The organism is Mitsuokella apri (assembly GCF_047974105.1).
Classification (GTDB): Bacteria; Bacillota; Negativicutes; order Selenomonadales; family Selenomonadaceae; genus Mitsuokella.
Genome location: NZ_JBHYRS010000005.1, coordinates 115,344 through 214,658, shown reverse-complemented (window position 1 = coordinate 214,658; position 99,315 = coordinate 115,344). Strand labels below are relative to the sequence as shown.

The following is a 99,315-nucleotide window of genomic DNA, read 5'->3' as shown; positions in this document are numbered from 1 at the left end:
TGTTTTGGTTTAGCGACTTTATTATACATCGCGAGGGAGGCTATGCGATTTTATTTTGCTTCAAAAGTTGTAAAGTGCTGTATAATATAGATAGCATATTTAAAATTGCAATATGTGTCGTTATATGCATTTGGGAGGAAAAAGTATGGAAATCAAATACGACGTATCGATCACGGCAATCGGCAATCTCGCACGTACGTTTCTCGAAAACAACAGCAGTGCTATTCTGCTCGACGAGGGCATTCGCCCGAATCTTTCCGATATGGTCATCGAGCATACACCTGGCAAACTCGAAGAGGATATCAAGAAGGGCGACAAGCTGCTCATGGGCGGTGTCAAGTATACGGTTGAAAAAGTCGGCGATGCTGCCAACGATAACATCCGCGAGGAAGGCCACTGCACAATCATCTTTAATGCCACAGGCTCCATGCCAGGCCAGATTATCGTCAAGGGACCGGCACGGCCAGTGCTTTCCGTTGGAGCTCATATCACATTTACCAAAAAGTAAGTATCAGCCGCAAACGAAACAAAAAGGCTTTGCATCAAAAACGATGTAAAGCCTTTTTATTATGCCATTCCCCGATAAGAGGCCGGCTCCTTTTTTTCATTATCCTCCATAAGATTCCGTACACTTTCACGTTCAACAAAGAATAATGGCAGTGTCAGATTTTCTTCAACGTTCTCTCCGGATAGGAGATCCAACAGATACTGCGCCGCTTTCATACCAAGCAGTTCGTAATCGAAGGCGACTGTTGTCAATGCCGGATAGACAACAGCACCGACGTCATAGCCGCCAAATCCCACCACAGAAATTTCCTCGGGAACTTTGATGCCGCGTTCATGCAGATAGCGCAGGACACCCAGACTGATATTATCCGTGGCACCGACCACGACCGTCGGGGCCAGCTGCAGGATTTCTTCGCTTTTATTATAAGCGGACAAAAAATCAAAGCCCGTCTCCACAAAATCGACCCTGGCTTCCGGACGGCCTTCGCAGAAAGCCGCTATGAACCCCTGCTTCCGGTCTACGCCAACCGCCTTATCCGTAGAGGTAACACCTGCAAAAACCGCATGCAGGTGCCCCATCTGACGCAAATACGCCCCCATCATGCGTCCGGCACTCCAGTCATCAATCTTGATGCTCGGAACCGCTTCATCCCATTGTCCCGTATAAATAATCGGGACCGGCGTATTCTTAGCCATCTCAATATGACGCGGAGTCAGGCCGACAGAGTCCACCAGAATGCCATCTACGCCCTGCTGCTGAAGATTCTCGATATTCTCGATTTCTTTTTCCTGGGAAAGGTGACTGACCAGCAAAAGTCCCTGATATCCTGCCGGGTCAAGGATGCGGTTGATGCCAGACAAGAGCTTGCCCACGGTCACAGAATCCATGCGCGGCAGCACGATGCCTATGAGCTTGCTTTCCTGCGTTTTAAGGCGTTTGGCAAAAAAATTCGACTTAAAGCCCGTGGCTTCTATCGCCTCGCGGACTTTTTTCTGTTTTTCAACGCTGATATAGCCATGATTCAAGTAACGTGAAACGGTACTCTTCGATACGCCTGCCAGTTCCGCCACGTCTTTAATGGTTACCTTTGCTCCCACAGTATTCCCTCCAGCGCAGGAAACTTTCCCTGCAAAATCAAATATCAGGCAGCTGCCAGTTGATGGGTTCCTGCCCTGTACGTCTCAAAAAATCATTGACCCGAGAAAAAGGCCGGCTGCCAAAGAAGCCCCTCGATGCCGACAGAGGGCTCGGATGCGGTGACTCCACAATATAATGATGCGGATTCGTAATCATCGCTTTCTTGCGCCTTGCCGGCGTTCCCCAGAGAATGAAGGCCATGGGCTTCTCCCGTTCATTCAGCAGCTCGATGATGCGGTCCGTGAAAATCTCCCAGCCCTGACCATGATGAGAATTCGCCTGGTGTTCCCGAACCGTCAGCACCGTGTTTAAGAGCAGAACGCCCTGATCCGCCCAGGGCTTTAAACAGCCATTATTCGGGACTTTGCAGCCAAGGTCTGTCTGCAGTTCTTTGAAGATATTCAGAAGTGATGGCGGCGGCTGCACGCCCGGCAGCACGGAAAAAGAAAGGCCATGAGCCTGTCCCGGGCCGTGATAGGGATCCTGTCCGAGAATCACGACTTTTGTATCCGCATAACTTGTATAATGAAGGGCATTGAAAATCGAGTACATATCGGGATAAACATGATGCGTGCGGTATTCATTGATCAGAAACTGCCTCAATTTCCGGTAGTACGGCTTCTTGAGCTCCGGATTCAGAAGCTCCGCCCAGTCATTATGAAAGATTTCCATGAGCCAACAACTTCTTTCTATCAAATAATGTGCGTCTTTTGGCCTCGTAGCGCTCAAAGGCATATCCCTGTCTTTTTCTGCGTGCCACGAGCTCAAAATCTGTGAGTTCCGGGAAAAAACAGTCTGCCTGATACGTCTGCTGCAGCCGGGTAATATCGGCTTCGTATGCATAAGGCAGCAGCGTCCTATAGATTTCTGCGCCGCCAATACAATAATAACTTCGTCCCGCCCTCTCCTGCTGCAGGCGCCCCAGTTCCTGCCAAAGCTCAGGCAGGCTGCGGCAAAGGACGAATCCTGTGCCGTCAAGAGACCGCAGTGTTTTTGACAAGACAATATTGACGCGGTCTGGCAGAGGACAGCCGCCCGGCAGGGACTCCATAGTTCTGCGCCCCATGATGACCGCCTGTCCTATGGTGAGTTCACGAAAATGCTTCATATCCTCAGGCAGCCGGACTAGTAAATCTCCTCTATAGCCAAGTCCGCCCTTGGCATCAAGGCAGGCGATGAGGCGAAGGGGCCAGGGGTCCGCCAGTTCCGCAGATACAGAAACCTGCTGCTCTGCCGTCAATCGACACCATTCCCGCACAGAACGGCCTTCTATAGACATATCACCGGCAATATCAGCGAGAGGACGCAGGACAAAGGCCCGCTGCACGAGATAGGGATGCGGCAGTGTCAGTTCCGGCTGCACCATCTTCACGCCAGGGATATGCAGCAGGTCAATGTCAATCGTGCGTGCCCCCCAATGCTCATGACGGACGCGTCCCAATTCCTGCTCAATTTGCTGGCAGCTTCTCAAAAGCACCAGGGGTTCTAACTGCGTTTCGACCGCAGCCGCTGCATTGAGGAAGGCCGGTTGATCAAGTTTTCCCCACGGCGCCGTTTCATAAAAGGGTGAAATGGCCACGAGCTTTGTCTCCGGCAGGACAGCCAGACGGCGCAGAGCCTCCCGGAGCGTCTCTCCCCGTTTGCCAAGATTCGCCCCAAGGCTCAGATAGCATATTCTTGCTTTCAATTCTGCCCTTGCTCCCTTACAATACAGACCGACACATCGCGGAAATTCCCGGGGATGGGTGCAGATGGCTTATGGACGGTTATCTCCACTTTCAGGATACGGGCGTATTCCTTTAAAATCATGGCCGCCAGACGCTCCGCTACGGTTTCGATCAGGCAGACCGGCTCTCCCTCTACGATACTGCGGATTTTCGTAAAAACCTCCGCATAATTGACCGTCTTGCTGAGATCATCATGACAGCCTGCTTCTTTTAAATCAAGATACAGTACAGCATCGACAAAAAACTTCTGTCCCTGCTGCCGTTCTTCCGGCAGACAGCCATGATAGCCATAAAACTCCATATGTTCCAATGTAATACGATCCATATGCCCCTCACTCATAACCTTTGAATTTTGATTCCATCCTGCTCAATCAGCCTGCAGGATTGCGTCTGTCATACGGCACATGCGCGCAATCGGCTTAACATCGTGGACGCGCACGATGCCAGCCCCTTTCATAATGCCGACGACACAGGTTGCTCCAGTCGCTTCCATACGTTCTTCTACCGGCAGGCCCAGAGCTGCGCCTATAAAGCTCTTGCGGCTTGTACCTAAAAGCAGCGGATATTCCGTACCATCAATATTCAGGAGTTCCTGCTGACGGCGCAGTACCGTGAGATTGCCCTCCGGCGTTTTGCCAAAGCCGATGCCGGGATCGATAATCAAATTGTCACGCAGCACGCCGGCCTTGTCCGCTATCGCAATGGTCCGGCGGAAAAAATCCTTCATTGTCTCGATGATGTCCCTTTCATACGTCTTGCCATCCTGATTATGCATGACAATGATGGGCAGGCCGGATTCTGCGGCAGCCTTTGCCATCCTGCCCGGCTCTTCCTTATACTGCAGGCCCCAGATATCATTGAGCATATGGCAGCCTGCTTTGGCCGCTTCACGGGCTGTCTCTGCCTTGAACGTATCGACAGATACAGGGACAGGACATTCTTTGAGCACGGACTCCAAAAAGGGCATCAGTCTTTCAATTTCCTGCTCAGCCGGCATAGTCTTAAACCCCGGACGGCTCGATTCTGCACCAATATCGATGATATCCGCACCATCGCGCACCATCTCTTCCATATGGCGCAGGGCCTTATCATGCGTATTCCACTTACCGCCATCTGAAAAAGAATCCGGCGTCACATTGAGCACGCCCATGACGAGCGTGCGCCTGCCCAGTTCCAATTCCTTGCCGTCCTGAAATACATATTTACGTTTTGCGGTCATTTCCGTCTGCCTCCCAATAACATCCATGCCTGCTGACAAAGTGACGCATCCTCCTGAAAAATCCCCAGACATTCTGACGTCATGGTCCTTGTGCCCTCAGCACCTTTTTCACGCATAGTCATGCAAAGCTGCTGGGCTTCTACCACCACTAATACGCCATCCGCAGACAAGCCGCGCTGTATGGCTTCTGCCAGCTGCGCGGTCAATCTTTCCTGCAGCTGCGGACGATGGGACAGACACTCGACAACCTTGACAAATTTACTGAATCCCGCGACCTGCCCATCATGCGGCAGATACGCAAGATTGATTTCACCAAAGAACGGCAGCAGATGATGCTCACATATCGAATAGAAGGGAATATGGCGGATGGCCACAATCCCCTTGGTATCGGAAGCAAAACGTTCGCCCCAGACAGTATCCGGATTTTTGCCGACACCGTCAAATAAGCTGGCATACATGCCTGCCACCCTTGCCGGAGTTTGTTCCATACTGCATTTTCTGAGGTCCAGGCCCAATGCTTCCAAAAAGGCTCTCATGGCCTGTACGGCCTCTTCGTTGATCTCCCCCATATCATCTGCCCTCTCGTTTCCTGCTGATTTATTATATTTTTTATTATAGGAAATCCACGCAAAAAAAACAACCGCCATGGGGCGGCTGCTTTTGACAGAACTGCTTTTTATTTGACCTGGATGGCACCAACAGGGCAGTCGGCAGCGGCTTCCTTTGCGTCGTCCACACTGCCTTCCGGAATCTCCTGATAGCCCTCAGCCAGGCCATCGTCACCGATGCGGAAAGCATCCGGTGCCACATCCGTGCACATACCGCAGCCAATGCAGGCAGACTTATCTACGTAACCTTTCATGATACTACCTCCCTGATATAATACAGCAAAATTAACTACTCTTATCATATCACAGCTGCCTGCCAAACGGCGTAACAAATCTTACGTTTTCACTCGCTCATTTATCCATCCGATTGTCAGGCAGAAAGAAACTCCTGCATGAGCCGTGCAGGAGTTTCTTCATCTAAGGGGGACTCTATTCTATTATGGGGTATCCAGAACTGACTTCTTATTCAGCAATGCCCGGCGTCGTCATCTGACGCGGAGAGAGGATGTGCTCCATCTTTTCTTTGGAAAGAAGGCCTTTCTCCATGATGACCTGACGGATTGGTTTGCCCGTGTTGTAAGCTTCTTTGGCGAGCATAGCGGAATTCTCATAACCGATATGCGGCAGCAGAGCCGTGACAACACCGACGCTCTTGTCGAGCCATTCCTGGCACTGCTCTCTGTTCGGCTCGAGACCGATGAGGAGCTTATCAACAAACGTATTGACTGCATTCGTCATGTACTTCATCGAGTTGAACATATTGAAGGCCATGACCGGCTCCATAACGTTAAGTTCGAACTGACCGTTCTCAACAGCCATCGTAACGGCGATGTCGTTGCCGATAACCTGATAGCAGGACTGATCGAGGACTTCGGCGATAACCGGATTGACTTTGCCCGGCATGATGGAAGAACCCGGCTGACGTTTCGGCAGCTTGAGTTCGTTGAGGCCGCAGCGCGGGCCCGAAGCCATGAGACGGAAATCGTTGGCCATCTTGATGAGGACCAGAGCCGTCGTCTTCATAGCGCTCGACATATCGGAGAAGCCATCCGTGTTGTTCGTTGCATCAATCATGTTGTCAGCCGTAACGTATTTCTCGCCCGTTACTTCGCTGAGCGTCTCTGCTACTTTCTTGATGTAAGCCGGCTCTGCATTGAGGCCCGTGCCTACTGCCGTACCGCCCATATTGATGACATGCAGGCCATCGATGGCATGGTTGATGCGTTTGATGCCGCGGCGTACAGCCGATGCATACATGCCCATTTCCTGACCGAGCGTAATAGGAACAGCATCCTGCAGATGCGTGCGGCCCATCTTGAGGATATCTTTATATTCCTCAGATTTCTTTTCGAGCTCCGTAGCGAGGCGGTCAAGCGCAGCCGTGAGTTTCTTGCCTTTATGGCTCAGGCAGACCTTGATGCTCGTCGGGAACGAATCGTTCGTGGACTGTGCCATGTTGGCATGGTTGTTCGGGGAAATGATATCGTAGCGGCCTTTCGGCTGACCGATGATCTCCAGAGCACGGTTGCAGAGAACCTCGTTCATGTTCATGTTGATGGACGTACCAGCGCCGCCCTGAATCGGGTCAACCGGGAACTGATCGAGGAATTTGCCTGCGATGATTTCATCTGCGGCCTCGATCAGTGCATCACCGATTTTCTTATCGAGACGACCCGTTGCCATGTTGGCCATAGCAGCTGCTTTCTTGACGCGGGCAATGCACTGTACGAAATCCGAATCGATTACCTGATCCGTGATATGGAAGTTATCGATGGCACGCATCGTCTGAACACCGTAATAAACCTCGTCTGGTACCTCGAGTTCACCAATGAAATCATGTTCTTTTCTCATGTTTGCCACGTTCCTTTCTTTTTCCGCCTGTTTCTTCAGGCGGAGCTTGAAATGAAATCTTTGCGTTGTAAGCGTTGTTGTTATTTTTGTAAAAGCTCGGAGGTTTTCATCCCCTCGCTTTGTTGACTACATTGTATCATGTATACAGAATACAATCAAGTACATTTTGTAAAATTTGTCTTTTTTTGTATACAAAGTTACAGATTCTCATTTGCCATTGAACCAGCGGCAATTTTACAAAAGGTACAAAACAGTTCAGAAGGAGCAGATGCTCTCTGCTCTCTTCCTTACTGTCACAAAACAAATCTTAGAACAAACCGATGACTGTCATCCACGGCAGGCCGATGCACATCCAGACAATCAGATGCATGACCGTGATGATGAAGCCGATCTTCCACCATTCACCCTGCTCCATAAAGCCTGCGCCAAAGAAGATTGGCGTAACGCCGCAGCCGTAATGCGTCAGGAACGATGCGCTGTTGCAGAGGATTGCGAGGATGATAGCGGTCGGGATGACCGGAGCACCGGCAGCAACGAGGATTGTCATGAAGGCGATGAACATCGCTGCGATATGGGCACTGTTGCTGGCGAGCAGATAATGTGCGAAGGTATAAACAACGCAGAGGACGATGAGCATCGTCATCCAGGACATGCCAGCGCAGGCTGCAGCCATCGTAGCTGCAAACCATTTCATGAAACCAAATTTCGAAAGATAGGCGGCCATGTTGACGAGAACGCCCATCCATACGAGGACATCCCAGGCACCGTTCTGCTTCGTTACATCGCTCCACTCGATGCAGTGCGTAACCAGCATGGCCGAGAGGCCGAGCAGTGCGACGATCGCCGAATCAATATGATGGATACTGCCCGTTGCCCAGAGGAGCAGGCAGCAAATGAAGATGACGCAGAGGATCTTTTCCTTGCCCGTCATGGCACCCATCTTGCTGAGTTCCTGTTTGGCAAGATTTAAGGTTTCCGGCGTATTGGTGAGTTCCGGCTTGATGAGTTTATAAAGAAGATACGGCGTCACGACCGTGAGGATAAGGCCCGGGATGATGCTCGCCATGAACCAGGATCCCCAGCTCAGGGACTGCCCAAAAGTCTGCTCTGTCAGCGTATTGGCGAGAACGTTGTTCGATGCACCTGTCAGGAAAATGCAGGCCGACGTGATGACTGCGGCATATGCGCTGTACATCAGGAAAGCACCGGTACGCTTGTTTTTGCCATTTTTCTCACAGCCAAGCGCTCTCGTGATACTGTTGACAATCGGGTAAATGATGCCGCCGCCGCGGGCCGTATTGGACGGTGTGAACGGAGCGATGATGAAATCTGCCGCACTCATGACGTAAGCGACACTCAGTGAGCTCTTGCCGAAGCGTGAGAGCAGCATGAACGCGATGCGTTTGCCAAGGCCTGTTTTGATAAAGCCTGTAGCAAACATGAAGGCCGAGACGATCAGCCAGATGGTGCCGTTCGAGAAGCCCTCAAGTGCCTGACCGGCTTTCATGACGCCAAGTACCGGCAGAAGTGCGCAGGCAATCAACGCGATGGCACCGAGCGGCAGCGGCTGCAGGATAAAACCGGCAATCGTTGCCACGAATACGGCAAGCAGGCCCCAGGCCTGCGGGCCCACACCAGCCGGAGCCGGTATGAACCAGATGACTGCGCCGATGGCCACACAGATGAGGCCGCGAAGCAGCTTTCCACTACTAGTTTCCTTTGACATATGATACCCTCCCGTGTCATTAATATGACTTATCTTTTTATTACTGTATTAAATATACATGACCGACTAGGAAAAACGACAAAATCCTACAGATTCGAAGGAATAGTTTTTTTTTACTGACAACTTGTAACATCCATCACAGTCTTTATGCTATAATAATATTGTTGTTTTTAATGCCTTTCATCTATTATTTCCATAAACGATACTATTGTCAGGCAAAATCGCTGTATGATACACTAAAAAACATACATGGCTGTCGATGATAAGCAATCGATGCGATTTCATATTTTCATGCCAGTATCCGCTTTGTCCGCTCACGTAAGGAGATGCTTATGCTCAGTAAACACCGGGAACTCTTTATTTTCATCTGTATGCTGATCATCGTGCCGCTTGCCGGCGAGCCGCGCATTCATCCATTCGGCAATGAATTCAGTACGTTCCGCGTCAGCTTTGGCTCGCCGATGTTTCTGCTCTTCCTGCTGTGGCTGCGCAATGTGCCAATGGCCGTTTCAGGACTGAACGTCGGCATCGTCGTCGTGCTGTTCCGCGCAGTGATCGATACTTTTGGCGGCATGCCGTTTTCCGTGGCCGTCTACAATCATATCCCGACATTTTTCTACTATTTTACTTACGCAATCTGCTTTTCCACGCTGAAGCTCAACCACGCCCCCATCACCACCCAGGCTATGAAGATTGCCATTTGGGCCATCCTTGCCGAGGTCCTTGCCAGCATTGCGGAACTTTATTCCATGGATGTTTTTCTCGGCACGCACGCAGCCGTCATCACCTGGTCCGTGCTGACGCGGCTTACCGTTATTGCCTTTTTGCGCTGCTTCTTTATCCTGAGCTTCTTCTTTCTTTCTCAGCTTTATCTCACGGAGATTCATCTGGCACACGAGTCCCACGAGAAAAACCGTCTGACCATGATGATTGCCAACATCTATGAAGAGGTATTTGAACTGGAACAGACCCTGCATAAAGCAGAAATGGCAACGCATGACTGCTACGGCGTTTATGAAGACCTGCGCAGCCTTCATAATATGGAAGATTTGCCGCATATCACACAGGAAGCCCTGCGCGTTGCCGGAGAAGTTCACGATATCAAAAAGGACAACCAGCGCATCTATGCGGGACTCAGTGAGCTCACCAATCAAACCAACACGCATAAGCTCAATGATTACATGACACCGGCCGAACTCTGCCACCTCATCATCAGTGCTCAAAAAAAATATGCCCGCCGTCTCGACAAGAATATCCTTTTTGAAACGACGCTTTCGGTCAATCTGCCTGAACTTCACGCCTACACTATGCTTTCCATCCTCAACAACCTTACGGCGAATGCCATTGAAGCCATTCATGACAAGGGCAGGATTGCCATAAACATGAAACGGATTGGCACGGAACTTCACTTTGAAGTAACAAATACCGGCAGTTCCATCCCGCTGCGCCGTCTCCCGCAGATTTTCCGCCCGGGGTATACGACAAAATACGACAGTGACGGACGCGCGTCAAGCGGCGTCGGCCTTACTTATATCAAAGCACTTGCAGAATATCTCGGCGGCGGCATCACGGCGGCCTCGGATGGCAAAGACATGGTTACGTTCCACATCCATCTGCCGCTTGCCCGTATCACTTCTGCACAAAAGAAAGCACAGGCTGCTGCCGTCGCTCCCACACCGCCAACACCGCCAAAGAAAGGACCGATATCATGAACATCATGCTCATCGATGACGATGAAGCCATCCGCGATATGCTGCAGGATATCATTGAAGACTACGAACTCGGCACGGTTGTCGCCTCCCTGCCCAGTGCAGCCAACCTCACGGCGACAGAACTCATTGCCCGCCATATCGACCTCTTGATCATCGATATGCTCATGCCTGACTGCGACGGCATCGATTCCGTACGCAAATTCCACGACTTTCCCGGCAAGATCATCATGCTCTCTCAGGTTGTCAGCAAGGACCTCATCGGCAAGGCGTATGAAAGCGGCGTTTACGCTTACATCACCAAACCCCTCAACCGCAATGAAATCATCAGTGTCCTGCATTCTGCCGAAGAGCACATCCGTCTCGAACGCTTTGCCCATACCCTGCAGAGCACCCTGCAGACAACCCTGAATCCGGTCGCTGCCGTGCCCGTGCAAAAGCAGGTCACGCCGCGGGAAAAGGCTGCGGCGCTTCTGAAAGAGCTCGGCGTTGCCGGCACAACGGGCTACGATGACCTCATCGAAATCATCGACTATCTGCAGGCACATAATAACAGCAGCACCATTCCCTCCCTCAAGACCATTTTCACGGCCATTGCCAAAGAACACGCTGCCGAAAATATCCAAAAAGAGGCCAAGACCATTGAGCAGCGACTGCGCCGCGCCGTTTTTCAAGCCATGGTCAGCACGGCTTCCATGGGCGTCGTCGATTACACGAATCCTAAATTTGAAGAATACGCACCGTTTTACTTCGATTACGCGGAAGTCTGCAGTATCATGCGAACCATTCAGCAAAATGAGAAACCGCAGATATCCAAAGTGCATATCAACACCAAGAAGTTTATTCAGGCACTCTATACAGCGTCCTCAGAACACTGACTTATCCACAGAACTATCCACAAAACGACAATGAGCTGTGCATATCTCTCGAAAAAATACAGAGTTATGCACAGCTCATTGTTTTTAACTTATGATACGGATGTAAACTGTTCTCAAAAATCCGCCTTAATCAGCCTTTTGAGGAAACTTCATTATATACATCCTTCAGCAGCGTTTCCTTGCGCAGGGAGAGGCATTCACAGCGGCGGTCATCGGCATCGATCTCGCGGATCGTCTCTAAAATGATTTCGCCAATCATCGGCGCATCGTCGTAGAAGATATCGGCCATATCCTTATGCGACCATTTCTCGCGGATGCCCTCGCCGTAATTAACGGTAAAATAAAGCCCTGCATAGCAGGCGCCGATTTCGCGCGCGAGATAGACTTCCGGCGCGATGCTCTGGCCGACGATATCCGCATGGCCGTTCATCATCGCGACTTCAGCAGGGCTCTCGAAATGGCGGCCGTCCGTCACGGCGTAGGTGCCGCGCGTAAAGACGCGTCCCGTAAAGCGTTTTTTCGTCGCACGAATCAAAGCTTCACGCATCTCAGGGCAGAGCGCCTGACGCATGATTAAAAGATAGCGGCCATCGAGCATGACGTCCTTGCGGACGGAAAGGTCGAGATAATCATCGGGAATGATGAAATCGCGCAAGTCGAGGAGTTTGTTGACCGTGCCGACACCGCCCTCGGAGATGATGCGCTTGACGCCGGCTTCGCGGAACGTCCAAAAAACCTGACGTGAAGCATCGGCACGCGTCACGCCGGAACGCCAGCCATGCATGCGCACGGTCAGCACGCGTTTTTCACCGACGCAGAAAAGCCGAAAGGCCGGACTTTTGCCATACGGCGTTTCAAAGTAGAGATTATCAGCAAGGATTTTGACATCCTCATCGGGCAGATTGGCGGGAAAATTGCTCGAAAGCGTGCCCGAGCCGCCGACTACGGCGTAATCTGCCTTAGGGATATCCTGTCTTTCTCCTTCTATTGCCATAAGGTTTCCCTCCTATAGTACAAATAGTACAAATATCACAAGCTGTCAGAAGCGGCGGATAATGCGGTACTCCGTATCGCGCTGCGCGGCCTCGCGGCCTGCCCCCTTGATGAGTCCGACCATTTTTTTCGTCGACATGTCGTAAAGCGTACCGGCCGCCCGCACGACATTTTCCTCGAGCATGATGCTGCCGGCATCGTCAGCGCCAAAGCCCAGTGTCAGCTGGCCGATGCGTTCACCCTGCGTGACCCACGAGCCCTGAATATGCGCGATATTGTCCATATAGAGGCGCGAAAGTGCCAATGTCCGCATATAATCCCAGCTCGATGTCTTTTCGCCGCCGAGTTCCGTATGGCTTGGCTGGAACGTCCAGGTAATGAACGCGCGGAAGCCTCCCGTCTTATCCTGCAGACGGCGAATCTTTTCCATGTGCTCAATGCGCTGTGCCATCGTCTCGCCAAAGCCGATGACCATCGTCGCCGTGCTCTCCATGCCGATGGAATGCGCGCATTCCATGACGTGCAGCCAGTCGTCCGTCATGATTTTTTTCGGGCTGACTTTTTTGCGCACCTCATCGACGAGGATTTCCGCGCCGCCGCCCGGCAGGCTGTCAAGACCGGCCTCCTGCAGGCGTTTCAAGGTATCGAGAATCGAGAGCCCCGCCTCGCGCGCAAAATGCTGGATTTCCGTCGCCGTAAACGAATGAATGGTAATAGAAGGGAAGTGCTCCTTGATGAGCCGCAGCATTTTTTCATAATAGGCAAGGCCGAGTTCCGGATAGAGGCCGCCCTGTATCATGACCTGTGTGCCGCCGGCTTCTACCGTCTCGCGAACCTTCTCGAGAATCTCTTCATGCGAGAGAAGATACGCGTCTTTGCTGCCCTGTCTCCTAAAAAAGGCGCAGAAGCGGCATTCGTTGACACAGACATTCGTGTAATTGATATTGCGGTCGATGATGAACGTGACCGTATTGCCAAAGCGCTGCTGCCGAATCTTATCCGCCTCACGTCCCAAAGTGATGAGGTCACCATGCTCTAAGAGCTCCGTGCCCTCTTTTTCTGTCAGCCGCATCTTCATTCCTCCCTCTCTCCCTGAATTGGCCGAATTGGCTGGTAGAATGTATCGCGTTCAACGGGCTCATAGCCGGCCTCGCGGATGATTTTTTCAAGCTGCGCACGTGTGATGCCCGTCTTCGTCTTGGCGCCGGCCGCATGGATGATTTTTTCCTCGCCAATCGTGCCGTCGAGGTCATCGGCGCCAAAGCCCAGCGCGAGCTGCGCGACGGGCATCGTCAGCATAATCCAGAACGCCTTGACGTGGTCGATATTGTCGAGAATCAGGCGGGAAAGTGCCATCATCTTCATGTCTTCCCAAGCCCCGACGCGCTGCAGATGGTATTCTTCGCCGAGCTTTGTATGGGCGGGATGGAACGGAAACAGCATGAAAGCCTGAAAGCCGCCCGTCTCATCCTGAATATCGCGGATGGTAAAAAGATGCTGCAGACGTTCCTCGATCGTCTCGACATGGCCGTACATAATGGAAGCATTCGTGCGGATACCGAGCCCGTGTGCCGTTTTCATCGTCTCAATCCATTCGGCCGCCGTCGCCTTTTTCGGGCAGATGATTTTGCGGACGCGGTCGGATAAAATCTCCGCGCCGCCGCCCGGCAGGCTGTCAAGACCCGCTTCCTTCAGGATTTCCAAGACTTCGCGGATGCTCTTACCCGTCATTTTCGAGAAATTGACAATCTCGACAGGCGTAAAGGCCTTGACATCGGCCTTTGGCAGGGCAGCTTTTACCTGACGCACGACCTCCACATAATACGAAAACGGTTTATCCGGATGAAGTGCCGAAACGATGTGGATTTCCGACAAATCCCTGACCTGCTTTGCCTTCTCAAGAATTTTTTCGATATCGTCATGCTCGTAGACAAAGCCGCGCGCATCGCCTTCTTCGACCTGAAAAGCGCAGAGCGGACAATTGGAGCTGCAGATGTTCGTCAGGTTGATATGACGGTTGACCGTGTAAAAAACCTGATGGCCGCTCTTTTTCTCCTTGGCTTTCCGCGCGCAGTCGGCCAGAAAAAGCAGGTCATTGTCCTCATAAAGTGCCATGGCATCGGCAAATGTCAGCCGCTCTCCGGCTGCGGCTTTCGCCCTTGCCGTTTCAATTTGCTTCATATTATATGCCTCTCTCATTCAATGATGCGCAGGATATTAAAATTGCAGTCACAGGCTGCCGGAATTCGGCCGGCTTCCTTGATGATGCGGATAATGCTGTCCTCACTCAGGGCCGTCGGACTCTTGGCACCGGCATCGTGCAGAATGGTTTCCTTGTGGATGGTGCCGTCGATATCATTGGCGCCAAAACCAAGGGCTACCTGCGCCACAGGTACGGTCAGCATGACCCAGTACGCCTTGATGTTTTTAAAATTGTCGAGCATGAGGCGGGAAATCGCCATCGTGCGCAGATCATCCCACATGCTCGTCTGCTTGATATATTTGCCGAGTTCCGTATGTTTCGGCAGGAACGGGAAGCAGATGAACGTCTGGAAACCGCCTGTCTCATCCTGCAGCTCGCGCAGGCGCAGCAGATGGTCCACACGCTCTTCGAGCGTCTCGATATGGCCGTAGAGCATCGAAGCATTTGATTTGATGCCGAGTTTATGCGCCGTGCGTGCGACACTCAGCCATTCATCCGCCGTGGCCTTATTGGGACAGAGCTCCCCGCGCACGCGGTCCGACAAAATCTCTGCGCCGCCGCCCGCAATGGCCTGCAGGCCGCCGCGGTCGCGCAGCTGGCGCAGCACCTCTTCGACAGAAAGGCCGGAAATCTCCGCAAAATGCGTGATTTCCACACCCGTGAAGCCCTTCATATAAAGCTTCGGGAATTTTTTGTGCAGGGCTTCGACAATGCCGAGATAATCCTCGAACGACCAGGTCGGATGAAGTCCCGAGACGACGTGCAGTCCGGCAAGATTTGGGTCCTTCATGGCATCCTCGACCACCGCGATGGCCTGCGCCTTCGTCATCGCATAGGCACCTTTTTCATCCTCATCGCGGCCAAAGGCACAGAATTTGCAGTGCGACGTGCAGATATTCGTCAGATTGACATGGCAGTTGACGTTGTAATAGACGATATCGCCGCATTTTTCCTTACGTACATGGTCGGCAAGAGCGCCCAGCCAGGCAAGGTCATGACAGTGAAACAGGCGGATGCCGTCCTCTCTCGTGAGGCGCTTCCCCTGCATCACCTTCTCTTCAATATCCTGATATTCACGCGTAGCTAACAAAGCAAGACCTCCATATACATGATTGATACACTGCTGCTTCATGATAAGCAGCATAAATCCGTTCGCAAACCCTTCTATTATATCATTGAATGACCATCTTTCCTAGGATAAAAATCATAGAGAATCATGTCATTTAATACACAACAAAAGAAAAGTGCCTTTCAAAAAGAAAAGCACTTTGCGGCAGAAATCATATATTCCAGTTAAAGATATTCTTCGAAACGCTTCATATCGAGCACGCGAATGCGTTTGCCCGAGACCTCGAGCAGGCCGTCCTTCTGCATGGCCGAAAGCTCGCGCGAAAGCGACGGACGCGTGACCGCGAGGTAGGCCGCGAGATATTCACGGCTTGCCGTCAGCTCAATCTGTCCGCTTTCATCCATGTTCTGAAACAGGAAGCGCACGACTTTTTCACGCAGGCTGCCGCTGGCAAGCACCTTGATGCGCCCATGCATGAAATACGCCTTGCGCGCAAAAATGCGCATGAGGTTCCGTTCCACGAGCAGCGCACTGCGGGAAAGTTTTTCCTTCTTCCCGCCCAGCGAAAAGAAGCGGCTGTCGATTTCCAGAAGCTCTGTATCTTTCGCAGCTTCTACGTAAATATCGTAGGGCTGTTTGAGCACTTCGTAAACCTCGCCGAACATATCGCCCGGTTCATTGATTTCCGAGATAAAGATACGGCGGCCCGAGAAGGTATCCTTGAGGATGTGAACTTCACCGCGCAGCAGGATGTATAAAGAATGCGGCAGGTCGCCATCGTAGAAGACAATCTCTCCTGCCGAAAATTTGTGGCGCCGAACCTGACTCGAAGCTAAGAGTTCTGCAATTTCCGCGTCATCCATGCCCATCGTCAGGCTGCTGCAGCGCAGGATTGAGGCCGCTGGTGCGGATTGACCGGCGAGCGGGCTGCAGGACGGCCCCTTTTCGCCCGCGCTCATTCCTTGACGAGGAGCTTTTCGATCTCCACGACGTACATCGTATGGTAATCGTTCTTGTACCATTTTTCATCGCAGCTCTTGTCAATGAAAAATTCCGAAGCGAGAGGCTGGGCGTAGAGTTTGCGGCAGAGCATTGTCACGCGCGCTTCGTCGAAGTAGGTGCGGCCGTTATCGTGCTCCATGGTCAGGCCGGCTTTCTTGATTTTATCCTCATCGCGGCCCGAGACCGTGCCGAAGTAATTCATCATCTTACGGTAATCCTCGGTAAAAACCGAAAGCGTCAGGCCTTCTGCCTTATCGACGAACTCCTTTGTGTAACGCGTCGGACGGATGAAGATGAATGCCACCGGTTTGCCCCACATGATGCCGAGGCCGCCCCACGAAGCCGTCATCGCATTGGACTTGCCATCGTACTCGCCTGTGACGAGCAGCCACTCCTTGCCGATGACCTTGAACGGACTTTCATTGAATTCAAACGGGGAAACTTCTTTTACTGCCATGATGCTCTTCCTTTCCTTGTGATGCACCCTGTTTATTCACAGCTTATCCACAAAGCACAGGGGATATCCACAGCTTTTCCATGGATATCCCCAGATTTCTGTGGATAAAATCTTATTTTTTCGCCTGCTCTTCTTTTTCAAGAGCATCGTCAAGCGTATGCCAGGCGAGTACCGCACATTTAACGCGGGCCGGCATATTCGAGACATTCTTGAGAGCCAGTGCTTCATCGAGCTCTTCGAGTTCATCTTCATCCGTGATTTCACGCTTGATCATGCCGATGAATTTCTCCGCGAGTTCCTTGGCCTTCTCGACTTTCTGGCCGCGGATCAGGTCAATCATGATATCCGTCGAAGCCTGCGAGATGGCGCAGCCGACGCCCGTGAACGATGCATCTTTGACAATGCCGTCTTCAATCTGCAGTTCGAGTGTGATTTCATCGCCGCAGCTCGGGTTATGGCCCTTAAGGGCACACGTGGCATGGTCGAGATGATGCTTGTTCTCCGGATTGCGGCTGTGTTCGCCGATGAGCTCCGTGTAAATATCTTCAAGCGCCATAGCCAAGGACCCCCCTTACCTTCTTGAGGGCGTCAATCCAGCGGTCGATGTCCTCGCGCGTATTATAAAGGTAGAAACTTGCACGGCAGCTGGCATTCTGCCCCAAATAGCGGTGCAGAGGCTGTGCGCAGTGATGGCCGGCACGAATGGCCACACCGTAGCTGTCAAGGATGCTCGCGACATCATGCGGATGAACGTCCTTGACGTTGAAGGCAATGATGCCCGTCTTGTTGTCGCGCGTCGTATCGCAGCCATAAAGTTCAATGTACGGCAGCTCGCGCAGCTGCGGCAGGGCGTAGTCCACGAGGTCTTTCTCAATGGCCTCGATGCGGTCAAACGTGATGTTCTCGAGGTAATCGATGGCAGCCGTCAGACCGGCAGCACCGCCGACATTCTGCGTGCCAGCTTCGAATTTCGCCGGCAGCTCGGCATACGTCGTATTCTGCTCTTCGACGTACTCGATCATGTCACCGCCGCGCAGGAACGGAGGCATGGCATCGAGGATGTCGTATTTGCCGTAGAGCACGCCAATGCCCATCGGCGAAAGCATCTTATGACCGGAGAAGGCGAAGAAATCGCAGTCGATATCGCGGACATCGACTTTCATGTGTGCGACGCTCTGCGAGCCGTCGACAACGGCAACCGCGCCGACGCTGTGAGCCTTCTTGACGATTTTCTTGACATCATTCTTGAGGCCGAGTACGTTTGAGACCTGTGTCACGGCGACGATTTTCGTCTTTTCCGTGATTTTCGTCTCGATATCCTCATCCGAAAGATTGCCATCCTTCTCGAGGTAAATATACTTGAGCACCGCACCCGTCGACTTGGCGACAAACTGCCACGGCACGAGGTTGCTGTGATGCTCGGAAATCGTGATGACGATTTCATCGCCGGCCTTGACGTTGTGCAGGCCATAACTGTAAGCCACGAGATTCAGGGCTTCCGTCGCATTCTTCGTGAAGATGATTTCAGCGGGGCGCGCAGCATTGATGAATTTTGCCGTACGCACGCGCGCATTCTCGTAGATTTCCGTAGCTTTGACGGAAAGTGCATACGCACCGCGGTGCGGATTGGCGTTGCAGCCGCCGTAATATCCGCAGATGGACTGGATAATCTGTTCCGGCTTCTGCGTCGTCGCGCCATTATCGAGATAAGCAATCTGTTTCCCGTTCATCTTCATTTTGAGGAGCGGGAAATCCTTCAAAAATTCCTGTGCATCAGCCATTCGAAAGTCTCCTCTGCAAATACGTATCAATTTCTCCCTTGAGCTCTTCATCCGGGATGCGGTCGAGCACCGGATTGAAGGAAGCCTCGACGACGAGACGCTGTGCTTCTGTTAGGTCAAGGCCGCGGCTCATGAGATAAAAGAGTTTATTTTCATCCATCTTGCCGACGGAAACGGCATGATGGCCATCGACATCGTCTTCATGCGAAAGCATGATTGGCACGCTGCGGTTGCGGACATTGGGAGAGAGCAGTACGACTTCCTCGTTCTCACGTCCGACCGAACCCTTGGCACCTTCGAGGAAGTCGAGTGTGCCGCGGAAAATCTTCTCGCTCTCGCCGAGCAGCGCGCCGCGAACCTGCATATTGGCGTCCGTGCGTTTGCCGCCCTGGCGGATGACGTAGTTGAGGTCGATAAGGCTCTTGCCATCACCGAAATACAGTCCCCAGACATCGGCCTTCGAGTCATCGCCGGCGAGGTCGACATAGAGCTCCGTCGCCGTCTGCTTTGCACCGGCTTCGACTACGGTATAGGAAAATTCTGCTCCCTTGCCGACAAAAACCTTGACGCGGCAGGTATAGAGCTTGTCAGCCGGCACGAGCTGGGCATTGACGAGATGAAGCTTCGCGCCATCCTCAAGATGCACCTGCAGTTCGTACTGGCCGCCCTCGCGCTGCGTCAGGACGACTTCGTCCTGCCTGCCTGCTTCGACAAGCAGCTTCTGCGTCTTTATATTTTCATCGATATCAGCCGGAATCCTGCTCTCATTGACGCCGAGCCAGCGCCAGGTACGCATGGGGATCCGGGAGAATGTTTTCAAATCTGCCATATCAGCCCATCGTCCCTTCCAATTCAATATTGACCAAATTATTCATTTCTACGGCGTACTCGAGCGGCAGCTCCTTGGCAATAGGCTCAACGAAGCCGCGTACGATCATCGCGCGGGCCTCATCCTCATCGATGCCGCGGGAAGTCAGGTAGAAAATCGCTTCATCGCTGATGCGGCCAATCTTGGCCTCATGCCCGATATCGGCCTCATCGCCCTCGATATCCATGACCGGCAGTGTATCACTGCGCGATTCATTGTCGAGCATCAGCGATTCGCAGTTAACCGAGCATTTCGCAAACGGCGCACGGCGCGTAACCTTGACAGCACTGCGGTATGTGGCCTTGCCGCCGGCTTTGGAAATCGTACGCGTGTTGATATTTGCCGACGTATGCGGCGCTGCGTGGATGACGCTGGCACCCGTATCGAGGTTCTGCCCCTTCGAGGCAAACGTGACGCCCGTAAATTCACAGCGTGCGTTCTCGCCGTGCAGGATGCTGCACGGATAGAGGCACGAAACATGCGAACCGAACGAGCCCGAAACCCACTCGATGATGCCGTCTTTTTCAACGAGGGCGCGTTTCGTGTTGAGGTTCATCATGTTGCGCGACCAGTTCTCAATCGTCGAATAGCGCAGGCGTGCCCCCTCCTTGACGAAGAGCTCGACGCAGCCGGCATGGAGATTCGTGACATTGTACTTCGGAGCCGAGCAGCCTTCAATGAAGTGCAGGCTTGCACCTTTTTCTACAATAATCAGCGTGTGCTCGAACTGGCCGGCACCTGCCGCGTTGAGACGGAAATATGACTGCAGAGGAATCTCTACATGTACGCCTTCCGGCACATAGACGAACGAACCGCCCGACCAGACGGCACCGTGCAGGGCCGCAAATTTATGGTCTTTGGGCGGCACGAGCGTCATGAAGTACTCTTTGACGACATCCTCATGCTCGCGGATGGCCGTTTCCATATCCGTGTAGATGACGCCCTGCTTGACAAGGTCATCCTGAATGCTGTGATAGACGACCTCAGAATCATACTGCGCGCCGACGCCCGCAAGACTCTGCTTCTGCTCGGCCTCTGGGATGCCGAGGCGGTCAAATGTATTTTTGATATCTTTCGGCACTTCCTGCCAATTGCCCGTCATCTTGGCATCCGGCTGGACGTACGTGACGATATCGTCCATATTGAGCTCGGAAATATCCGGGCCCCAGGTCGGCAGCGGCAGCGAATTGTAGACCTCAAGGGATTTGAGACGGAAATCGAGCATCCACTGCGGGTCATGCTTGCGTTTCGAGATATCGCGGATGATATCTTCCGTCAGGCCGCTCTGCGCCTTGTAGACGGAGTGGTCCGCGTCTTTGATATCGTAAAGCGTACGCTCGATGTCTTCGACGTACGTCTTTTTTTTCGGTACAAATTTTTCTTCAGCCATCGCGCGCCTCACTTTTCTGCCTGAGCATCGAGGATGTGCGTAAAGCCGCGGCGGTTGATTTCATCGATGAGCTCCGGACCGCCCTCTTCGACGATTTCGCCGTTGATGAGGACATGAACCTTATCGACCTTGAGTTTTTCGAGAATGCGCGTGTTATGCGTGATAATCAGGCAGCTGTTGTTCTCGTTGTGGAACTTTGCGACGCCTTCCGAGACAATCTGTACGGCATCGACATCAAGGCCCGAATCCGTCTCATCGAGCAGCGCGAGTTTCGGATTGAGCATAAGAAGCTGCAGGATCTCGTTGCGTTTTTTCTCGCCGCCCGAGAAGCCTACGTTCATATAGCGCTCTGCATACTCAGGCTTCATCTTGAGCTCTTCCATCGTCTGTTTAAGCTGACGGCGGAACGGGATGATTTTAACGCGTTCGCCCGAGATGGCCTGCTTTGACGTGCGGATCATGTTCTCGACCGTGATGCCCGGGATTTCCTCCGGCGTCTGGAACGAGAGGAACAGGCCCTTGCGCGCGCGTTCAAACGTCTTGAGGTCTTTGATATCCTCGCCTTCGAAGTCAATCGTGCCGGAGGTCACCTCGTATTTCGGATGGCCCATGATGATGTTCATGAGTGTCGATTTGCCGGAGCCGTTCGGTCCGAGGATGACATGCACTTCACCCTTGTCGACTTTCAGACTCAGGCCTTTGAGGATTTCCTTGCCTTCGACGCCAGCATGGAGATCCTTGATTTCCAAAAGATTCTCTGCCATATATAAAACTCTCCTTTAAGATTTAAGCTCTGGATATTTAATCCTTACAAAATTACTCGGGATTGATAAATCCATTGTATGGCCTGCATCCTAAAAAGTCAATAGCAATAAGCACAATCTATAAGTTTCAACTATATATATGCCTTATTTCCATAAAAAAAGCTCCCCATAAGGGAAGCTCTATGAGAAATATCACAAAATACGCGATACGCGGCTTAATTTAAAAAATCAAAGTGACGTGCGAGCGATGCCGCAATGCCATCCTCGTTATTCGACAGCGTGATTTCATCGGCCATATCCTTGAGTTCATCGCAGGCATTGCCCATGGCCACGCCATGGCCGGCAAAATCAAGCATGCTCATATCGTTCTGGGCATCGCCAAAGGCCATGACTTCACTGCGTTTAATGTCAAGGCGCTCACAGACGCGCGCAAGCGACGTCGACTTGCTGACGCCTTTGACCGTTGCCTCGTAAAACCACGGTGCCGACTGCACGAAAGAAAGCTCTTCCTCAAAGCCGCGGCGGATATCGGCAAGGTGCGGCACGAGAATCTCATTTGGCGCAGCCGTCAGAATCTTGACCGGCGCAAAGCCGCGCTCTTCCACGGCATCGGCAATGTTTTCGACAATCTCGATCTTGAGATTGTTGTTGCGGCTCTCATCCTGCACCTTATGGCGGCTGGCATCGGTCGTGAAGATGAATTCACCGTCATCGACGATTGGCGAAAGCTCCGGATAAGCTTCGAGATGGCGCAGGAAGCGCAGTGCCGTCCCGCGGTCAATAGCCTGCGAGAAGAGGATTTCTCCCGTCGTCGCATCCTTGATCTGGCCGCCGTTATACGAGAGCAGCAGGCCGTGGTAATCCCTGAGTTCAAGGGCATTGGCCTCACGCATAAGCCCCGGTGCCTGACGCCCCGACGCCAGCACAACCGTCACGCCATGCTGCTGCACCGCTAAAAGTGCCTCACGCGTCTTGGGGGTAATCTTCTTCTCATCATTATTGAGTGTACCGTCGAGATCCAAGGCAATCATCTTATACATGAATCGTGTCATCCTTTCCGGAGCATCCTGCTCCGCACAGTCATCTGTTTCCTTCCATTTAAATAAAAATACCGTAATCGCGAACATTATAGCAAAAAAGAAAGCCGGTATCAATCCGCAAAGTGCCATAAGCAGGAAAACAAACGGTTCGAAGCGAATAAAAGATAAGAATATCTCCAAATGCAGCACAGAAAGAAGATCGTACCATGGTAACCATCAAACAGATTGCCGAACTCTGCGGAGTCTCACGCGGCACAGTAGACCGCGTGCTCAACGGCCGCGGCAAAGTCAAACCGGAAAAAGAACGTCTCGTCCGCGAAATGGCCGAAAAACTTCATTATCATCCGAATCCTGCCGGCAAGGCACTGGCCGCCCGCAAGAAGCATCCCATAGTCGGTGTCCTGATTGTGTCAGACGGCGTCCGCTTCTTCGATGATGTTCTGCATTCCATGCATCGCATGGCCGACAAATTTTCCTCTTACGGCCTCGAGGTCATCTGGCGCAGCATGCGCGGTTTCGATATCGACCGCCAATGTGAAATCATCGATGAACTCAAAGCGCAGGGCATCAATGCCTTAATCATCGACCCTCTGAATCATCCGCGCATCATCGAGAAAATCAATGAGTGCGTCGCAGAAGATATTTTTGTCGTCACGCTCAACAACGATGTCGAAACGTCCAAACGTCAATGCTATGTCGGACCGGACTACCCCAACGGCGGCAGGACTGCCGCGGCTCTTTTAGGCATGATTCATCCGGGTCCACTGTATGCCGGCGTCCTTTTGGGTTCTCTCAACATGCTCGGCCATCGCCAGCGTCTTGACGGCTTCCTTGAAATCATGAAAAAACATGCCGACTTTCACTTTCTTGGCGTACAGGAAACAGAAGATGACGATATGATTGCCTATGAAGATATCCGCCAGCTGCTCTTAGACCGCCCCGAAACAAATGCCCTCTTCGTCATCTCGGCCGGCGCTTACGGTGCTGCCCGCGCCGTTCTCACCGCGAAGCGCCAGGACATCACTCTGATTGTCTTCGATACGATTCCCACGACCATTGAAATGATGAAAAAAGGCGTCATTCAGGCTGCCATCTACCAACATCCGCATCAACAGGGGCAGCGCTCGATGCAGATTGTCTTTGATTATCTCGTCAACGGCATCAAACCCGAACACGAAAAATACATCATGCGCAACGAGATCCGCATCCTGCAAAACGTAGAAGGATGACTCCTTAACAAAAAGCTTCTTATTAGATAGTAAGATATACGAAAAGCGCATCCTCAAAACGAGGATGCGCTTTTCTGGTGTATGGATTTGGTCTTTACAAGAAAGAAGGGAATCAGCAAATTTCTACGAGATCCATGCCGAGCATCGTGCCGAGGTCGTGAATCTGCTCTTCCGTGATGCGGAAGGAAAGGACCGTATGATGGCCGCCGCCGGCGTGAATCCAGGCCGTCGCACCTTCCTTAAGGCCGACTTTCGGCGTCCAGAGCTGCTTTGCAACCGGCAGATGCGGCGTCTCGGCCTCGGCCTTACGGCAGTCAACCGGGTAACTGATCAGGCGGAAGCCTTCGCGGAAGTCCGCAACCGTGCAGTCGATGCCTTCGCCGTCAGCACCGGTGAAGACGAGACGGGCCGGATCATCCTTGCCGCCGATGTCGAGCGGATGGACTTCAACGCGCGGCTTGTCGCTGGCAATGGACGGATCGACTTCGAGCATATGTGCGCCGAGGATGGCTTCATGGCCTTTGCGCAGGTCGAGCGTGTAATCTTCCATGAAGACCGTGCGGTCGTTGTGTGCCATGATCTTCAGCAGACGCGTGAGGGCTGCCGTCTTCCAGTCGCCTTCAGCGGCAAAGCCGTAGCCGTCGCGCATGAGCATCTGAGCAGCGAGGCCCGGCAGCTGTTTGAGACCTTTGAGGTCCTGGAAATTCGTCGAAAAAGCCGTATAGCCCTTGTCATCGAGGAATTTCTTGATGCCGAGATACTCGCGCAGCTGATAGCGTACGGAGCTCTCAAATTTTTCGGCGCTGTTGTTCTGCGGATTGAACGTGTAGTCTTCCTGCAGCTTCTTGTATTCTTTGTCGATGTCTTCTTCGCTGACCGCATCGACTACTTCGACGAGGTCACCAACCGGCCAATAGTCGACCGTCCAGCCGAGCTGGATCTGAGCCTGTACCTTATCACCCTCGGTAACAGCGACATCGCGCATCGTATCGCCGAAACGGCAGACCTTGATCTTGAAGCTCTCGTTGTAAGCGACGGCAACATCTTCCCACGAAGCGATTTCCTGCTGAACTTCTTCATCGCCCCACCAGCCGTAAACGACTTTGTTGTTGAGGTGCAGACGGGCATTGAGGTAGCCGTACTCGCGGTCGCCATGAGCACTCTGGTTGAGGTTCATGTAGTCAAAGTCAATCGTATCGTACGGGATCTTATTGAGGTACTGCGTAGCGAGGTGCAGCAGCGGTTTCTGCAGGAGTTTCGTGCCGCGAATCCAGTTCTTGGCCGGAGAGAACGTATGCATCCACGTGATAACACCGGCTACTTCGTCATTGTAGTTGACATCCTTCATGAACTGCGTGATGCCATCGGCCGTCGTCATGACACCCTTGAACTCGATCGGGTACGGCAGCTTGCCGCTTGCATTGAGCTTGTTGACGATGTCTTCGGCATCGCGGGCGACGTTTTTGAGCTGTTCCTCGCCATAAAGGAACTGGGAACCAGCGACAAACCAGAATTTGTAAGCATTCGAGAGTTTCAGCATGATATGGACTTCCCTTCTGAAATCAAATTTCCTAAAATCAAAAACTTTTTATTTATGGGTAGCACCGCTCTTGGACTTGGCGTTGTTCTGACCATAGTAGGCATTGGCGCCGTGTTTGCGGTAATAATGCTTGTCTAAGAGGAACTGCGGCACGCGGATATCGGCACGCGTGAGCTGCAGGGCATGGTAGTTCATCTCGGCGACGACTTCGAGGATTTTCGCATTCTCGACAGCCTTTTTCGGGCTCGGTCCCCAGGTGAACGGGCCATGCTGCTTGACGAGAACAGCCGGTACGGCATCAGGGTCAATGCCATATTCTTTGAACGTGCGGACGATGACCTTGCCCGTGTTCTCTTCATAGGCTTCTTCGATTTCCTGTTTCGTCAAAGCATCGGTCACAGGAACATCGCCGTAGAATGTATCGGCATGGGTCGTACCCAGTGCCTCAATCGGCACACCGGCTTCGGCAAAAGAAACGGCCCATTTGGAATGCGTGTGGACGACAGCCTTGATATTCGGGAATGCCTTGTAGAGTACAAGATGCGTCATCGTATCGCTCGAAGGATTCATCTCGCCTTCGACGACATGGCCCTCAAGGTCGACTACAACCATATCCGAAGGCTTCAAATCTTCGTACGGCACGCCCGACGGCTTGATGACGAAGAGGTTCTTCTCACGGTCGATGCCCGAGACATTGCCCCAGGTGAATGTGACAATGCCGAGTTTCGGCAGCATCATATTCGCTTCATAAACTTCCTGTTTGAGTTCTTCTAACATATATAATAGGATCCTTTCAAGAAATTACGCTTCCGTACGGTCTGCTACAGCTTTGCCTGCCTGACGTTCGACTTCCAAACCTTCTTTATAGGCTGTGATGAATTTCTGGCAGCCGAGACGTCCTGCTTCCGTCGGCAGCAGTGTCGAGCTTTCCGGATTGTGGAAGACATCGTCATCGAGGAAGTCGGCCAGGGCTTTTTCGCCATGCCATTTCGCAAAGACTGCGAGCACAGCCATGCCCCACGGGCCGCCTTCCCCTGCCGTCTCCATGACGGTGATTGGCAGGCCGAGGCAGTCGGCAAGGACCTGCTGACCGATGACCGGCGTCTTAAAGAGGCCGCCTTGGGCAATCATGACATCTGTCTGCACGCCCTCTTCCTTGACGAGAATATCCATGCCAATCTTGAGTGGTGCAAAGCAGCCATAGAGCTGAGCAAGCATAAAGTTTGCAAGGTTCATTTTGCTGTGCGGCGTACGCACGAAGAGAGGTCTGCCTGTCTCCACATCGGTGATATTTTCACCTGAGAGGCAGCTGTAGTTAAGGAGTCCCCCGGCATCGCGGTCTGCCTTCTGCGAAGCCTCAAAGAGCGTCCGATAGAGTTTCGCCGGCGTCTGACCGTGGCCGATGAGCTCGGCAAATTCGCCAAAGAGCTGCACCCAGGCATTGAGGTCACTCGAGCAGTTATTCGTATGAACCATGGCTACAGGCGCGCCGTCTGGCGTCGTCACGATATCGATATCGCGGTGAACCGCCTTTAAAGGTGCATCGAGTACGTTCATCGAGAATGCCGACGTGCCGACGGAGATATTGCCCGTGCGTTTGCGCACGGCGTTCGTCGCGACCATGCCCGTGCCGGCATCGCCCTCAGGCGGCGCCATCAGGGCTCCCGGCTCAAGTTTGCCCGTCGGGTCGAGCAGCCATGCGCCTTCTTTTGTCAGCTGGCCGGCTTTCGTGCCGGCGCGCAGCGGCTTTGGCAGGATTTCCCCGAGCTTCCATGGATACTTCTTTACTTCAGGCAGTGCGGAGAATTTCTCCACCATGCCGGCATCGTACGTGCCGGTCTGCTCGTCAATCGGGAACATGCCCGAAGCATCGCCGATGCCGAGGACCTTCTCACCGCTGAGCTGCCAATGTACGTAGCCGGCCAACGTCGTCAGAAATGCGATATCCTTGACATGCGCCTCATCTTTGAGGATGGCCTGATAGAGATGTGCAATGCTCCAGCGCTGCGGAATATTGAAGCCGAACAGCTCCGTAAGTTTCCCGGCAGCCTCGCCCGTGATGTTATTGCGCCAGGTGCGGAACGGTGCGAGCTGCTTGCCGTCTTTATCAAACGGCAGATAGCCGTGCATCATGGCGCTGACGCCAATCGAGCCGATTTTCTTGATTTCCACATGATAGCGGCTCTGCACATCGGCCGTCAGGCTGTGGAAGCAGTCCTCAATGCCGAGCCAGACCGTTGCCAGATCATACGTCCAGATGCCGTCCACGAGCTGATTTTCCCAGCCGTAGCTCGTCGAAGCCAGTGTCTCGCAGGCTTCATTTACAAGCACCATCTTGATATTCGTCGAGCCGAGCTCCAGGCCGAGGGCCGTGCGGCCCTCCTCTATCGCTGCAGCATTCTTTTTCAAATCCATGGCAAATGTCTCCTCGATGTAATAATGGACTTATGCGTTATGCACAGAAGCTTTGGCAGATTTTTTCGTACCAGCTGCTTCGATCTCCTCAAGCGTATGACCGCGCGTTTCCGGCACGCAGTTGCGGATGAACGCAACGCCGAGCAGGCAGATGACACCGAAGATGGCAAATACAGCTGCCTGCGAGAACGAAGCCGTCATGATTGGGAACAGCAGACCAACGAGGAAGGAACCAATCCAGTTGAACGAGGAAGCGAGACCAGCTGCGCGGCCGCGGATAGCCAGCGGGAAAATCTCACCGACAATAACCCAGGTCAGCGGAGCCCAAGTGAAGGAATAGAAGGCAACGTAAATGCAGAGGAAGAAAACAATCATCATCGGGTCTGCATCCGGAATGATGCTGTTGATGACTGCCGGCAGGATGAACGAAAGGCCCATGATCGTGCCGCCGACCGTCAGCAGCGTGCGGCGGTTGAATTTATCTGCGATGACGAGGAAGATGAGGGAGCCGAGAACGAGCAGGATGCCCTGAATGATCGGCCACATGAGCTGCGAACTTGCTGCCTGGCCCGTTGCTTTTTCAACAATCAGCGGAATGTAGTAGAAAATTGCGTTGGCACCCTGGAACTGCTGGAAAGCGGCAACGCCGACACCAGCCGTAACGAGGTAGCGGTATTTATCCGAGAACAGCGTGGCAAGCGACGGTTCCTTCGTATTGGCTTCCGTCGTCGTCATTTCCTTGATGTCGGCGAGCTCTGCCTCGACTTCTTCTTTCGTGTTGCGGATGTAACCGAGCACACGACGTGCCTGGTCAACAAGGCCATGTTTTACGAGGAAACGCGGCGACTCCGGCAGGCGCAGGACACCGAGGAACAGGATCAGGGCAGGAACAGCGGCAAGGCCGAGCATAAGTCTCCATGCCATCGTTTCCGGCAGGTCCTTCAAAAGATAATCCACAACGTAGGAAAGCAGCATGCCCGAGACGATCATCGTCTGGTTCAGGCCGGAAAGACGGCCTCTGAGGCGTGCCGGCGCCATCTCCGACATATAAGCCGGAACCAGCGCGGAAGCTGCACCAACAGCCAAGCCTAAGAGGATACGCACACCGATGAGGTAATACTGGCCGTTGTGCGGTGCAATACCTGAGAGAACAGAACCGACGACAAAGATGATAGCCGAGATGAGAATCATCTTGCGGCGGCCGAGACGGTCGGAAAGCTGACCGGCAAGAGCACCGCCGAAAATAGCACCGAACATGACGGCCGATGTGATCCAACCGATGATGCCCGCATTGCCCTGCAAGTTCCAATCGTTCTGCAGGAACGGCAGCGCACCGGTCATAACGCCGATATCATAACCAAAGAGGATACCACCGAAGGATCCAAAGAAATAAATGAATGCGCTGGGGATTTTCTTCTCCGGAGCATTTCCTGTGCTTGTTACCATTTCTTGTCTCTCCTTTGTTTATAATTACCACATTTTACTCTGTTTTGCTCTTTTGTGTTCGAGCACATCTGATGGTTTTAATATATCACGATGCTTCTGATTTGTCAATCTATTTTTATTCTTTTTTATTTATTAGCAGCTTATCCATTTCCTGCTTATCATTGTATTAATGTACTTCATACGAACAGTTATTATCGATATGATAAAACAGCATAAAAAAAGAGCCTCCGCGAAACAATGCGGAGGCTCCTCACCTTACTCACAATATGCGAATTTAGCTCAGGATATCACAATCAAAAGATGTCGTTGGCGATGACGATCGTCTCGTCGCGGTTCGGGCCGACGGAAACGATGCCCAGGGCGATGCCCGTAACTTCTGCCATGCGCGTCAGATACTTCTTGGCGTTCTCCGGCAGGTCTTCGTACTTGCGGACTTTCGTGATATCGCACTTCCAGCCCGCAAATGTCTCGTAAACTGGCTCGACTTCGGCAAGCACCTTGAGGCTGGCCGGAATCTCGTTGAGCAGTTTGCCCTGATATTTGTAGCCGACGCACATCTTGATCTCATCGAAATCATCGAGGATATCGAGGCGCGTGACAGCCATGTAATCAATGCCCGAGAGGATGCCGGCATAGCGGACAACGCAGGCATCAAGCCAGCCCGTACGGCGCGGGCGGCCCGTGACAACGCCGTATTCATGGCCGACTTCGCGCAGCTTATTGCCGATTTCGTTGAGCTGTTCCGTCGGGAACGGGCCCTCGCCGACACGCGTGCAGTAAGCCTTGACAATGCCGACAACCTTGTCGATTTTCTGCGGAGCTACGCCGGCACCAATGCCGACGCCGCCGGAAATCGGGTGCGAAGCCGTGACATACGGATACGTGCCGTAGTCGATATCGAGCATCGTGGCCTGAGCACCCTCGAAGAGGATCTTGCGGCCTTCTTTGATTTCTTCATCGAGCAGGGCAATCGTATCGCAGACATACGGACGCAGACGGTCTGCATAGCCATTGTATTCTGCAAGGATTTCATCATAGTCAAGAGGCTCGTGGTCATAGAGAAGCTTGAGCTCGCGGTTCTTGATGGCGAGATTTTCCTTCAGGCGTTTCGCAAACTCTTCCTTATCGATGAAATCGCAGACGCGGATGCCGATGCGGTTGTCGCGGTCGACATAGCACGGGCCGATGCCGTTATGCGTCGTGCCGACTTTACCTTTGCCGCGCGCCTCATCTGAGAGCTGGTCGATCAGGCAGTGATACGGCAGAACGAGCTGCGCACGGTTGCTGATGCGGATGCCCGAAAGGTCAATGCCGCGCTCAGAAAGAGCGTCCATCTCCTGCAGCATGACTTTCGGATTGAACGCCACACCATTGCCGACCACGCAGTGCGAACCCTTGAAAAGGATGCCCGACGGCATCAGGCGCAGTTTGTAATCGACGCCATCGACGACGACCGTATGGCCGGCATTGCTGCCGCCCTGAAAACGTACGACCGTATCCGCCTGCTGTGCGAGATAGTCGACGATCTTGCCCTTGCCTTCGTCGCCCCACTGCGTACCCGTTACTACTACTGTTGACATAATCTGTCTCTCCTTTATGAATCGACATAGAAAAGCCCTCTCCCCGCAGGGAGAAGAGGCTTTCTTTCATTTATTCATTTATTATAGGTCTCAAAGGCCGAAGCGCTCAAAGATCATATCGACATGGCGCAGGAAGTATTTATAATCGAAGCAGTCGTCGATTTCTTCCTTCGTCAGATACTTCGTGATGTCCGGGTCATTCTCAACGCTCGTGCGGAAATCCTGACCTTCCATCCAGCGCTTCATGGCATTGCGCTGTACCCACTTGTAGGCATCTTCACGCAGTACGCCCTTGTCGACAACCGTCAGCAGGATGCGCTGGCTGTAGATGAGGCCGCCCGTGCGCTGCATGTTGTGAAGCATCTTTTCCGGATAGACGAGCAGCTTATCGATGATATCCGTGAGCTTCGTCGTGCAGTAATCGAGGTTGATCGAGGAATCCGGCAGGATGACGCGTTCAACGGAGGAATGCGAGATGTCGCGCTCATGCCAGAGCGTGATGTCTTCCAGAGCTGCAACGGCATTGCCGCGGTTCAGGCGGGCCATGCCCGAGATGCGCTCGCAGTTGATTGGGTTGCGCTTATGCGGCATAGCCGAGGAACCCTTCTGTCCCGGGGAGAAGTACTCTTCTGCCTCACGGATATCCGTGCGCTGCAGATTCCGGACTTCCGTCGCAATCTTCTCAAGCGTCGAGGAGCAGATGGCAATGGCCGTAACGAATTCTGCATGACGGTCACGCTGGATAACCTGCGTAGCGAGACGGACCGGCGTCAGGCCGAGCGTCTTGCCGACCATCTGCTCGATTTTCGGGTCAATGTTGGAGTACGTGCCGACAGCACCCGAAAGCTTGCAGACCGAGACGATTTTCTTGGCATGCTCCATGCGCTCGATATCGCGCTCGATTTCAGCGCTCCAGAGCAACATCTTGAGGCCGAACGTCATCGGTTCAGCATGGATGCCATGCGTGCGGCCAATGCACGGCGTATGTTTGAATTCCTTAGCGCGGCGGCGCAGGACCTCACGGAATTTCTTAAGGTCGTCGAGAAGGATATCGCAGGCATCGCGCATCATCATGCAGACAGCCGTATCCTTGACGTCCGAAGAAGTCAGGCCTTTGTGGATATACTTGGAATCATCACCGACATTCTCTGCCACATTCGTCAGGAATGCAATGATATCATGATGCGTAACAGACTCAATCTCGTGGATGCGGTTGACGTCAAACTTTGCTTTTGCACGGATGTTCTTTGCGGCCTCTTTCGGGATCTCGCCAAGCTCAGCCATAGCATCGCAAGCAGCCATCTCGACATTCAGGATCTGCTGCCACTCATTTTCGATAGACCAGAGATGGCCCATTTCCGGATTGGTATAACGCTCGATCATTTAGTGATTTCCTCCTCAATTTCCTGGCGGCATCTCTGCACCGCGGAAGTGAAAACACGACGAAAAAACTCAAATTGACTTTTCCTCCGCCTATACTGACGGTCTTACCTATGAAAAGCCTCATTTTGAGTTTGGAGAAGTTACCGATATTCCCTTGTCTATCATATCATTTTGCAAGGGCCAGTGTCAATGAATGTCAACAGAGTTCAGCATGTTTCCTTCATATATTATAATAAAAATAAGCTGCACGCCATGCATGCAGCTTCTGCTTTCTCTTTGGTGCTCGCTGAGGGATTCGAACCCCCGACCCCCTCCATGTGACGGAGATGCTCTAGCCAACTGAGCTAAGCGAGCAATAAAAAAGGTTTCGCCGTTTGACGAAACCGTACATTCTGAAATGGTGGGGTTAACAGAATTCGAATCTGTGACCTCCTCGATGTCAACGAGACACTCTAACCAACTGAGCTATAACCCCATGTCTTAACGACAAGATTTATTATACGGGATGGCAAAGGAAATGTCAACAAAAAAATCAGGATTTCTTGAAAAAATTTTAAGAAGCCCCTTTTGACACCTCAGCGTGTTATAATAAAAGGCGAACACACTGTCATAGTTTTGGGGGTATTATAATGAAGGATTTACTCGACGTCCATATGCATACGCTCGCCAGCGGCCATGCCTACAACACAATCCGCGAAATGATTGCCGCGGGCAAAAAACACGGCATAGAACTTGTCGGCATTGCCGACCATGCTCCGGCCATGCCGGGCTCCACGCACCGCTTTTACTTTGAAAATCTGCGCATCTTTGACCGCAAAGTCTACGGCGATGAAGCCGGCGTGGAACTGCTCATGGGCGTAGAACTCAACATTCTGAACACCACAGGCAAAGTCGATCTTGAGGAAAAAGGTCTGCGCGCTGTCGATTACGCCATTGCCAGCCTGCACGATCCCTGCATCAACCCGGGCACGAAGCTCGACAATACGACAGCCATCATGAGTGCCATGTTCATCCCTCAGGTCAAGATCATCGGCCATCCGGACAATCCGGTCTTCCCTGTCGACTTTGACCAGATTGCCAAAGCTGCCAAGGAACGCCATGTCCTGCTCGAATGCAACAACAGCTCTTACCGCCCCGGCGGCAGCCGCACAGGTTCGCGCGAGCTCGCCAAAGAAATGCTGCAGGCCTGCAAGAAATACGGTACGCACGTCATCATGGGCAGCGATGCCCATATCGACCTCGATGTCGGCAATCATGCGCTTTCTCAGGAAGTCATCAAGGAAGCAGAATTCCCGGAAGAACTCGTCATCAACAGCTCGCCAGAAAAATTCAAGGAATGGATTCGCGAATAAAGCATTTCCAGTATACATTTCCATGACATTTCCGCCATATTTCCGGAAAATTTCATCTCATAAAGCCTCTGTCATATTGACGGAGGCTTTTCCTGTCAATATAATAGTAATGTTGTAAAGATATCTTATCCATCTATAAGAGAAAAAGGAATGGTAAAAAAAATGAACTTATTCCGCACCAAAAGCATTGAGCAGATGCGCGAAACGGCTGCCCATTCAGGCATGGCCAAGACGCTTGGCGCTTTTGACCTCATCCTGCTCGGCATCGGCTGCGTCATCGGCACAGGCATCTTCGTCCTGACAGGCGTTGCGGCTGCCAAATACGCCGGACCTGCTGTCACGATTTCCTTCATGGTCTCAGGCCTTGCCTGCGCACTTGCAGGACTTGCTTACGCAGAGTTTTCCTCCATCGTACCGGCGTCCGGCAGTGCTTATACGTATACATATGCCTCCCTCGGCGAGTTCATCGCCTTCATTGTCGGCTGGAACCTCATCCTCGAATACACGGTTACGGCCAGTGCTGTTGCTTCCGGCTGGTCGGGCTATGTCACAGGCCTGCTGCTCTCTGCGGGCCTTGACCCGGGTCACGCCCTGACACATGTGCCGGCCGACGGCGGCATCATCAATCTGCCCGCCATCTTCATCACACTGCTGCTTTCGGTGCTGCTGATTCGCGGCACGCAGGAGAGCACAAAGCTCAACCGCATCCTCGTAGGCGTCAAGCTCACGGCCATCGCGATTTTCCTGCTGCTCGCCATCCCGCATGTCAATACGATGAACTGGGAGCCCTTCATGCCCTTCGGTGTTTCGGGTATTTTCGGCGGCGCGGCCATTGTCTTTTTTGCCTATATCGGCTTTGATGCCGTTGCCACGAGTGCGGAGGAATGCAAGAATCCGTCCCATGACCTGCCAATCGGCATCATCGGTTCGCTCGTCATCTGCACAGCCCTTTACGTCGTCGTGGCCGGCGTGCTCACGGGCATCGTGCCTTACACGGAACTCAACAATCCGGAGCCTGTAGCCTTCGCCCTGCGCTATATCGGCTACAATCTCGGTTCGGCCATCGTCGGCGTCGGCGCCATTGCCGGCATCACAACGGTCCTTCTCGTCCTGCTTTACGGCCAGGCCCGCATCTTCTTTGCCATGAGCCGCGACGGCATGGTGCCGGCCCGCGTCTGCAAAATCCATAAACGCTATCATACGCCGTACATCGTCACGGTCATGGGCGGCATCTTCGTTTCCATTATCGCAGGCTTTGCGCCAATCGGCGTCATTGCCGAAATGGCCAACATCGGCACGCTGTCTGCCTTCCTCGTCGCTGCCCTCGGCGTCATGGTCCTGCGCATCACGAAGCCCGATGTGCCGCGCACATTCCGCTGCCCGCTCGTCTGGCTCATCGCCCCCATGGCCGTACTGACCTGCGGCTACCTCATGTACCATCTGCCCTGGGAAACCTGGGTCCGCTTCATCGTCTGGTGCACATTTGGCTGCCTCGTCTACTTCGGCTACAGCTATCAGCACAGTGCTCTTGCCCATCCGAACCATGACGAAGAAGAATAACATACTGTTTTTCGTAAAAGGCCCTGTCAAAAATCACAGGGCCTTTATTTTATACTTTGACAAAGTTTATGACCTGGTATAAAATTAGTCTGTAACGACGAAGAATTTATCCTCTGCTATGGGGGCACTTGCCCTAAAGGAAGGAATACAATGTTTGTACATGAACTGATCTATCAGGGAAAACCTGATTCTCTCGCCATTGTCGACCATGAACGCCGCATTACCTACCGCGAACTGCAGCAGCATGTCGCTGCCTGCCGCAACCGTCTTTATGTTGCCGGTGTCCGCGTGGGTGACCGCGTCAGCATTTTTTCGCGCAACAGTGCAGATTACATCTACGCCTACATGGCCATTGCTTCTTTGGGGGCCATTGCCGTACCCATCAACTTCCAGCTCAGCAGCCGCGAAATTGCCTACATTATAAAGGATTCGGGCTCCCGTCATATCCTGACTTATCAGCCTTTGAATCTCGTCGATGCGCTTGCGGCCCTGCGCTGCGATATGCGCATTATCCAGCATGATATCCGTCAGGCCGGCAAAATAGATGAGACCATTCCGGCAGCACCGCCGCTGCCGCCGACTTTCGATGAGCAGAATCCCTGCGTCATCATCTACACGTCAGGCACAACGGGCTCGCCAAAAGGCGCCGTACTCTCCCACCGCAATCTCATCGCCAATGCCGGACAGATGAGCTTCATGGGCTGCAAAGCAGAAAACGTGGTTCTCTGCGTTCTGCCGATGTACCACTGCTTCGGCTGGACCTGCTCCGTCCTCTACCCGCTTTACTGCGGTGCTGAAGTCGTCATCCTCGATTCCTTCACGCCGAAAGAGACCATCAATGTCATCCGCACGGAAAAAGTCAACGACCTCTACATCGTGCCGTCCATCTGCAGCCTCCTGACGAAGCTCGCCACGAAGGAAGATATGGCTTCCCTGCGCCTGGTCGTCTCGGGCGGCACGACGCTGCCTTTAAAGATTGAGCAGGATTTCATGAATAAATTTGGCGTGGATATCTGCGAGGGCTATGGTCTTTCCGAGACCTCTCCTGTTGTCACGATGAATCCGCCCGAAAAGCCAAAAGTCGGTTCCTGCGGGCCGGTCGTACCGGGCATCGCCTGGAAGCTCATCAATTCGGACGGTGAGGAAGTCCCGAAGGGCGAAGCCGGCGAACTCATCGTCAAAGGTGACAACGTCATGCTCGGCTACTGGAATCTTCCGGATGCCACGAAGAATGCCCTGCGCGGCGGCTGGTTCCACACGGGCGATGTAGCCCGCGCCGATGAAGATGGCTACATTTATATTGTCGACCGCCTCAAGGACATGATCATCAGCATGGGCGAGAATATCTATCCGCGCGAAGTCGAAGAGCTCATTTATCAGTTCCCCGGCATCAGCGAAGCAGCCGTCATCGGCATCGATGACAAACTGCGCGGACAGGCCGGCGCCTGCTTCTACAGCCTGCATGAGGGTGCCACCATCAACATCCGTGAACTCAAGAAATTCCTGCAGGCCAACCTCGCGCTCTACAAGATTCCGCGTGAATTCCATGAGCTCGCTTCCCTGCCGCGCACTTCAACCGGCAAGATCGCCAAGCGCCAGATTCTCAAGGACTTTTTAGCCAGCAAGAACGCTGAAAAATAAAAATAAAACTATCAAAAAAGAAGGTCTCAGCAGGGGCCTTCTTTTTTTGATGGAGTTTTGATGAAATTATTTTTCCATATCCTGTGCGATTTTCTGCAGGTAATCAATGAGCAGTTTTTCATCCTCATAAACCTGACGGCTCTTCTTCGTGACAATGCCAGAATTAATATAGAACGGCTTTTCCAAAGAAATAGGCACCAGATTCTCACTAGGAAGAACAGCCTGCCTTGCTAAAAACGTCGAACAGATGCCGCTCTCCACAAGATTTTTGATTGTGTGCAGATACGGCGAGTAATGAATGATATTAGGTTTGCAGTTATATTCGGCAAACAAGTCCTGAACCATGCGGTAAATGAAGAAGTGACTGTCCAGCATGACGAGTGGTTCATCGGCAAAATCGTCAAAGGAAACCTTCCTGCGTTTGGCCAGTGGATGATCTGGATACGTAACAAAGCAGCACTCGCAGTCATACAGCTTCTGATAAAGAAGTTTTTGGCTGAAGCCCGTTGTGTAATTCGTCAGGGCAATATCGAGTTTTTCTTCTTCCACCATCTGCAGGGCACTGATGCCGCCCGTCTCGATGATTTCCAATTTAATCTGCGGATTCTGCTTGCGGAACTCCCCGAGAATGCGCGGCAGAAAACGCGTGCCAATCTGCAGAGGCAGGGCCATGCGGATGTGATTGCGATTCTGTGCCATATCCTGTACTTCGACTTCCAGCTGGTCAATCTGGCTTAAAATGTGGTTGATTTTAGCAAATAATTTACTGCCCTCCGGCGTCATGACGAGTTTTCGTCCTTCACGGTGAAAGAGATTAAGTCCGGTCTCCTCTTCCATCGTCCTCATGGCCACGCTGATGGTCGGCTGCGAAACATGCAGATGTTCTGCTGCTTTCGTGATATTCTGCCACTGACACACCTCGAAAAAATAACGCATCTGCGTCAAAGTCATCATATATAACACCTTTCCTATATAACGCGTATAACGCGTAAAGCTTGTACATCCATCTCGATATTGTCATTCGTTTTACTCATATTATAGCATAAAGCTATGATAAACACGGTAAGAAAGCGCACAAAAAAACTTCCCTCAGGCGGGGAAGTTTTTTGTGCATCACATGAAGTATTCTTTATTTTGTTTTTGCCTTACAGATGCCATCGGCCCAGTCAAAGAGTTCTGTCAAGTCATAATCGCCGGCATGGCCTTTGCCCCACGGCGAAGCAAAGTCCACGTCATAGCCATGGTCCATGAGAGACAAAGCAAGAATGGCCGGAATGGCCAGCGCCGTATCGCGGTCTTTCGCCCCGTGGCGGATGCGCCAGTGCGGAGCCACTGTGACACCTTTTTTGCCGATAAAATACAGCGGGTTCATGCGGCGGATGTCATCCCAGGTCGCCATCGTCGCCCCCGGTGTCGTATCGCGCGTCAGGGAAAAGCCCGTAAAATGGCGCGGCGTATTGTCGGACGTGCCGAACTCATCGTTTTCGCCAGAGCTCAAATCGAATTTATCAAAGGCCGGTGCTGCCTTGAGGCGCGTTGCCCAGGCAGCGTACCCGGCAAGGTCAACATCCTTGACATTGCCATCTTCAATAGTCAGCCAGCCGAGGTCCGAAAGGTCTTCCCCTGCATCGAGGGCCGTCTGAGCCGAAGCTGCATAGATGGATTTGATATAATCTGCAAAGGTCCCCGTGCCATCTTCATTGAGCGTCAGGGCCCTGCCGTTCTGATCCGTGAGGTTCAGGCTGTTGACATAAGCAGGGAAAAGCGCCTTGAGCTGCTCAGAGGCCGTGATTTCGGCAGCCGTCATCGGCGTGGCAGCGGCTGTTTCCGTCGGGGCATTTTCCGGACGGTCCGTCACGGTGCCATCCTGGTCCTGACCATCGGCTGTTACGGGCTGTACAACGGGCCCCGGTCCCATCGGAATGACAGTATCGCCTGCCTTGAGAAAGGCAGGCATCTGACCTGGCTGCATCGGAATCATCGGGCTGCCAGATCTCTGATATGCCTCATTGACGCCGTTGAACATCCACTCATAGGCCATATCCGCATGGTCGAGGTTCGTAATCGGGCAGTAGTCCATCGAAGCAAAGATATCATCGCGCTCGCCCGCTGCCCCGACGGCCTTGAGCTCTGCGCTGTATTCTTTGCTGTTGCCCGTTGCGCCGAGCAGGGCAGATAATGCGCCGCCCGCGCTTGTGCCGTCTGAAATGATCTTATCCGTGTCACCGGCTGGCAGACGGTGCCTGTTATGACGCAGATAACGGACCGCGGCCTTATAGTCGACAAGAAAGGCCGGTGCCTTGCCCACATACGTTTTGCCGTCATCGCCTACCGTCGTGCGGCCGCGGACAGCCGGAGCTGCAACGACATAGCCTCTTGCGAGGGCCACGAGCGAAGCGTTCGCGCCGCCGGACATTTTATCGTCTGCACTCGGCTCCTTGATGTCGCCCGGCATATAGCCGCCCACGCCGTTTGGCAGGAAAATCGGTGCCGTCTTAGCCGTATAGCCATTGACCGTGCCGCCCTTTTCAAAATAGGCCTCCGGAATGAAAATGCTCATGGATTCTGAAGCCACCGAAGCCGGCTTCGAGACATACGGGATATTGCGGTAAGCGCGGAAGGCGACATCCTGCCCATTGAGCTGCAGCGTTTCCTTCGTATAATTTTTCGCATTGAACTTCAGGCTGTATTTCTGCTGTTTGGCTGCAGCCTGTTTTTTTGTCGTTGCCTTTGCCGCCGTGGTATTATCCTGTGCTGCTGCCACGTTCTTTACCGCAGCGGTCTGTGCCGCGCCATCTGCAGCAGCTGCCTGCGCTGCCCCTGTCGCAAAGGGCACAGTCAGAGCGCTGACCGCCAGCATCGTCAAAACAGATTTCTTCAGATTCATATCATCCATCCTCTCATCTCATCCAGTCATTTCCTTCATTATATCATGCTATTTTCTATCCAGCATATCCGTCATGAAGGAAGTTGCAGAAGTTCCCGACAATAGAAAACCGCCATCCAGGGATGGCGGTTTTCTGTTCTCAGTCGAAATTTACGCTTCTCCTTTCTATACACCAAACTGCGTATCAGGTATCAGTATCAGGTGTTCTTGGCAATGACAGCACCGACCACGGCGCCGAGCACAGCGGCGGTCGTGACTTCACCAGTCGAATGCGAGCTGCTCGAACTCTTCTTAGGCGGCTTGCGGTTGTGGTCGTAACGGCCCTGCTCGCCATCGCGGCGCTGATATTCCCAGTTGCGGTCACCTGTATCATGACGGTTATTCTGCTGTTCATAACGCGGCGGCTCGTGGCGCGAGGCAGCCTCGGCCGAAACCGTCAGCGTCGTGCTCGCGATGCCAAAGCTCATGAGGCCTGCAAGGGCGAGGGCCATGCTCTTTTTCCACGCTTTTTTGATATTCTGGATTTTCATAAGGATCGCTCCTCTCATCTTCTATTCCATCGCAAGGGGCTTTTGCCTTCCTTGATGATGGCTCTATTCTAAAGCGGCGAGCTTGCAATCCCTTTAATCGGGCGTTGGATTTTCGTTAAATCTTTTCTGACGAAGAACATCAGAAATAAGAGAGAAAGTTGCGTGCAATGGCGGATAAATAGCGTTCCCGCGGCCAAATGGCAGCCAGGCGCGTATAAAGAAATTTTTCTTTTATGACCTTGCAGTGCAGATTGTCATGCGCCGCCAGAGAAAGGGCAGACTGCGGCGCGATGGCAACGCCGAGTCCCGCATTGGCCCAGAGAATGGTCGTGCGGGCATCATCATTGAGGCAGCAGACATCCGGCGTAAAATCATGGGCCGCAAAGGTATCCATGAGCAGCTGCTCAAAGCGGCGATAGAGTATTAACGGTTTTTCCGCGAGTTCTTCTGCCTCTATTTCTGTTTTCGTCTCATCCCAGTCGAGTTCCGGCGTCATCGCGGCAATCATGGGCTCCGGCTGACGGTACTTGCAGTTAAAATGCACCGCGTTAAAAGGCGTGCGCACGATGCCGATTTCGATGATGCCTTTTTCAAGCAGATTGATGAGCTGATATGTATTGCCATCGTGAATTTCAAAACGCACATGCGGAAAATGTTCGCGAAAAGACTGCATGCCCTCATTCTGCAGGACATTGCCGGATGATGACACAGTCCCAAGTGACAGTGTCCCGCGTGTGCCCTGTTTCATATCCTGCATTTCTCTTTTTGTCATCGCGGCCATGTCGAGCAGCTGTGCTGCGCGCTCCGCAAGCAGCCTTCCCGCATCGGTCAGCTCGATGTGATGCGGTCCGCGGCGGAAGAGCTTCATGCCAAGTTCATCCTCGAGCATTTTCATCTGGCTGCTCAGGGGCGGCTGAGCCATATGCAGCCGGCGGGCGGCCGCTGTAATCTGACGTTCTTCTACAATGGCGAGAAAATAACGCATCTGCTTTAAATCCATAGTACCTTCATTCCTCTCTTGACTTCATATTGTTCTCAGATGGCAATAACGGGATACCGATACGCGTGATATACTCACTGGGATTGGCGGTCCCCAAATCCTCAATGATGCTTTCCTCATAAGAAAACGCGCCTGCCTGCAAATCGGGATGTGACAAAAGATACTGACGCAGTTTTTGATAAGAAGCATGCGTCGCCATATAGTCACCTGAAAAATACGTCACAAGGTAGCTGCCGGCCGGCCGGACCGCACAAAACTCCGCTGGCACATTCTGCAGGGATTTTGTCGTCACGGTAAAAAAACGTGTCAGGATATGCTCATGCCCCTGCAGAATATCTTCTTTTGCTGCCATAGCGCCAAATGCCGTGCCAGTCGTCAGATTATGCTCCAGCATATAGCGCATATGCTCCATGATAATGCGCTCCACACTGCCCTGATTCCCCTGAAGCATGAATTTACGCACGGAGCGCGAATAAATGAGTTTGGCCGCCGGCCATTTCTCGATGACCACTTCACCGCAGCGAATATTTTTGACAAGGGCGAGAGTATGACGCTGATTGCGCACAATCTCCTTCATATATTGAAGCTTGCAAATCTCTTCATCCAGCCAAGTCTCCTGTTCCGCGAGCAATTTTTCAAGCCCTGCCGGACTGCGGTGTTCCATATATTCCTTGATTTCCGAAAGGTCCAGCCCCATCTGACGCAGCATGCGGATCATGATGAACGGATAACACTGCCTTACCGAATAATAGCGATAGCCATTTTCGCCAACATGGTCCGGTGAAAAAATGCCCTGCTCATCATAATAATGAAGCGTACGCTTATTGACGCCGCAGAGTTTGGCAAATTCTCCTGTGTGGAAACTCAGACCGCGTTCCATTTCGAGCCCTCCTTGACTTTACAGTGACTGTATACTTTACCATGAGTATAGAACATTTTTCTGAAAGGATCTTGATAACATGAATACCGCTTTGAAATCGCCGCTCGGCAGGCATTTCAAACTTTTGAGCCTGCTGCGCTTTGCCCTGCCGTCCATTGGCATGATGATTGTCATCTCCCTCTACACGGTAACGGACGGCATTTTCATCGGGCGCTTTGCCGGCAGTGATGCACTGGCGGCTTCGAATATTGTTTATCCTGTCATCAATCTCGTGCTCGGTCTTGCCATCATGATGGCCTCGGGCGGCTCGGCCCTCGTGGCCAAGAATCTCGGCGAAGGGAATCTTTCGGCTGCACGCCGCCGCTTTTCTCTGCTCGCCGTCGTGACCTCGGTCATGGCAGGTTTTTTCGCCCTGCTGGCCTTTCTGGCAGGCGACGGACTGCTCGTTTTGCTCGGCGCTTCTGAGGCTCTGCTTGCCGACTGCCGTGCCTACCTCTATGCCCTGCTGCCCTTCTATCCCTTCGCCGCTTTGATGATTCTCTTCAATTCCTTCTTTATCGCCGATGGCCGTCCTACACAGGGATTTATCGTATCGATACTGGCAGGACTCACCAATGCGGGTCTTGATTACCTCTTTCTGGCCCATCTCGGTTTTGGCATAGCCGGAGCAGGACTCGCTACAGGCCTTGCTGACCTGCTGGCCGCCGGCATCGGTCTCGTCTATTTTTCCCGCTGCAGCCGTCTCCTGCGCTTCACTAAACCTGCTGTGGAATGGCGTGCACTGGGGCAGACTATGTACAACGGCAGTTCTGAACTCGTCACCCAGCTTTCTGTCGGCATTACGACATTCCTTTTCAATATCATGACCTTCCATTATGCCGGGGCTGACGGCGTAGCCGCTATTTCCGTCATCCTCTACGCAGAGATGCTGCTGACCGCTGTCTATATGGGCTTTGTGACTGGCACAGCTCCGATTTTTTCCTTCCATTTCGGAGCACGCGCTTTTTCCGAACTCCTGCGCCTTGTCAAACTCAGCCTCGTCATCATCGCAGGCTTCGCCCTGCTCTCCTTCAGTTTTGCCCATCTTTTAGCTCAGCCGCTCATCATGTTATTCCTGCCCGAAGGCGGCCATGTCTATGATATCACGCTCACGGGCTTCCGCCTGTTCTCCTTCTCCTTCCTGCTCTGCGGCTTCAATCTCTTCATTTCCGGATTTTTCACGGCCATTTCGGATGGGCGTACTTCTGCCCTGATGTCCTTTGCCCGCAATCTGCTGGGAATCGTCGTCTATCTGCTGCTTCTCCCTCAGGTCCTTGGCCTTACCGGTGTATGGCTGGCCGTACCGGCCGCCGATGTCACGGCATTGGCATTCGGCACGTTCCTGCTGCTGTCCCGCCTGCACGACTTCGGCCAGACGCACGAGCTCCGTCCTATCTAATCCTAAGCAAAAGCACAGCAAAAAACTCCGCACCAAAATGATGCGGAGTTTTTTTACAAACTCAATGTTTCACGTGAAACATTTATGCTTTTTCACCCGTAGAATACATCGGGATCTTCTCCGGATTGTCCTTGATGGTCCAGACACCGCACGGGCAGACGCCGGCGCAGATGCCGCAGCCGATGCAGCGGTCCGGATTGCTCGTGTACTCGATGGTGCCATCTTCATGCACAACGCGGTCGATGGCCTTTTCTGGGCACGATTCGAGACACATCTTGCAGTCGCGGCAGGTACCGCAGCTCACGCAGCGCTTATAGTCGCTGACAGGGTCGCCAAGTTCGCAGTGATGACATTTCTCGAAATAAGCCTTGGAAAGACGCTCAGCCGGAACCTGTTTCTTCTCAGGGAAGGCCTTGTATTCTTTGCCCATGACGTACTGGTCGACATACCAGGCTGCCTTGCGGCCGCTGCCGATGGCATCCGTCAGGCGGCCCGGCTTAATCGTATCACCGGCCGTGAAAACGCCGTCCATGATGGACAGATCTTTATGCGGCACGAGCCAGCTCTTGCGGAAATACTCGATGCCTTCATCCTCCGGCAGGAAGTCGAGCACTGGCTGCTCACCGATGGAAACGATGACCTGGTCTGCTTCAATGAAGCGGCCATCGTTGCCGTAAACACCTTCCGGCGTGATCTTGCTCGTGAAGAACGGCCAGACAATCTTGCCGCCAAGGCCTTCAAAATAAGCAATTTCCTTGGCAAAAGCAGCTGGCTTCTGCACATCAACGGCGATGACAGATTCTGCCCCCATCTCGTAAGCACCGCGGCACGTGTCCATGCCGGAGTTGCCGGCGCCGATGACGACAACTTTTTTGCCCGTCTTCGGATGTTCGCCGCGGTTGATGGCCTTGAGGTACTCGAGCCCCATCGTCAAATACTCAACGCCTTCCCAAGGGAAGAAACGCGACTTCGTACCGCCCGTAGCGACGACAACAGCATCGCTGGCTTCGCGGATTTTGTCGAATTTCTCACGGTCGACCTTGCAGCCTTCGACGAATTTGACACCGATGCTCTCGATGCGCTTGAGCTCAGATTCAAGGAGTTCGTGCGACAGACGGCCGCGCGGGATGACCTGCTCGAGTTTGCCGCCGATATGGTCGGCATCGTCATAGACCGTAACCTCATGGCCCTTGCGCGCGAGCTGCCAGGCCGTCGACAGACCGGCTACGCCGCCGCCGATGATGCCGATTTTCTTGCCCGTGTGCTCTTGCGGCGGCTCTACCTTCGTGAAGGCCGAGCTGTAGCCGAGGTCGCCAATCTGGATTGGCTCATCAATCGTGCCGCGCGTGCAGGCGTCCATGCAGGGATTCGGGCAGACCGAACCGCAGACGGAACCTGGGAACGGCGTATAGTCGAGTTCGAGCTGGATGGCCTTGTCGAGTTCGCCATTGCGGATGTATTTATAGCGCAGCTGCGTCGGAATACCCGTCGGGCAGTTGAATTCGCATGGCGCTGCGTACCGTGCATTGTCCCAGCTCGGTACGCGCAGACGGTAAAGACCGTGCGAAATCGTATTATGAACAGCGAAATCGTCATGAGCGACATCGGAGAAGATACCGCCCTTGACCCATTCGTGCAGACGGAACGACTTGAGGTCCGGCGCTGGTTTTGGCTTGCGCTCAGCGCGCGTCAGCGGACGCAGCTTATGCCACTCGTTCCAGTTCGTCAGCTCTTTCTCAAGTTCCGGACGCTCGATATGGGCGAGGAAATCGCCCATGCCGCCGGCGAGGAAGGCAATATCATCGTCATTGAGGTCTTCGCAGACGATATCCGCCGGATGCGTGCCAATCGCGCCGCGGACATAAACGACGCCGCCGACCATGCCGACGCAGGCGCGTTCGCCGAGGACCGAGTCGAACTCCGCACTGTCATAGCCGCAGACGACAGCCTTGCCGCCGCCCATAAACTCGAACGAGAATGAACCGACATTCTTCAAAATCCAGAGTTCCGGCTCTTCGTAAAGAGGATCGTGCTTCATCAGCGAGCCCGTACGCGTGCCGCCGCGGCCGCCGATGAAGATTTTGCCGCCTGAGGAGCAGTGACCGGCAGTATCGCCGGCATCACCCTTGACGGTGATGATGCCGCCGGCGTTGAGCCAGCCGACATCTGCAGAAGTCGATTCCTCAATGACGATTTCCGTATTCGGCAGGCACATGGAGCCAGTGCGCTGGCCGGCATTCCAAACGTGGAAATGCAGTTTCTTGCCTTCCGGATGCCAGAGCGGACCGCCGATATCATGCTGACCGGAGGCCTTGATTTCAAAATCCGTCTCGCCCTGCTTGACGGCTTCGCCGATGGCCAGGAGCAGGTCCTGGGTGGACATGCGTTCATGTCCTTTCATGGTATCTATCTTAAACATTAAGCTCTCCTCCTGCTATCAGCAAACGTACTGGATGCCAAGTTTGTCTGCCACGGCCTTGTCGGTCGAGACGAGTGCGTCGCTGCGGCCGATTGGCAGCGAACTGTTGCCGATTGGCGCCATGAGCTTCTTGAGCTCCGTATCGAAGGTCAGTACATAATCGACGATCTTCTGTGCGCCGCGGTCGATATCGAGGCGTTTGACAAGGCGCGGGTCCTGCGAGCAGATGCCCATCGGGCACTTGCCGGTGTTGCAGGAATTGCAGCGGCCCTGCTCGTTGCCGATGCAGCCGAGCAGCTGAATCAGGATCTTGCCGCAGAACACGCCGTTGGCACCGAGGCACATCATCTTGAAGGCATCTGCCGCAGCATTGCCTGTCATGCCGATGCCGCCGCCGCCGTAAAGCGGGATCTGGCCCTGCAGGCCCTGCTTGACAGCTGCGAGATAGCAGTCGCGGATTTTCGAAACGACCGGATGGCCCGTGTGGTCAAGCGAGACCTCGTTGGCTGCACCCGTGCCGCCCTGAATGCCGTCGATGAAGAAACCGCCGCAAATCTTATACGGATCACGCAGCAGGTTGTTGTAAACCGAAACCGACGTAGCCGAAGCCGCGCATTTGATGGCGACCGGTACGCGGAAGCCAAAGGCTGCATTCATCGAAAGATGCATCTTCTGGACCGATTCCTCGATGGAATACAGGCCCTGATGGTTTGGCGGCGAAGCCAGCGTTGCCTTCGGTACACCGCGGATAGCCTGTACGTGCTCGGCGACCTTTGCCTCCGGCAGCAGACCGCCGTCGCCCGGTTTTGCACCCTGACCAATCTTGATGAGGACGCCCGCAGGGTCCGTCTTCATATGCGGCATGGCCTTGATGATGCGGTTCCAGCCGAAATGACCGGAAGCGATCTGGATGATGAAGTATTTGAGATAATCCGATTCGAGGAGTTTTACCGGCATGCCGCCTTCACCGGAGCTCATGCGGACCGGCAGGCCGCATTTCTCGTTGAGGTAGCCAACAGCCAGTGCTACGGCTTCCCAGGCACGGGTTGAAAGAGCACCAATGGACATATCCGAGAAAATCAGCGGATAAATCCAATGAACCGGCGGCGTATGCTTCGTCTCGACGAGCTTGCCGTCTTTAATGGCAAAGGGCAGTTCTTTTGCCGAGAGCACGCGGCCAAACGGGGAACGGATATCGAACGTATGGCGCGCAGCATCGAGCGACGGGTCCGTCATCTGAGAGATACGGCCGACCACGATGGAATCGAGCGTGCGCTGTGCGTTGAGGTTCGTACGGCCGCCGCGTTTAATCGGGCCGTGGTCCTTCGAGAGCAGGGTCTTGCGCGTATCGGGGTTGCGCACCGGATGAATAGCATCATTCGGGCAAACCTTCTCGCAGATCCCGCAGCCGCGGCAGTAATCCGTGAGACTGGCCACCTGCTTGATGACCGGGCGGACCTGATGAATTTTCTTCGGCTCCGGCAGCGGCTTTTCCGATACTGTCAGGGACTGGCCGCGGACTGCTACTTTGATGGATTTAAAGGAGCAGGAAGCGACGCAGCTGCCGCACATCGTGCAGCGGTCGGGATGATATTCGATTATCCATGGGAGATCATTTACGCCCACATCTTGAGTCTTTACTGCTTCCATCTCTGTACCTCCAGGTCGTTGTCGATGACAACGATTTCGCGTTCATTCGGGTAGATATCCTTTGTCTCATCACGGTCCGGCATGATTTCATTGAGGCCGCAGACCTCGGACGAAATGGCGACCATGTCATCCGTGCGTCCTACGACAACAGGACGCAGCTTCTTGGAATCACAGCACGTGATCATCTTCTTGTCCGGCAGGACGCCGATGATCGTGTTCGGGCCGTTGATTTCGAGGTTCGCCAGGCTCTGGCGGATGGCAATAAGCACATCCTTATCCGGACGTTTCTCGATTTCTTCAAACGGCAGCGGCGTGATGACGTGCTTGTAATACGTCAGCGGCCATTTGAGCTCGTGATGAACGTAATGGAGGGTATTGAGGAAGCACTGCGAATCGGACTCAAAGCCGATGTAGCCGCGGTGCAGGGATTTCTGGAATTCCTTGTTCTTTGTATAGAAGGTATTCTCGCCGTTTGCACAGAGCGTATAGCCCTGCAGGAAGAACGGATGGGCCGCATAGCGGACGATATCGTAGTTCGTGTTCTGACGGCACTGGGCAACGATGGATTTTGCTACGAGACAGCCATTGTCATCCCAGAGATGGAAATACGTGGCAATATCGCGCGGGTCGCCGATTTCCTTGAGCGTCAGCACATCCGGCCAGAACGAATAAACAAAACCGGCATTTTCTTTTTCGAGCAGCTTGCGCAGTGCCAGGCGCGTATCGAGCAGCAGGTCTTCCTTCTGCTCTTTCGTCATATGCTCCGCATCTTCCGGATAATCGTAATTGCGGAAGATGTAATATGGCATAGCCTGAATATCAAGTCCCGGGCGTTTGTCCGGCACCGGAATCCACTCGGCCAGCTGTACGAAGTTATGCGTATCCATGTACTCTTCAACAAGCTGAGCACCACGCTGCGTGCAGGCAAGCGATAACAGCGGTTTATCCTTATAATTGGAAAAGATTCCGTACAGGTCCTGCATGACCATGGCGAAACCTGAGTTATCATGACCTTCCTGCTGCGGAAGCATGAGATGCAGTGCCTTGGAGGGCTGAATGGGTACTTTGCTCTTGATGGAACCTATCCGACACATGGCGGTCTCTCCTTCTATCCTACATACTATTTAATACACAAATGTATCTATGTAATGCATACAGCGTTACGTAACTTCTATTATAAAAATGTATACTTGACATGTCAACCATAACTTAACATGTATACATGAATACCACCACTTTCTAAAATATTTCATCGAAAATGCGGCTGCAACAATAAAAAAATCCACGCAAACACGAAACAATGCGTTTGCATGGATTTTCTTTTCCTTATATATAGGAAATCAATATCAGAGATAACTGATTGGGTTGACCGTCTGGCCATTGACACGGACTTCATAGTGGACGTGCGGGCCAGTCGAGAAACCGGTGCTGCCCATATAGGCAATAATCTGGCCGCGGCGGACATGCTGGCCGACGCTGACAACGACCTGCATGGCGTGGCCATAACGCGTCATGATGCCATTGCCATGGTCAATATCGACCATGTTGCCGTAACCGCCGGAATTCCAGCCGGCCGTGACGACCGTGCCGTCGGCCGTGGCAACGATTGGCGTGCCCATGTCGTTGGCGATATCGATGCCCGGATGGAAATCAAAACCGTTCCAGCGCAGGCCGTACGGCGAGCTGACTTCACCGCGTGCCGGCCAGCCAGTCGGCGTCGTCACAGAGACGCTCGAGCCAACGAGCGAGCCCGGCAGGGAAACAGCACCATTTGGCAGGCCCATTTCTTCCTGCTGAGCCTTGAGCTCCTGCTGCAGGGCTAAAAGCGACTCACGGCGCTTCTGGATACTTTTTTCAACATTGTCGAGCGTCTCACTGACGTTATCAAGGCTCGGCGCCTGCGGATACGGGCCGCCCTGACCGTCATGCTGGCCGCTTACGGCACCCTGACCGTCGCCGCTGCCATCATCCTGAGAGTCCTGCGCGGGCGATGCCCCGGACATGCGGCGCAGGTCGTTTTCGAGCTGTGTGAGCTGGTCAATCTCATCCTGCAGGGCATTGGCCTTCTTGGAAAGCTGCAACAGCTGTTCCTGCTGGATGTTGTTGACCTGACGCAGTTCGCGGATTTCTGACGCGCCGCTCTGATTGGCAAATGTGCTGTAGACCGAATAGCTGAACGCACCGACGAACAGCAGGGCACCGGCTGCTACGGACGCAATGCCGAACTTCAGCACGCGCGCAGGCAGACGGATGCTCTTCGTGTCCCCGTCATCATCGGGAATCAGCTTAATCGTGTAGATGGTCTGCTTCTTTTTTTTCTTATCCTTTTTATCTTTCTTGCCCTCGTCGTCCGGATTGTCCTCAGACTGCTCTGCCGTTTTCTCTGCAGCAGCATCTTCCTCCGGCTTTTTCTCCTCTGGCAGTACCACGGGCGGCATGACTGTCGTCTTATCCGTCACTTCTGCCTGTTCCGGCTCTGAAGATCCCTTCGCTGCCTTCTGTTCTTCATTCTTAGCCAAAAATGAAACCTCCAAACTCTAAACGTGCAAACGTCCAAGCAAATTGCAAAGCAAAAAAATAATCCACGGAAATCATACACTCCCTGGATGAAAACTGCCTTTAAATACAATAATGCGGTAAACCTACGCCTATTATAGCATATGGTTTACCGCAATTCAAAGCCTATTTCATAAAGATTATGCCTGCGCCGAGCCCTTGTGCATCGCCTCGTCAAGAGCCTGCTGCTCTTCGGGCATCAGCGTGTAAGTCGACTGGCCCTTCTCGACCGGCTTGACATAGCTGCGCGAATCCTCGCGGCCAAAAATGCTCGTGAGTATGACACCATCGTTGTAGGAGTCAAGCAGGGCAACGGCATAACTCAGGTCACTGCCCATATCATCAAAAGCGCGGAAGCGCACAACACCGACACGCGTGATGGCCAGCTTCAGGAGGTCATCGAGGCGCTCATTTTCCTGCTTGATGGCGGCGTTCTCATCGGAAACGTTCTGAATCTCATTGAGGTGCCCGATGAGCATGCGCTCAAGGTTCGCCCCGTCCGCGCCCGTCATCATCTTGCGATAGCGCTTCTTCATGTAGCTGACCTTCATATAAAGATTGATGAGAAGGGCCAGCAGAATGACGGCAATGACGCCGAGCACGCCGACGATCACAACAATATTGTTTAGGGCAAGTTTCGTGATTTCCTGAATATCCATTGTCTATTGAATGCTCCTTAGAATAAATCAAATAAAATGTTTCACGTGAAACATTACGGGATTCAAACGGTAAAATGATCCGGCGCAGCGGTATTTCCCTCTGCCTGACGGGATTTTGCCAGCAGCTCGAGCAGCCGCTCAAGGTCATCTTCTGAGTAGAACTCAATTTCGATGCGGCTTTTCTTTTTGCCGGAGCGGATGTTGACCTTCGTGCCGAAGAATTCATGGAGACGGTTCTCCGCTTCCTGATAAAAAGCATCGGCCGGCCCAGTCTCCTGCTGCTTGGCCTTCTTTGCATCTTTATCTGCCAATTGCTGCAGATAAGCCGGATTTTCGAGCAGCTTATGCACGAGGTCCTCTGCCTGACGCGAGGAAAGATGCTGTTCAAAGATATAATCAGCAGCTTCAAGCTGCAGCTCTTTATCTTTGAGTGCCAGCAGCGGCCGTGCCTGCCCCATGTGCATATCACCTGCCACCAGCATATCCTGAATGCCTTCGGCAAGGTCCAAAAGGCGCAGGGAATTGGCGATATGCGGACGGCTGCGGCCGACCTTCTTGGCGAGCATATCCTGCGTCAAGTCAAAATTCTTCATGAGGAAGGCATAAGCCTCTGCCTCTTCAATAATATTGAGATTCTCGCGCTGGATGTTCTCGATGAGGGCAATCTCGCTGATTTCGGCATCGTTATATTCTCTCACAAGTGCGGGTACTTTTTCAAGTCCTGCCTGACGGGCAGCGCGCAGACGGCGCTCGCCGGCGATGAGTTCATAGCCTTTCTCCGGCAGGCGGCGCACGATGAGCGGCTGCAGGATGCCATACTGCTTAATGGATTCGGCAAGATCCTGCAGGGCACTTTCGTCAAAATTCTGCCGCGGCTGGTAGCGGTTGGCCTGAATCTCCGCTGCAGGGATTTCCTGCACCTGGTCTTTGGCCGGCGTAATCTCGCGGTTCTTCAAAAGAGCCCCGAGCCCCTTGCCGAGACCCCCATGAGCCTTACTTGCCATGAGCCATCACCTCTTCTGCCAGTTTCATGTACGTGTCCGCGCCCTTGGAACGCTTGTCGTAATAAAGGATAGGCTCGCCGTAAGACGGGGCCTCGCTGAGACGTACCGTGCGCGGAATCATCGTCTGATAGACGAGACTGCCAAAATTCTCGCGGACCTCAGCCACGACCTGCTCAGCCAGGCGCGTGCGGCCATCATACATCGTCATGAGCACGCCCTCTACCTCAAGATGAGGATTGAGATTGGTGCGCACGAGCTCAATCGTATTCATGAGCTGGGATACACCTTCCAGCGCATAGAATTCGCACTGAATCGGCATGAGCACCGAATCCGCGGTGGCCAGCGAATTGAGCGTCAAGAGCCCCAGCGACGGCGGGCAGTCGATGAGGATATAATCGTACGTCTCAACAACCGGTTCGAGAGCGCGTTTCAGGCGCGTCTCACGCGAAATTGCCGCGACCAGTTCCACTTCCGCACCGGCCAGCTCGATATTGGCCGGCAGTACATCGACGCCAAACTCCGTCTTGACGATGGCGTCATGCACATCGGCGCCATTGATGATGACCTGATAGATGGTCGTATCGAGTGCAGATTTATCAATGCCATAACCACTCGAGGCATTGCCCTGCGGGTCGCAGTCAACGAGCAGGACCTTTTTCCCCTTCGCTGCCAGACAGGCCGTGAGATTCACCGATGTCGTCGTCTTGCCGACCCCGCCCTTCTGATTGGCTACCGCAATAATCTTTGCCACGAACTTCACCACTTTCTTTAGATTGATTCAACCTTCAGTATAACTATGTATGCCCATCATGTAAACAATCACACAGAATTCCTTGTAAAAGCCTGCCAGAATCAGTATAATTGTTACATTGTAACATTTACGTAAGCGTCAGACTCGCACTGACTGCTCGTTTCCTTATATCATAATATGAAATCGTGAAAAATGCCATTGTTTCACGTGAAACATTTTAAATTTTTACAAGGAGGTCAACGATATGCCTGTTTACAATGCACCGCTTCTGCAGATTGACCCCAAAGAGACGCGCCGTTATGCCGGTCTCATGCGTGCCAAGAACTTCGATGAGCGCCTGATTGAAGAGGCCTGCCAGGATGCCCGCCTCTTAGCCGAGCCCCGCGGCATCTGGCAGCTCTACGATTACGACTGCGAAAACCAGATTGTCAAAGCAGAGCCGCCCTTCCATATCGAGGGTAAGAAAATCGGCAAACACCTCGCCGGCTGCGATAAGGTCATCCTCTTGGCCGTCACCGTTGGCGATGGCATCGAAGAGATGGTCACCAAGCGCTTTGCCGATGGCGAATATGCCTCGAGCGTCCTTTTAGACGCGGCTGCGACGACCGCGGTCGAACAGCTGGCCGACGGCATGGAAAAAGCCATCAAGCCGAAAATGGCCGCACAGGGCTACGGCATGCGCTGGCGTTTCAGTCCTGGCTATGGCGACTGGCCGCTCGAACAGCAGCCCGAGCTCATCCGCACGACAAAATGTGAGACCATCGGCATCTCGCTGTCTGAATCAAAAATGCTCGTGCCGCGCAAGAGTGTCACGGCCATCATCGGCTTATATAAGGAAGTCAAGGGCACAGAAAGCCTTCAGCACTCCCCCAACGGCTGTGCGGCCTGCGATAAAGTCGACTGCCCCTCACGCAAGCCTCTGAAATGACCTGCTGAGAAAAAACAAAGCATATTGACATCTAATTCATACTAAATTAATATGTATATATAATTTGATATCTTTGAGCTTGATATTACGAAATGCCTGAAGGAGTTTTTGCCATGATTCATATTTTTGACGGTGCCATGGGCACCATGCTGCAGGCCGGCGGCCTTGAGCCGGGCGGCTGCCCCGAGCTCATGAACATCGACCACCCTGAAGTCGTCCAGCATATACACGAAGCGTATATCGAAGCCGGCGCAACCATCATCGAGACGAATACCTTCGGCGCGAGCCGCCTCAAACTCGACCACTACGGCCTTGAGGACCGCGTCGAAGAACTCAATACCGCCGCTGTCCGCATTGCCAAAAAGGCCGCCGGCACGCGTGCCAAAGTCGCCGGCTCCATGGGACCGACAGGCCGTTTCATCAGCCCGCTCGGCGATCTCGACTTTGAGGATGCCTATGCCTGCTTCAAGGAACAGGCCTCAGCCCTCGCCAAAGCCGGCGTCGACTTCTTCATCATCGAGACCTGCATCGATATTCAGGAAATGCGCGCTGCCCTGCTCGCAGCCAAGGAAGCAGCACCAAAAATTCCCGTCATCTGCCAGCTGACCTACAGCGACGATGGCCGCACGGTTACGGGCACGGACCCGCAGTCGGCCGCTATCATCCTCTCCCATATGGGCGCGGACATCATCGGCGTCAACTGCTCGCTTGGACCGGAGCAGCTCGTACCGATTGTCAAGATTCTCGCCGAAAACTGCAGCTGCCCGATAAGCGTGCAGCCAAACGCCGGCATGCCGCAGCTCGTCGACGGCGTAACGCATTTTCCCATGGGACCAGAGGATTTCGGCAGCTGGGCCCCGAAGCTGCTCGCTGCCGGCGCCACGTACATCGGCGGCTGCTGCGGCACGACACCGGCCCATATCAAGGCCGTGGCCGCAGCCCTCAAAGACGCAAAAGAACCGGAACGCCCCAAACAGCCAAAACGTCTGTGGCTTGCGAGCCGCAGCAAATCCGTCTGCGTCGATAAAGAGCTGCCGACCGTGCTGATTGGCGAACGCATCAATCCGACGGGCCGCAAAAAACTCGCCGCGGAAATCCGCGAAGGCTCCCTGCTGTCCGTCAAAAAAGAAGCCGTCAATCAGGTCAAGGCCGGAGCAAGACTCCTTGACGTCAACATGGGTGTCGCCGGTATTGACGCCACGAAGGCCATGAAACAAGCTGTAACCGAGATTGCCCAGCTTACCGATGCCCCGCTCGTTATCGACACGAGCGACCCTGAAGCTCTCGAAGCTGGTCTTCGAGCCTATCCTGGCCGTGCCCTCATCAACTCCGTCACAGCCGAAAAAGACCGCATCGAAAAATTCCTGCCCCTTGCTAAGAAATACGGTGCGGCCATCCTCTGTCTGCCGATTGTCGATGCAGGCGTCCCAAAAACAGCAGAAGAACGCCTGCAGGCCGTAACATACATCATCGAAAAGGCCAAAGAACAGGGTCTCGACGACGGCGATTTCCTGCTCGATGCCCTCGTCATGACCGTTTCCGCCGATAAGAATGCCTGCCGCGAGGTCCTGAAGACCCTGCAGCTCTACCGCGAGCACCTCGGCTATCCTTCGACCATGGGGCTTTCCAATATCTCCTTTGGCCTGCCGAACCGTCCGCTCATCAACAGCACCTTCTTTGCGATGTGCCTTGCGGCCGGTCTCGACGCGCCCATCATGAATCCGTATGATGAATCCATGCAGAAGGCCCTCAAAGCCAGTGCCGCTCTCCTCGGCCACGACCCCTGCGGCCTCGCCTTCAGTCAGGACGAGACCAATCTGGCCGTGCCGAAAAAAGCGGCCGTCATGAAAACAACGGAACTGCCCGTCCTCGATGCCATCAAACAAGCTGTCATCGAAGGAGAAAAAGACATCATCGTCGACCTCGTCGTACAGGCTTTAAAGGAAGGCAAGACAGGCAACGAAATCACGGAAAAAGGCCTGACCGCCGCCATGACAGAAATCGGCGAGGACTTCGGTTCCGGCCGCATGTTCCTGCCGCAGGTCCTTTTGTCTGCCGAGACCATGCGCGCAGCCTTCAATAAACTCAAAGAGCTCATCCCTGCCAGCGCTGAAGCTGACAAGGGCACTTTCGTCATCGCGACCGTCAAGGGCGATGTCCATGACCTCGGCAAGAACATCACCGGTGCCCTGCTCGCCAATTCCGGCTTCAAAGTCATCGACCTCGGCAAAGACGTCGAAGCTGATACGATTGTCGATGCTGCCTTAAAGCAGAATGCCGACATCGTCGGCCTCGCCGCCCTCATGACGACGACCATGCCGCAGATTGACAAGGTCATCGACAAGCTCCACAAAGCCGGAGCCCGCGCCAAAGTCATGATTGGCGGTGCCGCCGTCACCCAGGACTACGCCGACACCTGCGGCGCCGATGCCTACGCCGCCGACGGCGTCAAAGCCGTAAAGCTCGCCAAAGCCATCGTAGGCGCTGAATAAAGCCAGATGCAAAAGGAGCCCGTTCCCTATCATCATGATAGGAAACGGGCTCCTTTATTATATCCGTATAATGCTCAGGCAATCAGAACAGGACTTTTGCCAGATGCAGATAATCAGGATCAAGGATCTTCTTGTTGTTGACAGCATCGTGCAGGTCAATCGAGACGACGCGGCCTTTGCTGTAGCCAAAGACGATATCGGACAGGCCCGAAATTAGAGCAAGAGCAGCCTGCTCACCGAGCTGGCTGGCGCGGACGCGGTCGATGACCGACGGCGAGCCGCCGCGCTGGATGTGACCGAGAACCGATACACGCGTATCGAGCTTCGTCTTTTCGGCAATGTACTGGCCGATTTCCTGACCGGAACCGGCACCTTCTGCCACGACGACGAGGATATAGCGCTTGCCCTTCTTATACGCTTCCGACATATTCTCGCAGATAGCATCGAGGTCGTATTCCTCTTCCGGTACGAGGATGTACTCAGCACCGCCCGAAATGCCCGAGACGAGTGCGAGCCAGCCGCAGTTGCGGCCCATGACCTCGAGGACGATGACACGGCGGTGTGCCGAAGCCGTATCACGCAGTTTGTTGATGGCATCGATAATCGTGTTGGCAGCCGTATCGCAGCCAATCGTGTAGTCGGAACCCCAGACATCGTTGTCAATCGTGCCCGGCAGACCGACAATCGGCATGCCCGTTTCCTTCGAAAGCAGCGATGCACCGCGCAGCGAGCCGTCACCGCCGATAATGCAGAGGCCCTCAATGCCGCGGTCCGTCAGATGCTTATATCCCATCATGCGGCCTTCCGGCGTCTTCCAGCGTTTGCAGCGTGCCGTGCCGAGGAACGTACCACCACGCTGGATGATATCACTGACGTCCTTGGACTGCATCTCAAACATATCCTCTTCCAGCAGACCATGGTAGCCGCCGCGGATGCCCCATACCTTGACACCCTCGTACAGTGCAGTACGAACGACAGCACGAGCTGCTGCGTTCATGCCTGGGCTGTCGCCGCCGCTGGTCAATACTGCAATACTTTTCAACATAATGGAAGTCCCCCTTGAATTGAGAATTGCTAGCGTTTTTGATTGAATCAACGTCATAACATGACATTTACCATTTTTTATAATACCATAAAAAGGCCGAAGAAAACAGGGATACTGGTAACTTTTTCGGACCAGACGAAACCTTGACAAACCCCCGTGATAATGATAGATTTTAATTAGATGCTGTGCAACTGACGGAAGTGGATGACCACAGGGAGCACAGGGAAGAAGAGCCGACCGTCTGGGCACCGCCTGGATTTGTGTCGGCCTTTTTGTATGGAAAAAAGGAGTATAGGTGAAAATGAACGAACTGGAACTCAAATACGGATGCAACCCGAACCAGAAACCGGCCCGCGTTTTCATGGAAAAAGGTGAACTGCCCTTCGAGGTCCTCAATGGGCGTCCGGGCTACATCAATCTGCTCGATGCCATGAACAGCTGGCAGCTTGTCCGCGAACTACGCGAGGCTACGGGTCTGCCGGCAGCTGCCTCTTTCAAGCATGTCAGCCCGGCTGGTGCTGCTGTCGCCGTTCCCCTCTCCGAGACGCTGCAGAAAGTCTATTTCGTTGAAGGTGTCGAGCTTTCCCCGATTGCCACGGCTTATATCCGTGCCCGCGGCGCTGACCGCATGAGCTCCTACGGCGATTTCGTCGCCCTGTCCGATGAATGCGATGCCCAGACGGCTTCGTTCCTCAAACGCGAAGTTTCCGACGGCATCATCGCTCCGTCGTATTCGCCGGAGGCTCTCGAAATCCTCAAATCAAAACGCAAGGGCACGTACCTGATTCTGCAGATGGACCCTTCGTATGAGCCGGAAGAATTTGAACGCAAACAGGTCTTCGGCGTCACGTTTGAACAGAAGCGCAACGATGTCAAGATTACGGAAGACTGCCTCAAGGATATTGCGACGAAGAACCACGACCTGCCCGAAAGCGCGAAGCGCGACCTGCTGATTGCCCTGATTACGCTCAAGTACACGCAGTCCAACTCCGTCTGCTACACGAAGGACGGCCAGGCCATCGGCATCGGCGCCGGTCAGCAGAGCCGCGTTCACTGCACGCGCCTCGCCGGCACGAAGGCCGACAACTGGTTCCTGCGCCAGAGCCCGCAGGTCCTGAACCTCCCGTTCAAACCGGAAGTGCGCCGTCCGGACCGCGACAACGCCATCGACGTCTACATCGGCGAAGAATGGGAAGACCTGCTCGAGACCGATGACTGGAAACGCGTCTTCACGGAAAAACCGCCGGTCTTCACGCGCGAAGAAAAGAAAGCCTGGCTCAAGAAAGAGACGGGCGTCTCCCTTGGCTCGGATGCCTTCTTCCCGTTCGGCGACAATATCGAGCGCGCCCACAAGAGCGGCGTAACCTACGTTGCCCAGACGGGCGGCTCCATCCGCGATGACAATGTCATCGAGACGGCCGATAAATACAACATGACGATGGCCATGACGCACATTCGCCTGTTCCATCACTGATATTTCACGAGAAGAACACGAGCCCCGGTCCAGCAGGCCGGGGCTCTTTTATGCGCCGGGATTTTTGTCGCCATGAGCCAGAGCTGAGCGATACGCAAAATTCGAATAAGTCTTTTACCATTGCCCCCATTTGCGCTACAATAGGGAGTAGAATATATGAGTGTACTGCGGCAACACATGCCGTAACCTGCGCGATGAGAAATGAGGCGATTGTATGGTTTTTCAGAAATTCGGAGCACTGGCCATGGTGCCCGTGCTCGTAGCAGCAGCGCCTGCCTATGCCGAATGGCACGGCAATGCCCATATCGAGACTGTTGAGGTGACGGGCAGCTATCTGACGGATGACATCTCGGAGGCGGGGCTCAAGAAGGCCCGCGAAGAAGCGCACAAGGACGCCCTGCGCCTGGCAACCGAGAAGGCCGGCGTCTTTGTCCAGAGTTATTCCAAGACACACAATCAGGTTCTTACTGAAGATGAGATTCAATCCATCTCTGGCAACATCCTCGCCGTCCAGAACGAGTCGTATGCAATGAGCAAGACAAACGACGGCTACACGCTCGTCACCTGCCATCTGACAGCCTACATTCAGCTCGACCAGGTCGACCTCAACCAGGCCATCCAGCAGATCAACATCGAGGGCGAAAACAGGGAGCTCAAGGCCGTCATCGAAGGCCTCAAGCACAGCCAGGGCAAGACAGGCGAGCTGCCATACGGCACGGTTTACTTCCAGAAATTTGCCCAAAACAGCTCCCTGCTCAAGAAGGTCTGTGACGTAGGCTACGATGTCGACAGCGTGAGCTACGACAAGGCGACGGGCCTGATCCGCTACAACCGGTTCACAAGAGCCGTGGACGATGATCAGCTCTATGCGTTCCACGTCGAGCTCTCCTATCCGGATAATACCGAACGCATCTACAAGATCACAAAGATCACCGAGAAACCGTTCCAGACCGTCGAGTTGAAGTTCAAAAACGCGCGCACGACCATGCTGCCGATTGCTACCTATTCCACTGACGACTACTATCGCCGCCTGGTCTGCAAGCAGCTGCAGCTGCCCGAGTACGCTCATCTCAAGCAGCCGGGCTGGGGCCCAATCCCTCTGCTCGACCCGCCGCTCTACACCGATAAGCTCAACATGAAGCGCATCGATGGCATGCTCTACTGCTCGCTGGCCGATACCGAGGACGGCCTCGCCAACTTGCTCTTCCCGAGTTTCGCCGTCCGCTACGACCCACAGCGCAAAGTCCTCGAAGAGGCCGATATCCTCTACACCGACAGCTGGATCCCCGCCAGAACGGAATATCTCGCCGCCATCCCCTACCTTGACTTCCTCTACCACGACGGTGACTTAGAAAATCCCTGATCACCATCAACAGGCCAGCCTACACATTACAATGAATAAGCCAAATAAAAGGGGCTGTGAAATAACAGGCCTCTAAAAAGCAAAGTGCCGCATGCTCATTGAGCATGCGGCACTTTTTGTAGTAAAATTCTCTATATCCCACTATGGAAAACATTCCCACGTATCATTCTTTTGGCTATTTCATTTACGATGTACTCCAGCCATCCGTGGAAGAATTGTTCTGCGACCTTAACCGTAAGATATTTGCAGAAGAGCATGTCGATCTCAACCACCTATACATTGACGGTTCAAAATTCGAAGCAAATGCGAATAAATATCAATGGGTGTGGAAGAAGGCGACGGAGAAATCCCGGTACCGTTTCTCCGCAAAGATAACCGCGTTATTCAAGGAAATCAATGTAGAGCTGGTTCCTAGCGGCATTGCCATCCCTACGAACACAGAGTATGTCCCAGAATATCTGACCGAGGTGCTAAAGCAGTACACGGCCTTCTGGAAGCTCGATGAAGCAGATTTCGTCCATGGACGTGGGCACCACAAGAGCCCGCAGCAGCGGCATTACGAGCGACTCCAGGAATATACAAACAAGCTGAAAGAGTACAATCCCTACCGAGCCGTGAACTTCCATATTGATGAGACTGGCACGCTGCGTTGCCCCAATGAACGGGCATTCCGTTTCTTCTATCGCCAGCATGTAAGAGGACCCCATTTGGGCCGCCAGGAAGAAGTCTACCAATGCGAGGACTGTACTGGCTGTCCCTATGCACCAGACTGCAAGCGGACAGACGGGAACGGAACCGTCCGGATGAACCGAGAACTGACTGCCATGCACCAAGAAGTCGTGGAAAACCTGAACAGCATCCAGGGCGCGCTGCTACGGATGAACCGTTCGATTCAAGCAAAAGGGACGTTTGGCATCCTGAAGACGGACCGTTGGTACAGGAAAATAGTGCGGAGAGGCAGTATTGCCGTCCGCACAGAGATTTTCTTGGTTTCGATAGGGCACAACCTGTATACATACTACAACAAAAAGCAAAAGATGAGACAAGCCGCATAAATGAATGTTGCACCATTCTATGGGGAAAGGGGCCGTATACCCTTTTTTTGCCCCTATTGTTAACTATATATTTATTTAAAGTTGACAGTAAACCAGTAAAGGGGTATCCTATTAACCATGAATATCATAGTATCAGGAGGATTTATTCATGAAAAGACTACCGCTTCGCGAATTGGTGCTCTGCGCCCTCTTCATTGCCTTGATTACCATTGGTACCTTCATCCGCATTCCCGTGGGCACGGATGTCTATACTTTGCAGTTCCTGTTCACGCTGCTCGCAGGGCTCATGCTCGGCGCGCGCCTTGGCGCCATCGCCGTCGGGGCTTACGTCCTTTTGGGACTTCTCGGCGTGCCGGTCTTTGCCTCGGGCGGCGGCCCTGCCTACCTGCTGCAGCCGACGTTCGGCTATCTCCTCGGTTTTATCCTGCAGGCGTGGTTCTGCGGTAAATTTGCCCGCAGCTTAAAACATATCTCTTTCCGCAGCCTGCTGGCCGTGAATTTCGGCGGCATGGTCATTGTCTACCTCATCGGCATCAGCTGGTTTTATCTCGTCTCAAATTACGTCATCGACGCGCCGATTGCCCTCTGGGCCGCGATTTTTTACTGCGGCATCCTGCAGGCAGGCCCGGATTTCCTGCTCTGCATGGCCGCGGCCGGTCTCGGTCTGCGCTGTTACCGCGCAGGACTCTGGCTCAACGCAGCGCAGGCATCGACAGCTGCAGCATCTGCTATCAAGGAGGCTGACTGATTATGGGCAAAACACTTTTTATCACAGGCACGGGTACCGATGTCGGCAAAACCTATGTGACCGCCCTGATTGTCAAGAAACTGCGTGACGCAGGACTCAGCGCCGGCTATTACAAAGCGGCTCTTTCCGGCGCCGTCCCGGATGATACGAACAGCCTGCAGGCCGGCGATGCCCTTTACGTCAACCGCATCGCTAAGATTGGCGAACGTCAGGAAAATCTCGTTTCCTACGTATATAAAGAAGCCGTCTCCCCTCACCTCGCAGCTAAAATCAATCGGCAGCCTATTGACTTTGACCGCGTCGAAAACGACTTTACGCGGGCGAAAGAAACATACGACTACCTGACCATGGAAGGCAGCGGCGGCATCATCTGCCCGCTGCGCTGGGACGATACGATGCACATGGGGCTCGACGACCTCGTAAAGAGACTCAATCTCGGTGTACTCATCGTCGCCGACGCCGGCCTTGGCACCATCAACAGCACTGTGCTGACGATTGAGCACCTAAACGCCCGTCATATCCCGATTCGCGGCATTATCTTCAACCACTATATTCCGGGGGACATCATGCAGGACGACAACGCCAGGATGATTGCCGAAATGACCGGTGTCGCTATCCTCGCTTTTGTAAAAGATGGTGACAGCAGCTTAGATATAGACGCCGACGTACTGAAATATCTCTACACCTGACGAAAAGGAACGATCGATGCATACCTGTAAATCTTACGAGCAGCGCGACCTTGACCTCATATGGCATCCCTGCTCCCAAATGAAAGACTACGAAACACTGCCGCCCATCATCGTTGACCATGCCAAGGGAATCTGGCTTTACGATATTCACGGCAAAAAATATCTCGACATCGTGAGCTCCTGGTGGGCCAATCTGTTCGGCCACTGCAACAAAGAAATCAATGAGGCTATCAAGGAGCAGCTCGACCGTCTTGAACATGTCATCTTCGCGAATTTCAGCCATAAACCGGCCATTGAACTCGCGGAAGTACTCAAGGAAATCACGCCGGCCAAAAACAGGAAATTTCATTTCAACGACAACGGATCTGCTTCTGTCGAATGTGCCCTGAAGATGTGCTTCCAATTCTATCAGCAGGGCGGCCATCCCGAAAAAAAGAGATTCATGTGCCTGACCGGAGGCTATCACGGCGAGACGATTGGGGCCCTTTCGGTCGGCAGCATGGACCTTTATGCCAAACTCTACCAGCCCATGATGATGGACAATATCCATATCAAAGCCCCCGACTGTTACCGCTGTCCATACGGAAAGACGCGTGAATCCTGTCAATGCGAATGCTTCATCCATGCCGAAAAAGCCTTTGCCGCCCATGCTGAAGAAACGGCAGCGATGATTGTCGAGCCGCTGCTGCAGGGCAGTGCCGGCATGCGCATTTATCCTCCGCTCTACCTGAAAAAGCTTCGCCGTCTCTGTGATGCCCATGATGTCAAATTGATTTTTGACGAGATTGCCACGGGCTTTGGCCGCACGGGCACGATGTTCGCCTGTGAGCAGGCTGACGTCAGTCCGGACATTCTCTGTCTTTCAAAAGGCCTGACAGGCGGCTATCTGCCGATGTCCGTCACCTGCGTCAGCGAAGAAATCTACGATGCGTTTTACGCCGACTACGGGCAAGGCCGCGCTTTCCTGCACAGCCATACGTATGCCGGCAATCCGCTTGGCTGTGCCGCGGCCCTGGCTGTCCAAAAGATTTTCAGGGAACAGCCCATCCTGCAAACTGCGCAGGAAAATGCGGACTGGCTCACTAAAGAGATGCAGCATGCTATTGGCAGCCATCCCCATGTCGGCGAGATTCGTCATCTTGGCCTTATCCATGCGGTCGAGCTCGTCAAGGCTCCAGCAGTGAAAGAACCCTTCGACGCCAAAAAACGCATTGGCTATGCCATATACAAAAAAGCCCTCTCGTATGGTCTCGTCCTGCGCCCGCTCGGCGATGTACTCTATTTCAATCCCCCACTGAATATCACACGGAAGGAACTTTCTATGGCGATAGAAATCATGCAGAAAGCTATGACCGATGTACTTGGGCAATAAAATAAACAGGATGTTTCACGTGAAACATCCCGTTTATTTTTATCCCACCAGCAGACTGTAAAACATATATGCACAAATGAAATACAGCATGAAAAAAAATCATAAACCGGAAAAGCTTGACCGATACGTGATGTGCCGCAGCATTGCCAAGCAGCAGGCCGACTACTAGGGCAGGCAGCATGTAGATGGATTCCGATGCTGCCTGCGTCATAGAAACGCCATTGGCCATGAAGTAAGCTATGGATAACATACCGCTGAACAGGAAAAAAATGACGCTGGTGCCGCGCAGCTGTGCCGGCGTCATTTTCGTATAAGCGAGATACATGATGAGCGGCGGTCCGCCCATGCCAGTTGTCAAACCGCAAATACCGGACAGGAAGCCTGCTATAAGAGAATTGCGATGACACAAAGAAAAACGATGATGCGTGAACTGCATAAGCAGCAAAGATACCAACAGGACCGTGCTGACCAGTAATTTCAATTGGTCAGCGGAAAAGTGCGTAAATATCCAAAGTCCGACGGGCTGTGCCAATAGAAAGCCGACGAAAAGTACGCCAATCAGTTTGTACTGCGCATCCCTGCAGACAAGAAATGCCTGCATGATGCTCATAAATAAACCTACAACAAACATGAGCAGAATAGCCTGCTTCGGATCGTAAAAAAGCATCAACAGTGGCGCCGCGATGATGACCAAGCCAAAGCCTGTAATGCCCTGCATAAACGCCGCCACAAAAATGGCCAAGGCTGGCAGTATATGGGCAGACAGCAGAGAGAGATCCATTTTTATCATAACCTTTCCCTTGCGAAGATTCATTGCGTTTTCTACGCTCTTATTTGCGTTCGACAAAATCCTCGAGCAGTCCTTCTCTGTCAACACGAAAATGTTTCACGTGAAACATGAAGGAAACAGGCTGCGCATATCTTTGGAAACAGGAGCCTGACAGAAGATTTCCGTTCCTGTCTCTGGATGACGAAAACGCACGATGTAAGCATGCAGGGCCTGACGGCCAATTCTGGCACACGAACCGCCATAAACGGCATCGCCGAGCAGCGGATGGCCAAGGCTGGCCAGATGTACGCGAATCTGATGCGTCCGACCTGTCAGTAAATGAAGCCGTACTACGGAATAATCCGTTCCCTCATGACAGACTTCATAGTCTGTCACGGCTTTTCTGCCGTCGGAGCGAACCTGCCAGCAGCCTCGCCGCGCTGGATTCGGACCTAAAGGCAATGCAATTCTTCCTTGTTTCTTTTGGAAATGACCGGCGGCCACGGCCAAATACTCGCGGTAAATCTGGTCATGGCTGCGCGTCAGTTCATGCTGCACCTTGGCTGACTTGGCAATGACCACCACACCGGTCGTATCGCGGTCCAGACGATAAAGAGGATGCACCCCTGCCACTTCTCCCCTGCGGGAAAAATACCCTGCTACAGCATGAACGAGCGTGTCCCTCGCCGTCCGATGGGTCGGATGAATGAGCATGCCAGCAGGCTTGTTCACGAGGAGCAGTATATCATCTTCATAGAGGATATCTAACGGCATCGCTGCAGGAACTACTGCTGTTTTTTCCTGCCAGAAGAATTTCACGACATCGCCGGACGCGACACGGTAACGGGCATCGTGATATTCCACACCATTCACGAGGATTCTGCCATTCCACTTAACGCGCTTCCACATTTTCTGCGAAAAGCCCCACGGGCCAAGTGCCAGCTGCCGGAGTTCTCTGCCGGACTGCACCGCTTTTACGATATAGGATACTTCCATACTGCACTCCTATAAACTATGAAAAAATAAAAGGGATAAAGACGCTTTGCTGCGGCTTTGTCCCTTAAAAGCACAGCTTCCTTAGAAGCGTGCATCATCTGACATGGATGTTTCACGTGAAACATCCATACAGCATATCAAAGCGGATTTTTCGCCGGCGTTCCGGCCTTGCGCGGATAAGCCTTAGGCGTTGGCATCGTCTTTGTCACGATGATGATGGCCCGTTTATCCTCGAGGTCCGGCAGATGGACCTCACGTACCTCGGTATGGCTGCCGCCCATGACCTTGATGGCCTTTTTTGCTTCTTCCGCTTCTTCGGCATAGGCCCGACCTTTGAGTGCGAGGAAATGACCGCCTTTTTTGATAAACGGCAGGCAGTACTCACAGAGAATCGGCAGTCTTGCCACGGCCCGCGAGACGGCAATATCAAACTGCTCACGGTATTTTTGATTGCGCGCGCCCTCTTCTGCCCTCGCATGAACGCATTCCACACCGGTTAACCCGAGTTCATCAACAACCGTCTGCAGGAACTTGACGCGTTTATTGAGAGAATCCATCAGTGTCAAACGAATCTCCGGACAGAAAATCTTGAGTGGCAGTCCCGGAAAACCAGCGCCGGTGCCAACGTCAATGACCGAAACACCCTTGTGGAACAAAGTTTTATCATAAGCCGTGAGGGAGTCGACCATATGCTTGACCGCGACTTCGTGCGCTTCCGTGATGGCCGTAAGATTCATTTTCTCATTCCATGCAATGAGGAGTTCGTAATAGCGCGTAAACTGCTGCAGCTGCACTTCACGAAGATGCAGGCCATAGGCCTCAGCAGCCTTTTTCATCTCGTCCTGAAACATGTTCTCTCCCCTTACTTCGTTTCATCTTTTGCTTTTTCTGCTTCCTGCAGGCGTTTCTGCTGCTCAAGCCAGACGAGCAGTACGGAAACATCCGCCGGCGAAACGCCGCTGATGCGGCCGGCCTGACCGACCGAGCGCGGACGAATCTTCATGAGTTTTTCGCGGGCTTCATCGCGCAGGCTCGGCACTTCGCTGTAATCGATATTCTCAGGCAGCAGCTTGGCCTCGAGCTTTTCCATATGAGCGACCTGCTCAAGCTGCTTTTTGATGTAGCCTTCGTACATAATGCTCGTTTCGACCTGCTGACGGACTTCCTTTTGAAGTTCGGGAAGTTCCGGATAAGCACGGCGCAGTTTTTCATAACTCATGGACGGACGGCGCAGAAGGTCCGCGAGAGGCTGTGCACTTTTAATGGCATCAATGCCCGCGGCCTGCAGTTTTTCATTCGTCTCCTGACTGGGATTGATTGTCGTTTCCTTTAATGCCTTCATTGCCGCAGCAATCGCCTCGCGTTTTTTCGTGAAGCGCGCCCAGCGGTCATCCTTGACGAGCCCAACGCGGCGGCCATACGGCGTGAGCCTGAGGTCGGCATTATCCTGACGCAGCAGCAGGCGGTATTCGGCACGGCTCGTCATGATGCGGTACGGCTCATTCGTCCCCTTCGTCACGAGGTCGTCGATGAGCACGCCGATATAAGCATCCGAACGCTTGAGAATCAGAGGCTCTTCTCCCTTGATAAACATCGCTGCGTTGATGCCCGCGATAATGCCCTGTGCCGCGGCCTCTTCATAGCCCGAGGTGCCGTTGGCCTGACCCGCCGAGAAAAAGCCCTTGATGTCCTTGAATTCCAGTGTGGCCTTAAGCTGAGTCGGGTCGATGCAGTCGTATTCGATGGCATAGCCGGCGCGCATGACATGCGCGTGTTCAAGGCCCGGAATCGTCTTCAAAAAGGCCAGCTGCACATCCATCGGCATGCTCGTGCTCATGCCCTGCACATAGACCTCATTCGTATGGAGTCCCTCCGGCTCAAGGAAGAGCTGGTGGCGGTCCTTATCCGGGAAGCGCAGGATTTTTGTCTCGATGGAAGGACAGTAGCGCGGCCCGATGCCCTCGATGATGCCGTTGGCCATCGGCGCGCGGTCCATATTGTCGCGCAGAATTTTGTGCGTTCTTTCATTCGTGTACGTCAGCCAGCACGGCACCTGCTCGCGCGTCGTTTCCTCGCTCATGAAGGAGAAATTGCGCGCTTCTTCATCGCCCGGCTGAATCTGCATCTTATCGTAATCGAGCGTGCGGCCGTCGACACGGGCTGGCGTACCCGTCTTGAAACGCATGAGGCGAATGCCCGCCTCGCGCAGCGAATCCGAAAATTTCATCGCCGGGCGCTGCCCGTTCGGGCCGCCGCTGTACGTATGCTCACCGACGATGATGCGTCCCTTGAGGTACGTCCCCGTCGCCATGATGATGGCCGGAGCCAGATAAACCTCGCCCGTCTCGACAACCACGCCGCGCACAGCTTTCTTGTCCTCCGTCAGCAGGAGATCCGTGATGAGGATCTGCTTGACGTCGAGATTTTCCGTATTTTCGCAGGTCTCTTTCATCGTAAACTGATAGAGCTTTTTGTCGGCCTGTGCGCGCAAAGCGTGGACAGCCGGCCCCTTGCCGGTATTGAGCATGCGGAACTGGATGCAGGTCTTATCCGCATTGACGCCCATCTCGCCGCCGAGCGCATCAAGTTCGCGCACGAGGTGCCCCTTGCCGGGGCCGCCGACCGACGGATTGCAGGGCATCAGGGCAATATTATCCATAGAGAGCGTCGCCAAGAGCGTCTGGCAGCCAATGCGGGCAGCCGCGAGAGCCGCCTCGACACCGGCATGACCGGCACCAATGACGATGACATCGTATTTTCCAGCGGTAAACAACGAAAATCCTCCTTATATTATATAGGAAACAAAGCAGTGTTACTTGCCAATGCAGAACTTGCTGAAAATCTCATTGATGATATCTTCCCCGACCGTCTCCCCCGTAAGCTCGCCGAGTTTTTCCCAGGCAGAGCGCAGGTCGATGGAGATAAAATCGAGGCCCATATCGGCCTCAATCGTGCGAATGGCAGCGGCGAGATGCTCATCGGCCTGGCGCAGGACTTCGGCCTGACGTGCATCCGTGACAAAGGAACCTTCCTGCCCTGCCTGTGTACCGGCATAAACCTGTTTCGTAATTTCTTCCGTCAGCGCATCCAGACCATCCTTCGTGCGCGTCGATATCGTGATGACCGGCACCGACTTCTTGACGCGTTCATGCAGGATTTCCGGCGTCACCACCGGCGTGAGGTCGTCTTTGTTGAGCAGCAGGATAGCATCGCGCCCCTTGACGAGCTTCAAGATTTCCGCGTCTTCCTCATCGAGCGGCCGCGAAGCATCAAAGAGCGCGAGAATCAGCGCGGCTTCCTTGACATAGGAGCGTGCCTTCTCCACGCCGATGCGTTCGACCACGTCATCGGTTGCACGGATGCCGGCCGTATCAATGATGCGCAGGGGAATGCCGCCTACGTTGGCGTATTCTTCAATGGAATCACGCGTCGTGCCCGGAATCTCCGTGACAATGGCCCGTTCTTCCCTGAGTAAGGAATTGAGCAGGCTCGACTTGCCGACATTCGGCTTGCCGATGATAGCCGTCAGCAGACCGTCGCGAAGAATGCGGCCGGCATGAGCGGTCTTCAGGAGTTTGGCAATTTTGTTGCGTATTTCAACCACATTTTTCTGGATATCGTACGTCAGCACATCATCGACTTCTTCTTCCGGAAAATCAATGGCCGCTTCGATATGCGCGATCATGCCGAGGATATCGTGGCGCATGCTCTGAATCTGCCTGGAGAAATGCCCTGTCAGATGACCTGCGGCCATAGCCAGCGATGTTTCCGTCCGGGCCTTGATGATATCCATGACGGCCTGTGCTTCCGAGAGGTCAAGGCGTCCGTTGAGGAAGGCCCGCTTGGTGAATTCACCGCGCTCCGCCGGCCTTGCCCCGGCTTTCCACGTCAGTTCCAGAGTCTTGCGCAGCGTCATGAGCCCGCCGTGGCACTGCAGTTCTACCACATCTTCTACCGTATAAGAATGCGGGGCCAGCATGACAAGGGCCAGTGCTTCATCGACAACCTGCCCGTTTTCATCCACAATATGCCCATAGACTGCATGGTGGCTGCCGGCCTGGACCAGGGGCTTGCCATTTACGGCACGAAAGACTTTGCCCGCAGTCTTTAGCGCGTGTTCGCCGCTGATGCGGACAATGCCGATGCCGCCTTCGCCCTGCGGCGTAGCAATCGCGCTGATCGTATCTCCCTGCTGCATATTTACCTTCCTTTCTTTTCCTGATTCTTTCCTTGTTCTATTTCACGATAAACAAAAAGGGCCTGCTCCCAGAAGGAGAAAGCCCTTTCACAGCTCTCTTTATATGCTGTCCAAATGGGAACAAAGACATCAATTGTCTTCATGATCCCGGTAACGGCGCCGGCGCGGCACAATGACGACATAACGGTGCGGCTCATCGCCGGCGCTGTAAGTCGTCACTTTGCGGCTGTCCTGCAAAGCCATATGAATAATCTTGCGCTCATGACGGTTCATCGGTTCCAGATGAACTTCCTGCCCAATGCGGCAGGCCTTCTCGGCTAAGTGACCGGCAAGGCGGGAAAGCGTTTCCTCGCGGCGCGCACGATATCCCTCAACATCGAGCAGGACGTGCAGCCGTTCTCCCGAAGCCCCGCGGTTTGCAGAGAGATTCGTCAGATACTGCAGGGCATCGAGCGTCTGTCCATGCTTGCCGATGAGGATGCCGAGATTCTCGCCTTCCAGCTGGAAAAGCACACCCTCTTCGTGCTCTGAACGCTGCAGGCTCACGGGAATCTTCATGGCAGCAAAAACCTGTTCCAGAAACGCCTTTGCGCGTGCTTCCTGTTCCTCAAGGGATGGGGAAGCTTCTTTGCTGCTGACCGTTGCTGTTTTCCCGCTATGCTCATCCTTTGCCGAAGAAGAAGAGTCTTTTTCCGTCTCTTCCACTTCCTCTTCAAGGCGCGTCTCGAGTTCCGTCATATCAAGAACAGGGTCCTGTACGGCAGGAGCCTGCTCCTCTTCCTGACGAACGCGAATGCGGGCCGGTCTGCGGCCAATAATTCCCAGAAAACCGCGCGAAGGCTGCTCGAGTACCGTATACTCGAGGCTCGAAGCCGCACAGCCGAGCTCGGCGGCCGCTGCCTCAAGAGCTGCTTCGACCGTCCGGCCTGTCCACTCCATGGTTTCTGCCATATCAGGCAGCCTCCTTTTTCTTGTCATCATGACGATACATCCACCACTGCTGCGTAATCTGGACAATGTTCATCGTGACCCAGTAAAGTACAAGGCCGGATGGGAAATTCAAGCTGATCCAGCCGATGAAGAGCGGCATGACCGTCATCATGATCTTCATCTGCTGATTCATTTCCGTCGTCGTCTGTTTCTGCTGCAGGAACGTCGTCAAAGCCGACAGGACCGGCAGAATGTAGTACGGATCCGGTTCCGACATCGTCGGCAGCCAAAGGAAAGCAGCGGATTCCGGCGTCGGATACGTGAAATTATACAGCGCGTAGTACATGCCCATGAGAATTGGCATCTGCACGAGCAGGGGCAGGCAGCCTGCGAGCGGATTGACACCGGCTTCTTTGTAAAGTGCGCCGACTTTCTGCTGCATGAGCTGCGGGTTATCCTTATACTTCTCCTGAATCTTTTTCATCTTCGGAGAGAGCTCCTGCATGGCCTTCATCGACTTGACCTGCTTGACTGTCAGCGGGTACAGAATCATCTTGATGAGGATTGTCAGGAGAATAATCGCCACGCCGTAGCTGCCAAAACCAGCTACATCCGTAACATTATAGAGTGCCTGCAGGACAACATGCAGGAGATTCTCGATCGGTTCGAATATTGTTCCAAAGAAACCCAATGTATCACATCCTAATCTTATAAAAATAACAGTTATCGCAGTGAATTACCCAAAACGGGCATTACGGTACAGGATCATAGCCGCCCTTATGGAAAGGATGGCAGCGCAGGATGCGCTTGAGGGCCAGCCAGCCCCCACGCCGGGCTCCGTATCGTTCGATCGCTTCAAGGGCATATTCCGAACACGTCGGGACATAGCGGCAGGAAGGCGGGAACATTGGCGAAATGAATCCACGATAAAATCGCACCAACAAAAGGAATACCGTCTTCAAACTCAAGACCTCTTTCGCTTCGTACCGTTTTTTCCGTGCGCTCTTCCGGCAGGAGCCGCATGTTTCATCAAATCTTCCATGGCCGGAAAAACCCTGGCATCCTGAAAGATGCCGGACTTCTCGCCCAAGCGCAGAAGAGCCTTCTCCACCTCAGGAAGTTTGGCCGTGGTCATGGCCTTGCGGCCGACGAACAGCAGCGCAGCATCTTCCCGAATGCGGTCCTGATGCAGGCGGTAAGCCTCACGCAGCAGGCGTTTGACGCGGTTGCGCACAACGGCGCAGCCGAGTTTCTTGCCCGCAGCAAAGCCGACGCGGCCGCGCACGGAAGCAGACGGAAAGACATACAGCACAAAATACCGATTCGCAAAAGAGCGTCCTGTACGGTACACACGCTGGAAATCACTGCGCCGTTTGATGATCCGTCTTCTCGGTAAGGTAAGCATTCGCATTTCCCCAAAAATCAACTGAAAAATAACACAAGTAACACATAAGCAAAAAAGGCCACCGAAGTGACCTCATCCGATTTATGCCGAAAGCTTCTTTCTACCGCGCTGGCGTCTTCTCTTCAGAACGAGACGGCCGCCCTTCGTCTTCATGCGCTCACGGAAGCCATGGGTCTTCTTTCTCCAATGGTTGTTCGGCTGGAAAGTCTGTTTCATACTATGTAACACCTCCTTCGCTTATTTTCTGAGACTAATTGGCTGTATAGAAGCATAGTATCAGAATTTTAACTATGTCAAATTATAGACTACGGACTCGCGGCCTGTCAAGGATTTTCCCTTGTCTTTTTCCATCTGCCCTGTGGATATTTTCGGCCTTATCCCGCTTTGCCCACAGAAAAACTGTTGATAAGTCTCCCCACATTTGATAAGATATTGTTGATTATTGTGCGGAAAACCCCATTGGTGCCCTGCGAGGCAAGGCTCGTAAAGATAAGATTCCGTCCACACTTCCCGCCTCTATCCCAGGGAATCTCTGTAGTTATCCACAGCTGTGGATAAAAATGTGGATAAAATTATGCACCTGTGGAAAAAGTTTCTACATATTCTTATAGCAGGAAAGGATTTTTTTCATGGAGCAGATACAGCTTCAAGCTGTCTGGGAGCAGATCCTCACAAAAATGAAGGAAACTCTCGCCGAGTCAGCCTTCAAGTGGTTCGCTTCGGTCAAGCCGCTCTCCCTGACCGACACGGAATTCGTCCTCAGCGTACAGAACGATCTCGTCAAAGACTGGATCACCAGTCACTACCTCACGATCCTCGAAGATGCCGTCAGTGCCGTACTTGGCAGCAAACACCGCGTGGATTTTAAGATTCAGCCGCCCGCAGCCCCTCCGGAACCGGCACCAGCTCCCGACACAGACAAAAAAGAAGCAGCAGCCGGCGCGCAGGGTACGCATACCGGCAGTCACAAAAAAGAAAATCCCAATCAGGGATCGCTTTTCCAGGAGCAGCCGTCCGCGACGGTCGACAGCGGCGACATGCATATCGTCGCCCCCGGCGACCGTTCTTCGCTGAACCCGAAGTATACCTTTGAAACCTTTGTCACGGGCAGTTCCAACCGCTTTGCTCATGCCGCAGCCATGGCCGTTGCAGAATCACCGGGCAAAGTGTACAACCCGTTCTTCATGTACGGCGGCGTTGGCCTCGGCAAGACGCATCTGATGCACGCCATCGGCAACCGCGTTCTGCAGAATCACCCCGAAATGCGCGTTCTCTACGTCTCAAGCGAACAATTCACGAACGAGATCATCCGCGCCATCCAGGAGGGCAAGGCCGAACTCTTCCGCCAGAAGTACCGTACCATCGATGTTCTGATGGTCGATGATATCCAGTTTTTGTCGGGCAAACAGAGTACGCAGGAAGAATTCTTCAATACCTTTAATGCCCTGCACGTTGCGGATAAACAGATCATCCTGTCATCCGACCGACCGCCGCGCGAGGTTCAGAAACTGGAGGACCGCCTGCGTTCCCGCTTTGAAGGCGGCCTCATCACGGATATCCAGGCCCCGGACCTTGAGACACGTATCGCCATCCTCAAAAACAAGGCTCTCTTAGACCACGTGGATGTGCCAAACGATGTCCTGATGTTCATTGCCAACCGCATCGACAGCAACATCCGTGAGCTCGAAGGCGCTCTGACCCGCGTTGTCGCCTATGCCTCCCTCATCAAGAAGCCGGTAACGACCGACGTCGTCGCGGAAGCACTCAAGGATGTTTTCCCAAACAGCCATAAAAAAGAAGTCACGCTCGAGGTCATTCAGGAAATCGTTGCTTCCTACTTTAAAATCCGCATCGAAGACCTGCATTCCAAGAAACGCACGCGCAGCATTGCGTTCCCGCGCCAGATTGCGATGTATCTCTGCCGCGAGCTGACCGACACATCGCTGCCGCAGATTGGCAATTTCTTTGGCGGACGCGACCATACAACTGTCCTGCACGCTTATGACAAGATTGCCAATGAGCGGGAGACAAACGCCAAGCTTCATAAGATCATCAAAGACCTCATCGACAGCATCCAGAAGATGTAAACATGCCCACAATCCGCCGTGGATAACCATGTGGAAAAGCCTTTGGATTGCCTGTCAATACATTGTGGATAACGTATAGGGGAGTTTATCACCGTGGATACTGTGGATAACCTCCCCTATTGTTATGAACAACTTGTCCACAGCTTCCTGTGATGAAGCAGACGGCTTCACAGGACTTATCCACTTTTCCACACGGCCTACTACTACGTCGGCTATTTATATAAATATTTTAGTTATATTATAAAAAAAGAGAGAAGGCCCATTCAACATGAAAATCACATGCAACAGAAACGAACTTGTCAATGCCCTGCAAATCGTAACAAGAGCCGTGGCCAGCAAACCACAGACCCCCATCCTTTCCGGTATTTACCTCAAAGCAGAAAACAATACCTTAGAACTCCAAGCCACAAATTATGAAATCGGCCTTGTTGCCCGCATCGAAGCCGAGATCGAAGAACCTGGAGAACTGACCACCGCAGGACGTTATTTCCAGGAAGTCGTTCGCAAACTCCCGGGAGAAAAAGTCAGCCTGGCCATCGGTGAAGAGGAAAACATCGTACACATTCAGTCCAACATGGCAAAATTCACCCTGCTTTCCATGAATGCAGCCGAATTTCCTGTCATCAAGCCCTTTGACTCCGACCTGACTTTTGCCATCAAGGACAATATCCTGCGCGACCTCATTAAGAAAACGGTCTTTGCCTGCAGCGATGACAACTCCCGTCCTGTCTTCACGGGCTGTTCCCTCGAAGTTACCGAAAACAAAGTCACGATGGCAGCCACGAACACCCACCGTCTCTCGGTAAAATCCGAGACCTTCGACCAGAGCATCGGCAACATCAAGGTCATCATCCCCTCGCGCATCCTGCAGGAACTCCTGCATAACATGGTTTCCGACATCCCGACGGATGTCAATATTTCCTGCTCATACAACCAGATCAGCTTCTCCTTTGACAATCTCTACATGACTTCACGCCTGATTGAAGGCCAGTTCCCAAACTACAAGGGCGTCATTCCGCCGGAGTTCGCTACCCATGTCAGCGTTGACACGGCGGCATTTACAGCTGCTGTTGACCGCATTTCCCTGATCTCGAGAGTCGGCGTTTACAACATCATCAAACTCGACTTTGCCGACAATCAGATTCACATCACCTCGAATAATCCGGAAATCGGCAATGCAGAAGAATACATTCCGGCAGAGATTGACGGACCAGGCATCACCATTGCCTTCAATGCCCAGTACATCATGGACGTACTCAAAAACATTGACAGCAAGACCTGCCGCATCGCCCTGAATCAGCCGCTCTCCCCTGCTTCTATCCAGGAAGCGGAAAACGACAGTTTCATCTACATCGTTACGCCTGTCCGCACAAACCATTAATTTTGTTTTTTTCCAGCTCCGGCGGTTTTTCTGCCGGGGCTTGCTTATACACATTTTTGCATTTTGGAAAGGAAATACAGTATGAATATTGAAGAAATCGCCATCGACACCGAAGAGATTCAGCTTGACCAGTTTCTCAAATGGGCCGGCGTACTTGCTTCCGGCGGAGAGGTCAAACCTTTGCTGGCTGAACGCCGCATCAAGCGCAATGGCGAGGTAGAATCCGCCCGCCGCCGCAAGCTCCATGACGGGGATGTCATCGAGATCGAGGGTCTCGGCGCCTGGAAGGTTATCCACAAGAAAGGATAAAAATGAATGTATGTTCGTTTTCTTAAGCTCAGAAATTATCGGAACTATAATGAGCTTGACCTGGCCTTGCAGCCAGGCATCAATATTTTTCTGGGACCGAATGCTCAGGGCAAGACGAATATCATCGAAGCCATCTACTATGCATCGCTGGGACGCTCTCACCGCACGCATCAGGATGCGGAGCTCATTCGCTGGCACGAGGAACAAGGAAGCATCCTGCTGGATTTTGACCGGCGCGGCGTAGAAAATCATCTGGAATTCCAGTTCAGCCGCAATAAAAGGCGCAGGATTCTTTTGAACGAACACCCCATTCATCTGAAAGAGCTCATTGGCAGCATCAACAGCGTCTTGTTCTCCCCTGAAGACCTCTTCCTCATCAAAGGGGCTCCGGCCGGACGCCGCCGTTTCCTCGATGGCGAGATTTCCCAGGCCAGTCCTCCCTATTATCATGAGCTCGTCGAATTCAACCGCATCATCAGCCAGAGAAATTCCCTTCTGAAGCGCATCCGTGAACGCCGGGGCGATGCCTCGCTGCTGGAATTATGGGACGCACAGCTCGTAAAGAGTGCGTCTAAGATTATTGCCAAGCGTCTCGAGGCTGTCCGCAAGCTCAACATGCTGGCCAATCTCATGCAGCGGCGCATTTCAAGCGACCAGGAGAATCTGACGGTCACGTACGAAATTCACGGGCTGGATGAAGCATATGGAGCAAAAGACGGTAAAAGTGAAAACATGACAAAGTCATTTACTTCATGGTATAATGAAATGCTGAAGCAATCACGGGAGACGGATATCCTGCGTGGTTCCACAAGCTACGGACCTCATCACGATGACCTCGTGCTGACGGTCAACGGCATCAATCTGCGCACCTTTGGCTCACAGGGACAGCAGCGCACGGGCGTCCTTTCCCTGAAGCTGGCTGAGCTGGAATTCCTTCGTTCTGAGACGGGGGAATATCCCATCCTGCTGCTCGATGATGTCATGAGTGAACTCGATGTCAGGAGAAGGCAGCAGCTTTTGGCCTTTATTCGCCGCGAGCATATCCAGACCCTGATCACAGCGACCGATGCCGCTTATTTCCCTGCAGAGGGGCTGGGCCGGTATTATCAGGTCAAGAATGGCCGTATCACGCGCTGAAATGCCAGCCGGTCTTGGAGGTGGAGATCATGGCGAAACGTACACCGGGGCTTGAAAAAGCCGTCAGTATCATCCCAAAGGCCATACATGAGCTCGGTCCGAAGCAGGAAAGAGAGTACTACCAGCACTGGGTTCTTTGGCATTGGGCCGATATTGTGGGCGAGACATATGCGCATAATGTCAAGGCTGTGGCCATCGATAAAAAGTCTCTTTATGTATCTTGCTATGATCCTGCCTGGGCCAATGAGACGCGCTACCGCATGCCGCAGATTGTGCAGCAAGTCAATAATTATGCCGGTGCCGAGATGATCAAGGATATCCAGTTCAACGGCTCCTGGCGCTGGAAGGACTATGCGGCCAAGGCGGATTCGGGAAAAGCTGTCGAGCAGGCCGGGGAAAAAGGTGTTCCGTCTGCATCGAATACGCCTAATACGCATAATGCGCAGGAAATGAATTGGGCGCGGGAAAGAGCGAAGATGCCTCTTGGAAAGCAGGATTTGCAGCAGGCAGAAAAGCTCGGCGCAAAGCTTGAGGATGAAGAGCTCGCCCTGAAAATCCGCGAACTTTACCGCAAGAACCGGCAGCTGGAAAAGCTCCGGGAGAAAAATGGCTGGCATCCCTGCAGGTCCTGCGGCAGTCTCTGCCCGCCGGAAGAGGTCATCTGCCATCGCTGCGTAAGCAAAAAGCTGGAAGACGTGCGGGCACGCATCCGCGCCGTTTTGCGGGACATTCCCTGGGCACGCTGCAAGGAAGTCTCGGAATATGTCCCCGAGTGTACCCCGAAGCTTTTGAATGAGCAAAGGGCCGCCATGGTGCAGATGCAGGCAGCGAAAGTTTCCATCCTGGATCATACGAGCATGGAGGCCAAGACCCTGGTGATGCTATACCGCTGCCTGCCTCCGGAGCAGCTGACGGAAGAAGCCATCAAGCGCGCTTTTTATGAACTCCGCTTCAGCCTGTACTGGCCGCCGGATTTTAAGCTGCCGAAGCGCTACGAGGCAATCCCGCTGCGCCATGCAGAAAAGCGCCAGTATGGGAAAAAGAAAAAGACACAGGATGAATAAATACAAGATTGATGAGATTGGCTAGATTCTAGATTTGGTGAGAAAGTGAGAAAGGATGAGAGGCTATGTTCCTGCATCTCGGCAATGGTGTTTCCGTACTGACGAGAGACGTCATAGCGATTTATGATTACATGGGATTTTTCATCAAGGACGTTCCGGACAACCAGCATTATCTGCAGCGGTGCCAGAAGGAAGGGCGCGTCGTCCGGACGAATGAAGAGAAGGATCTCATCAAATCGGTTGTAGTGACAAAGGATAAAGTCTATCTGTCTGTGCTGTCAAGCACGGCTTTGAAAAAGCGCGCACAGATGGTTTATGATCTCGATAATGACTAAAAGAATGGAGCGTAGGAGTTTTTATGGCAAACGATAACGATAAGAAATCCATCGACCTGACGTTGACGCCGGATGATCAGCCGGAGACTGCACCGGAACCGCAGGAAGATCTTACGGATAAAGACCTCGATACGACGGGCGTCGAAATTCATACGGATGAGTCGAGTGCAGAAGTCACGGCGGTCAAGGCGGATTATGGTGCCGAACAGATCCAGATTCTCGAGGGCCTCGAGGCTGTCCGCATGCGTCCGGGCATGTACATCGGCAGCACGAGTGAGCGCGGCCTGCATCATCTCGTTTATGAGGTCGTCGACAACTCCATCGATGAGGCCCTGGCCGGCTACTGCGACCATATTGACGTGACCATTCATAAGGACAACAGCATCACGGTCGTCGATAACGGCCGCGGTATCCCTGTTGACATGCATGAAAGCGGCAAACCGGCTGTTGAGGTCGTTTTGACGGTCCTGCATGCGGGCGGCAAGTTCGGCGGCGACGGCTACAAGGTCTCGGGCGGCCTGCATGGTGTCGGTGTCTCCGTTGTCAATGCCCTGTCGACGAGCATGGAAGTCGAAGTCAAGCGCGGGGGCAAAGTTTACGAAATCGAATTCCAGCGCGGCGTGACGACGAAACCGCTGCATGTCATCGGCACGACGGACAAGACGGGCACGCGCGTTCATTTTGTACCGGACCCGGAGATTTTCTCCGTCACGACGTACAGCTATGAGACGCTGCGCCATCGCCTGCGCGAGCTCTCGTTCCTCAATCACGGCATCACGATCGGCCTGCACGATGAACGCGTCGAGCCGGTGCGCAGCGAGACGTTCCACTTCGACGGAGGCATCAGCTCGTTTGTCGAGCATCTCAACCGCAAGAAGGAAACGCTGAATCCGGAGCCGATTTACTTCAACGGTGTCAAGGATGATACGGTCGTTGAGATTGCCATGCAGTACAATGACAGCTATCAGGAGAATATCTACTCCTTTGTCAACAACATCAACACGGAAGAGGGCGGCACGCACCTCGCCGGCTTCAAGCTCGCCCTGACGCGCGCGGCCAATGATTTTGCGCGCAAGAACGGCATCCTGAAGGACAAAGACGCCAATCTCTCGGGCGACGATGTGCGCGAGGGCCTGACGGCCGTCATCAGTCTCAAAATACGCGAGCCGCAGTTTGAAGGCCAGACGAAGACGAAACTCGGCAACTCCGAGGTCCGCGGCATTGTCGATTCGATTGTCACGGAAGGTCTTTCTGAGTATTTCGATGAAAATCCGGTCATCACGAAGCGCATCATCGAAAAGGCCATCATGGCTTCGCGTGCACGTGAAGCCGCCCGCAAGGCCCGTGAGCTCACGCGCCGCAAGAATGCCCTCGAGGTCTCGAGCCTGCCGGGCAAACTCGCCGACTGCTCCGTCAAGGATCCGGAACAGGCTGAAATCTACCTCGTCGAGGGTGATTCGGCAGGCGGCTCGGCCAAGCAGGGGCGCGACCGCCGCTTCCAGGCCATCCTGCCGCTGCGCGGCAAAATTCTCAACGTCGAGAAAGCACGTCTCGACAAGATCTTTGCCAATGCCGAGATCCGCACGATGATTACGGCGTTCGGCACGGGCATCAGCGAGGATTTTGACCTCTCGAAACGCCGCTACGGCAAGATCATCATCATGACCGATGCCGATGTCGACGGCGCCCATATCCGCACGCTGCTCCTGACTTTCCTCTACCGCTACATGAAGCCTCTCATTGAGCACGGCCATGTCTACATCGCCCAGCCGCCTCTCTATCAGATCCGCAAGGGCAAGAAGCATTGGTACACCTACAGCGATGACGAACTCTCGCGCAAGCTTGACGAAGTCGGCCGTGACGGCGTGACGGTCCAGCGCTACAAAGGTCTCGGCGAGATGAATCCGGAACAGCTCTGGGAGACGACGATGGACCCTGAAGGCCGCACGATGCTGCGCGTCGAGATGGAAGATGCCGAAGAAGCCGATGAGCTCTTCACCATCCTCATGGGCGACAAGGTTGAGCCGCGCCGCCAGTTCATCGAGGAGAACGCCAAACTCGTCCGCAACCTCGATATCTGATTTTTTGACTTTTCTATTGCGAAATGCACGGATTTGTGCTATATTGAGCATACAAGATACGTAGATACTTCAACTTCCAACAGGGGGAGTAGCTGAACGGCCAGTATCGTCAGTACGGAGAAATCCCGGTACGGCCGGCGCGAGCAAGCAAGACCCTGCCCTATCTGCCCTTGGCTTTTCTAAGCATCAGGGCGTTAGGGCAGGGTTTTTCGTATATCTTGTAGAAATCTTAAGCATGGGAAAATATTTGGGGAACGATTGGGAAGTGAAATAAGTGGAAAATTTCTTTGCAGGGATGTTCTCGCCGGAGTGGCTCGCCGCTCTTTCCGGCATCCTGCTCCTCGATTTGCTGCTGTCAGGCGATAATGCCATCATGATTGCCCTGGCCTGCAAAAATCTGCCGCAAAATCTTCGCCGCAAGGCCATCATCGTCGGCGGACTCGGCGCCGTCTTTGTGCGCATTGTCTGCACGCTTTTTGCAACGGGGCTTTTAGCCTCGCCTTACATTGAATTCGTGGGCGGCGCGGCCCTGGTCTTCATCGCCATCAAGCTCGTGACAGACCATAATGACGGACGCATAGAGGAAAATGGCAAAAAGCCGACGTCGTTTGGCGAGGCCGTGCGCACCATCCTCATTGCCGACTTCATCATGAGCATCGACAACATCCTGTCGCTTGCAGGTCTTGCCAACACCGTGCCGGAGGGCAAATGGAGCCTCATTATCTGCGGCCTGATGATTTCCATCCCCATCGTACTGTTTGGCGCCCAGATTTTCCTCATGATCATGCTCAAGGTACCGGCCCTGATCTATCTTGGCGCCGGCATCCTCGGCTGGACGGCCGGCGAGCTCATGACGGAAGACCCCGCTCTCGGCTCTTACCTCGCCCCGTATGCTTTCGAAATCAAAGTCATATTTGTGCTGCTGGTACTCGGCCTCGGCTATTTCATCAACCGCCGCCGGGAAGCTGCAAAATAAGTAAAAGATATCCTGAAATATCCTTAGGAGGGATTATCATGAATATGAATAATATCAAAACCGTGATGCTCATGGTGCTCATGGCCGTCATCATGATGCTGATTGGCGGTCTCGTGGGCGGCCGCACGGGCCTGACCGTCATGCTGTTCTTTGCTTTGGCTATGAATGCCTTCAGCTATTGGTGCAGCGATTCACTCGTCCTCAAATGGAGCGGCGCGCAGGAAGTCACGCGCGACCAGGCTCCGCAGCTCTACGGCCTCATTGAGAACCTCGCCCAGCGCGACAATCTGCCGATGCCGAAAGTCTGCATCATCGATGCGGACGAGCCAAACGCCTTTGCGACGGGCCGCAGCCCTGAGCACGCTGCCGTCGCCGTCACCACGGGCATCATGCGCGTTCTCGACTACAATGAGCTTGCAGGCGTTCTGAGCCACGAGCTCTCCCACGTCAAGAACCGCGATATCCTGACGTCGACCATCGCCTCGATGATGGCCACGGTCATTTCCTATGCCGCTCAGTTCTTCATGTTCTTTGGTGGTTCGAGCGACGATGACGATGTCAATCCGATTGCTGCCGTCGCCATGATGCTCCTCGCCCCGCTCGCGGCCAGCATCATCCAGATGGCCATTTCGCGTTCGCGCGAGTACGAGGCCGATAAAGACGGCGGCGCCCTCTGCGGCAACCCGAACTACCTCGCGGATGCCCTCGAAAAAATCGAGTACTACGTGACGCATTCGGCACCTCTGCCGGAGGCCAGACCGGCCACGGCCAATATGTACATCGTCAATCCCTTTGAAGGCACGGGCAAGGCCCTCATGAAGCTCTTCAGCACCCATCCGGACACGGCTGACCGCATTGCCCGCCTGCGCGAACAGGCCCGCGAAATGCGCGTGCGCTGATTCCGGGCAATAAAAAAAGAAGCACTTTCCCTGAGGGAGTGCTTCTTTTTTTGTCTTAAAGCAGTGTAAACACCAAGGCGCTTATCGTGAAGTAAGGGCCGTAGGCGAAAAAATCTCCTTTTTTGCGCTTGCCCGTGGCGAGCATCAGGAGAGCCGCGATGCCGCCCATGACGATGCCGGCAATGACGACGGTCATGAGCATGTCCGTGCCGAGCCAGATGCCGAGGGCGGCGATGAGCTTGACGTCGCCGCCGCCGATGCCGCCTTTGGTGATGACGGCGAGGGCGAGAAAGACGAGGCCGCCGACGACTGCGGCTTCGATGTGGTCAGTCGGCACGCGCTCGAGCACGGGGATGGAAATGGCCCCGATGATGACAAAGGGAAGCAGCATTTTGTCAAAAATCACGCGCTGCTCGAGATCCGTCCACGTGTAGAGCAGCAGGAAATACTGGAAGACCATGAGAAAGCCCACGCGCAGCGGATGCATGGAATGCAGAGTTAAGAGCGTGAAACAGAAGAGAAAGCCCAGAACGGCGCCAAGACGCAGCGGCCTTTTCTTATGCTGCTCCTCTGCGCGGTCCGGAAAACTCAGGACACCTTCTGCCGCTTTTTGGTACGAATACGCAATCCAGCGGCTGCCGAGCAGGCCGCCTCCGACTGCGAGCAAAATCGACAAAAGGCATTTCATTATTACGAACATAATAAAACCCCCTAATTTTACTATGCAAAACGATTCTTTCCTTATCCTAGCAAAAACAGGGAAAATCGTCAAAAATTCTAAAACAAAATGGTATGAACTATGATATACTTAAGTTAGCCAGAACACTTTGTAATAAATATCTGCCAAAATCTACTACAAGACACGTAAAGATTTTCGTTTTGATGCAGAAGTAAAAAGATAAAGGAATGACAATATGGTCAACCCAGCGCAATTCAAGGAAAAGCTCCGCGAATTCCTAGACAAAATCACATATCGTCAATGGGTGGCGGCGGCAGCCGTCGTCAGCTGTCTCTTAGGGCTTATGGTGTATTTCGCCATTTCGGGGTCCGATGAAAAGCCTCAGGAGCAGCCTAAGACGAATCTCGTGCAGGTCGTCGCCGCCAAGCAGGATATCCCGGAACGCACTGTCGTCAAGGAGGATATGCTCAAGGTCGTCGAGGTTCCGAGTGACCTCGTGCCGGAAGGGGCGTTCCGCGACGTGGAAGACGCCGTGGACCATCCGACGAGCACGGCCATCCAGCAGGGCGACATCATGACCTCGCGCAAGGTTTACGTCGATATCCGCATGGCGGGCTTCACGGGCGTGATTCCCTCGGACTGCCGCGCCGTGACCATCCCCATTTCGGATGTGACCGGCGTCTCGGGCTTCGCGCATCCGGGTGACTACGTCGACATCATGCTCATCACGGGCACGAAGGAAAATGGCATGCAGGGACGCCTGATTCTCCAGAATGTCCTGCTGCTTGCCATCAACAGGACGTCGAATCTCTCGAATGTCCCCGCGGGCGACTCGGGCTCCGATAAGAGTTCCGACAGCTCCAAAGACTCAAAAGACAGTTCCTCGCAGAATGTCAATACAAAGCCGGCATCTGAGGGCATGGCCACGGCTACTGTAGCCCTGAAGCCTGCCGACGTGCTGAAACTCGCCGTGGCTTCGCAGGAAGGCACTTTGTACCTCGACCTGCGTCCTTTCAAGCCGCGCGATATGTACACATTTGATACAGACTATGCCGGCATCCCGCAGGCCACGAATCAGTCGCAGTCAGCGGCCAATGAAGCTCCGGCACCGTCACAGGCCCCTGCTCCGCAGCAGTCCTACAGTGCGCCGGCAGCTCTTACGCCGAGCCCGTCTCCGGCACCGAGCTACAATAGCTCCGGTTCTGCGGGCGGCGGCTCCTCGGGCTCTGTCCCAAGTCTCGGGCGGACGATTGAAGTCATCCGCGGTGTAACATCGACGAGGGAGGGTGTCCAATGAGAAAAGCCTTTTTGAGCCTCGCTGTCAGTACAGTCGCAGCAGCGGCCGTCTTCTCCCCTGCCCCCGCCTTCGCGCAGTTCACGCCGGTCTCCGTCGACCTCAACCAGTCGTATTATCTCAACACGGGGCGCAATATCACGCGCGTGGCCATTGCCAATCCGAAAATCGCCGATGTCAGCCTGCTTGACGGCACGTCCCTGAACGTTATCGGCATTTCGCCGGGCACGACGACCCTCAATGTCTGGGCGTCAAACGGCTATCGCTATGAATACCGCATCACGGTTTCGAATCAGGATTCGGGCCTTGCCAAGCTTGTGCAGGAGGCCATCGGACTGCCGGAGGTGCGCGTGCAGATGATCGGGGGCAAGATTTTGCTGCGCGGCAGCGTCAAGAACCAGTACGAGCGCGACCTTGCCTATAAAATCGCCAAGATGTACGCGCAGACGGGCGGCAGCAGCGGGAAAGCCGAAAATGCGACAGAGGGAGCCGTGAATCTGCGCGGCGATATCGATGATTCTGTCGTCAACATGCTCGAGATGACCAATCCCGACCAGATCAACATCGAGGCCATGTTTGTCGAGATTAACTCCAACGATGCCAAGAACCTCGGCCTCAACTACGTTTCGCAGGACCTCAGCGATACGAGCGACAGCGGTATCACGATGAATGACGCGGGCTCATATTATGCCGGTGAAACCTACGGCACGCAGCGCGATGCCGGCCATCACTGGTACAATCAGAACTGGCTCTTCACCCATTTCTCGAAAATTAATATGCAGATTCACGCGCTCATCGAAAATGGCAGGGCCCGCATCGTCTCGCGTCCGAACATCACGACGATGAGCGGCCGCGATGCCAAAATCCTCATCGGCGGCGAAATCCCCTATTCGACCTCAAACAGCTTCGGCTCGACGACGACCGAATACAGGGAATACGGCATCGGCCTTGACCTGCATGCCCCGACTGTCGACCAGGATGGCAACATCACGACGGAGCTTGAGACGCAGGTCAGCCGACTCGACTGGTCCAATGCCGTGACGAAAGACGGCTACCGCATGCCGGGCATCGCGACGCGCTCGGCCAAGACAACGGTCAACATCCCTTCGGGCATGACGATGGTCATTGGCGGCCTGCTGAACTCCGAGGAAGCCAAGACGCTGCAGAAAGTGCCGTTCTTTGGCAATCTGCCGCTTATCGGCGAACTCTTCCGCTATCATAACAATTCACATCAGAAATCCGAGATTGTTGTGCTCATCACGCCGCGCGTGGTCAACGAGGAAACGCCGGCGCGCATGTCGCCTGACATGGAGGATACCTACAATGCCAGCCGCCGCGAGGTGCGCGACATGAAGCAGGTTGACGTCAACGGCGATATCCCCGAGAAGTCCAATGAAGAACTCGCGAAGGAGAAAAAAGTCGCCGAGAAGGCCCAGAAAAAGGCACAGAGAGCTCAGAAGCAGCAGTCCGCTGCCCCCTCTGCTTCGTCTAAGGCTGTTCTTCCCGCAGCGAATGGCGATGACATGGACGCAGGGGCTGAGGAAGCCGCCCGCACCGAGCTGCCGGGCGACCGCATCAAGGCTTCAGCCAAAGCCATCCTCGGCCGCATGGATAAATAATAAATAGATTAAATAAATATCTCGATACTCGATAGATGAAAGCAGCAAAGGAAGTGATGGTATGGCAGAAATGACGCAGGCAGCGCCTGCCAATGGCATTGTCATCACCTTTTTCAGCACGGCTTCGGCCGTCGGCAAGACACTCGTGGCCTGCAACATGGCCTCAGAGCTCGCGCGCGAGGGCTACCGCGTCTGTCTCGTTGATTTTGACCTGCAGTTCGGCGATGTCTGCAACTACCTGAAGCTCGAGCCCCTACGTACGCTGGCCGATGTTCAGCGCACGATGCAGGTCGAGGGCGATTCGTGCCGCGTGCAGGATTTCCTGACACCGTACGAACATGGCGGCGTGCATTTTTCCGTGCTGGCCTCACCGACGAAGCTCGAGGAGGCCTACAATATCCATCATGACTACGCCGTGAGGGCCGTGCGCAAGCTCCAGCAGAGCTTCGACTACATCCTCATTGACATGACCTCGATGTTCAGCACGCTGAATCTCGCGATGCTCGACCTCTCGACCATCGTGACCTTCCTCGGCATTGTGGATTTCATACCGACGATAAAAAATATGAAAATAGGTATGGACACATTGAAAACTCTCAACTATGATAAGAACAAGATAAGACTTGTCCTCAACCGCAGCGACTCAAAAACGCGCATCGGCCTTGCCGATGTACAGAAGCTGCTCGGAGAACCGTTTTATCACGTTCTGCCCAATGACTTCCGGGCGGCGAGCGACTCCATCCGCGACGGCGTCCCTTTGGTCCTTGCACCAAAACAAACTGCTTTAGGCGAGGCCCTGAAGGAGCTCGTAGCCCGCTACACCAATCACAGCAGCACGCCTGCCGAAGCCGAAGAAAAACAGCAGGAGTCCTCGTGGCTCAGCCGTCTCTTCAGCTAATCCGTAAAAAAAGATCCAGAGAAAGGGGGTCCTGCCAATGTATCGTGTCATGATGGTTGAGAAAGACCGCCTAATGCTCGAAAAGCTCACGGCCGTCATCGACCGCACGCCGGGCTTTGCCATGGCTGCGCGCTACCAGAGCACGAACGATGCCATCGGACAGGGCCGCATGTTCGACCCGAACCTCATTCTGCTGGATATTGACCACGCAGATGCCGTGCCCCTGATCGAGGCCTTCCACAAGGCTTATCCGCAGGCCGACATCCTCTGTATGGCCGAGGAATGGCGCCCCGAGAGCGCGACACACCTCATAGCGGCGGGCGCGCGCGGCTGTCTCGTCAAGCCTTTTACGGGTGTGGAGCTGCAGGAGGCTGTGCGCGAATTTGCCAAGGCCGGCATGGAGCAGAACTGCGAGACTTTGGTCTTCTTCAGTCCGAAGGGCAAGAGCGGCAAAACGACGCTGATTGCCAATCTCGCGGGGGCTCTTGCCCGCCGCACGCATGAACAGGTCGGCATCATCGACGCGGATTTGCAGTTCGGCGACATGGCCGTTTTCTTCAATCTGCAGCCAAAATCGACGATTGTCGAGGCCGCCCGCGACATCCGCTTTTTGTCGCCGGTCACGCTCAAGCGCTATTTCGTGCCGGTATCCGAGCGCGTCCATGTGCTCTGCGGCACGACGAGGCCAAATTACATCGACAAAGTCTCGATTCCGCAGCTTGAAGGCATCATCCGCATGGCACAAGGGCTCTTTCGGTATCTCCTCATCGACGTACCGCAGGGCTTCAACCCGACTTCGATTGCCGCTGCGGAGGATTCGACCGTGACGTACCTTTGCGCGATGATCAACGGCGCTTACGAGCTCGACCATATGCGCAAGGCCATTGAGATCTTCAAGGACTGGGACGACGTCGAAAAGCGCGCCAAAGTCATCTTCACGCGCGTCTCGCCGTGTACCGAGGAAAAAAGGCGCGAACTTGAGACAAAACTCGGCTATCCGGTCGCGGCCATCATCCCGAATGAATACCTCGCCGTCTCAAAGGCCGCAGATGACGGCCAGATGGCGACGGAGATTGCGCCCGACAGTCCGCTTTCAAGGAGTGTCGACAAAATCGTGGACCATCTCGTCAGCCATCAGGCGCCGATGGCCCATAGGTGGCTGTCATGAGCGCGCTGCTGGCCGTGCTCGTCACGGCAATGTGCTTCTTCCTGCTCGTCATGCTGCTCTCCATCCGCTCACGCGAGGACCGCGTCATCACGGAGCGCCTGAGCTCCCTGGCTGAAGCGCCGGGAGAAACCCGGCAGAGCCGGCAGGGCGGCGGCCTGAAGGCACTGATTCTAGGCCTCATCGAGAGCCTTGCCACAGCAATCGGCAAAGTCCAGCGCGGGCGGCGCGTCGAACTCTGGATGCAGCAGGCCGACTGGCCCATACACGGCACAGAGTTTGAAGCCATCCTCGTGCTCTGGGGCCTTTTCATAGGCTTTATCACGTTCCTCGTGACGCTCAAGGCTTCGATGTTTTTCCTCGGTGCCCTCGCGGCCATCCTCTTGGGTTTTGCCCTGCTGGGGCTGCGCATCCGCCGCCGCCGCAAAAAATTCACGAACCAGCTCGGCGATATGCTGACCATGGTCGCCAACGCCCTGCGCGCCGGCTTCAGCTTCATGCAGGCCTTCGAGCTCATCGCTAGGGAAATGGACGCCCCGATGGGCCGCGAAGTCCGGCTCGTCGTCAACGAAGTCAACCTCGGCAACACCCTGGAAACTGCACTCGACAACATGCAGAGAAGAGTCGCAAGTCCAGATTTTGAACTCGTCGTCACCGCCGTGCTCATACAAAGGCAGGTCGGCGGCGACCTCGCACAGATTCTTGATACGATCAGTGAAACGATTGAGGAAAGAATTCGAATGAGGCGAGAGGTAATGGCTTTGACGGCACAGGGAAGAGCGTCTGCTGTTGTAGTAGCCTGCATTCCTATTGCTTTAGCAGCAGGACTGTCCATATTGAATCCCGATTATTTAAAACCATTAATTGAGACAGATATGGGACATATGTTCATTATAGGTGCAGTTGTTTTAGAGATAATAGGTATGCTTATTATACGAAAAATCGTGGATATTAAAGCATGATTCATGAAGTGATTTTAAGAAAATAATTTGCTTGTAATCCGTGAGGATTTACATAGATAATATTACAGCCATCTATATTCTTAAGGAGGAATCCCAAATGTTAGAAATCTTAAAGTATCTGAAAGCTCGTTATGTGAGTGAAAAAGCACAGGGAATCGTGGAGTATGCCTTGATTCTGGCGTTTGTTGTTATCATTGCCGCTGGTTTATTTGGTGGTGGCAGCATTTCAGAATCGATCCAAAAGGTATTTGCAAGTGTTAAAAATCTTCTTGCAAACGGCGCAGGAAAATAAGGGCGAATCTATCTACGGAGAAAGGGGCAGGATTATGAGATTCCAGAAGGGACAATCCATTGTGGAATTCGCATTAATCCTGCCTCTTTTTTTGTTGCTTTTTTTAGGGATTGTTTATTTTGCCAGTTTTTTTGTCGATTATTTAACATTGAGTACCATTGCACGAAATAGCGCCAGAGAGGCAGCTGTTGTATCTGTAACAGATGAGAGTCAGCTGCAGGGAGAATATGATAAGATTCGTGCGAATTACAAGGATCAATCTTTACCAGCTGATATGTATGAATGGGACCCGACTTCAACGGCCTGTTTTTCAATAAAACCAGACAATAATTATGACAATGTAGTCGTTGAAATGAATGCTACTTTGAATAAAGAAGGTACGTTGATAGGCGGTGCTGTAGATGCCTTAATGGACGATACATCTGAGAAAAAATTAAATTTGCATATAACGTATACGATGTATAGTGAATATAAGAATAACAAGAAGTAATTGAGGTGAGATACGATGTCTTTATTGACGCGCTTAGGTCGGGCGGCTGATGAGAACCGGCAGGTGAATATTTTTGGTTCGCGCGAAGAGAATCAGGATACGGCGGCGGAGCGTTCTTATCAGGAAATCAAGCAGCGTATCCACCAGCGCATTGTCGACGAGATGACGCCGGCAGAGCAGGCGATGCTTTCCTCAGTCAATCAGGACCCGCATCAGGTTGAGACCTTGATTGCCGATTACTGTCAGCGCGTGCTTGACGAGAATCCATTCTCCATCCCGCAGGGTGAGAAGCCGCGCCTGATTGCCGATATCCGCGATGAAGTCCTCGGTCTCGGCCCGATTGAGGCTTTGCGCAAGGACGACTCCATCACTGAAATCATGGTCAACGGTCCGCGTCAGGTATTCGTCGAACGTATGGGCAAGCTCGAGCTCACGGACGCGAAGTTCCACGATACGGCGCATTTGATGAACATCATCGAACGAATTCTGACGCCGCTGGGCCGCCGTGTCGATGAATCCTCTCCGCTCGTCGATGCCCGCCTCGAAGATGGCTCGCGTGTCAATATTATCATCCCGCCATTGTCACTCATTGGCCCGTGCCTGACCATCCGTAAATTCTCGAAAACGCCGCTGAGCGTCGACAACCTTATTTCGTTTGGCACGATGGATGAGAAAATGGCGACGTTCCTGCGCGCCTGCGTCAAGGCGCGCATCAACATCCTTGTTTCGGGCGGTACTGGTTCCGGTAAAACGACAACGCTGAATGTCATTTCCTCGTTCATCCCCGATGGCGAACGCATCGTGACGATTGAGGACGCTGCCGAACTGCGTCTGCAGCAGCAGCATGTCGTGACGCTCGAGGCGCGTCCTGCCAATCTTGAGGGCAAAGGTGCCATCACCATCCGCGACCTTGTGCGCAACGCCCTGCGCATGCGTCCGGACCGCATCATCGTCGGTGAGGTTCGTACCGGCGAGGCCCTCGACATGCTGCAGGCCATGAATACCGGCCATGACGGCTCCCTGACAACGGCCCATGCCAACAGCCCGCGCGATGTTCTGTCGCGCCTTGAGACCATGGTCATGATGTCTGGACTGGAACTGCCGGAGCGAGCCATCCGTGAGCAGATTTCGTCGGCCATCGACCTTGTCATCCATCAGGCCCGCCTGCGCGACGGCAGCCGTAAAATCACGTACATCACGGAAGTCCAGAAAATGGAAGGCACGACCATCACGACGCAGGACCTTTTCCGCTTCGAGCAGACCGGCTTTGACAATAATGGCAAAATCCTTGGCCGTTTCATGCCGACCGGCCTGCAGCCGAGCTTCCTCGAGAAGTTCGAAATCAGCGGCATCAAGCTGCCCGAGGGCTTCTTCACGCCGGAGGGCGGCAATGATATTGCCTTTACAGGAGGACGATTCTGATGCTCAAAGTTCTTTTTGTCCTCTCGCTTACCGCAATTATTTTTCTCCTTCTGTTCGGCCTGATTCGTCAGACCGTTCAGCCCAAATCGACCATCCGCAAGCGTATGGCAAGCTTGGAAACAACTGCAGAACCAGACGAGCCCTTTGCCGCGCCTACATACGAGCCGACTGCCAGACAGCAGACAGAGGCCGGAGAGGGCGGCTTTAAAAAGATACTGGGCTCCTTGGCCGAGGCTTTGACGCCAAGAAAACTGCGCCCTATTATCCAGAAGAGACTGGTTCTGGCAGGCAAATCCCGCGAATGGGGCATTGCCGAATTTTACGGCAGCTGCCTGTTAGGGGCCGTCATGATGTGGCTGTTTGGATTTGTACTGCTGCAGCACGCCCATTATGCCGTTGTGCAGAGAGCCATGATGATTTTCCTGTTGGGCCTGCTCGGCGGCCTGATGCCCGTTGTCTTCCTAAACACGACGATTGACAAAAGGCAGAAAAAGATTCAAAGCCAGCTGCCGCAGGTGCTCGACCTGCTTTGTGTCAGCGTGCAGGCCGGTCTTTCCTTTGATGCGTCCCTGTCAAAAATCACGGCCCGCATGAAGGGCCCTCTTATTGACGAATTCCGCCGTTTGCAGGATGATATACGTATGGGCGTAGTGCGGCGTACGGCCATGCGCAGCATGGCCGACCGCTGCGGCGTTGACGATGTTTCGCTCTTTATGACGTCTATCATTCAGGCCGAACGTCTCGGCACAAGCATGGGCAATACCCTTAAGAATCAGGAGTCCTCTTTATTTTCCCTGCAATCTTTGTTGTGACGCTTGTTCCAAGTCTGCTTTATATCTTGAAAAATCTATTAAACGGGTAGTAAAAAGCCATCTCTGATGCATTGATGCTGTCAGGGATGGCTTTTGCGTTTCTAGTTTACAGCCCATCGTTTTGTCAAATAGTTCCAGACCGTTACGATAGCCGTTGAAAAGAGTTTTGCAATCATATAGTAGAGTCCGCAGATTGAGGCAAACAGCCACATGCAGACTTGATTGAGTCCTAAGCCCATAATGCCGACAATAATAAAAAATATTTTTTGCCGAGGTGTCTGTTCTGCAGCTTTGCAGAAGATAAAATGAATACAGAACCAGTAATTTACTCCCAGAGAAATCGAGAAGGATGTAGCCGAAGAATAAAGATAGTGAAGACCTGCATATTCCGTCAAAATAAACAAAAGCCCGTAATCAATCAGGAAGCAGAAGCCGCCTGATAATAGAAAGCGCAGGATTTCCTTTAGTCGTTCTTTCGTCATAAAAAGTTCATTCCTTGATAGGCTTATAGAGACGCACACTGCTGTTATCGCCAAATTCTGTGCCGTCATATTCTAAAACCAATTCATAATGGGGATCTTCCTTGAGGTAGTTATACATGAGATCTTTTTTTCTCGTCAGAATGTAGTCAAAATCATATCGTGCTAAAAAGTCCTGATAGGTTATCGTGGCTGTTTCCAAATCTTGATATTCCTGCAAGATATCTTTTTGGTGATTATTAGCTTTGAGAAAGACTTCAGCGCGGGGATCGAGATACGGCTTTAATCCACGGAATTCGACATATCCGCCCTGATTGAAGCCAGTCCAGATGATAGGAGAGGCGTTAGGATTTTCTGCAATAATATAATCTACTGCCTGTTTTGCCAAAGGCGGTTCAAGGGAATGTCTGACAAATAAAGGCATAACGCTGCAAAGCGTTGCCAATATGGTAAGGAAAATCAGGAACCTTATAGGGATAGAACGCACTTTTTTCAAACTGCCATATTTCCATTCAATAATTGCTATAATGGTAATTATAAGGATAATTCCTACTATTATAAATAAAGGAATTTGCATCAAATCCTGAAGAATAGCTCCTTTGTTTTTATAGAATATATAAGCATAGGTCAGCAGAATCAGGATCATCATGACAACACAGAATTTTTTATTTACTTTTTGAGGCTGAACAGCATTTATTTTCTTTGCCTGCCAGTAACGCAGATAATAGGCCACGGGGAAAAGACCAATGGTCAGAAAAAGACTTAAACTTCTGGTAGCAGATAAAGCCAGAATTGCCATTCCCAGAGAGAGCAATGGCCAGCGTAAGGGGAATTTCTCGCGGCTGTACATAAAAATGAGAAAGCCCATTAAGCAGAAAGCAACTTTCCCCAGCGGATTGCTAAAGGTAAGAGGATGCATCTCACTGACTATGGAGTTGATCAGGTCTACTCCATAAGAATGAGATGTATAGGTCATAGCATCGATGCCATATGGATTAAAAAAACCGCCAACAGCAATGATCAGCAATAAGACAATATATTTATGCCAAGGTAAGGTGACCTTATGCAGGAATATGCCTTTAGGGTCAAGACGTACGATTTTCTCTGCCAGATATGGTAAACAGAGAATCAGCATCAGGGGCCACATAGCAGCGTGGAAATTGATCAACAGGATAGATAGTAAGAAAAAGCCAAGATAACGCTTTATGGTTATAGTATGAATAGATTTTTCCAAAAGGATCATTGTCAAGATGAAAATCAACAGGGAGAAAATCTGCGGTCGGGTGACCATGAAGAAGAGGCAGGGCATGACAAAAATAAGGGTTGTAGCAGCCACAGCAAGACGCTGGTTGCCCTCAGAAACGCTGGTAAGGAGCTTGTAGTAAGCGAGTATAGCTAGAGTGCTGACGATGCAGACGACGGCGATAGGGCCGCTTTCGCCGTCGATAACATAGGACTGCCAGAAAATCACGGCACTGAGCCATTGCTGCATGACGAAGTCAAGTCCCTGATGCATGCTCAAGGGGTCTGTGGTCGGCCAGCCATAGTTCATGACATAACAGCCGTCACTGAGCAGAAACCAGATGTCATTATCGAGATTTCTGGAAATAAACAGCAGGCCGATGAACATAGAGAGGAAGAAAAGCAGCTTCCGTTCCTTCTGCAAGATTATTGGTCCCATGATTTCATCCTTTCTTGGTTTCCTGGTAGGATTGTTCCGTATTGACATTCCATACATTTTCTTTGGTCGGCAAAGCATCGTGTATATTCCGCACAGCTTCATAGGCTGTCAGCATAGAATGGTCCATGTTATTATAACGGTGCTGGCCGTTGCGGCCAATGCAGTAGAGATTTTTGATTTTATCGAGTTCCTCGCGGACCTGCGGCAAATCTTCGTAAGCATCGAAATAAGCGGGATAGGCTTTCTCGACGCGGTAGCGTACGGCATCTTTGACATCTTTGGACTGCAGGATGCCCATGGACTCCAGCTCGCGGATGGCCATAGTGATGAAGTCTTTGTCGCGCATATTCCACATGCCATCGTTTTCGCGGCAGAAGTATTCGAGCCCGAGCCAGACCTGATGTTCAGGATCCGGCAGCAAGTACGGCGACCAATTGTTGAAGATTTGCAGACGGCCCATGCGGACGTCAGGTTCCTGTACGTAAATCCAGCAGTCGGGCGGGATATTGCCGAGAGTCGGACGGTTCGTCGTGTTTTTGAGATTGACCTTGTCCGTCAGGATGCCAACTGTGATAAAGTCGCGGTAAGGGAGATTTTCAGCGATAGTTCGACTCTGAGAGCTGATGGCTTCAGTCGGCAGTTTGTCGGCCAATTCTGCAATTGGCATACTTGAAAATACATAGTCGGCTTTGAGAGTCTGTTCACCTTCCGTCGTCATCACGACAACGCCGGTGAGTTTTTCCTTGGTGCCAAGCAGGCATATGACCTGATGATTCAGACGCACCTCGCCGCCCATTTCTTCTACTTTTTGCTGCATAGTCTGCCAGATCTGGCCGGGACCGTATTTGGGATAAAGGAAACGATCAATGAAAGAGGTTTCTTTCTCGCTGTTTTTTTTCTGCCCAAAGAGATTTGCCAGAGCTTTTAGGATAGAAACTCCCTTGATGCGTTGGCTGCCCCAGTCGGCGTCAATCGCATCGGGATAACGCCCCCAGACTTTATGCGTGTAGTCGCGGAAGAACATGCGGTAAAGCTCTTCGCCAAAGTGGTTGACCATAAAATCTTCGAGATTCTTTTCCTCGCGTGGGCGGATGCAGGCATGAAGGTAGCTCAGGCCAATCTTCATCAGTCTGGAAAAACCGAGATTTCGGATTGTCGTCAAACCGATGGAGACAGGATAAGGGAAGAAATGATGCAGATAGAGGATGCGTGAAAGGCGTGTACGGATCAGCATGACGTCATCCGTCTTTTCTGGATCCGGCCCGCCTGCCTGAAGTTGACAGTCACGATGCAAGATCAAATCATCTTTTGACGGTGCTCCCTGTTCTGGCAAAAGACTCTTCCAGAGCTCCATAACGCGCTGGTCTTTCGAGAAAAAACGATGTCCCCCAACATCGATGTGACAGCCATGATACGTCATCGTACGCGCGATGCCGCCGACGAAAGCCTCTTTTTCCAGTACAATCGGATGAATGTCAGTCTGCCGCAGCAGTTCATAAGCCGCTGTCAGCCCTGCCGGTCCAGCCCCGATAATGATCGCCTGAGCCAACAAATCTCCCCCTCTTCTTCGTATCGTCTGCAAGAATTCCGTTCTGCTTGCATAACATATTGTTTTACTTTATTATAATATGGATGGTTTCGAATAGGAAGAAATGTTTTTGACACTAGGTAATGAGGGCCGATTCGATCATGATGACAAGGATTTTTTCTGTTCCCGATAAAGATTTCAATATTACAGTGAGAGTTGCCGACACATTTTGGACGCGTTTGGTCGGACTGATGCTGCAAAAGCCCCTGCCGCCTGCGACAGGGCTGTTAATTACACCGTGCAACAGTATTCATATGTGCTTTATGCGTTTTGCTATTGACGCGATTTTTCTCGACAGGCAGGGAAAAATCCTCAAAATCGTACGGAACCTTCGTCCCTGGATTGGTATTTCAGCCTGCTGGCAGGCCTACAGTACCCTTGAAATGACTGCCGGTGAAGCCGATCGGCTGGGGCTCGAAGTGGATCAGGTATTACGAATCGCATAGTTTTTGGACATAGGAGAATGTTGTATTTTGGTACTTAAATATCTACACGAACATAAAAAAGTGGCGTATTTTTGGCTCAGTTTGACTGTCTGCACAGTGTATATCTATTTTTGCAATTATTTTTTCCCTTTGATGTCGGATGATTATATCCATTCTTTTATCTGGGATGGCGAACATGGTGGCAATCTTGATGGCATACAGGAAGGGCATACCTGGATCCGAATTACATCCTTGTCCGACATATTCACTTCTGTTTCTTCAATGTACATGACGTGGAGTGGACGTATCGAAGGCTCTTTTTTTGCTAATTTCTTCATGCTGCTTGGCAAGCCTATATTTAATATTTTAAATACACTGATGTTTGCAATTATACTTATGTTGATCTGCCGCATTAGTTTAGGAAAATATTGTTGGAAAAATTGGAAATACCTAGTTGGCACCTTTACAGGCTTCTGGATAATAAATTTTGCTTTTTTCAACACCACTTTATGGGTTTCTGGGGCAGCTAATTATCTTTGGCCCATGTTTTTCCAACTCGTTTTTATTCTGATGTATGTAGATGGTGTACGCGGTCAATCATGGAAAATCATGCAGGGAAAAGGCGTTATAAGCAAAATAGTACCTTTTTTACTCGGGCTGCTTGCAGGAAATACCAATGAAAATTCTGCCTTAGCAGTATTAACCATGGCAGTAATCCTCTGTTTAAAAAAGAGAACAACGTGGATGTGGTATGGTCTTTTAGGTATTTCTATAGGATATGCTGCACTTATATTTGCTCCAGGAAATTATGTACGATATCATATTTCAAAGGTTATGCAGCAGGAGTATTCTTTTATACTTTTAGGTATAGTTAAATTTTTAGTACTCTTAGAGTCTTTTGTAAGGGAATTTTTATTGGTGTTTTTCTTTACACCATTCTTATATGCAAATATACGAAAAAAATGCTATGATTCCCATTTTGTTGAGGAATATAGATTGTTATGGATTTTTGTACTTATGGGCGGCATATCAGCAGTATCTATGTTAGCTTCTCCGATAATTCCTTATCGCTCTATGTTTGGTACAACAATATTTCTTCTGATTGCCAGTATGATATCGGCACATATTATGTCAATAGGGAATATCCATTATTATCGTGATTTCGCTATAAAAATAGTAGGTATTTTTCTTATAGTATTTACGTTATGTACCATGAGTGTAAATCTCTGTACCGAGAAATTAATATATGATGGATTTCAAAATATCGTTGCGAAATGTAATGAAAATATTCATCAGGATATTGTGATTTCGAAAAGTGAATATCCGTTTATGAAAAAAGAAATAATATATAATGAAAAAATAGTAATTAATCATGATTATACAGGAACTGGTATGGGACATATAAAAGAAGACCAAAATGATTTCATCAATCAGGCAGTGGCAGAATATTATAATTTAAAATCGATTCGATTAAATAAATCTGCAGAGGATAAATAAGAAGCGAGGATGAATAAGAAGTCTTTTTGATATTATTTGCATCTTTGGTCAATTATGCTTTTCCCGTTATAATCTTTTACCAAATACAATGGCCTGAACTTGCTCTCGTTGAATACTCTGCCGAGATATTCGCCAATGATGCCGAGGAAAAGCAGTTGGATACCTCCAATGAAGAGGATGATCGAGATGAGGGAGGGATAGCCGGGGACATCTCCGCCATAAATCAGGGTGCGAATGATGATAAAGGCCATGTAGATGAGGGCGAAAAGTGCCAGGAGACACCCTATGAAAGAGGCCGCACGCAGCGGGAGAATGGTAAAACTGGTAATTCCCTCAATGGCAAGATTGCTGAGTTTCCAGTAATCCCATTTTGTCCGCCCTGCAGCGCGTGGAGCACGGTCAAAGAGAATTTCTTTCTTGTTGAAGCCAATCCAGCTGAAAAGGCCTTTGGTATAACGCTGTGATTCACGCATTAGGCGCAGGGCGTTCAGGCATTGCAGGTCCAGCAGGCGGAAGTCGCCGACATCTGCCTGTATGGGGATGTGTGTGAATTTCTGCAGGATGTAGTAGAAGGCATGGGACGACCATTTTTTGAACATGGATTCTCCAGCACGGCTCCGTCTTTTTGCGTATACGTCGTCGTAGCCCTTTTCCCACCAGGATATCATTTCAGGGATGAGCTCCGGCGGATCCTGCAAGTCTGCATCGATGATGATGGCAGCATCACCTTTCAGGTAGTCGATACCAGCTATCATGGCAATCTCTTTGCCGAAGTTTCGCGACAGATTGACATAGGATATACGAGAATCTTTTGCCCGCAGTTCGTGTATGATGTCTAAGGTATGGTCTGTGCTGCCATCATTGACAAAGATTAATTCAAAGGTGTAAGTCTGAATCGGTTCGATTACAGCTGAAATTCGCTGATAAAGTAAGTGCAGGACCGCTTCTTCGTTGTAGCAGGGTACTAAAATGGATATTAATTTCTTATCTGATTCGTTGCACATAAATTTTCCTTATGGTGTAAGAGGATATAAATAAATAACAATATGTTCTATATTTTATTATAGTCTGAGAACTAGCGGTCAGCAAGAAGCGAATCTCTATAGATGGCAGATGGTACTACAAAAGTCAGGTTGTGATGATTGAGCTCATCACGATTTGACTATTTACACTTCGACTAAAGAGAAGATTTATGATATACTGATTTAGCCACAGCCTCACCAGCTAAAAAGGCATGGGAGGAGGTTATGTAATGACTATCGTTGATTTTCTGCTCGCGCTGCTTGTCAATGTACTCGGGAATGTACTCGGGGGCTTGATTTTGCAGATGCTGGGACGGTAGGAGCTGCCGTCGTTGTGGCAACCAGCTAGGTGTGTTCTGACCAAGCACACAAAAAAGCCTTTCTACGGTGACCAACCGCGGAAAGGC

At 52.8% G+C, this 99,315-nt stretch carries 91 protein-coding genes, 2 tRNA genes and 1 riboswitch; of the genes, 36 read left to right on the top strand and 57 right to left on the bottom strand.

Going from position 1 to position 99,315, the window contains the following annotated elements; all coding sequences use genetic code 11:
- The first annotated feature begins 145 nt into the window (after window positions 1-145).
- Window positions 146-508 carry a PTS glucitol/sorbitol transporter subunit IIA gene (locus ACE419_RS08515; RefSeq protein WP_432646492.1) on the top strand — a complete coding sequence of 121 codons (363 nt, stop codon included), beginning with the start codon at window positions 146-148 and terminating at the stop codon, window positions 506-508.
- Window positions 509-567: 59 nt separating this feature from the next.
- Here the strand turns inward: ACE419_RS08515 and ACE419_RS08510 are convergent, their stop codons facing one another.
- From ACE419_RS08510 to ACE419_RS08470, 9 genes are all read right to left on the bottom strand, one after another.
- Window positions 568-1,605: a LacI family DNA-binding transcriptional regulator gene (locus ACE419_RS08510; protein ID WP_435721702.1), complete on the bottom strand. Its 1,038-nt coding sequence runs from the start codon at window positions 1,603-1,605 to the stop codon at window positions 568-570.
- A gap of 37 nt (window positions 1,606-1,642) precedes the next feature.
- Window positions 1,643-2,317, bottom strand: coding sequence for a uracil-DNA glycosylase (locus ACE419_RS08505; protein WP_432646490.1), 675 nt, complete (start codon window positions 2,315-2,317; stop codon window positions 1,643-1,645).
- Entirely contained in the window at window positions 2,301-3,332 is a 1,032-nt protein-coding gene (gene folK, locus ACE419_RS08500) for a 2-amino-4-hydroxy-6-hydroxymethyldihydropteridine diphosphokinase (RefSeq protein WP_432646489.1), read from the bottom strand. The genes ACE419_RS08505 and folK overlap by 17 nt, the downstream gene beginning before the upstream one ends.
- Window positions 3,329-3,697 carry a dihydroneopterin aldolase gene (folB, locus tag ACE419_RS08495; protein ID WP_435721701.1) on the bottom strand — a complete coding sequence of 123 codons (369 nt, stop codon included), beginning with the start codon at window positions 3,695-3,697 and terminating at the stop codon, window positions 3,329-3,331. Before folB ends, folK begins: the two co-directional genes overlap by 4 nt.
- Window positions 3,698-3,739: 42 nt before the next feature.
- Window positions 3,740-4,591, bottom strand: coding sequence for a dihydropteroate synthase (gene folP / locus ACE419_RS08490; RefSeq protein ID WP_435721700.1), 852 nt, complete (start codon window positions 4,589-4,591; stop codon window positions 3,740-3,742).
- Window positions 4,588-5,160, bottom strand: a complete 573-nt coding sequence (gene folE / locus ACE419_RS08485; RefSeq protein ID WP_435721699.1) for a GTP cyclohydrolase I — start codon at window positions 5,158-5,160, stop codon at window positions 4,588-4,590. The genes folP and folE overlap by 4 nt, the downstream gene beginning before the upstream one ends.
- Window positions 5,161-5,267: 107 nt before the next feature.
- Complete coding sequence (locus tag ACE419_RS08480; protein WP_295633109.1) at window positions 5,268-5,453, bottom strand: ferredoxin; 186 nt, start codon at window positions 5,451-5,453, stop codon at window positions 5,268-5,270.
- A 208-nt stretch (window positions 5,454-5,661) separates the two neighbouring features.
- Window positions 5,662-7,050 carry an aspartate ammonia-lyase gene (locus ACE419_RS08475; RefSeq protein ID WP_435721698.1) on the bottom strand — a complete coding sequence of 463 codons (1,389 nt, stop codon included), beginning with the start codon at window positions 7,048-7,050 and terminating at the stop codon, window positions 5,662-5,664.
- 307 nt (window positions 7,051-7,357) lie between these two features.
- Window positions 7,358-8,776 carry a DASS family sodium-coupled anion symporter gene (locus ACE419_RS08470; protein WP_432646484.1) on the bottom strand — a complete coding sequence of 473 codons (1,419 nt, stop codon included), beginning with the start codon at window positions 8,774-8,776 and terminating at the stop codon, window positions 7,358-7,360.
- Between the two features lie 332 nt (window positions 8,777-9,108).
- On the opposite strand from ACE419_RS08470, the gene ACE419_RS08465 reads away from it, so the two are divergent.
- Together ACE419_RS08465 and ACE419_RS08460 are read left to right on the top strand one after the other, a co-directional pair.
- A complete protein-coding gene (locus tag ACE419_RS08465) occupies window positions 9,109-10,488 on the top strand; it encodes an ATP-binding protein (RefSeq protein ID WP_435721697.1) in 1,380 nt (459 codons plus the stop codon).
- Complete coding sequence (locus ACE419_RS08460) at window positions 10,485-11,363, top strand: response regulator (protein WP_432646482.1); 879 nt, start codon at window positions 10,485-10,487, stop codon at window positions 11,361-11,363. The genes ACE419_RS08465 and ACE419_RS08460 overlap by 4 nt, the downstream gene beginning before the upstream one ends.
- A gap of 130 nt (window positions 11,364-11,493) precedes the next feature.
- Here ACE419_RS08460 and ACE419_RS08455 read toward each other — a convergent pair whose 3' ends face one another.
- From ACE419_RS08455 to ACE419_RS08400, 12 genes are all read right to left on the bottom strand, one after another.
- Window positions 11,494-12,357 carry an MTAP family purine nucleoside phosphorylase gene (locus tag ACE419_RS08455; protein WP_432646481.1) on the bottom strand — a complete coding sequence of 288 codons (864 nt, stop codon included), beginning with the start codon at window positions 12,355-12,357 and terminating at the stop codon, window positions 11,494-11,496.
- 45 nt (window positions 12,358-12,402) lie between these two features.
- Window positions 12,403-13,428, bottom strand: coding sequence for a cyclic dehypoxanthinyl futalosine synthase (gene mqnC, locus ACE419_RS08450; RefSeq protein WP_432646480.1), 1,026 nt, complete (start codon window positions 13,426-13,428; stop codon window positions 12,403-12,405).
- A 2-nt stretch (window positions 13,429-13,430) separates the two neighbouring features.
- Window positions 13,431-14,537 (bottom strand): radical SAM protein, encoded by a 1,107-nt coding sequence (locus tag ACE419_RS08445; protein WP_432646479.1) that lies wholly within the window; start codon window positions 14,535-14,537, stop codon window positions 13,431-13,433.
- Window positions 14,538-14,551: 14 nt separating this feature from the next.
- Entirely contained in the window at window positions 14,552-15,691 is a 1,140-nt protein-coding gene (gene mqnE / locus ACE419_RS08440) for an aminofutalosine synthase MqnE (RefSeq protein ID WP_435721706.1), read from the bottom strand.
- A gap of 161 nt (window positions 15,692-15,852) precedes the next feature.
- Window positions 15,853-16,587 carry a Crp/Fnr family transcriptional regulator gene (locus ACE419_RS08435; RefSeq protein ID WP_435721696.1) on the bottom strand — a complete coding sequence of 245 codons (735 nt, stop codon included), beginning with the start codon at window positions 16,585-16,587 and terminating at the stop codon, window positions 15,853-15,855.
- Window positions 16,584-17,087: a flavin reductase family protein gene (locus ACE419_RS08430; protein WP_432646476.1), complete on the bottom strand. Its 504-nt coding sequence runs from the start codon at window positions 17,085-17,087 to the stop codon at window positions 16,584-16,586. Before ACE419_RS08430 ends, ACE419_RS08435 begins: the two co-directional genes overlap by 4 nt.
- A gap of 112 nt (window positions 17,088-17,199) precedes the next feature.
- Window positions 17,200-17,643 (bottom strand): Fe-S cluster assembly sulfur transfer protein SufU, encoded by a 444-nt coding sequence (gene sufU, locus ACE419_RS08425; protein ID WP_432646475.1) that lies wholly within the window; start codon window positions 17,641-17,643, stop codon window positions 17,200-17,202.
- Entirely contained in the window at window positions 17,633-18,868 is a 1,236-nt protein-coding gene (locus ACE419_RS08420; RefSeq protein ID WP_435721695.1) for a cysteine desulfurase, read from the bottom strand. The genes sufU and ACE419_RS08420 overlap by 11 nt, the downstream gene beginning before the upstream one ends.
- Window positions 18,861-19,697, bottom strand: a complete 837-nt coding sequence (locus ACE419_RS08415) for a SufD family Fe-S cluster assembly protein (protein WP_435721694.1) — start codon at window positions 19,695-19,697, stop codon at window positions 18,861-18,863. The genes ACE419_RS08420 and ACE419_RS08415 overlap by 8 nt, the downstream gene beginning before the upstream one ends.
- A 1-nt stretch (window position 19,698) precedes the next feature.
- Entirely contained in the window at window positions 19,699-21,126 is a 1,428-nt protein-coding gene (gene sufB, locus ACE419_RS08410) for a Fe-S cluster assembly protein SufB (protein ID WP_432646473.1), read from the bottom strand.
- An 8-nt stretch (window positions 21,127-21,134) separates the two neighbouring features.
- Entirely contained in the window at window positions 21,135-21,890 is a 756-nt protein-coding gene (sufC, locus tag ACE419_RS08405; RefSeq protein WP_432646472.1) for a Fe-S cluster assembly ATPase SufC, read from the bottom strand.
- A 215-nt stretch (window positions 21,891-22,105) separates the two neighbouring features.
- Window positions 22,106-22,930, bottom strand: a complete 825-nt coding sequence (locus ACE419_RS08400; protein ID WP_435721693.1) for a Cof-type HAD-IIB family hydrolase — start codon at window positions 22,928-22,930, stop codon at window positions 22,106-22,108.
- A gap of 206 nt (window positions 22,931-23,136) precedes the next feature.
- Between ACE419_RS08400 and ACE419_RS08395 the strand changes: the two genes are divergently transcribed.
- Window positions 23,137-24,159, top strand: coding sequence for a LacI family DNA-binding transcriptional regulator (locus ACE419_RS08395; RefSeq protein ID WP_432646470.1), 1,023 nt, complete (start codon window positions 23,137-23,139; stop codon window positions 24,157-24,159).
- Window positions 24,160-24,271: 112 nt separating this feature from the next.
- On the opposite strand, the gene araA is transcribed toward ACE419_RS08395, so the two are convergent.
- The 8 genes from araA to ACE419_RS08355 all read right to left on the bottom strand — a co-directional run bounded on the left by araA (window position 24,272) and on the right by ACE419_RS08355 (window position 32,998).
- The gene (gene araA, locus ACE419_RS08390; protein ID WP_432646469.1) at window positions 24,272-25,699 is read right to left on the bottom strand and encodes an L-arabinose isomerase; all 1,428 of its coding nucleotides are present in this window, start codon (window positions 25,697-25,699) and stop codon (window positions 24,272-24,274) included.
- Window positions 25,700-25,747: 48 nt separating this feature from the next.
- On the bottom strand, window positions 25,748-26,476 hold the full coding sequence (locus ACE419_RS08385) for an L-ribulose-5-phosphate 4-epimerase (protein WP_295633223.1): 729 nt from the start codon (window positions 26,474-26,476) through the stop codon (window positions 25,748-25,750).
- A gap of 24 nt (window positions 26,477-26,500) precedes the next feature.
- Window positions 26,501-28,114, bottom strand: a complete 1,614-nt coding sequence (locus tag ACE419_RS08380; RefSeq protein ID WP_435721692.1) for a xylulokinase — start codon at window positions 28,112-28,114, stop codon at window positions 26,501-26,503.
- Between the two features lie 30 nt (window positions 28,115-28,144).
- Complete coding sequence (locus ACE419_RS08375; RefSeq protein WP_435721691.1) at window positions 28,145-29,560, bottom strand: sugar porter family MFS transporter; 1,416 nt, start codon at window positions 29,558-29,560, stop codon at window positions 28,145-28,147.
- A gap of 293 nt (window positions 29,561-29,853) precedes the next feature.
- Entirely contained in the window at window positions 29,854-31,140 is a 1,287-nt protein-coding gene (locus ACE419_RS08370; protein ID WP_435721690.1) for an adenylosuccinate synthase, read from the bottom strand.
- A 90-nt stretch (window positions 31,141-31,230) separates the two neighbouring features.
- Entirely contained in the window at window positions 31,231-32,523 is a 1,293-nt protein-coding gene (gene purB / locus ACE419_RS08365; protein WP_435721689.1) for an adenylosuccinate lyase, read from the bottom strand.
- Between the two features lie 277 nt (window positions 32,524-32,800).
- Window positions 32,801-32,877: transfer RNA gene (locus ACE419_RS08360), tRNA-Val, on the bottom strand.
- A gap of 44 nt (window positions 32,878-32,921) precedes the next feature.
- Window positions 32,922-32,998: transfer RNA gene (locus ACE419_RS08355), tRNA-Val, on the bottom strand.
- 154 nt (window positions 32,999-33,152) lie between these two features.
- Here ACE419_RS08355 and ACE419_RS08350 point away from each other — a divergent pair.
- The 3 genes from ACE419_RS08350 to ACE419_RS08340 all read left to right on the top strand — a co-directional run bounded on the left by ACE419_RS08350 (window position 33,153) and on the right by ACE419_RS08340 (window position 37,076).
- Window positions 33,153-33,875, top strand: coding sequence for a phosphatase (locus ACE419_RS08350; RefSeq protein ID WP_435721688.1), 723 nt, complete (start codon window positions 33,153-33,155; stop codon window positions 33,873-33,875).
- 162 nt (window positions 33,876-34,037) lie between these two features.
- Entirely contained in the window at window positions 34,038-35,435 is a 1,398-nt protein-coding gene (locus tag ACE419_RS08345) for an amino acid permease (protein ID WP_432646494.1), read from the top strand.
- Window positions 35,436-35,585: 150 nt separating this feature from the next.
- Window positions 35,586-37,076, top strand: coding sequence for a class I adenylate-forming enzyme family protein (locus ACE419_RS08340; protein WP_435721687.1), 1,491 nt, complete (start codon window positions 35,586-35,588; stop codon window positions 37,074-37,076).
- A gap of 66 nt (window positions 37,077-37,142) precedes the next feature.
- On the opposite strand, the gene ACE419_RS08335 is transcribed toward ACE419_RS08340, so the two are convergent.
- The 5 genes from ACE419_RS08335 to ACE419_RS08315 all read right to left on the bottom strand — a co-directional run bounded on the left by ACE419_RS08335 (window position 37,143) and on the right by ACE419_RS08315 (window position 42,373).
- The gene (locus tag ACE419_RS08335) at window positions 37,143-38,027 is read right to left on the bottom strand and encodes a LysR family transcriptional regulator (protein WP_432646493.1); all 885 of its coding nucleotides are present in this window, start codon (window positions 38,025-38,027) and stop codon (window positions 37,143-37,145) included.
- Between the two features lie 178 nt (window positions 38,028-38,205).
- On the bottom strand, window positions 38,206-39,963 hold the full coding sequence (locus ACE419_RS08330) for a subtype B tannase (RefSeq protein WP_432646462.1): 1,758 nt from the start codon (window positions 39,961-39,963) through the stop codon (window positions 38,206-38,208).
- 197 nt (window positions 39,964-40,160) lie between these two features.
- Window positions 40,161-40,493, bottom strand: coding sequence for a hypothetical protein (locus ACE419_RS08325; protein WP_432646461.1), 333 nt, complete (start codon window positions 40,491-40,493; stop codon window positions 40,161-40,163).
- A 139-nt stretch (window positions 40,494-40,632) separates the two neighbouring features.
- Window positions 40,633-41,493: a LysR family transcriptional regulator gene (locus tag ACE419_RS08320; RefSeq protein ID WP_435721686.1), complete on the bottom strand. Its 861-nt coding sequence runs from the start codon at window positions 41,491-41,493 to the stop codon at window positions 40,633-40,635.
- A gap of 7 nt (window positions 41,494-41,500) precedes the next feature.
- Complete coding sequence (locus tag ACE419_RS08315; protein ID WP_435721685.1) at window positions 41,501-42,373, bottom strand: MerR family transcriptional regulator; 873 nt, start codon at window positions 42,371-42,373, stop codon at window positions 41,501-41,503.
- A 79-nt stretch (window positions 42,374-42,452) separates the two neighbouring features.
- On the opposite strand from ACE419_RS08315, the gene ACE419_RS08310 reads away from it, so the two are divergent.
- Window positions 42,453-43,811 (top strand): MATE family efflux transporter, encoded by a 1,359-nt coding sequence (locus ACE419_RS08310; protein WP_435721684.1) that lies wholly within the window; start codon window positions 42,453-42,455, stop codon window positions 43,809-43,811.
- Between the two features lie 82 nt (window positions 43,812-43,893).
- Here the strand turns inward: ACE419_RS08310 and ACE419_RS08305 are convergent, their stop codons facing one another.
- From ACE419_RS08305 to ACE419_RS08275, 7 genes are all read right to left on the bottom strand, one after another.
- Complete coding sequence (locus ACE419_RS08305; RefSeq protein WP_435721683.1) at window positions 43,894-46,230, bottom strand: FAD-dependent oxidoreductase; 2,337 nt, start codon at window positions 46,228-46,230, stop codon at window positions 43,894-43,896.
- Between the two features lie 18 nt (window positions 46,231-46,248).
- Window positions 46,249-47,880 carry a glutamate synthase-related protein gene (locus ACE419_RS08300; protein WP_435721682.1) on the bottom strand — a complete coding sequence of 544 codons (1,632 nt, stop codon included), beginning with the start codon at window positions 47,878-47,880 and terminating at the stop codon, window positions 46,249-46,251.
- Window positions 47,868-48,974 carry a class II glutamine amidotransferase gene (locus tag ACE419_RS08295; RefSeq protein WP_432647442.1) on the bottom strand — a complete coding sequence of 369 codons (1,107 nt, stop codon included), beginning with the start codon at window positions 48,972-48,974 and terminating at the stop codon, window positions 47,868-47,870. Before ACE419_RS08295 ends, ACE419_RS08300 begins: the two co-directional genes overlap by 13 nt.
- 252 nt (window positions 48,975-49,226) lie before the next feature.
- Window positions 49,227-50,399, bottom strand: coding sequence for a peptidoglycan DD-metalloendopeptidase family protein (locus tag ACE419_RS08290; protein WP_435721681.1), 1,173 nt, complete (start codon window positions 50,397-50,399; stop codon window positions 49,227-49,229).
- Between the two features lie 177 nt (window positions 50,400-50,576).
- Complete coding sequence (locus ACE419_RS08285; RefSeq protein WP_432647444.1) at window positions 50,577-51,095, bottom strand: DUF4446 family protein; 519 nt, start codon at window positions 51,093-51,095, stop codon at window positions 50,577-50,579.
- Between the two features lie 62 nt (window positions 51,096-51,157).
- Window positions 51,158-52,099 (bottom strand): ParB/RepB/Spo0J family partition protein, encoded by a 942-nt coding sequence (locus ACE419_RS08280; protein ID WP_435721680.1) that lies wholly within the window; start codon window positions 52,097-52,099, stop codon window positions 51,158-51,160.
- Window positions 52,089-52,850, bottom strand: coding sequence for a ParA family protein (locus tag ACE419_RS08275; protein WP_435721679.1), 762 nt, complete (start codon window positions 52,848-52,850; stop codon window positions 52,089-52,091). The genes ACE419_RS08280 and ACE419_RS08275 overlap by 11 nt, the downstream gene beginning before the upstream one ends.
- A gap of 244 nt (window positions 52,851-53,094) precedes the next feature.
- Between ACE419_RS08275 and ACE419_RS08270 the strand changes: the two genes are divergently transcribed.
- Both ACE419_RS08270 and ACE419_RS08265 read left to right on the top strand, forming a co-directional pair.
- The gene (locus ACE419_RS08270) at window positions 53,095-53,778 is read left to right on the top strand and encodes a methionine synthase (protein ID WP_435721678.1); all 684 of its coding nucleotides are present in this window, start codon (window positions 53,095-53,097) and stop codon (window positions 53,776-53,778) included.
- Window positions 53,779-53,891: 113 nt separating this feature from the next.
- Window positions 53,892-56,270: a homocysteine S-methyltransferase family protein gene (locus tag ACE419_RS08265; protein ID WP_435721677.1), complete on the top strand. Its 2,379-nt coding sequence runs from the start codon at window positions 53,892-53,894 to the stop codon at window positions 56,268-56,270.
- Between the two features lie 82 nt (window positions 56,271-56,352).
- On the opposite strand, the gene pfkA is transcribed toward ACE419_RS08265, so the two are convergent.
- On the bottom strand, window positions 56,353-57,315 hold the full coding sequence (gene pfkA / locus ACE419_RS08260; protein ID WP_295633320.1) for a 6-phosphofructokinase: 963 nt from the start codon (window positions 57,313-57,315) through the stop codon (window positions 56,353-56,355).
- A gap of 177 nt (window positions 57,316-57,492) precedes the next feature.
- A riboswitch (ZMP/ZTP riboswitch) is annotated at window positions 57,493-57,569 on the top strand.
- Between the two features lie 47 nt (window positions 57,570-57,616).
- Here pfkA and ACE419_RS08255 point away from each other — a divergent pair.
- From ACE419_RS08255 to bioA, 6 genes are all read left to right on the top strand, one after another.
- A complete protein-coding gene (locus tag ACE419_RS08255; protein WP_295633323.1) occupies window positions 57,617-58,789 on the top strand; it encodes a phosphoribosylaminoimidazolecarboxamide formyltransferase in 1,173 nt (390 codons plus the stop codon).
- Window positions 58,790-59,003: 214 nt separating this feature from the next.
- On the top strand, window positions 59,004-60,152 hold the full coding sequence (locus ACE419_RS08250) for a hypothetical protein (protein ID WP_435721676.1): 1,149 nt from the start codon (window positions 59,004-59,006) through the stop codon (window positions 60,150-60,152).
- Between the two features lie 143 nt (window positions 60,153-60,295).
- Window positions 60,296-61,207 (top strand): transposase, encoded by a 912-nt coding sequence (locus ACE419_RS08245; RefSeq protein ID WP_435721675.1) that lies wholly within the window; start codon window positions 60,296-60,298, stop codon window positions 61,205-61,207.
- Between the two features lie 148 nt (window positions 61,208-61,355).
- Entirely contained in the window at window positions 61,356-61,955 is a 600-nt protein-coding gene (locus ACE419_RS08240; protein ID WP_435721674.1) for a biotin transporter BioY, read from the top strand.
- 2 nt (window positions 61,956-61,957) lie between these two features.
- Window positions 61,958-62,644: a dethiobiotin synthase gene (bioD, locus tag ACE419_RS08235; protein ID WP_435721673.1), complete on the top strand. Its 687-nt coding sequence runs from the start codon at window positions 61,958-61,960 to the stop codon at window positions 62,642-62,644.
- Between the two features lie 16 nt (window positions 62,645-62,660).
- Window positions 62,661-64,016, top strand: a complete 1,356-nt coding sequence (bioA, locus tag ACE419_RS08230) for an adenosylmethionine--8-amino-7-oxononanoate transaminase (protein ID WP_435721672.1) — start codon at window positions 62,661-62,663, stop codon at window positions 64,014-64,016.
- Here the strand turns inward: bioA and ACE419_RS08225 are convergent.
- The 10 genes from ACE419_RS08225 to rpmH form a co-directional block, all read right to left on the bottom strand.
- The gene (locus ACE419_RS08225) at window positions 63,991-64,806 is read right to left on the bottom strand and encodes a sulfite exporter TauE/SafE family protein (protein WP_435721671.1); all 816 of its coding nucleotides are present in this window, start codon (window positions 64,804-64,806) and stop codon (window positions 63,991-63,993) included. The genes bioA and ACE419_RS08225 overlap by 26 nt on opposite strands.
- A gap of 96 nt (window positions 64,807-64,902) precedes the next feature.
- Window positions 64,903-65,781: an RluA family pseudouridine synthase gene (locus ACE419_RS08220; protein WP_302609413.1), complete on the bottom strand. Its 879-nt coding sequence runs from the start codon at window positions 65,779-65,781 to the stop codon at window positions 64,903-64,905.
- A 137-nt stretch (window positions 65,782-65,918) separates the two neighbouring features.
- On the bottom strand, window positions 65,919-66,632 hold the full coding sequence (gene rsmG / locus ACE419_RS08215; protein ID WP_435721670.1) for a 16S rRNA (guanine(527)-N(7))-methyltransferase RsmG: 714 nt from the start codon (window positions 66,630-66,632) through the stop codon (window positions 65,919-65,921).
- Between the two features lie 11 nt (window positions 66,633-66,643).
- Window positions 66,644-68,554, bottom strand: coding sequence for a tRNA uridine-5-carboxymethylaminomethyl(34) synthesis enzyme MnmG (gene mnmG, locus ACE419_RS08210; protein ID WP_435721669.1), 1,911 nt, complete (start codon window positions 68,552-68,554; stop codon window positions 66,644-66,646).
- A 39-nt stretch (window positions 68,555-68,593) separates the two neighbouring features.
- Complete coding sequence (gene mnmE / locus ACE419_RS08205) at window positions 68,594-69,979, bottom strand: tRNA uridine-5-carboxymethylaminomethyl(34) synthesis GTPase MnmE (RefSeq protein ID WP_435721668.1); 1,386 nt, start codon at window positions 69,977-69,979, stop codon at window positions 68,594-68,596.
- A gap of 129 nt (window positions 69,980-70,108) precedes the next feature.
- Window positions 70,109-70,930, bottom strand: a complete 822-nt coding sequence (gene jag / locus ACE419_RS08200) for an RNA-binding cell elongation regulator Jag/EloR (RefSeq protein ID WP_435721667.1) — start codon at window positions 70,928-70,930, stop codon at window positions 70,109-70,111.
- 1 nt (window position 70,931) lies between these two features.
- Window positions 70,932-71,600, bottom strand: coding sequence for a YidC/Oxa1 family membrane protein insertase (locus ACE419_RS08195; protein WP_432647806.1), 669 nt, complete (start codon window positions 71,598-71,600; stop codon window positions 70,932-70,934).
- A gap of 61 nt (window positions 71,601-71,661) precedes the next feature.
- Complete coding sequence (yidD, locus tag ACE419_RS08190; RefSeq protein WP_432647805.1) at window positions 71,662-71,871, bottom strand: membrane protein insertion efficiency factor YidD; 210 nt, start codon at window positions 71,869-71,871, stop codon at window positions 71,662-71,664.
- A 2-nt stretch (window positions 71,872-71,873) separates the two neighbouring features.
- Complete coding sequence (gene rnpA, locus ACE419_RS08185) at window positions 71,874-72,314, bottom strand: ribonuclease P protein component (protein ID WP_435721666.1); 441 nt, start codon at window positions 72,312-72,314, stop codon at window positions 71,874-71,876.
- 81 nt (window positions 72,315-72,395) lie between these two features.
- The gene (rpmH, locus tag ACE419_RS08180; protein ID WP_005842699.1) at window positions 72,396-72,530 is read right to left on the bottom strand and encodes a 50S ribosomal protein L34; all 135 of its coding nucleotides are present in this window, start codon (window positions 72,528-72,530) and stop codon (window positions 72,396-72,398) included.
- A gap of 413 nt (window positions 72,531-72,943) precedes the next feature.
- Between rpmH and dnaA the strand changes: the two genes are divergently transcribed.
- The 9 genes from dnaA (at window position 72,944) to htpX (ending at window position 82,583) form a co-directional block, all read left to right on the top strand.
- Window positions 72,944-74,401: a chromosomal replication initiator protein DnaA gene (gene dnaA / locus ACE419_RS08175; RefSeq protein WP_435721665.1), complete on the top strand. Its 1,458-nt coding sequence runs from the start codon at window positions 72,944-72,946 to the stop codon at window positions 74,399-74,401.
- Between the two features lie 268 nt (window positions 74,402-74,669).
- A complete protein-coding gene (gene dnaN, locus ACE419_RS08170) occupies window positions 74,670-75,782 on the top strand; it encodes a DNA polymerase III subunit beta (RefSeq protein WP_435721664.1) in 1,113 nt (370 codons plus the stop codon).
- Window positions 75,783-75,863: 81 nt separating this feature from the next.
- On the top strand, window positions 75,864-76,091 hold the full coding sequence (locus tag ACE419_RS08165) for an RNA-binding S4 domain-containing protein (RefSeq protein ID WP_432648376.1): 228 nt from the start codon (window positions 75,864-75,866) through the stop codon (window positions 76,089-76,091).
- A gap of 6 nt (window positions 76,092-76,097) precedes the next feature.
- The gene (gene recF / locus ACE419_RS08160; protein WP_435721663.1) at window positions 76,098-77,228 is read left to right on the top strand and encodes a DNA replication/repair protein RecF; all 1,131 of its coding nucleotides are present in this window, start codon (window positions 76,098-76,100) and stop codon (window positions 77,226-77,228) included.
- Window positions 77,229-77,257: 29 nt separating this feature from the next.
- Window positions 77,258-78,292, top strand: a complete 1,035-nt coding sequence (locus ACE419_RS08155) for a DciA family protein (RefSeq protein ID WP_435721662.1) — start codon at window positions 77,258-77,260, stop codon at window positions 78,290-78,292.
- A gap of 65 nt (window positions 78,293-78,357) precedes the next feature.
- Window positions 78,358-78,627: an extracellular matrix regulator RemB gene (remB, locus tag ACE419_RS08150; protein WP_435721661.1), complete on the top strand. Its 270-nt coding sequence runs from the start codon at window positions 78,358-78,360 to the stop codon at window positions 78,625-78,627.
- 23 nt (window positions 78,628-78,650) lie between these two features.
- Window positions 78,651-80,708, top strand: a complete 2,058-nt coding sequence (gyrB, locus tag ACE419_RS08145; protein WP_435721660.1) for a DNA topoisomerase (ATP-hydrolyzing) subunit B — start codon at window positions 78,651-78,653, stop codon at window positions 80,706-80,708.
- Between the two features lie 274 nt (window positions 80,709-80,982).
- Entirely contained in the window at window positions 80,983-81,684 is a 702-nt protein-coding gene (locus tag ACE419_RS08140) for a YjbE family putative metal transport protein (protein WP_432648353.1), read from the top strand.
- A 44-nt stretch (window positions 81,685-81,728) separates the two neighbouring features.
- A complete protein-coding gene (gene htpX / locus ACE419_RS08135; RefSeq protein WP_435721705.1) occupies window positions 81,729-82,583 on the top strand; it encodes a zinc metalloprotease HtpX in 855 nt (284 codons plus the stop codon).
- 55 nt (window positions 82,584-82,638) lie between these two features.
- Here htpX and ACE419_RS08130 read toward each other — a convergent pair whose 3' ends face one another.
- Window positions 82,639-83,283 (bottom strand): prepilin peptidase, encoded by a 645-nt coding sequence (locus tag ACE419_RS08130; RefSeq protein ID WP_435721659.1) that lies wholly within the window; start codon window positions 83,281-83,283, stop codon window positions 82,639-82,641.
- Between the two features lie 214 nt (window positions 83,284-83,497).
- Here ACE419_RS08130 and cpaB point away from each other — a divergent pair, with 214 nt between their 5' ends.
- The 9 genes from cpaB to ACE419_RS08085 all read left to right on the top strand — a co-directional run bounded on the left by cpaB (window position 83,498) and on the right by ACE419_RS08085 (window position 92,216).
- On the top strand, window positions 83,498-84,559 hold the full coding sequence (cpaB, locus tag ACE419_RS08125) for a Flp pilus assembly protein CpaB (RefSeq protein WP_435721658.1): 1,062 nt from the start codon (window positions 83,498-83,500) through the stop codon (window positions 84,557-84,559).
- Window positions 84,556-86,175 (top strand): type II and III secretion system protein family protein, encoded by a 1,620-nt coding sequence (locus tag ACE419_RS08120; protein WP_435721657.1) that lies wholly within the window; start codon window positions 84,556-84,558, stop codon window positions 86,173-86,175. The genes cpaB and ACE419_RS08120 overlap by 4 nt, the downstream gene beginning before the upstream one ends.
- A 61-nt stretch (window positions 86,176-86,236) precedes the next feature.
- On the top strand, window positions 86,237-87,073 hold the full coding sequence (locus ACE419_RS08115) for a CpaE/TadZ family protein (RefSeq protein ID WP_435721656.1): 837 nt from the start codon (window positions 86,237-86,239) through the stop codon (window positions 87,071-87,073).
- Window positions 87,074-87,110: 37 nt separating this feature from the next.
- The gene (locus ACE419_RS08110) at window positions 87,111-88,241 is read left to right on the top strand and encodes a CpaE/TadZ family protein (protein WP_435721655.1); all 1,131 of its coding nucleotides are present in this window, start codon (window positions 87,111-87,113) and stop codon (window positions 88,239-88,241) included.
- The gene (locus tag ACE419_RS08105) at window positions 88,238-89,200 is read left to right on the top strand and encodes a type II secretion system F family protein (RefSeq protein ID WP_435721654.1); all 963 of its coding nucleotides are present in this window, start codon (window positions 88,238-88,240) and stop codon (window positions 89,198-89,200) included. Before ACE419_RS08110 ends, ACE419_RS08105 begins: the two co-directional genes overlap by 4 nt.
- Before the next feature lie 97 nt (window positions 89,201-89,297).
- On the top strand, window positions 89,298-89,492 hold the full coding sequence (locus ACE419_RS08100) for a pilin protein (protein ID WP_435721653.1): 195 nt from the start codon (window positions 89,298-89,300) through the stop codon (window positions 89,490-89,492).
- A gap of 34 nt (window positions 89,493-89,526) precedes the next feature.
- Window positions 89,527-89,982: a TadE/TadG family type IV pilus assembly protein gene (locus ACE419_RS08095; protein ID WP_435721652.1), complete on the top strand. Its 456-nt coding sequence runs from the start codon at window positions 89,527-89,529 to the stop codon at window positions 89,980-89,982.
- A 15-nt stretch (window positions 89,983-89,997) separates the two neighbouring features.
- Window positions 89,998-91,404, top strand: coding sequence for a TadA family conjugal transfer-associated ATPase (locus tag ACE419_RS08090; protein WP_435721651.1), 1,407 nt, complete (start codon window positions 89,998-90,000; stop codon window positions 91,402-91,404).
- The gene (locus ACE419_RS08085; RefSeq protein WP_435721650.1) at window positions 91,404-92,216 is read left to right on the top strand and encodes a type II secretion system F family protein; all 813 of its coding nucleotides are present in this window, start codon (window positions 91,404-91,406) and stop codon (window positions 92,214-92,216) included. Before ACE419_RS08090 ends, ACE419_RS08085 begins: the two co-directional genes overlap by 1 nt.
- Window positions 92,217-92,317: 101 nt before the next feature.
- Here ACE419_RS08085 and ACE419_RS08080 read toward each other — a convergent pair whose 3' ends face one another.
- The 3 genes from ACE419_RS08080 to ACE419_RS08070 are packed head-to-tail and all read right to left on the bottom strand — an operon-like array spanning window position 92,318 to window position 95,925.
- On the bottom strand, window positions 92,318-92,698 hold the full coding sequence (locus ACE419_RS08080) for a GtrA family protein (protein WP_435721649.1): 381 nt from the start codon (window positions 92,696-92,698) through the stop codon (window positions 92,318-92,320).
- Between the two features lie 7 nt (window positions 92,699-92,705).
- Window positions 92,706-94,376 (bottom strand): hypothetical protein, encoded by a 1,671-nt coding sequence (locus tag ACE419_RS08075; protein ID WP_435721648.1) that lies wholly within the window; start codon window positions 94,374-94,376, stop codon window positions 92,706-92,708.
- Between the two features lie 4 nt (window positions 94,377-94,380).
- Window positions 94,381-95,925 carry an NAD(P)/FAD-dependent oxidoreductase gene (locus ACE419_RS08070; RefSeq protein ID WP_435721647.1) on the bottom strand — a complete coding sequence of 515 codons (1,545 nt, stop codon included), beginning with the start codon at window positions 95,923-95,925 and terminating at the stop codon, window positions 94,381-94,383.
- 140 nt (window positions 95,926-96,065) lie between these two features.
- On the opposite strand from ACE419_RS08070, the gene ACE419_RS08065 reads away from it, so the two are divergent.
- The gene (locus tag ACE419_RS08065; RefSeq protein ID WP_435721646.1) at window positions 96,066-96,410 is read left to right on the top strand and encodes a DUF192 domain-containing protein; all 345 of its coding nucleotides are present in this window, start codon (window positions 96,066-96,068) and stop codon (window positions 96,408-96,410) included.
- A 27-nt stretch (window positions 96,411-96,437) separates the two neighbouring features.
- The gene (locus ACE419_RS08060) at window positions 96,438-97,886 is read left to right on the top strand and encodes a DUF3329 domain-containing protein (RefSeq protein WP_435721645.1); all 1,449 of its coding nucleotides are present in this window, start codon (window positions 96,438-96,440) and stop codon (window positions 97,884-97,886) included.
- A 32-nt stretch (window positions 97,887-97,918) separates the two neighbouring features.
- Here the strand turns inward: ACE419_RS08060 and ACE419_RS08055 are convergent, their stop codons facing one another.
- Window positions 97,919-98,890, bottom strand: coding sequence for a glycosyltransferase family 2 protein (locus ACE419_RS08055; RefSeq protein WP_435721644.1), 972 nt, complete (start codon window positions 98,888-98,890; stop codon window positions 97,919-97,921).
- Window positions 98,891-99,315 lie beyond the last annotated feature (425 nt).

Excerpts from the sequence above, each read along its gene's own strand:
- sufU (WP_432646475.1), bottom strand. The coding sequence starts at position 17,643 with ATGGCGCTTGAAGATATTTACACGGAGCTCATCGGCGAACACAGCCGC.
- purB (WP_435721689.1), bottom strand. The coding sequence starts at position 32,523 with ATGATCGAGCGTTATACCAATCCGGAAATGGGCCATCTCTGGTCTATC.
- ACE419_RS08105 (WP_435721654.1), top strand. The coding sequence starts at position 88,238 with ATGAGCGCGCTGCTGGCCGTGCTCGTCACGGCAATGTGCTTCTTCCTG.
- rsmG (WP_435721670.1), bottom strand. The coding sequence starts at position 66,632 with ATGTTTCAGGACGAGATGAAAAAGGCTGCTGAGGCCTATGGCCTGCAT.
- dnaA (WP_435721665.1), top strand. The coding sequence starts at position 72,944 with ATGGAGCAGATACAGCTTCAAGCTGTCTGGGAGCAGATCCTCACAAAA.
- ACE419_RS08455 (WP_432646481.1), bottom strand. The coding sequence starts at position 12,357 with ATGGCAATAGAAGGAGAAAGACAGGATATCCCTAAGGCAGATTACGCC.
- ACE419_RS08095 (WP_435721652.1), top strand. The coding sequence starts at position 89,527 with ATGAGATTCCAGAAGGGACAATCCATTGTGGAATTCGCATTAATCCTG.
- ACE419_RS08470 (WP_432646484.1), bottom strand. The coding sequence starts at position 8,776 with ATGTCAAAGGAAACTAGTAGTGGAAAGCTGCTTCGCGGCCTCATCTGT.
- ACE419_RS08320 (WP_435721686.1), bottom strand. The coding sequence starts at position 41,493 with ATGGATTTAAAGCAGATGCGTTATTTTCTCGCCATTGTAGAAGAACGT.
- ACE419_RS08255 (WP_295633323.1), top strand. The coding sequence starts at position 57,617 with ATGAACGAACTGGAACTCAAATACGGATGCAACCCGAACCAGAAACCG.
- ACE419_RS08400 (WP_435721693.1), bottom strand. The coding sequence starts at position 22,930 with ATGTATAAGATGATTGCCTTGGATCTCGACGGTACACTCAATAATGAT.
- rpmH (WP_005842699.1), bottom strand. The coding sequence starts at position 72,530 with ATGAAACAGACTTTCCAGCCGAACAACCATTGGAGAAAGAAGACCCAT.
- ACE419_RS08065 (WP_435721646.1), top strand. The coding sequence starts at position 96,066 with ATGATGACAAGGATTTTTTCTGTTCCCGATAAAGATTTCAATATTACA.
- ACE419_RS08295 (WP_432647442.1), bottom strand. The coding sequence starts at position 48,974 with ATGTGTCGGATAGGTTCCATCAAGAGCAAAGTACCCATTCAGCCCTCC.
- ACE419_RS08420 (WP_435721695.1), bottom strand. The coding sequence starts at position 18,868 with ATGGCTGATGCACAGGAATTTTTGAAGGATTTCCCGCTCCTCAAAATG.
- mnmE (WP_435721668.1), bottom strand. The coding sequence starts at position 69,979 with ATGCAGCAGGGAGATACGATCAGCGCGATTGCTACGCCGCAGGGCGAA.
- ACE419_RS08325 (WP_432646461.1), bottom strand. The coding sequence starts at position 40,493 with ATGAAAATCCAGAATATCAAAAAAGCGTGGAAAAAGAGCATGGCCCTC.
- ACE419_RS08345 (WP_432646494.1), top strand. The coding sequence starts at position 34,038 with ATGAACTTATTCCGCACCAAAAGCATTGAGCAGATGCGCGAAACGGCT.
- ACE419_RS08480 (WP_295633109.1), bottom strand. The coding sequence starts at position 5,453 with ATGAAAGGTTACGTAGATAAGTCTGCCTGCATTGGCTGCGGTATGTGC.
- ACE419_RS08120 (WP_435721657.1), top strand. The coding sequence starts at position 84,556 with ATGAGAAAAGCCTTTTTGAGCCTCGCTGTCAGTACAGTCGCAGCAGCG.
- ACE419_RS08080 (WP_435721649.1), bottom strand. The coding sequence starts at position 92,698 with ATGACGAAAGAACGACTAAAGGAAATCCTGCGCTTTCTATTATCAGGC.
- ACE419_RS08375 (WP_435721691.1), bottom strand. The coding sequence starts at position 29,560 with ATGGTAACAAGCACAGGAAATGCTCCGGAGAAGAAAATCCCCAGCGCA.
- sufC (WP_432646472.1), bottom strand. The coding sequence starts at position 21,890 with ATGGCAGAGAATCTTTTGGAAATCAAGGATCTCCATGCTGGCGTCGAA.
- ACE419_RS08330 (WP_432646462.1), bottom strand. The coding sequence starts at position 39,963 with ATGAATCTGAAGAAATCTGTTTTGACGATGCTGGCGGTCAGCGCTCTG.
- ACE419_RS08475 (WP_435721698.1), bottom strand. The coding sequence starts at position 7,050 with ATGAGAAAAGAACATGATTTCATTGGTGAACTCGAGGTACCAGACGAG.
- ACE419_RS08250 (WP_435721676.1), top strand. The coding sequence starts at position 59,004 with ATGGTTTTTCAGAAATTCGGAGCACTGGCCATGGTGCCCGTGCTCGTA.
- ACE419_RS08395 (WP_432646470.1), top strand. The coding sequence starts at position 23,137 with ATGGTAACCATCAAACAGATTGCCGAACTCTGCGGAGTCTCACGCGGC.
- ACE419_RS08225 (WP_435721671.1), bottom strand. The coding sequence starts at position 64,806 with ATGATAAAAATGGATCTCTCTCTGCTGTCTGCCCATATACTGCCAGCC.
- remB (WP_435721661.1), top strand. The coding sequence starts at position 78,358 with ATGTTCCTGCATCTCGGCAATGGTGTTTCCGTACTGACGAGAGACGTC.
- ACE419_RS08270 (WP_435721678.1), top strand. The coding sequence starts at position 53,095 with ATGCCTGTTTACAATGCACCGCTTCTGCAGATTGACCCCAAAGAGACG.
- ACE419_RS08350 (WP_435721688.1), top strand. The coding sequence starts at position 33,153 with ATGAAGGATTTACTCGACGTCCATATGCATACGCTCGCCAGCGGCCAT.
- ACE419_RS08300 (WP_435721682.1), bottom strand. The coding sequence starts at position 47,880 with ATGGAAGCAGTAAAGACTCAAGATGTGGGCGTAAATGATCTCCCATGG.
- ACE419_RS08085 (WP_435721650.1), top strand. The coding sequence starts at position 91,404 with ATGCTCAAAGTTCTTTTTGTCCTCTCGCTTACCGCAATTATTTTTCTC.
- ACE419_RS08445 (WP_432646479.1), bottom strand. The coding sequence starts at position 14,537 with ATGAAGCAAATTGAAACGGCAAGGGCGAAAGCCGCAGCCGGAGAGCGG.
- jag (WP_435721667.1), bottom strand. The coding sequence starts at position 70,930 with ATGGCAGAAACCATGGAGTGGACAGGCCGGACGGTCGAAGCAGCTCTT.
- ACE419_RS08460 (WP_432646482.1), top strand. The coding sequence starts at position 10,485 with ATGAACATCATGCTCATCGATGACGATGAAGCCATCCGCGATATGCTG.
- ACE419_RS08155 (WP_435721662.1), top strand. The coding sequence starts at position 77,258 with ATGGCGAAACGTACACCGGGGCTTGAAAAAGCCGTCAGTATCATCCCA.
- htpX (WP_435721705.1), top strand. The coding sequence starts at position 81,729 with ATGAATAATATCAAAACCGTGATGCTCATGGTGCTCATGGCCGTCATC.
- folB (WP_435721701.1), bottom strand. The coding sequence starts at position 3,697 with ATGGATCGTATTACATTGGAACATATGGAGTTTTATGGCTATCATGGC.
- ACE419_RS08130 (WP_435721659.1), bottom strand. The coding sequence starts at position 83,283 with ATGTTCGTAATAATGAAATGCCTTTTGTCGATTTTGCTCGCAGTCGGA.
- ACE419_RS08430 (WP_432646476.1), bottom strand. The coding sequence starts at position 17,087 with ATGGCAGTAAAAGAAGTTTCCCCGTTTGAATTCAATGAAAGTCCGTTC.
- ACE419_RS08245 (WP_435721675.1), top strand. The coding sequence starts at position 60,296 with ATGGAAAACATTCCCACGTATCATTCTTTTGGCTATTTCATTTACGAT.
- ACE419_RS08435 (WP_435721696.1), bottom strand. The coding sequence starts at position 16,587 with ATGAGCGCGGGCGAAAAGGGGCCGTCCTGCAGCCCGCTCGCCGGTCAA.
- ACE419_RS08385 (WP_295633223.1), bottom strand. The coding sequence starts at position 26,476 with ATGTTAGAAGAACTCAAACAGGAAGTTTATGAAGCGAATATGATGCTG.
- ACE419_RS08465 (WP_435721697.1), top strand. The coding sequence starts at position 9,109 with ATGCTCAGTAAACACCGGGAACTCTTTATTTTCATCTGTATGCTGATC.
- bioA (WP_435721672.1), top strand. The coding sequence starts at position 62,661 with ATGCATACCTGTAAATCTTACGAGCAGCGCGACCTTGACCTCATATGG.
- ACE419_RS08220 (WP_302609413.1), bottom strand. The coding sequence starts at position 65,781 with ATGGAAGTATCCTATATCGTAAAAGCGGTGCAGTCCGGCAGAGAACTC.
- sufB (WP_432646473.1), bottom strand. The coding sequence starts at position 21,126 with ATGGCTGAAGAAAAATTTGTACCGAAAAAAAAGACGTACGTCGAAGAC.
- ACE419_RS08280 (WP_435721680.1), bottom strand. The coding sequence starts at position 52,099 with ATGGCAAGTAAGGCTCATGGGGGTCTCGGCAAGGGGCTCGGGGCTCTT.
- ACE419_RS08285 (WP_432647444.1), bottom strand. The coding sequence starts at position 51,095 with ATGGATATTCAGGAAATCACGAAACTTGCCCTAAACAATATTGTTGTG.
- ACE419_RS08055 (WP_435721644.1), bottom strand. The coding sequence starts at position 98,890 with ATGTGCAACGAATCAGATAAGAAATTAATATCCATTTTAGTACCCTGC.
- folP (WP_435721700.1), bottom strand. The coding sequence starts at position 4,591 with ATGACCGCAAAACGTAAATATGTATTTCAGGACGGCAAGGAATTGGAA.
- rnpA (WP_435721666.1), bottom strand. The coding sequence starts at position 72,314 with ATGCTTACCTTACCGAGAAGACGGATCATCAAACGGCGCAGTGATTTC.
- ACE419_RS08100 (WP_435721653.1), top strand. The coding sequence starts at position 89,298 with ATGTTAGAAATCTTAAAGTATCTGAAAGCTCGTTATGTGAGTGAAAAA.
- ACE419_RS08305 (WP_435721683.1), bottom strand. The coding sequence starts at position 46,230 with ATGTTTAAGATAGATACCATGAAAGGACATGAACGCATGTCCACCCAG.
- ACE419_RS08110 (WP_435721655.1), top strand. The coding sequence starts at position 87,111 with ATGTATCGTGTCATGATGGTTGAGAAAGACCGCCTAATGCTCGAAAAG.
- cpaB (WP_435721658.1), top strand. The coding sequence starts at position 83,498 with ATGGTCAACCCAGCGCAATTCAAGGAAAAGCTCCGCGAATTCCTAGAC.
- ACE419_RS08505 (WP_432646490.1), bottom strand. The coding sequence starts at position 2,317 with ATGGAAATCTTTCATAATGACTGGGCGGAGCTTCTGAATCCGGAGCTC.
- ACE419_RS08340 (WP_435721687.1), top strand. The coding sequence starts at position 35,586 with ATGTTTGTACATGAACTGATCTATCAGGGAAAACCTGATTCTCTCGCC.
- ACE419_RS08265 (WP_435721677.1), top strand. The coding sequence starts at position 53,892 with ATGATTCATATTTTTGACGGTGCCATGGGCACCATGCTGCAGGCCGGC.
- ACE419_RS08075 (WP_435721648.1), bottom strand. The coding sequence starts at position 94,376 with ATGGGACCAATAATCTTGCAGAAGGAACGGAAGCTGCTTTTCTTCCTC.
- ACE419_RS08090 (WP_435721651.1), top strand. The coding sequence starts at position 89,998 with ATGTCTTTATTGACGCGCTTAGGTCGGGCGGCTGATGAGAACCGGCAG.
- ACE419_RS08335 (WP_432646493.1), bottom strand. The coding sequence starts at position 38,027 with ATGACTTTGACGCAGATGCGTTATTTTTTCGAGGTGTGTCAGTGGCAG.
- ACE419_RS08165 (WP_432648376.1), top strand. The coding sequence starts at position 75,864 with ATGAATATTGAAGAAATCGCCATCGACACCGAAGAGATTCAGCTTGAC.
- folE (WP_435721699.1), bottom strand. The coding sequence starts at position 5,160 with ATGGGGGAGATCAACGAAGAGGCCGTACAGGCCATGAGAGCCTTTTTG.
- ACE419_RS08370 (WP_435721690.1), bottom strand. The coding sequence starts at position 31,140 with ATGTCAACAGTAGTAGTAACGGGTACGCAGTGGGGCGACGAAGGCAAG.
- ACE419_RS08515 (WP_432646492.1), top strand. The coding sequence starts at position 146 with ATGGAAATCAAATACGACGTATCGATCACGGCAATCGGCAATCTCGCA.
- recF (WP_435721663.1), top strand. The coding sequence starts at position 76,098 with ATGTATGTTCGTTTTCTTAAGCTCAGAAATTATCGGAACTATAATGAG.
- ACE419_RS08315 (WP_435721685.1), bottom strand. The coding sequence starts at position 42,373 with ATGGAACGCGGTCTGAGTTTCCACACAGGAGAATTTGCCAAACTCTGC.
- pfkA (WP_295633320.1), bottom strand. The coding sequence starts at position 57,315 with ATGTTGAAAAGTATTGCAGTATTGACCAGCGGCGGCGACAGCCCAGGC.
- mqnE (WP_435721706.1), bottom strand. The coding sequence starts at position 15,691 with ATGAAGCAGCAGTGTATCAATCATGTATATGGAGGTCTTGCTTTGTTA.
- mqnC (WP_432646480.1), bottom strand. The coding sequence starts at position 13,428 with ATGCGGCTGACAGAAAAAGAGGGCACGGAGCTCTTAGAGCATGGTGAC.
- araA (WP_432646469.1), bottom strand. The coding sequence starts at position 25,699 with ATGCTGAAACTCTCGAATGCTTACAAATTCTGGTTTGTCGCTGGTTCC.
- gyrB (WP_435721660.1), top strand. The coding sequence starts at position 78,651 with ATGGCAAACGATAACGATAAGAAATCCATCGACCTGACGTTGACGCCG.
- ACE419_RS08415 (WP_435721694.1), bottom strand. The coding sequence starts at position 19,697 with ATGGCAGATTTGAAAACATTCTCCCGGATCCCCATGCGTACCTGGCGC.
- ACE419_RS08310 (WP_435721684.1), top strand. The coding sequence starts at position 42,453 with ATGAATACCGCTTTGAAATCGCCGCTCGGCAGGCATTTCAAACTTTTG.
- dnaN (WP_435721664.1), top strand. The coding sequence starts at position 74,670 with ATGAAAATCACATGCAACAGAAACGAACTTGTCAATGCCCTGCAAATC.
- ACE419_RS08115 (WP_435721656.1), top strand. The coding sequence starts at position 86,237 with ATGGCAGAAATGACGCAGGCAGCGCCTGCCAATGGCATTGTCATCACC.
- ACE419_RS08240 (WP_435721674.1), top strand. The coding sequence starts at position 61,356 with ATGAAAAGACTACCGCTTCGCGAATTGGTGCTCTGCGCCCTCTTCATT.
- bioD (WP_435721673.1), top strand. The coding sequence starts at position 61,958 with ATGGGCAAAACACTTTTTATCACAGGCACGGGTACCGATGTCGGCAAA.
- ACE419_RS08380 (WP_435721692.1), bottom strand. The coding sequence starts at position 28,114 with ATGGATTTGAAAAAGAATGCTGCAGCGATAGAGGAGGGCCGCACGGCC.